General features: G+C 67.3%; 109 protein-coding genes, 4 tRNA genes and 1 riboswitch (2 of these 114 running past the window's edge). Of the genes, 58 read left to right on the plus strand and 55 right to left on the minus strand.

The genetic code is table 11. The features are described from left to right. Positions 1–66: the end of a CaiB/BaiF CoA transferase family protein gene (locus GRB96_RS14745; protein WP_161432826.1), read on the plus strand. The gene continues 1,140 nt to the left of window position 1, outside the view; 66 of the gene's 1,206 nt are visible here — the last part of the coding sequence; its start codon lies off the left edge, out of view; it ends in the stop codon at positions 64–66. Between the two features lie 3 nt (positions 67–69). Here the strand turns inward: GRB96_RS14745 and ppsR are convergent, their stop codons facing one another. Next, on the minus strand, positions 70–903 hold the full coding sequence (gene ppsR / locus GRB96_RS14750; protein WP_161432827.1) for a posphoenolpyruvate synthetase regulatory kinase/phosphorylase PpsR: 834 nt from the start codon (positions 901–903) through the stop codon (positions 70–72). Between the two features lie 236 nt (positions 904–1,139). Here ppsR and ppsA point away from each other — a divergent pair, with 236 nt between their 5' ends. Both ppsA and GRB96_RS14760 read left to right on the plus strand, forming a co-directional pair. Further along, on the plus strand, positions 1,140–3,524 hold the full coding sequence (ppsA, locus tag GRB96_RS14755) for a phosphoenolpyruvate synthase (protein ID WP_161432828.1): 2,385 nt from the start codon (positions 1,140–1,142) through the stop codon (positions 3,522–3,524). A gap of 119 nt (positions 3,525–3,643) precedes the next feature. After that, positions 3,644–5,479 carry a gamma-glutamyltransferase family protein gene (locus GRB96_RS14760; RefSeq protein WP_240894182.1) on the plus strand — a complete coding sequence of 612 codons (1,836 nt, stop codon included), beginning with the start codon at positions 3,644–3,646 and terminating at the stop codon, positions 5,477–5,479. On the opposite strand, the gene GRB96_RS14765 is transcribed toward GRB96_RS14760, so the two are convergent. The 3 genes from GRB96_RS14765 to GRB96_RS14775 form a co-directional block, all read right to left on the minus strand. After that, a complete protein-coding gene (locus GRB96_RS14765) occupies positions 5,476–7,359 on the minus strand; it encodes a glycerophosphodiester phosphodiesterase family protein (protein WP_161432829.1) in 1,884 nt (627 codons plus the stop codon). The two genes, GRB96_RS14760 and GRB96_RS14765, sit on opposite strands and share 4 nt — an antisense overlap. A 33-nt stretch (positions 7,360–7,392) precedes the next feature. Further along, positions 7,393–7,878, minus strand: a complete 486-nt coding sequence (gene rraA / locus GRB96_RS14770; protein WP_161432830.1) for a ribonuclease E activity regulator RraA — start codon at positions 7,876–7,878, stop codon at positions 7,393–7,395. A 75-nt stretch (positions 7,879–7,953) separates the two neighbouring features. Beyond that, complete coding sequence (locus tag GRB96_RS14775; protein ID WP_161432831.1) at positions 7,954–8,277, minus strand: hypothetical protein; 324 nt, start codon at positions 8,275–8,277, stop codon at positions 7,954–7,956. A 151-nt stretch (positions 8,278–8,428) separates the two neighbouring features. Between GRB96_RS14775 and GRB96_RS14780 the strand changes: the two genes are divergently transcribed. Next, complete coding sequence (locus tag GRB96_RS14780) at positions 8,429–9,643, plus strand: methyltransferase (RefSeq protein WP_161432832.1); 1,215 nt, start codon at positions 8,429–8,431, stop codon at positions 9,641–9,643. 16 nt (positions 9,644–9,659) lie between these two features. Here GRB96_RS14780 and GRB96_RS14785 read toward each other — a convergent pair whose 3' ends face one another. The 4 genes from GRB96_RS14785 to GRB96_RS14800 form a co-directional block, all read right to left on the minus strand. Then, positions 9,660–10,799, minus strand: a complete 1,140-nt coding sequence (locus GRB96_RS14785) for an extracellular solute-binding protein (protein ID WP_240894183.1) — start codon at positions 10,797–10,799, stop codon at positions 9,660–9,662. Next, positions 10,792–12,540 (minus strand): chloride channel protein, encoded by a 1,749-nt coding sequence (locus GRB96_RS14790; RefSeq protein WP_161432834.1) that lies wholly within the window; start codon positions 12,538–12,540, stop codon positions 10,792–10,794. The genes GRB96_RS14785 and GRB96_RS14790 overlap by 8 nt, the downstream gene beginning before the upstream one ends. Positions 12,541–12,631: 91 nt before the next feature. Further along, on the minus strand, positions 12,632–13,024 hold the full coding sequence (locus tag GRB96_RS14795; RefSeq protein WP_161432835.1) for a glutaredoxin family protein: 393 nt from the start codon (positions 13,022–13,024) through the stop codon (positions 12,632–12,634). A 131-nt stretch (positions 13,025–13,155) separates the two neighbouring features. Continuing rightward, positions 13,156–14,295 carry a ChaN family lipoprotein gene (locus GRB96_RS14800; protein WP_161432836.1) on the minus strand — a complete coding sequence of 380 codons (1,140 nt, stop codon included), beginning with the start codon at positions 14,293–14,295 and terminating at the stop codon, positions 13,156–13,158. Positions 14,296–14,535: 240 nt separating this feature from the next. Between GRB96_RS14800 and GRB96_RS14805 the strand changes: the two genes are divergently transcribed. The 7 genes from GRB96_RS14805 to GRB96_RS14830 all read left to right on the plus strand — a co-directional run bounded on the left by GRB96_RS14805 (position 14,536) and on the right by GRB96_RS14830 (position 22,096). Further along, the gene (locus GRB96_RS14805; protein ID WP_205743551.1) at positions 14,536–15,525 is read left to right on the plus strand and encodes a metal ABC transporter solute-binding protein, Zn/Mn family; all 990 of its coding nucleotides are present in this window, start codon (positions 14,536–14,538) and stop codon (positions 15,523–15,525) included. Between the two features lie 3 nt (positions 15,526–15,528). Continuing rightward, complete coding sequence (locus GRB96_RS14810) at positions 15,529–16,341, plus strand: metal ABC transporter ATP-binding protein (protein WP_161432838.1); 813 nt, start codon at positions 15,529–15,531, stop codon at positions 16,339–16,341. Continuing rightward, complete coding sequence (locus GRB96_RS14815) at positions 16,338–17,549, plus strand: metal ABC transporter permease (protein ID WP_205743552.1); 1,212 nt, start codon at positions 16,338–16,340, stop codon at positions 17,547–17,549. Before GRB96_RS14810 ends, GRB96_RS14815 begins: the two co-directional genes overlap by 4 nt. Then, entirely contained in the window at positions 17,546–18,469 is a 924-nt protein-coding gene (locus GRB96_RS14820) for a metal ABC transporter permease (RefSeq protein WP_161432839.1), read from the plus strand. The genes GRB96_RS14815 and GRB96_RS14820 overlap by 4 nt, the downstream gene beginning before the upstream one ends. A gap of 145 nt (positions 18,470–18,614) precedes the next feature. Further along, a complete protein-coding gene (locus tag GRB96_RS15595) occupies positions 18,615–19,367 on the plus strand; it encodes an NUDIX hydrolase (RefSeq protein WP_205743553.1) in 753 nt (250 codons plus the stop codon). Between the two features lie 3 nt (positions 19,368–19,370). Further along, a complete protein-coding gene (locus tag GRB96_RS15600; protein WP_205743554.1) occupies positions 19,371–20,276 on the plus strand; it encodes an MBL fold metallo-hydrolase in 906 nt (301 codons plus the stop codon). Between the two features lie 149 nt (positions 20,277–20,425). Beyond that, positions 20,426–22,096 (plus strand): mechanosensitive ion channel domain-containing protein, encoded by a 1,671-nt coding sequence (locus tag GRB96_RS14830; protein ID WP_161432840.1) that lies wholly within the window; start codon positions 20,426–20,428, stop codon positions 22,094–22,096. A 12-nt stretch (positions 22,097–22,108) separates the two neighbouring features. Here GRB96_RS14830 and GRB96_RS14835 read toward each other — a convergent pair whose 3' ends face one another. After that, positions 22,109–23,014, minus strand: coding sequence for a cation diffusion facilitator family transporter (locus tag GRB96_RS14835; RefSeq protein ID WP_161432841.1), 906 nt, complete (start codon positions 23,012–23,014; stop codon positions 22,109–22,111). 200 nt (positions 23,015–23,214) lie between these two features. On the opposite strand from GRB96_RS14835, the gene GRB96_RS14840 reads away from it, so the two are divergent. Together GRB96_RS14840 and GRB96_RS14845 are read left to right on the plus strand one after the other, a co-directional pair. Then, positions 23,215–24,765, plus strand: a complete 1,551-nt coding sequence (locus GRB96_RS14840; RefSeq protein WP_161432842.1) for a glutamate synthase-related protein — start codon at positions 23,215–23,217, stop codon at positions 24,763–24,765. Continuing rightward, entirely contained in the window at positions 24,762–25,295 is a 534-nt protein-coding gene (locus tag GRB96_RS14845) for a GNAT family N-acetyltransferase (RefSeq protein WP_338074047.1), read from the plus strand. The genes GRB96_RS14840 and GRB96_RS14845 overlap by 4 nt, the downstream gene beginning before the upstream one ends. Positions 25,296–25,299: 4 nt before the next feature. Here the strand turns inward: GRB96_RS14845 and GRB96_RS14850 are convergent, their stop codons facing one another. After that, positions 25,300–26,010 (minus strand): SIMPL domain-containing protein, encoded by a 711-nt coding sequence (locus GRB96_RS14850; protein ID WP_161432843.1) that lies wholly within the window; start codon positions 26,008–26,010, stop codon positions 25,300–25,302. A gap of 129 nt (positions 26,011–26,139) precedes the next feature. Between GRB96_RS14850 and GRB96_RS14855 the strand changes: the two genes are divergently transcribed. Then, entirely contained in the window at positions 26,140–26,613 is a 474-nt protein-coding gene (locus GRB96_RS14855) for a GFA family protein (protein WP_161432844.1), read from the plus strand. Positions 26,614–26,685: 72 nt separating this feature from the next. On the opposite strand, the gene GRB96_RS14860 is transcribed toward GRB96_RS14855, so the two are convergent. Then, positions 26,686–28,275, minus strand: a complete 1,590-nt coding sequence (locus GRB96_RS14860; RefSeq protein WP_161432845.1) for a BCCT family transporter — start codon at positions 28,273–28,275, stop codon at positions 26,686–26,688. Between the two features lie 253 nt (positions 28,276–28,528). After that, positions 28,529–29,023 carry a CIA30 family protein gene (locus tag GRB96_RS14865; protein WP_161432846.1) on the minus strand — a complete coding sequence of 165 codons (495 nt, stop codon included), beginning with the start codon at positions 29,021–29,023 and terminating at the stop codon, positions 28,529–28,531. 174 nt (positions 29,024–29,197) lie between these two features. On the opposite strand from GRB96_RS14865, the gene GRB96_RS14870 reads away from it, so the two are divergent. Next, entirely contained in the window at positions 29,198–31,438 is a 2,241-nt protein-coding gene (locus GRB96_RS14870) for an OsmC domain/YcaO domain-containing protein (protein WP_161432847.1), read from the plus strand. 60 nt (positions 31,439–31,498) lie between these two features. On the opposite strand, the gene GRB96_RS14875 is transcribed toward GRB96_RS14870, so the two are convergent. Beyond that, positions 31,499–31,990, minus strand: a complete 492-nt coding sequence (locus GRB96_RS14875) for a universal stress protein (RefSeq protein WP_161432848.1) — start codon at positions 31,988–31,990, stop codon at positions 31,499–31,501. Continuing rightward, complete coding sequence (locus GRB96_RS14880; protein WP_161432849.1) at positions 31,962–33,590, minus strand: BCCT family transporter; 1,629 nt, start codon at positions 33,588–33,590, stop codon at positions 31,962–31,964. The genes GRB96_RS14875 and GRB96_RS14880 overlap by 29 nt, the downstream gene beginning before the upstream one ends. Before the next feature lie 380 nt (positions 33,591–33,970). Between GRB96_RS14880 and GRB96_RS14885 the strand changes: the two genes are divergently transcribed. The 9 genes from GRB96_RS14885 to GRB96_RS14925 all read left to right on the plus strand — a co-directional run bounded on the left by GRB96_RS14885 (position 33,971) and on the right by GRB96_RS14925 (position 43,895). Beyond that, positions 33,971–35,071, plus strand: coding sequence for an efflux RND transporter periplasmic adaptor subunit (locus tag GRB96_RS14885; protein ID WP_161432850.1), 1,101 nt, complete (start codon positions 33,971–33,973; stop codon positions 35,069–35,071). Beyond that, on the plus strand, positions 35,068–38,112 hold the full coding sequence (locus GRB96_RS14890; protein WP_161432851.1) for an efflux RND transporter permease subunit: 3,045 nt from the start codon (positions 35,068–35,070) through the stop codon (positions 38,110–38,112). Before GRB96_RS14885 ends, GRB96_RS14890 begins: the two co-directional genes overlap by 4 nt. Positions 38,113–38,193: 81 nt before the next feature. After that, the gene (locus GRB96_RS14895; RefSeq protein ID WP_205743555.1) at positions 38,194–40,053 is read left to right on the plus strand and encodes an ABC transporter ATP-binding protein; all 1,860 of its coding nucleotides are present in this window, start codon (positions 38,194–38,196) and stop codon (positions 40,051–40,053) included. A gap of 610 nt (positions 40,054–40,663) precedes the next feature. Continuing rightward, positions 40,664–41,029, plus strand: coding sequence for an MliC family protein (locus tag GRB96_RS14900; protein WP_161432853.1), 366 nt, complete (start codon positions 40,664–40,666; stop codon positions 41,027–41,029). 59 nt (positions 41,030–41,088) lie between these two features. Further along, positions 41,089–41,772 (plus strand): DNA-3-methyladenine glycosylase I, encoded by a 684-nt coding sequence (locus GRB96_RS14905; RefSeq protein WP_161432854.1) that lies wholly within the window; start codon positions 41,089–41,091, stop codon positions 41,770–41,772. A 108-nt stretch (positions 41,773–41,880) separates the two neighbouring features. Beyond that, positions 41,881–42,447 (plus strand): tellurite resistance methyltransferase TehB, encoded by a 567-nt coding sequence (gene tehB / locus GRB96_RS14910; RefSeq protein ID WP_161432855.1) that lies wholly within the window; start codon positions 41,881–41,883, stop codon positions 42,445–42,447. Positions 42,448–42,554: 107 nt separating this feature from the next. Then, the gene (locus tag GRB96_RS14915; protein WP_161432856.1) at positions 42,555–42,797 is read left to right on the plus strand and encodes a type II toxin-antitoxin system Phd/YefM family antitoxin; all 243 of its coding nucleotides are present in this window, start codon (positions 42,555–42,557) and stop codon (positions 42,795–42,797) included. Further along, positions 42,794–43,057: a Txe/YoeB family addiction module toxin gene (locus GRB96_RS14920; RefSeq protein WP_161432857.1), complete on the plus strand. Its 264-nt coding sequence runs from the start codon at positions 42,794–42,796 to the stop codon at positions 43,055–43,057. Before GRB96_RS14915 ends, GRB96_RS14920 begins: the two co-directional genes overlap by 4 nt. A gap of 112 nt (positions 43,058–43,169) precedes the next feature. Further along, a complete protein-coding gene (locus GRB96_RS14925) occupies positions 43,170–43,895 on the plus strand; it encodes an aspartate/glutamate racemase family protein (RefSeq protein ID WP_161432858.1) in 726 nt (241 codons plus the stop codon). A 134-nt stretch (positions 43,896–44,029) separates the two neighbouring features. On the opposite strand, the gene GRB96_RS14930 is transcribed toward GRB96_RS14925, so the two are convergent. Then, positions 44,030–44,995: an integron integrase gene (locus GRB96_RS14930; RefSeq protein ID WP_023006728.1), complete on the minus strand. Its 966-nt coding sequence runs from the start codon at positions 44,993–44,995 to the stop codon at positions 44,030–44,032. 231 nt (positions 44,996–45,226) lie between these two features. Here GRB96_RS14930 and GRB96_RS14935 point away from each other — a divergent pair, with 231 nt between their 5' ends. The 3 genes from GRB96_RS14935 to GRB96_RS14945 all read left to right on the plus strand — a co-directional run bounded on the left by GRB96_RS14935 (position 45,227) and on the right by GRB96_RS14945 (position 47,369). Then, a complete protein-coding gene (locus tag GRB96_RS14935; protein WP_161432859.1) occupies positions 45,227–45,769 on the plus strand; it encodes a DinB family protein in 543 nt (180 codons plus the stop codon). Between the two features lie 89 nt (positions 45,770–45,858). Then, positions 45,859–46,737 (plus strand): hypothetical protein, encoded by an 879-nt coding sequence (locus GRB96_RS14940; RefSeq protein WP_161432860.1) that lies wholly within the window; start codon positions 45,859–45,861, stop codon positions 46,735–46,737. A gap of 119 nt (positions 46,738–46,856) precedes the next feature. Then, positions 46,857–47,369 (plus strand): hypothetical protein, encoded by a 513-nt coding sequence (locus tag GRB96_RS14945; RefSeq protein ID WP_110013268.1) that lies wholly within the window; start codon positions 46,857–46,859, stop codon positions 47,367–47,369. 148 nt (positions 47,370–47,517) lie between these two features. Here the strand turns inward: GRB96_RS14945 and GRB96_RS14950 are convergent, their stop codons facing one another. The 8 genes from GRB96_RS14950 to GRB96_RS14985 form a co-directional block, all read right to left on the minus strand. Further along, a complete protein-coding gene (locus GRB96_RS14950; protein WP_161432861.1) occupies positions 47,518–48,417 on the minus strand; it encodes a hydroxymethylglutaryl-CoA lyase in 900 nt (299 codons plus the stop codon). A gap of 4 nt (positions 48,418–48,421) precedes the next feature. After that, positions 48,422–50,473 carry an acetyl/propionyl/methylcrotonyl-CoA carboxylase subunit alpha gene (locus GRB96_RS14955; RefSeq protein ID WP_161432862.1) on the minus strand — a complete coding sequence of 684 codons (2,052 nt, stop codon included), beginning with the start codon at positions 50,471–50,473 and terminating at the stop codon, positions 48,422–48,424. Next, positions 50,470–51,318, minus strand: coding sequence for an enoyl-CoA hydratase-related protein (locus GRB96_RS14960; RefSeq protein WP_161432863.1), 849 nt, complete (start codon positions 51,316–51,318; stop codon positions 50,470–50,472). The genes GRB96_RS14955 and GRB96_RS14960 overlap by 4 nt, the downstream gene beginning before the upstream one ends. 12 nt (positions 51,319–51,330) lie before the next feature. After that, on the minus strand, positions 51,331–52,938 hold the full coding sequence (locus tag GRB96_RS14965; protein WP_161432864.1) for a carboxyl transferase domain-containing protein: 1,608 nt from the start codon (positions 52,936–52,938) through the stop codon (positions 51,331–51,333). Positions 52,939–53,099: 161 nt separating this feature from the next. Beyond that, complete coding sequence (locus tag GRB96_RS14970) at positions 53,100–54,269, minus strand: isovaleryl-CoA dehydrogenase (RefSeq protein ID WP_161432865.1); 1,170 nt, start codon at positions 54,267–54,269, stop codon at positions 53,100–53,102. A 304-nt stretch (positions 54,270–54,573) separates the two neighbouring features. Then, positions 54,574–55,389, minus strand: a complete 816-nt coding sequence (locus GRB96_RS14975) for an ABC transporter substrate-binding protein (RefSeq protein ID WP_161432866.1) — start codon at positions 55,387–55,389, stop codon at positions 54,574–54,576. Positions 55,390–55,444: 55 nt separating this feature from the next. Further along, complete coding sequence (locus GRB96_RS14980) at positions 55,445–56,170, minus strand: ATP-binding cassette domain-containing protein (protein WP_240894184.1); 726 nt, start codon at positions 56,168–56,170, stop codon at positions 55,445–55,447. After that, entirely contained in the window at positions 56,167–56,871 is a 705-nt protein-coding gene (locus tag GRB96_RS14985; RefSeq protein WP_161432867.1) for an ABC transporter permease, read from the minus strand. Before GRB96_RS14985 ends, GRB96_RS14980 begins: the two co-directional genes overlap by 4 nt. Before the next feature lie 184 nt (positions 56,872–57,055). On the opposite strand from GRB96_RS14985, the gene GRB96_RS14990 reads away from it, so the two are divergent. Then, on the plus strand, positions 57,056–57,943 hold the full coding sequence (locus tag GRB96_RS14990) for a helix-turn-helix transcriptional regulator (RefSeq protein ID WP_161432868.1): 888 nt from the start codon (positions 57,056–57,058) through the stop codon (positions 57,941–57,943). A 103-nt stretch (positions 57,944–58,046) separates the two neighbouring features. Here the strand turns inward: GRB96_RS14990 and GRB96_RS15775 are convergent, their stop codons facing one another. The 9 genes from GRB96_RS15775 to GRB96_RS15030 form a co-directional block, all read right to left on the minus strand. Continuing rightward, the gene (locus GRB96_RS15775) at positions 58,047–58,172 is read right to left on the minus strand and encodes a hypothetical protein (protein WP_023006741.1); all 126 of its coding nucleotides are present in this window, start codon (positions 58,170–58,172) and stop codon (positions 58,047–58,049) included. Beyond that, positions 58,169–59,377: an MFS transporter gene (locus GRB96_RS14995; RefSeq protein WP_161432869.1), complete on the minus strand. Its 1,209-nt coding sequence runs from the start codon at positions 59,375–59,377 to the stop codon at positions 58,169–58,171. The genes GRB96_RS15775 and GRB96_RS14995 overlap by 4 nt, the downstream gene beginning before the upstream one ends. Positions 59,378–59,437: 60 nt before the next feature. Further along, on the minus strand, positions 59,438–60,541 hold the full coding sequence (locus GRB96_RS15000) for a pyridoxal phosphate-dependent aminotransferase (protein ID WP_161432870.1): 1,104 nt from the start codon (positions 60,539–60,541) through the stop codon (positions 59,438–59,440). Between the two features lie 99 nt (positions 60,542–60,640). Next, a complete protein-coding gene (locus tag GRB96_RS15005; RefSeq protein WP_232911090.1) occupies positions 60,641–60,985 on the minus strand; it encodes a Na+/H+ antiporter subunit G in 345 nt (114 codons plus the stop codon). Beyond that, a complete protein-coding gene (locus GRB96_RS15010) occupies positions 60,982–61,251 on the minus strand; it encodes a K+/H+ antiporter subunit F (protein WP_161432871.1) in 270 nt (89 codons plus the stop codon). The genes GRB96_RS15005 and GRB96_RS15010 overlap by 4 nt, the downstream gene beginning before the upstream one ends. Then, on the minus strand, positions 61,248–61,754 hold the full coding sequence (locus GRB96_RS15015) for a Na+/H+ antiporter subunit E (RefSeq protein ID WP_240894185.1): 507 nt from the start codon (positions 61,752–61,754) through the stop codon (positions 61,248–61,250). The genes GRB96_RS15010 and GRB96_RS15015 overlap by 4 nt, the downstream gene beginning before the upstream one ends. Next, positions 61,751–63,274, minus strand: a complete 1,524-nt coding sequence (locus GRB96_RS15020; RefSeq protein ID WP_161432872.1) for a monovalent cation/H+ antiporter subunit D — start codon at positions 63,272–63,274, stop codon at positions 61,751–61,753. Before GRB96_RS15020 ends, GRB96_RS15015 begins: the two co-directional genes overlap by 4 nt. Beyond that, positions 63,271–63,609, minus strand: coding sequence for a Na+/H+ antiporter subunit C (locus tag GRB96_RS15025; protein WP_161432873.1), 339 nt, complete (start codon positions 63,607–63,609; stop codon positions 63,271–63,273). Before GRB96_RS15025 ends, GRB96_RS15020 begins: the two co-directional genes overlap by 4 nt. Continuing rightward, positions 63,609–66,404, minus strand: coding sequence for a monovalent cation/H+ antiporter subunit A (locus tag GRB96_RS15030; RefSeq protein WP_161432874.1), 2,796 nt, complete (start codon positions 66,402–66,404; stop codon positions 63,609–63,611). Before GRB96_RS15030 ends, GRB96_RS15025 begins: the two co-directional genes overlap by 1 nt. 242 nt (positions 66,405–66,646) lie before the next feature. Here GRB96_RS15030 and dctP point away from each other — a divergent pair, with 242 nt between their 5' ends. The 18 genes from dctP (at position 66,647) to GRB96_RS15120 (ending at position 83,519) form a co-directional block, all read left to right on the plus strand. Beyond that, positions 66,647–67,714 (plus strand): TRAP transporter substrate-binding protein DctP, encoded by a 1,068-nt coding sequence (gene dctP / locus GRB96_RS15035; protein ID WP_161432875.1) that lies wholly within the window; start codon positions 66,647–66,649, stop codon positions 67,712–67,714. 123 nt (positions 67,715–67,837) lie between these two features. Continuing rightward, entirely contained in the window at positions 67,838–68,383 is a 546-nt protein-coding gene (locus tag GRB96_RS15040; protein ID WP_161432876.1) for a TRAP transporter small permease, read from the plus strand. Next, complete coding sequence (locus GRB96_RS15045; RefSeq protein ID WP_161432877.1) at positions 68,380–69,657, plus strand: TRAP transporter large permease; 1,278 nt, start codon at positions 68,380–68,382, stop codon at positions 69,655–69,657. Before GRB96_RS15040 ends, GRB96_RS15045 begins: the two co-directional genes overlap by 4 nt. 79 nt (positions 69,658–69,736) lie before the next feature. After that, complete coding sequence (locus GRB96_RS15050; RefSeq protein ID WP_161432878.1) at positions 69,737–70,093, plus strand: RidA family protein; 357 nt, start codon at positions 69,737–69,739, stop codon at positions 70,091–70,093. After that, complete coding sequence (locus GRB96_RS15055) at positions 70,090–71,208, plus strand: class II histone deacetylase (RefSeq protein ID WP_420841767.1); 1,119 nt, start codon at positions 70,090–70,092, stop codon at positions 71,206–71,208. The genes GRB96_RS15050 and GRB96_RS15055 overlap by 4 nt, the downstream gene beginning before the upstream one ends. 46 nt (positions 71,209–71,254) lie before the next feature. Further along, entirely contained in the window at positions 71,255–72,223 is a 969-nt protein-coding gene (locus GRB96_RS15060) for a branched-chain amino acid transaminase (protein WP_161432880.1), read from the plus strand. A gap of 62 nt (positions 72,224–72,285) precedes the next feature. Next, a complete protein-coding gene (locus tag GRB96_RS15065) occupies positions 72,286–73,311 on the plus strand; it encodes an Lnb N-terminal periplasmic domain-containing protein (protein WP_161432881.1) in 1,026 nt (341 codons plus the stop codon). 118 nt (positions 73,312–73,429) lie between these two features. Continuing rightward, complete coding sequence (locus tag GRB96_RS15070; RefSeq protein ID WP_161432882.1) at positions 73,430–74,551, plus strand: hypothetical protein; 1,122 nt, start codon at positions 73,430–73,432, stop codon at positions 74,549–74,551. Next, positions 74,538–75,122: a hypothetical protein gene (locus GRB96_RS15075; RefSeq protein ID WP_161432883.1), complete on the plus strand. Its 585-nt coding sequence runs from the start codon at positions 74,538–74,540 to the stop codon at positions 75,120–75,122. Before GRB96_RS15070 ends, GRB96_RS15075 begins: the two co-directional genes overlap by 14 nt. A 1-nt stretch (position 75,123) precedes the next feature. Next, the gene (locus tag GRB96_RS15080) at positions 75,124–76,854 is read left to right on the plus strand and encodes an OmpA family protein (protein WP_161432884.1); all 1,731 of its coding nucleotides are present in this window, start codon (positions 75,124–75,126) and stop codon (positions 76,852–76,854) included. Continuing rightward, positions 76,851–77,315 carry a hypothetical protein gene (locus tag GRB96_RS15085; RefSeq protein ID WP_161432885.1) on the plus strand — a complete coding sequence of 155 codons (465 nt, stop codon included), beginning with the start codon at positions 76,851–76,853 and terminating at the stop codon, positions 77,313–77,315. The genes GRB96_RS15080 and GRB96_RS15085 overlap by 4 nt, the downstream gene beginning before the upstream one ends. Positions 77,316–77,370: 55 nt before the next feature. Continuing rightward, positions 77,371–78,270 (plus strand): hypothetical protein, encoded by a 900-nt coding sequence (locus GRB96_RS15090; RefSeq protein WP_205743556.1) that lies wholly within the window; start codon positions 77,371–77,373, stop codon positions 78,268–78,270. Continuing rightward, on the plus strand, positions 78,270–78,812 hold the full coding sequence (locus GRB96_RS15095) for a hypothetical protein (protein ID WP_161432886.1): 543 nt from the start codon (positions 78,270–78,272) through the stop codon (positions 78,810–78,812). The genes GRB96_RS15090 and GRB96_RS15095 overlap by 1 nt, the downstream gene beginning before the upstream one ends. A gap of 4 nt (positions 78,813–78,816) precedes the next feature. After that, a complete protein-coding gene (locus tag GRB96_RS15100) occupies positions 78,817–79,482 on the plus strand; it encodes a hypothetical protein (RefSeq protein WP_161432887.1) in 666 nt (221 codons plus the stop codon). Then, entirely contained in the window at positions 79,482–80,132 is a 651-nt protein-coding gene (locus tag GRB96_RS15105) for a hypothetical protein (protein WP_161432888.1), read from the plus strand. The genes GRB96_RS15100 and GRB96_RS15105 overlap by 1 nt, the downstream gene beginning before the upstream one ends. After that, positions 80,129–81,244, plus strand: coding sequence for a PASTA domain-containing protein (locus GRB96_RS15110; RefSeq protein ID WP_161432889.1), 1,116 nt, complete (start codon positions 80,129–80,131; stop codon positions 81,242–81,244). Before GRB96_RS15105 ends, GRB96_RS15110 begins: the two co-directional genes overlap by 4 nt. Further along, the gene (locus tag GRB96_RS15115; protein WP_161432890.1) at positions 81,237–81,863 is read left to right on the plus strand and encodes a PASTA domain-containing protein; all 627 of its coding nucleotides are present in this window, start codon (positions 81,237–81,239) and stop codon (positions 81,861–81,863) included. The genes GRB96_RS15110 and GRB96_RS15115 overlap by 8 nt, the downstream gene beginning before the upstream one ends. Positions 81,864–82,169: 306 nt before the next feature. Continuing rightward, positions 82,170–83,519, plus strand: coding sequence for a Na+/H+ antiporter family protein (locus GRB96_RS15120; RefSeq protein WP_161432891.1), 1,350 nt, complete (start codon positions 82,170–82,172; stop codon positions 83,517–83,519). Between the two features lie 75 nt (positions 83,520–83,594). Here the strand turns inward: GRB96_RS15120 and GRB96_RS15125 are convergent, their stop codons facing one another. The 4 genes from GRB96_RS15125 to GRB96_RS15140 all read right to left on the minus strand — a co-directional run bounded on the left by GRB96_RS15125 (position 83,595) and on the right by GRB96_RS15140 (position 87,221). Further along, positions 83,595–84,329: an RNA methyltransferase gene (locus tag GRB96_RS15125; RefSeq protein WP_161432892.1), complete on the minus strand. Its 735-nt coding sequence runs from the start codon at positions 84,327–84,329 to the stop codon at positions 83,595–83,597. Positions 84,330–84,458: 129 nt separating this feature from the next. Further along, the gene (gene groL, locus GRB96_RS15130) at positions 84,459–86,102 is read right to left on the minus strand and encodes a chaperonin GroEL (protein ID WP_161432893.1); all 1,644 of its coding nucleotides are present in this window, start codon (positions 86,100–86,102) and stop codon (positions 84,459–84,461) included. An 80-nt stretch (positions 86,103–86,182) separates the two neighbouring features. Beyond that, positions 86,183–86,476 (minus strand): co-chaperone GroES, encoded by a 294-nt coding sequence (locus tag GRB96_RS15135; RefSeq protein WP_161432894.1) that lies wholly within the window; start codon positions 86,474–86,476, stop codon positions 86,183–86,185. A 205-nt stretch (positions 86,477–86,681) separates the two neighbouring features. After that, a complete protein-coding gene (locus GRB96_RS15140; protein WP_161432895.1) occupies positions 86,682–87,221 on the minus strand; it encodes an FxsA family protein in 540 nt (179 codons plus the stop codon). Positions 87,222–87,414: 193 nt separating this feature from the next. On the opposite strand from GRB96_RS15140, the gene GRB96_RS15145 reads away from it, so the two are divergent. Continuing rightward, entirely contained in the window at positions 87,415–88,176 is a 762-nt protein-coding gene (locus tag GRB96_RS15145) for an SDR family oxidoreductase (RefSeq protein ID WP_161432896.1), read from the plus strand. Positions 88,177–88,238: 62 nt separating this feature from the next. Here GRB96_RS15145 and GRB96_RS15150 read toward each other — a convergent pair whose 3' ends face one another. Further along, positions 88,239–88,520, minus strand: coding sequence for a ComEA family DNA-binding protein (locus GRB96_RS15150; RefSeq protein ID WP_161432897.1), 282 nt, complete (start codon positions 88,518–88,520; stop codon positions 88,239–88,241). Positions 88,521–88,763: 243 nt separating this feature from the next. Here GRB96_RS15150 and pyrF point away from each other — a divergent pair, with 243 nt between their 5' ends. After that, the gene (pyrF, locus tag GRB96_RS15155) at positions 88,764–89,459 is read left to right on the plus strand and encodes an orotidine-5'-phosphate decarboxylase (protein WP_161432898.1); all 696 of its coding nucleotides are present in this window, start codon (positions 88,764–88,766) and stop codon (positions 89,457–89,459) included. A gap of 3 nt (positions 89,460–89,462) precedes the next feature. Here the strand turns inward: pyrF and lapB are convergent, their stop codons facing one another. From lapB to GRB96_RS15170, 3 genes are read right to left on the minus strand one after another with little or no spacing between them, the layout of a single operon-like run. Beyond that, positions 89,463–90,644, minus strand: a complete 1,182-nt coding sequence (gene lapB / locus GRB96_RS15160) for a lipopolysaccharide assembly protein LapB (RefSeq protein WP_161432899.1) — start codon at positions 90,642–90,644, stop codon at positions 89,463–89,465. 1 nt (position 90,645) lies between these two features. After that, entirely contained in the window at positions 90,646–90,951 is a 306-nt protein-coding gene (locus tag GRB96_RS15165) for a LapA family protein (RefSeq protein ID WP_161432900.1), read from the minus strand. 53 nt (positions 90,952–91,004) lie between these two features. Then, a complete protein-coding gene (locus GRB96_RS15170) occupies positions 91,005–91,346 on the minus strand; it encodes an integration host factor subunit beta (protein ID WP_161432901.1) in 342 nt (113 codons plus the stop codon). A gap of 133 nt (positions 91,347–91,479) precedes the next feature. Here GRB96_RS15170 and GRB96_RS15175 point away from each other — a divergent pair, with 133 nt between their 5' ends. Together GRB96_RS15175 and GRB96_RS15815 are read left to right on the plus strand one after the other, a co-directional pair. Next, positions 91,480–91,773 carry an FAD assembly factor SdhE gene (locus GRB96_RS15175; RefSeq protein ID WP_161432902.1) on the plus strand — a complete coding sequence of 98 codons (294 nt, stop codon included), beginning with the start codon at positions 91,480–91,482 and terminating at the stop codon, positions 91,771–91,773. Further along, on the plus strand, positions 91,733–92,128 hold the full coding sequence (locus tag GRB96_RS15815; protein WP_338074048.1) for a protein YgfX: 396 nt from the start codon (positions 91,733–91,735) through the stop codon (positions 92,126–92,128). The genes GRB96_RS15175 and GRB96_RS15815 overlap by 41 nt, the downstream gene beginning before the upstream one ends. Positions 92,129–92,188: 60 nt before the next feature. Here the strand turns inward: GRB96_RS15815 and nadB are convergent, their stop codons facing one another. From nadB to GRB96_RS15220, 8 genes are all read right to left on the minus strand, one after another. Then, positions 92,189–93,760, minus strand: coding sequence for an L-aspartate oxidase (gene nadB / locus GRB96_RS15185; RefSeq protein WP_161432904.1), 1,572 nt, complete (start codon positions 93,758–93,760; stop codon positions 92,189–92,191). Then, positions 93,741–94,886 carry an FUSC family protein gene (locus GRB96_RS15190; protein ID WP_161432905.1) on the minus strand — a complete coding sequence of 382 codons (1,146 nt, stop codon included), beginning with the start codon at positions 94,884–94,886 and terminating at the stop codon, positions 93,741–93,743. Before GRB96_RS15190 ends, nadB begins: the two co-directional genes overlap by 20 nt. 47 nt (positions 94,887–94,933) lie before the next feature. Beyond that, a tRNA-Leu gene (locus GRB96_RS15195) sits at positions 94,934–95,020 on the minus strand. Between the two features lie 34 nt (positions 95,021–95,054). Further along, positions 95,055–95,128, minus strand: a tRNA-Cys gene (locus GRB96_RS15200). Positions 95,129–95,154: 26 nt separating this feature from the next. Beyond that, positions 95,155–95,229: transfer RNA gene (locus GRB96_RS15205), tRNA-Gly, on the minus strand. Between the two features lie 75 nt (positions 95,230–95,304). Further along, positions 95,305–95,853: a CDP-diacylglycerol--glycerol-3-phosphate 3-phosphatidyltransferase gene (gene pgsA, locus GRB96_RS15210; protein WP_161432906.1), complete on the minus strand. Its 549-nt coding sequence runs from the start codon at positions 95,851–95,853 to the stop codon at positions 95,305–95,307. Between the two features lie 70 nt (positions 95,854–95,923). Continuing rightward, on the minus strand, positions 95,924–97,738 hold the full coding sequence (gene uvrC / locus GRB96_RS15215) for an excinuclease ABC subunit UvrC (protein WP_161432907.1): 1,815 nt from the start codon (positions 97,736–97,738) through the stop codon (positions 95,924–95,926). A gap of 10 nt (positions 97,739–97,748) precedes the next feature. Then, positions 97,749–98,396, minus strand: a complete 648-nt coding sequence (locus GRB96_RS15220; RefSeq protein WP_161432908.1) for a response regulator — start codon at positions 98,394–98,396, stop codon at positions 97,749–97,751. A gap of 197 nt (positions 98,397–98,593) precedes the next feature. Between GRB96_RS15220 and GRB96_RS15225 the strand changes: the two genes are divergently transcribed. The 4 genes from GRB96_RS15225 to GRB96_RS15240 all read left to right on the plus strand — a co-directional run bounded on the left by GRB96_RS15225 (position 98,594) and on the right by GRB96_RS15240 (position 102,072). Next, a tRNA-Ala gene (locus tag GRB96_RS15225) sits at positions 98,594–98,669 on the plus strand. Positions 98,670–98,901: 232 nt separating this feature from the next. Then, positions 98,902–100,143, plus strand: a complete 1,242-nt coding sequence (locus GRB96_RS15230; protein WP_161432909.1) for an efflux RND transporter periplasmic adaptor subunit — start codon at positions 98,902–98,904, stop codon at positions 100,141–100,143. After that, positions 100,133–100,867, plus strand: a complete 735-nt coding sequence (locus GRB96_RS15235) for an ABC transporter ATP-binding protein (protein ID WP_161432910.1) — start codon at positions 100,133–100,135, stop codon at positions 100,865–100,867. The genes GRB96_RS15230 and GRB96_RS15235 overlap by 11 nt, the downstream gene beginning before the upstream one ends. Next, complete coding sequence (locus tag GRB96_RS15240; RefSeq protein ID WP_161432911.1) at positions 100,864–102,072, plus strand: ABC transporter permease; 1,209 nt, start codon at positions 100,864–100,866, stop codon at positions 102,070–102,072. The genes GRB96_RS15235 and GRB96_RS15240 overlap by 4 nt, the downstream gene beginning before the upstream one ends. 7 nt (positions 102,073–102,079) lie before the next feature. On the opposite strand, the gene GRB96_RS15245 is transcribed toward GRB96_RS15240, so the two are convergent. The 5 genes from GRB96_RS15245 to argF all read right to left on the minus strand — a co-directional run bounded on the left by GRB96_RS15245 (position 102,080) and on the right by argF (position 105,785). Beyond that, positions 102,080–102,877: a thiazole synthase gene (locus GRB96_RS15245; protein ID WP_161432912.1), complete on the minus strand. Its 798-nt coding sequence runs from the start codon at positions 102,875–102,877 to the stop codon at positions 102,080–102,082. After that, positions 102,877–103,086, minus strand: coding sequence for a sulfur carrier protein ThiS (gene thiS / locus GRB96_RS15250; RefSeq protein WP_161432913.1), 210 nt, complete (start codon positions 103,084–103,086; stop codon positions 102,877–102,879). The genes GRB96_RS15245 and thiS overlap by 1 nt, the downstream gene beginning before the upstream one ends. Positions 103,087–103,119: 33 nt before the next feature. Continuing rightward, positions 103,120–104,217 carry a glycine oxidase ThiO gene (thiO, locus tag GRB96_RS15255; protein WP_161432914.1) on the minus strand — a complete coding sequence of 366 codons (1,098 nt, stop codon included), beginning with the start codon at positions 104,215–104,217 and terminating at the stop codon, positions 103,120–103,122. A 60-nt stretch (positions 104,218–104,277) separates the two neighbouring features. Next, a riboswitch (TPP riboswitch) is annotated at positions 104,278–104,400 on the minus strand. Between the two features lie 74 nt (positions 104,401–104,474). Then, positions 104,475–104,780, minus strand: a complete 306-nt coding sequence (locus tag GRB96_RS15260; protein WP_161432915.1) for a hypothetical protein — start codon at positions 104,778–104,780, stop codon at positions 104,475–104,477. A gap of 84 nt (positions 104,781–104,864) precedes the next feature. Continuing rightward, the gene (gene argF / locus GRB96_RS15265; RefSeq protein ID WP_161432916.1) at positions 104,865–105,785 is read right to left on the minus strand and encodes an ornithine carbamoyltransferase; all 921 of its coding nucleotides are present in this window, start codon (positions 105,783–105,785) and stop codon (positions 104,865–104,867) included. Positions 105,786–105,949: 164 nt separating this feature from the next. Here argF and GRB96_RS15270 point away from each other — a divergent pair, with 164 nt between their 5' ends. Beyond that, positions 105,950–106,285 (plus strand): Grx4 family monothiol glutaredoxin, encoded by a 336-nt coding sequence (locus GRB96_RS15270; protein ID WP_161432917.1) that lies wholly within the window; start codon positions 105,950–105,952, stop codon positions 106,283–106,285. A 148-nt stretch (positions 106,286–106,433) separates the two neighbouring features. Here GRB96_RS15270 and rnt read toward each other — a convergent pair whose 3' ends face one another. Next, positions 106,434–107,102, minus strand: coding sequence for a ribonuclease T (gene rnt / locus GRB96_RS15275; RefSeq protein ID WP_161432918.1), 669 nt, complete (start codon positions 107,100–107,102; stop codon positions 106,434–106,436). 172 nt (positions 107,103–107,274) lie between these two features. Here rnt and GRB96_RS15280 point away from each other — a divergent pair, with 172 nt between their 5' ends. Genes GRB96_RS15280 through GRB96_RS15290 form a run of 3 tightly spaced genes read left to right on the plus strand, consistent with a single transcriptional unit; the run spans position 107,275 to position 110,010 of the window. Then, positions 107,275–108,495: an argininosuccinate synthase gene (locus tag GRB96_RS15280; protein ID WP_161432919.1), complete on the plus strand. Its 1,221-nt coding sequence runs from the start codon at positions 107,275–107,277 to the stop codon at positions 108,493–108,495. Positions 108,496–108,546: 51 nt separating this feature from the next. Next, entirely contained in the window at positions 108,547–108,867 is a 321-nt protein-coding gene (locus GRB96_RS15285; RefSeq protein WP_161432920.1) for an HlyU family transcriptional regulator, read from the plus strand. 15 nt (positions 108,868–108,882) lie between these two features. After that, positions 108,883–110,010 carry a DUF294 nucleotidyltransferase-like domain-containing protein gene (locus GRB96_RS15290; RefSeq protein ID WP_161432921.1) on the plus strand — a complete coding sequence of 376 codons (1,128 nt, stop codon included), beginning with the start codon at positions 108,883–108,885 and terminating at the stop codon, positions 110,008–110,010. Here GRB96_RS15290 and GRB96_RS15295 read toward each other — a convergent pair. Further along, positions 109,976–111,311, minus strand: the final stretch of a protein-coding gene (locus tag GRB96_RS15295) for a sensor histidine kinase (RefSeq protein WP_161432922.1). It continues 1,433 nt past the right edge of the window; the window shows 1,336 of its 2,769 coding nt (coding positions 1,434–2,769); its start codon lies off the right edge, out of view — the gene reads right to left on this strand; the stop codon is at positions 109,976–109,978. The two genes, GRB96_RS15290 and GRB96_RS15295, sit on opposite strands and share 35 nt — an antisense overlap.

Here is a 111,311-nt window from a genome sequence, read left to right on the forward strand (position 1 = left end):
CTGGCCGAGATGGGGCTCGCGGCGGAGGATATCGCCCGGCTGAGGCGGGCAGGGGTGGTCAGGTAGGGATTACCTCGGCGAAAACCGCCTCATCAGCCCCATCTCGGCGATCATCCGGGTGGAGATCTCCTCCACCGAGAAGCGGGTGGTGTCGATGAAGGGGATATGCATCTGCCGGTAGAGCCCCTCGGCCTGCCCGACCTCCTGCACGCACTGGTCCATGGAGCTGTAGCGGCTGTTGGGACGGCGCTCGTGGCGAATGGCCGCCAGCCGCCTGGGATCGATGGTCAGGCCGAACAGCTTGTGGTGGTGAGGGGCCAGCGCCTTGGGCAGCTTGAGGGTGCCGTCCTCGTCGAGGTCATCCTCGGTGAGCGGGTAGTTGGCCGCGCGGATGCCGAACTGCAGTGCCAGGTAGAGCGAGGTGGGGGTCTTCCCGCAGCGCGAGACGCCGATCAGGATCACGTCGGCCTTGTCGTATTGATGAGTACGGGCGCCGTCATCGTTATCCAGGGCGAAGTGCACCGAGTGGATGCGATCCATGTAGACCTCATCCTTGCCGATGGAGTGGGTGCGGCCCACGGTGTAGCTGGAGTGGGTCTTGAGTTCCTGCTCCAGCGGCTCCAGGAAGGTCGAGAAAATATCGATATTGAAGCCTTCCGCATCGCTGATGATCTGGCGGATATTGCTGTCGACGATGGTGTCGATGATGATCGGCATCTCACCGTCGCGCACCGCCACGCCATTGATGACCTCGACCAGATTCTCGGCCTTTTCGACCGTGTCGATATAGGGCTTGGTGAGCATGCGGATCTCGACATTCTCGAACTGGGCCAGCAGGCTGCGGCCCAGGCTCTCGGCGGTGATGCCGGTGCCGTCGGAGATAAAGAAGGCGGTACGGGTCATGGCGGCGTCGCTTTGATGAAGAAAGGCCTCCATTGTCGGGCGCAGGCACCCAGCCGACAAGCCTCCCGGTAGTTTGCAGACTACACGAATTCCCGAAAATGCCTGTCTGTTGTAAAAATCCTCCAGTGACTTCGCTGTTAGACCAATGGCGAATATGGCTACCGCTTGGTAGAGTCGCCAGCATCCCGTCATGCCTGCCGGCATGACGAACTGTCGTCGTTAGCCAAGGGGGTCCCGTGGACGATTATATTCTGTGGTTCGATGAACTGGGCATGGACGATGTCGAGCGTGTGGGCGGCAAGAACGCTTCCCTCGGCGAGATGATCTCCAACCTGGCCGGCGCCGGAGTCACCGTGCCCGGCGGCTTCGCTACCACCGCCCACGCCTACCGCGAATTTCTCTCCCACGAGGGCCTCAACGAGCGCATCAACCAGGCACTGGCCACTCTGGACGTGGATGACGTCGCCGAGCTTGCCCGGGTCGGCGCCCAGATTCGCCAGTGGGTGATCGACACCCCCCTGCCGCCGACGTTCGAGCAGCACCTGCGCAGCGCCTACGACAGGCTGCTCGCCCAGCACCCCAACCTCAAGGCGGCGGTGCGCTCCTCGGCTACTGCCGAGGACCTGCCCGATGCCTCCTTCGCCGGTCAGCAGGAGACCTTCCTCAACATCGAGGGCTTCGACAATATCAAGCGCGCCGTGCATGAGGTGTTCGCCTCGCTGTTCAACGACCGCGCCATCTCCTATCGCGTCCACCGGGGCTACGCCCACGAGAACGTGGCGCTCTCTGCCGGCATCCAGAAGATGGTGCGCTCCGAGACCGGCGCCTCGGGCGTGATGTTCACCCTGGATACCGAGTCTGGCTACCGCGACGCGGTGTTCGTCACCGCCTCCTGGGGTCTCGGCGAGACGGTGGTGCAGGGTGCGGTGAACCCCGATGAGTTCTACGTGCACAAGTCGACCCTGGCCGCCGGCCGCCCGGCGGTGCTGCGTCGCAACCTGGGCTCCAAGCTGATCAAGATGGTCTACGGCCAGGAGGCCAGCGCCGGCAAGTCGGTGGAGACCGTGGATGTCCCGCTCAAGGATCGCGGCCGCTTCTGCATCAATGACGAACAAGTGATGGCCCTGGCTCGCCAGGCGGTGACCATCGAGCAGCACTATCAGCGCCCCATGGACATCGAGTGGGCCCTGGATGGCGACGACGACAAGCTGTACATCGTCCAGGCGCGTCCCGAGACGGTGGTCTCCCAGCAGGAGGGGGGCAAGCTCGAGCGCTTCCAGCTCAAGGAGAAGGGGCGCAACCTGGTCAGCGGCCGCGCCATCGGCCAGCGCATCGGCCGCGGAGCGGTCAAGGTGGTCTTCTCACCGGATGACATGGAGAAGGTCAATGCCGGCGATGTACTGGTCACCGACATGACCGACCCCGACTGGGAGCCGATCATGAAGCGCGCCTCGGCCATCGTCACCAACCGTGGCGGGCGCACCTGCCATGCGGCGATCATCGCCCGCGAGCTCGGCATTCCCGCCGTGGTGGGCTGCGGCGACGCCACCGAGGTGCTCGCCGATGGTCGCGATGTCACCGTCTCCTGCGCCGAGGGTGACACCGGTCACGTCTACGACGGGCTGCTGGAGTTCGACCGCACCGTGACCAGCGTCGATGCCATGCCCGATATTCCCTTCAAGATCATGATGAACGTCGGTAACCCCGACCGTGCCTTCGGCTTCGCCGGCCTGCCCAACGCCGGCGTCGGCCTGGCGCGTCTGGAATTCATCATCAACCGCATGATCGGCGTGCACCCCAAGGCGCTGCTCGAGTACGACACCCTGCCCGAGGACCTGCAGCAGACCATCGACCTGCGCATCGCCGGCTACGCCAGCCCCGTGGACTTCTACGTCGACAAGCTGGTGGAGGGCATCAGCACCCTGGCGGCGGCCTTCTATCCGGAGCGGGTGATCGTGCGCCTGTCGGACTTCAAGTCCAACGAGTACGAGAACCTGATCGGCGGCAAGCTCTACGAGCCGGGGGAGGAGAACCCCATGCTCGGCTTCCGCGGCGCCTCGCGCTACATCTCCGACGCCTTCCGCGCCTGCTTCGAGCTGGAGTGCCGTGCGCTCAAGCGGGTGCGCGAGGTGATGGGCCTGGACAACGTCGAGATCATGGTGCCCTTCGTGCGCACCACCGAGGAGGCCAGCGAGGTCATCGACCTGCTGGCGGCCAACGGCCTGAAGCGCGGCGGTTCTTCTGACCCTCAGGGCCTCAAGGTGATCATGATGTGCGAGCTGCCGGCCAACGCCCTGCTCGCCGAGGAGTTCCTGCAGTACTTTGACGGCTTCTCCATCGGCTCCAACGACCTCACCCAGCTCACCCTGGGGCTGGACCGCGACTCCGGCATCGTCGCCCACCTCTTCGACGAGCGGAATCCGGCGGTCAAGAAGTTGCTGGCCATGGCGATCCAGGCCTGCAAGGCCCAGGGCAAGTACATCGGCATCTGCGGTCAGGGCCCCTCGGATCACCCGGACCTCGCCAAGTGGCTGATGGAGCAGGGCATCGACTCCGTCTCCCTCAACCCCGACGCGGTGCTCGAGACCTGGTTCATGCTCGCCGGCGAAACTCTCGGCTAAGCACCGAGCTGATGATCGATAGGCCAATGGCGCCCGGTCGACATCCGTCGACCGGGCGTCTTTCGTCTATGCTGAGAGGCTCACTGCCTGGCCACTCGCCACGACAAGGAGCCTGTCCCATGATGTTGCCCCCCTCCACCCACCGTCGCCGCCTGCTGGCGCCGCTCGTCGCCGCCCTGATGCTTGGCCTGCCCCTGGCCGGCCAGGCTGACACCGCTTTCACCTACGATATCCCCGCCATCGCGCCCGAGGTGTCGTCGGAGAGCGAGGAGAAGCCCGGTTGGGCCACCGAGCGCTTCGCCGTGGCCGCCGCCAACCCGCTGGCCACCGATGCCGGCTATCAGGTGCTCAAGGCCGGGGGCAGCGCCATCGACGCCGCCATCGCCGTACAGATGGTGCTCAACCTGGTGGAGCCCCAGTCCAGCGGCATCGGCGGCGGCGCCTTCCTGGTCCATTTCGACGGCGAGGAGGTGGCCACCTTCGATGGCCGCGAGGCCGCCCCGGCCGCCGTCGACGGCGGGCTGTTCCTCGACGAGGAGGGCGAGCCCCTCGCCTTCCTCGACGCCGCCGCCAGCGGCCTCTCGGTGGGGGTGCCCGGCACCCTGCGGATGCTGGAGATGGCGCACAAGCAGCACGGCGTGCTGCCGTGGAGCGAGCTCTTCGCACCGGCCATCCGGCTCGCCGAGGACGGCTTCATGGTGAGCCCGCGCTTGGCCGAAAGTCTCGCCGGTGAGGAACGCCTGCGCGACGATCCCCAGGCCGGCCCCTTCTACTACCCCGACGGCGAGCCCCTCGAGGCCGGCGCGACCCTGCGCAACCCCGCCCTGGCCGAGATCCTGCGTCAGGTGGCTGAGGGGGGCAGCTCCGCGCTGCACACCGGCGCCGTCGCCCACGACCTGGTGCTGCGGGTTCAGGGCCACGCCGAGCGCCCCGGCACGCTCACCCGGGAGGACCTGGCTGGCTACGAGGCCAAGCAGCGCGCGCCGCTCTGCACCCCCTGGCAGGCCTATGTGCTGTGTGGCTTCCCGCCGCCCTCCTCGGGGCACCTAACCGTGATGCAGATCCTCGGCATCCTCGAGGCGCTGCCGGAGGTGGAGACACCAATGGTCGATGGGGTGCCGAGCGAGGCCTGGCTGCACACCTTCCTCGAGGCCGCCCGGCTGGCCTTCGCTGACCGCGGTCGCTTCATCGGTGACCCGGCCTTCGTCGACGCTCCCGGCGGCGACTGGTCGAGCATGCTGGCCCCCGACTACCTCGCCAAGCGCGCCGAGCTGGTCGATGAGCAGAGCCTGGGCAGCGGTGGCGCCAAGCCCGGCAACCCCGGCGAGCTCGCCACCGCCTGGGGCCAGCATCCCCTGCAGCCTGAGTATGGCACCAGCCATATCAGCATCGTCGACGAGCAGGGCAACGCCCTGGCCATGACCACCACCATCGAGCAGGCCTTCGGTTCGCGGATCATGGCCGATGGCGGCACCGGACTGCCTGGCGGCTACCTGCTCAACAACGAGCTCACCGACTTCTCCTTCACCCCGGAAGACGCCGAGGGGCGGCCTATCGCCAACCGAGTGGAGGCCGGCAAGCGGCCGCGCTCCAGCATGAGCCCGACCCTGGTCTTCGCCCGCGATGGCGAGCAGCGAGGTGACCTGGTGGCGAGCCTGGGCTCTCCCGGCGGTGCAGCGATCATCCACTACACGGCGAAGTCACTGGTGGCGATGCTCGACTGGGGGCTTGACGCCCAGGAGGCGCTCGACCTGCCCCACGCCATCACTCTGGGTGGGCCGGTCTATCTGGAGCAGGGCCGCTTCCCGGCGGCTACCCTCGAGGGGCTGGCCGAGCGCGGCCACGAGGTCAGCGAGCGCGAACTGGTCAGCGGGCTACAGGCCATCCAGGTGGTGGGTGAGGGCTTCTTCGGCGGCGCCGACCCGCGCCGGGAAGGGGTGGTCATGGGAGATTAATGGCGCAGCCAGTTACGCAGCTTGATCAGCAGCAGGGCGCCGTCGCCGAGCTCGCGACGCTCGGCGACCAGCGCCGCGAGCAGGGCAGGGCGGTCGGTGATGATGGCGTCGACACCCAGGTCGATCAGCTGTGACATCCGTGTCCGGTCGTTGATGGTCCAGGCGTGGAGTTCGTAACCGTAGCGTCCTGCCAGGCTGACTTCGCGCTCACTGATGCGGTTATGGCGCAGACCTAGCGCGTCCAGACTCCGGCGCTCCAGGGTGCCGGGCAGGATCAGTTGGGCCAGCAGGGTCACGCGCAATTCGGCGTGGCGTGAGCGGATCGTCCGGGCCAGCGTCGGCGAGGTGGTGGCCAGGCGAGTCTCGGCGAAGAGGTCGGGGTCGCCGCAGGCATGCACCTGCCTGTCCACTACTGCCTCGGCCAGGCAGCGGCGGCGCTCCGCCTGTTCTGCCTGCAGGGTCGCGACGACCGCCTCCACCAGCGCCACCTCACGGCCGGGATCGGTCTTCAGGTCGATCATCAAGCCGCTGCGGCCTCGCACGGCTGCCAGCGCCTCATCCAGTCCCGGAATCCGCTCGCCCACATAGGCGTCGCCGAACCAGCTCCCCACATCGAAGCCAACCAGCGCCTCGCGCTCGAGCTCGCCCAGCCGGCGTGGATCGCCGGTCAGGCGCTGCAGGGTGCTGTCGTGGTAGAGCACCACCTGCTCGTCGGCGGTGAGGCGGACATCCAGCTCGACCATGTCCGCTCCGTCATCCAGGGCACGATGAATCGCCGGCAGGGTGTTCTCGGGGGCATCCAGGGAACTGCCGCGATGCGCGATCACTGCGACCTCGTCGTGCAGCGTGAAGCTGTTGACGATCAGCCATGCCTGCCACAGGGCGAAGCACACCACGCCGAGCTCCACCGCCCAGGCCAGGCGCCCGGGATGGGCATCGGCAGGAGGCGGGGCAGGGCGTGGCTCGCGGTGGGCCAGGCGCAGGTAGAGACAGGTCGAGAGCAGTGCGTTGGCGGCGATCCCGGCGAAGGTGATGGCCAGGGTCACCAGCACGTAGGCGGTCAGGTAGGCGAGGGTCGCCGGCACCAGGACGGCGTTGCGCTCGGGTAGCCACCACAGCAGCGGCGTGAACAGGCGATCGAAGATCAGGGTGGCCAGGATCGGCAGGATCACGATCGTCGCCAGCAGGGCGAGGGTGACCACGGCGATGGGACGACGGTGACCGCGGGTGAGCTCGACGCTACGGGCCAGTGCCCGGCGCGGCGAGAGTGTCTCCAGTGCCACCAGCGGCAGGGCCAGGATCCAGCGCACATAGAGGGAGGCGGCGAGCCACGCCCAGGCGGCCACCAGCGGCACGGCCAGGGCGAGGAACTGCCACAGCGCCGGCGGCCTGACGCGCTGAACATAGTAGGGGTCGAGGCCGCCGAGAAGGGCGCCATGCAGCCAGACCAGAACGAAGGCCACCGGCAGCACCAGCAGCAGGTGGGTACCCACCTGAACCACCACCAGCCCGGCCAGTGCCGGCAGGCGGTGCAGGGTCCACCACAGTGCCTCGAAGGCCAGGCGCAAGTGATGGTCGCGGGGGCGTGCTGCCACCAGGATCATTCCCGCCTGCTGCAGGTAGAGCACCAGGAAGGTTAGGCCGACGGCGGCCAGCAGCCAGAGCGTGCCGGCGGGGCTGACCAGCAGGTCGATGAGCTCGGCATTGCTGATCACGGTGCGGCCGAAGCGACCCACGAGATGGGCCAGGCTCCAGGCCACTGCCGGCAGCAGCAAACTGGAGGCCAGCACGGTGAAGAACAGGTGGTAGGCCACCAGCGGGCGCAGGTGCTCGCGCAGGCTGTGCAGGACATCGCGGCTCAGGTTCGCGAGAGCCAGCATGTCAGGCTCCAGGTATCGGCAGGGGCGTGCGGCTCACTCGAGCGGCAGGCGCTCGTCGGCAACCAGGATGCCGTTGTTGTCGGCGTAGAGCCACTCTCCGGGGGAAAGGGTGACGCCGGCGAAGGTCACCGGGATATCGCGCTGGCCTTCGCCGCGCTTCTCGCTCTTGCGGGGGTGGGCACCGAGTGCCTGGATGCCGAGGTCGGTCTCCGCCAGCACGTCGACATCGCGCACGCAACCGTACATGATCACGCCGCTCCAGCCGTTGCCGGCCGCCTGCTCTGCCAGCATGTCACCAAGCATGGCACAGCGCTGTGAACCGCCGGCATCCACCACCAGCACGGCGCCCTCGCCGGGCTCGGCCACGGCCTGCTTGACCAGGGAGTTGTCCTCGAAGCACTTGACGGTGCGGATCGGGCCGCAGAATGCCTCGCGGCCGCCGAAGTTGATGAACAGCGGGTCGAGTGCGCGTACTTCCGGGTGGGCGTCGCAGATGTCCGGGGTGATGATCTGGGGCACGGCAGAGCTCCTTGTCTCGAAAGGGAGTCTTGATGATGCCACAGCGTTGGCTCGGCATCAGCCGGGAGCCTGGCGCTAGTTGCCGCCACCGAGGGTCAGGCGCAGGGCCTGCAGGCCGTCGAGCTGGATGTTGACCTCATCGCTGAACAGCGGATGCCCGTCGAGGCGGATATCCAGGGTGGCTTCGGCGCCGCGGTAGGCGATGGAGGTGGCGATCTCGGCCTCGCGGCTCACCGGCGCCAGGGGGCCGTATTCCACCCCGGTCACCTCCACGGCATCGAAGCCGCGCTCGGCGAACTCCGCCTCGATCCCCTGCTTGATGGCGATGCCGTAGTAGAAGTAGAGCCCGCCATAGGCGATACCGCCGAGCAGGACGAGATAGAAGACGAAGCGGCCCATGAACTGACTCCCTGGTGGCCTGAGGAGGATTCCGTAGCGTGCAGTGTACCCCAGCACCGGGCGACTGCGCAGGCGCTGGCCTACCGCCGTGGCTATGCCACAATGGCGCCCCGCATCGGCGGGGACGCGGCGAGCCTGGAGGAGAGAGCCCATGAACATCACCTACGATGCCCGCCGTCGCCTGGGGCGCTTGACCGAGCTGCTCGCCGAGTGGCAAGCGCTGTGGCAGCCGTTGCCGTTCCAGCATCCCCGGTTGCCCTGGCAGGTCGAGTCGCCCGCCATGGCCGAGGCGCTGCTGGCACTCACCGATGCCGAGGTGGCGCGGCTGCAGGATACCCCCTTCACCGACTCCCCCCTGGCCGAATGGCTGCCGGTCGCGGAGCTCGAGGCGCTGTCCAGTCTGCCACGGCTGCCGGGAGAGGAGCTGATGCTTGCGGAGCACTGGGCGGCCCACGTCGGCGGTCGCAAGTGGCACCAGATAGCGGCCTTCCTGCCCAGGGTGCAGCTGGCCGTGGGCGACAGGCCCCTGGAGTGGTGTGCCGGCAAGGGACACCTGGCCCGCACCCTGGCGCGCCGGAATGGGCTCGAGGTGCGGGGACTGGAGTGGGATGCCGCGCTCTGCGATAGCGGCGCGGCGCTTGCCGAGGCGCAGGGCGCTCCCCTGGAGCTGGTACACCAGGATGTGATGGCGCCGGGCGTCGAGCGCTGGCTGACGCCGACCACCCATGCCTGCGCGCTGCACGCCTGCGGCGACCTGCACCGCAGCCTGCTGGAACAGGCGGTGGCCGCCGGCAGTGCGCTGACCCTGGCCCCCTGCTGCTATCAGCGCACCGCCGATGCCTGGTACCGGCCACTCTCGCGTCTCGGCGCCGACGGCATGGCGCGCCATCGCCTGGCACTGTCCCGGGAGGATCTGGCCATGGCGGTGCAGGAGACCGTCACCGCACCCCGGCATGACCGGCGTCACCGCGAGCGGGCCGGTGCCTGGCGGCTGGGTTTCGATCGGCTGCAGCGCGCGGTACGTGGCCAGGATGACTACCTGCCGGTGCCCAGCCTGGCCTATGGCCGCATGCCCGGGAGCTTCGCCGACTTCTGTCACTGGGCCGCCGAGCAGAAGGGAATCGCGCTGCCCGACGGCATCGACTGGGTCGCCTGCGAGGCGGCGGGCTGGCGCCGCCGGGCCGAGGTGGCACGCCTGGAGCTGGTACGCCACCTGTTCCGGCGACCCCTGGAGGTGTGGCTGGCACTGGATCGCCTGGTCTTCCTCGAGGAGGCCGGCTACGTCGCGGAGCTCGGCACCTTCTGCGACCGCGAGCTGACCCCACGCAACCTGCTGATCCGGGCTCGCCGCCCCGCCTCCGCCTGAGGTGCCGGTTCGGCGGTCATGGCGCCACCGGCTGGTCGTCAGCAGCGGCGGGTGGCGCTGACGCCTCACCGGTGCGGGCCTGGCGGGCCGACAGCCACTCCGCGAAGTAGTCTTCCATGCGCGTCAGGGTGCGTGCATACCAGGTCTCGTCCTTGGTAATGGCACGCTCGGCATTCAGCGGGTGGGTGGGGATGTGCAGGCGCATGTCCACGCCGCTCTGCGGATGACTTCCCACCCGCACCGCCGACGAGGCGCGTGCCGGCCCGTAGGGAATCCGCCGGGCCAGGGCGACGAGGCGCTCGGTGGAGGTGGCGAAACGGATAAACTCCCGTGCTGTGTCCGGATTGTCGGCATGGCGGGGAATCACCCAGGTCTCGTGCTCCTGGACCTGTCCGTCCCAGAGGATCTCGATGGGTGCTCCCCGGGAGATCATCGCGTCGAAGAAGCGGCCGTTGTAGCCCGAGGCCATCACCACCTCGCCCTCGGTGAGCAGGCGCACCGGCGTCTCGCCGTCCTCCCACCAGTGGATCTCCTCCAACGCATCCAGGCGTTCCAGTGCGAGGCCCAGCCCCCGCGGTGTGCTGAGCAGCCGGTAGAGCTCCTCGTGGGGCACGCCAGTGGCGAGCAGCGCCCACTCCAGGTTGACGGCGGGAGTGCGCTGCAGGGCCCGGGGGCCCGGGAAGCGTCGCTGATCGAAGAGGTCGGCGATGCGCGTGGGTCGTCTCCCCGGGAAGGCGTCGGAGCGATAGGCCACCACCGTGGCAAACAGCGTATGGGTCAGTGCACAGTCGCCGATGGCTCCCGGCATGAAGTCCCGCTCGGCGGGGGTACCATCCGGGGCCGGGGCAGCAAGGTCCGGCGACAGCGTCTGCAGCAGCCCCTCGTCGCAGGCCGCCATGGCCTGGCTGCGGGTCATGTCGATCACATCCCAGGGTGCCGCTTCGTCGTCAACGGCACGGCGCAGTTCGGTGAGGCCGCCATCGTAGCGATGGACTTCGACGTGGATCCCGGTGTGTTCGGTAAACGGCTGGAACAGCGCCTCGCGCTGGGCCCGCTCGTAGGCGCCTCCCCAGCTGAGTATCCGCAGCGGCTCGTCGGCGGCCGCCGGCCCCAGGGCGGTCACGATCAGCAGCGCGGTGAGCAAGCGGCTAGCCATGGCCATGCTCCTCGCGGCGCAGGGCATCGCTCTGGTGGAGGTAGGCGTGGGCGATATGCACCTCGTAGACCACCCCCCGGAAGATGCCCTCGTCGACGACCGCCAGGGCCTCGCCGGTGACTTCCTCGAGCAGGGCCATCGCCGCCCACAGGGTGGTGTCGGAGCGCAGTGTCGGCCGTTCGGCGTCGATGCACTCCCGGGCCCGCCGGAGCGGGCCTGCTTCCTGGCGCGCTGCCTCCAGTTCGGCCAGGGCCACGCAGCCGTGGAAACGCTCCTGGGTATCCACCAGGTAGGACTCACCGTGGCGCTCCCGGGCCAGAGTGGCGATGGCCTCGTCCAGCGACACATCGGGGGAGAGGGTGACGCACTCCCGCGTCAGGTAGTCGATCACCCGGGTATCCATCAGCAGGGCCTGGCCGCGCCCCGAGGAGAGGTCCAGCCCGCGGTCGCGCAGCTGGATATCGAACAGCGAGCGTCCGAACAGCTGGGCGGCGATGGGGCTGGCCAGGGTCACGCTGGCCAGGGCCGCCGTGGTCAGGGCGTAGTTGCCGGTGAGTTCGAAGACGATCAGCAGGCTGGTCAATGGGGCGCCGATGACCGGGGCGGTGACGGCGACCATGCCACACACCGCATAGAAGACGAAGCTCTCCTGGGAGACGCCGGTAAGGCCGGCCACCAGGGTGCCACAGAGCGCGCCGAACAGGGTGCCGATCACCAGGGCGGGGCTGAATACGCCACCGCTGAAGCCCATGCCCAGACACAGGGCGGTGGCCGCCACCTTGAGGCCCAGCACCAGCAGCAGCTCGCCGCTGCCGAAGGCACCGGCGATGGTGGCGAAGCGTAGCGTTTCCTGCCCCATGCCCAGGATGTCGGGAACCCACAAGGCCACCATCCCCAGCAGTGCCCCGGCCAGGGCGGGATGCAGGTCGGGACGCAGCGGCAGGCGCCGGGCGAGGCGGCCGACGCCGAGGATAGCGTGCATGTAGCCTCCGGCGAGCAGGGCGCCAAGCCCGCCGATGGCAACGAAGAGCGCAAATTCCCAGGCCCGCGGCACGGCGGTCTCGGCGACATGGAACAGGGCGCCCTGGGCCAGCGCCTGGGTGGCGATCACATGGCCGACGAGGGCGGCGGCGGCGATGGGGGCGAAGGCGCGCAGCGCATAGTGGCGCAACACCACCTCATGGGCGAAGACGATGCCCGCGAGCGGGGCATTGAAGGCGGTGGCGATGGCCGCGGCCACGCCGCAGGCGATGGTGATGTTGTCGTCGGAGCGGCCCAGGCGCAGCAGCCGTGCGCCGAGCGAGCCCAGGGTGGCCCCCATGTGCACCAGCGGGCCGTACTGGCCTACCGAGGCACCCGCCCCCAGGGAGATCATCGCGGTCAGTGCCGAGACAGCCCCGGCCCTGGTCGGCAATCGGCCACGCCGGGTCTGGACGGCGGCGATGGCATCGGCGGGCGTATGGGGACGGCGTTCGGGCAGGCTGCGATGCAGGCGGCCGACGATCAGCCCGCCCAGGGTCGGCACCGCCACGGTGGTGAGGGTCAGCCACTCGGGCCAGGCAAACATCATGCGGCTGCGCGGCGAGATCAGCAGGACCTCGTTGAGCCACAACACGCCGCGCACGAAGCCGGCGGCGAAGAGTGCCGCGACGCCGCCGATAACGGCACCAAGCAGCACCAGCCCCAGGAAACGCAGCACCGGCAGGGGGCCGCTGCCGGTGGGCGCCGTTGTGGTCTCCATGACCAAGGTGTAGGTGCCAGGTCACCAGACGTCCACTCGCGGCGGGAGGGGAAGGCCGCCCCGGCTTGGCCGGCCTGCGCTTGAGGGGCGCTCAGGCCGCGGCGAAGCGGCGCTGCAGCCAGGCATTAATGTCGTCGGATTCGTAGAGCCACTCGACCTCGCCGTCGGCGTGGGCGATGCGCAGGCAGGGGACCTTGACGCGTCCGCCGCCCTCGGCGAGTTCGCGGCGATGATCCGGGTCGAGCTGGGCGTCACGCGTCTCGATGGGCAGGCCCAGGCGGGCGATCTCCTTGCGGACCTTCACGCAGAAGGGGCAGGTGCGGAACTGGTAGAGGGCGAGGCTTTCGCAGGCGCGGTCGACCTCGGCCTGGGCCTGGGCGGAGCGCTCCACGGCCTTGGGAGTCGAGAGTTTCTCGGAGATCAGCACGACCGGGGCGAGCAGCAGGCGCAGGCCGCGGAAGAAGAGGCGGATCAGTGGTCGCATGGCGTCTAGGCATCCTCGGTGGTTCGCAGGGGGCGGCCATGATGCCACGCCCTTGGGGAAGCAGCCACCGGGGAGCAGGCTTGCCAGCGCTTGCGCTGATGGCGACACCGCTCAAGACCTTTCCGGCGAAATCACGGCACCTCGGCCGGAAAGCGCGCGAGTATCTCGCGTGGTTCGCCGTCGCGCATGATCTCCATCGGCAGGAGGGTGCCGGGTGCCTGGCGCCTTACCAGGGCGATCAGTTCGCCGGGGGAGCCCAGCGGCTTGCCGGCGGCGGCACTGATGATGTCATCCTCGTGCAGGCCGCTCGCTTGCGCCACGCTGTCGGCCTCGACCCGGGCCACCCGCACACCCGCCGGGTCCGGCACGATCATCACCCCCAGGCGCATGGGGCTCGCCGGCTCGTGGAGCGTTTCGTCGCCCAGGCCGAACAGGGCGTCGGCGATCGCCGCGGGGGGCGGGCACTCCTGGTCTGGCGACCAGGCCAGCAGCGTGCGCTGCGCCGTGATACCCAGGGCATCGAGCTGGTGGGGAACGCCGTGGCCGTGGGTGATGTGCCCCTCGCCCATCAGTCCGACCACCAGCGGTGCGTCCTCGCTGGCATCGGCCAGCCCCTCGGCCATGGCGCGGTCCCACACCAGCTGGGCATCGATGAAGCGCTCGAGCCCGCCGGGCTCCCCGGATTCGCTGGGGTGGCTGGAGTAGACCTCGGTGAGGGCGCCGAGGTAGTCCGGCGAGGGCGGCACCGGTGGTGTCAGCTGGTGGCGTTCCGCCGCCGGCACCGCCTCCCAGCCCTCGTCGGCCAGCCGCCGGCGCAGTTCCGGGGTGACGTTCAGGGCCACCAGCGGAATGCGGTTCATGCGCGCGAAGTGCAGGATCGGCAGGTAGAGGTCGGGGTCATAGCCCCAGGCGTCGTGCCAGCCACTGGATTCCAGGAAGGCCGCCTCGTCCAGTTCGCCGGCCACCCAGGCATCCAGCGCCGACTGGGCTTCGCGCGGCAGCATCTCCAGGCCGATGACCAACTGCGGGCGGTGGGCATGCAGCGCCGCCAGGGTGTGCAGCTGCCAGCGGTGGTGGGCCAGTCGTTCGTGCTGTTCGCCCAGCAGGACCACCCGCTGCGTGGCGAGCTCCTGCAGCAGGACGTCGGCGGCGACCGGCTGGCTGTCGCGCTGCCACTCACCCGGCATTGGGCAGTCGGCGGTGGCCGGTAGCGGCGCCAAGGCGATCAGCAGACCGAGCAGCGTGGATAACCGGGTCAGGGGGAGCGGCATCGGGACTCCATCGGCGGAAGGCAACCCGGATACTTTATCCCAGTCGCCACGTAGCCGCGATCCACGTTGTCGGACAGGCCGTTTGGCTAGACTGCAAGTAGCCAAGGCAGTCCCGCGCCGTAGATGGTGTCTGCTGCCCTGAAAGCGCAAGGCTATCGGGGAGATCGGCAAGCGGCCATTAGCAAAGTCCCTCCGGCACGGTACCCTAAGGGGATATCGAGCCCACCCGAGGAGTGCCCCTTGCCTAGTCCCCGTTTGCTGTCGATCCCGATCGCTGCTCTGTGCGCGCTGCTCTCCTGGGGCCAGGCCGTCGCCGGGGAGGTGCCGACGCTGCGCCTGGTCGCGACTACCGGCATGGTCGCCGATATCGTGCGCGAGGTGGGCGACGAGCGGGTCGAGGTGCAGGGCCTGATGGGTCCCGGTGTCGACCCGCACCTCTATCGCCAGACCCGCAGCGACGTGGTCGCCATGAGTCGCGCCGATGCGGTGTTCTGGAACGGCCTTAGCCTGGAGGTGCAGCTGGCCGAGCTGCTCGAGCGACTGGCCCGGCGGCGACCGGTGTTTGCCGTGGCCGAGGGAGTGCCCCGTGAGGCGCTGCTGGCCGACGAACAGTATCCCGACCAGCCCGACCCCCATGTGTGGATGGATCCGGGACGCTGGCGCCACGCGGTCATCGCCGTGCGCGATGCGCTGATCGAGCTGGACCCCGATGGCACCGATGACTACGAGGCCAGCGCCGAGGCCTATCTGGAGGAGCTCGAGGAGCTGGACGCCTATGCCCGCGAGGTCCTCGCCAGCATTCCCGAGACCTCCCGGGTGCTGGTCACCGCCCACGATGCCTTCGGCTACTTCGGCGACGCCTACGGGCTGGAGGTGATGGGCATCCAGGGCTTCTCCACCGAGAGCGAGGCGGGGCTCTCGCGTATCGAGACCCTGGTCGACCTGCTGGTCGAGCGCGAGATCGGCGCCATCTTCGTCGAGACCTCGGTGTCGGAGCGCAGCATCCGGGCGCTGATCGAGGGCGCCGCCGCCGTGGGCCACGAGGTGCGCATCGGTGGAGAGCTGTTCTCCGACGCCATGGGCCCCGAGGGCAGCTACGAGGGCAGCTGGCTGGGCATGCTCGACCACAACGTCACCACCATCGCCCGGGCCCTGGACGGTGACGCCCCCCAGGCCGGCTGGCAGGCTCGCCTGGCCCTGGCCGACCCAGGCTCGGCCGAGGAGGAGTAACCCATGCCCGATTCCCGACTCGGCAAGGCGGTGATAGCCAGTCCCCTGGCGATCCAGGGGCTCACCGTCAGCTACGACCACCGCCCGGTGGTGCACTCGGTGGACTTCATCACGCCGCCGGGCAGCATGAGCGCCATCATCGGCCCCAACGGGGCCGGCAAGTCGACGCTGCTCAAGGCGGCGCTGGGCATCACCCGACGACTCTCCGGCGAGGTGCGGGTCTTCGGTCGTCCCCTCGAGCAGGAGACGCGCCATCTGGCCTTCGTGCCCCAGCGCTCCAGCGTCGACTGGGACTTCCCGGCACGGGTCATCGACGTGGTGGGCATGGGGCTCTACCGCGACCTGCGCTGGTGGCAGTTCGGTTCACGGCAGCTGCGCCGGCGAGCCATGGAGAGCCTGGCCCGGGTCGGCATGGAGGGCTTCGCCGAGCGCCAGATCGGGCAGCTCTCCGGAGGCCAGCAGCAGCGGGTGTTCCTTGCCCGGGCGCTGGTCCAGGAGGCCGACCTGACCATCCTCGACGAGCCCTTCGCCGGGGTCGATGCCGCCACCGAGGCGGCGATCATCGAGGTGCTCAAGTCGCTGCGCGACGAGGGCCGGACTCTGCTCTGCGTGCACCACGACCTGGCCACGGTGCGTGACTATTTCGATCATGTGCTGCTGATGAATGTGCGGCGCATCGCCGCCGGCCCCGTGGACGAGGCCTTCACCGAGGAGAACCTGCAGGCCACCTATGGCGGCCGGCTCAGCCCCGTGCAACTGGCGCGGCTCGTCGAGTCGCCGAGAGCGGGGCGCAGGGTAGAGGCGGGGCAACGATGATGGAGACCTGGTGGCGGGCACTGACCTTCACCCTGGGCTACAACACCAGCCTGGTGACCGTGGGTGCCATGCTCCTTGCCGCCGCCGCGGGCATGGTGGGCAGCTTCGTGCTGCTGCGCAAGCGTGCCCTGGTCAGCGATGCCATCAGCCACTCCACCCTGCCCGGGCTGGCGCTGGCCTTCCTGGTGATGGGCGTGTGGCAGGGGGATGGCCGGGTGCTGCCGGCGCTGCTGGCCGGCGCCGCGGCCAGTGCCGCCCTGGGGCTGTGGTTGGTGCAGCGCATCGGCGAGCGCACCCGGCTGGGCGAGGACGCCGCCATCGGCGCCGTGCTCTCGACCTTCTTCGCCTTCGGTGTGGTGCTGATCACCGTGATCCAGACACTCTCGGTGCGCGGCCAGTCGGGGCTGACCGGCTACCTGGTGGGCGCCACGGCCGGGATGCTCTACTCCGAGGCGTTGCTGATCGCCGCCTGTGCCGTGGGCCTGCTGCTGGCGCTGCTGGTGTGGCGCCGTGACCTGCTGCTGCTGTGCTTCGATGCGGACTTTGCCCGCACCCAGGGCTTCGATACCGGCAGGCTCGACCTGCTGCTCCTGCTGCTGCTGATGGCGGTGGTGGTGATCGGACTCAAGGTCACCGGGCTGATCCTGGTGGTGGCGCTGACCATCATCCCGCCGGTGGCGGCACGCTTCTGGACCGACCAGCCCATGCGCATGGTGGCGCTGGCGGCCCTGCTCGGTGCCCTGTCGGGCTATCTCGGTGTCTCGCTGTCCAGCGTGCGCGAGGGGCTGCCCACCGGGCCGCTGATCGTGCTCGCCGCCTTCACGCTGTTCCTGGTCTCCTTCCTGTTCTCGCCGCGTCGCGGTGTGCTGGCCTCGCTGCTCGCCTATCGCCGACTGCGCCAGCGGGTGCATCTGCGTCAGGGGCTGCTCGCCCTGGGGCGTGACGAACCGATTTTCGACGGCCTGACCCTCAAGCTGCTGCAGCGGCGCGGCCATGTGCGCCGCGACGGGGTCGCCACCCCGGCGGGCCTGGCGGCGGCGCGTGACGCCGAGCATGAGGAGCGCCTCTGGGCGCTCTATCGCCGGCGCTACCCCGACGACGCCCTGCACCGCGAGCACGCCGGCCTGACGCCCATCGGCCAGGTGCTCTCGGCGGATGCCATCATGGCCCTGGAGGCGGAGTTGCCGCCCGCGGAGACGGCACGATGAACGAGTTCATGATGTTCAGCCTGGTGCCGCTGACGGTCGCGATCATCATCTCGATGACCTGTGCGCTGCTTGGCAACTTCCTGGTCCTGCGCCGCCAGAGCCTGATCGGTGATGCCATCAGCCATGTGGCACTGCCCGGCATCGTGGTGAGCTTCCTGATAACCGGCACCCTGGCCTCGCTGGCGATGATGCTGGGCGCCGGAGTGGCCGCCCTGGTGACGGTGGTGCTGATCGAGCTGATCCGTCGCCTGGGCCGAGTGGAGGGCAGCGCCGCCATGGGTGTGGTGTTTACCAGCCTGTTCGCCCTGGGCGTACTGTTGCTGGAGTGGCACGGCGCCGGTGGGGTGCACCTGGATGTCGAACACGCCCTCTACGGCAACCTGGAGAGCCTGATCTGGTTCGAGGGGAGTGGCCTCGGTGCGCTGTTCGATCCGGTGGCGCTGGCCGACCTTCCGCCCCAGCTGGGGCGGGCCGCCTGGGTAGGGCTGGTGGTGGTGACCTTCGTGGTGGTGATGCGCCGCCCGTTGGTGCTGGCCAGCTTCGATCCCGATTTCGCCGCCAGCATGCGCGCCCGCCCGGCGCTGGTCGACCTGTTGCTGGTTACCCTGGTGGCGGTGGCGGCCATCGCCGCCTTCGAGGCGGTGGGGTCGATCATTGTCATTGCCATGTTCGTCTGCCCGGCCGCCGCGGCGCGGCTGATGACCAACCGCCTCGGCGCCCAGATCGCCTGGAGCCAGGGCTTCGCGGTGGCGGCGGCGGTGGTCGGCTACCTGCTGGCAGGCGAGGCACCGCGCTGGCTGGGCTTCGAGGCCTCGCTCAGCGCCGCCGGCATGATCGCCACCGTCGCCGGACTGATCCTGCTCGCCGCCTGCCTGTTCGGCCCCTGCCGCGCGCGTACCGGTTCGGCACAGCGCGCCTGACCCTGCCACGCATTCGGGGGAAGCGTCAGCCGGCGTCCTCCTCGCTGCCGGCCGGACGGCGCGCCATCACGGTGATCTCGACGTGGGCGCCGCCGTAGAGACGGGGTCACGGTATTGTCGAGTCTATTGCCACAAGGATCTGTTGATGAGTCAACCCGATACGGCCAAGCGAGTGCGGCCCGCCGCCACCCTGGCGCTGGTACGCGACGGGGCGCCGGGTCTCGAGGTACTGCTGCTGCAGCGCACCTGGCAGGCGGCCTTCTTGCCCGGCTACTTCGTCTTCCCCGGCGGGGCCGTGGACCCCCTGGACCCGGACGTGCGTGCCTTCACCTCCGGCCGCGGGGATGACGCGATCAGCCAGACCCTGAGCCTTGACGAGGGCGGGGCCGACTACATGATCGCGGCACTGCGCGAGTGTCTCGAGGAGGCGGGTCTGCTGCTGGCCGTGGACGCCCAGGGGCGCCTCCCGGCGGGGGACCATCCGGTGCTGGGCGAGGGGCGCGAGGCACTGCGTCGGGAGCAGACGAGCTTTCGCGCATTGTGCGAGCGCCATGGCCTCGGCCTGCCGCTGGACCGGCTGGCCTACCTGGGCCACTGGGTCACGCCCCCTGGCGCGCCGCGGCGCTTCGACACGCGCTTCTTCGTGGCGCTGGCGCCGCCGGACCAGAAGGCGGCACACGACGGCAGCGAGACTATCGACCACGCCTGGCTGACCCCCGCCGAGGCCCTGGCCGCACATCGCCAGGGTCGCATGTCGCTGGGGTATCCCACCCTGCGTACCCTGCGGTTGATCGGTGACTTTCCCACCGCCGAGGCGCTGTTGCGTTACGCCCACGCCAACCCGCCGACGGCGAGTCCCAGCCGTCCCTGGCCGGCTCACAGGGGCGGTGCTGCCTGACAGGTGGAGCCGGATGCCCCGGCCTATGCGGAGGTGCGGCGTCTGGATCCGCACCGCCAGGGCACGGCCAGCGCCGAGCTGGTGCCCGGCAGGGCGGTGGAGCTGGCGCCGGGGGTGACCCGGGTGACCGCACCCAATCCAGGCGCGATGACCGGACCCGGCACCAACAGCTATCTGCTGGGCAACGGTGATGAGTCTCTGGTGATCGACCCGGGCCCCGCGGATCCGGCCCATCTGGAGCGGCTGCTGGCGTTGGCCGATGGACGCATCTCCCGTGTGCTGGTGACCCACACCCATATCGACCACTCGCCGGGGGCGGCCTGGTTCAAGGCGCGCACCGGTGCCCGGCTGGTGGGCCTGCCGCCGCCTCCCGGGGCGAGCCAGGACGCCGGCTTCGTGCCCGACTACCGGCCGGCCCACGGCGAGCGCCTCGATACACCCGTCGGCCCGCTGAAGGTACTGCATACGCCGGGTCACGCCTCCAACCACCTCTGCTACCTGCTGGAGTCCGCGCGGCTACTGTTCGCCGGCGACCAGGTGATGCAGGGCTCCACGGTGGTGATCAACCCGCCGGACGGCGACATGGCCGCCTATCTGGCCGCCCTGCAGGCCCTGGGGGAGGAGCCCTTCGATACCATCGCCCCGGGCCACGGCTTCCTGATCGGTGAGGCCTACGCCGCCATCGACTTCCTGGTCACCCATCGCCTGGCTCGGGAGCACAAGGTGCGCCTGGCGCTGGCGCGTCACGGTCCTGCCAGCCTGGAGACGCTGACACAGCATGCCTACGATGATGTGCCCGAGGCACGCCGGGCACTGGCCGCACGTTCGGCGCTGGCGCATCTGCTCAAGCTGGAGGTGGAGGGGAGGGCGCTGCAGCGTGACGCCCTCTGGGAGGTCGCGGAGGAGTGACGTCGTTGGCTGGCCTGCGCCGGTGCTGTGATGGCGGTGCAGTGGGGGCAGAGGGCCAGGGTGGACGTCGCGGCGGCCATGGGGTGTACTGCCATGGGGCCCGATCCGGGATGATCGGGTGGCGGACGTCCTGGCTGGGAGTCATCGACATGACACGCTTTCTCACGTGGTGCCTGCTCCTCCTTCTGCTCATGGCCGGCTCCGCCGTGGCGCAGTCCTCCGAGGGAGAGGAGAGCCGCTGGTTCACTCTCGATGCACTCAACAGCGGGCTTGGCGAGCCACCCGAAGCGGCGCGGCGCCAGACCCCGCGCGAGTCACTGCGCAGCTTCCTCGGCCTGACCCGGGAGGGCGAGTTCGCGGCGGCGGCCCATCTGCTCAACCTCTCCGAATTGCCGCCCGAGGAGCAGGCGTCGCGGGGCGGGGAGCTGGCGCGTCAGCTCGCCTCGGTGCTGCAGCGGGGCGACTGGCTCGAGCCCTCGGACCTTCCCGGCCGACGCGATGCCATGGTCGAGGATCCTTCCGGCCAGCACCCCCTGGCGGGGCAGCCGCGGCGCAACCTGCGCCTCACCTCGCTGGACGCCGAGGGCGAGACCCACGACATCCGTATCGCCCGCTATCGGGTCGGCGAGGACGACCCGGTATGGCTGATCACCCCCGACACCCTGGCCTTCGTCCCCGTGCTCTACGCGACCTACGGCCCCTCCTGGCTCGAGCAGCGCATTCCCGAGCGCTTCCAGCGCAAGCTGGGCATGTTGCAGCTGTGGGAGTGGCTGGCCATCCCACTCTTCCTGCTGCTGGTGGGCCTGCTGGGCTGGGCGGTGCATCGGGTCACCGCGGCCCTCGCCGCCAGGCTGCCGGCGGGTGGCCTGGCGAAGCGCTTCGTTGCCCAGGTACCGATGCCGATCGCCTTTATTGCCATGTCGCTGCTGGCCCAGTTGCTGCTGGATGGTGTGGTCTCCTTCTCGGGAGTCGCCACGGCCACCTTCCGGGTCCTGCTGATCGTGATCATGGCCTGGGGCATGGGGCTGGCCGCGCTGCGTCTCGTCGACACCTTCCTGCTGCAGATGACCCATCGCCTGGTCGGTGAGATCGACGACACCCGCCACCGCGATGAGCGGCGCCTGCTCACCTCGCTCTATGCGCTGCGTCGCGGCATCATCCTGGTCACCGTCGCCGCGGTGACGGTCTACATCCTTGCGCAGATCAACCTGTTCGGCACCCTGGGGCTGTCGCTGCTGGCCTCGGCCAGCGTGCTGACGGTACTGGTGGGCATCGCCGGCCAGGCGGTGCTGGGCAATATCCTCTCCTCCTTCCAGGTATCGCTGGCCAAGCCGATCCGCATGGGCGACCTGGTCGTCTTCGAGGGGCAGTGGTGCTATGTGGAGGGGATCTTCTACACCTTCATCCGGCTGCGCAGCTGGGACGAGCGGCGGCTGATCGTGCCGATCAAGTACTTCGTCTCGCGGCCCTTCCAGAACCTCTCGGCCAAGGACGCGCGGCTCTATCGCCGGGTGACGCTGACCCTGCACCTCAGTGCCGACGTCGAGTGCCTGCGTCAGCGCTTCATCGAGCTGGCCAGGGAGGAGGAGGATGTGATCGAGCCCGAGAAGCTGGAGTGTCACGTGACGGCCCAGCATGAGGCGACCCTCGAGGTCTCCTGCTACCTGATGACTCGCGAGCCCATCGGTGGCTGGGTCGCCGAGAACAACCTTCGCGAGAAGCTGCTGGCCTTCGTCCGTGACGAGCATCCGGAGTGGTGGCCGCGGGAGGTGGTCGCGCTCGACCGCCACGACATCACCACCGGCAGTGGGCCGTCGTGAGGCTCTCGGCGGTCAGGCCCAGCGTTCGTCGGCGGTAAAGGCCACGGTGAACCAGCGGCGTTCGGGGGGCGGGCTGAGGCGTTCGGCGATCTGCTCGCGGATTTCGTCCATCACCGCCACCCCCTGTCCGCTGGCGAAGTCCGGGGCGGTGACGATATGGATCTCGATGAAGTGGCCGCGTCCCGCCTTGGCCACATGGCTGTAGTAGTGCAGCAGCCCCTCGCGGGCCATCACCGGGGCCATGGCGGTGTGGACCTCTTCGTCCAGCGCGCTCGGCGCGATCAGGAAGATCTCCTTTGCGGCCCGGCGCACGATGCCGATGGGCACCGGCATGAAGCCGGCCGTCAGCAGCATCAGCAGCACCGAGTCCACGTAGGGGGTGAGGTGCGCCCAGGCGGTCTGCTGCAGGGCCAGGGCGACCAGGAAGGCGACCAGCAGCGAGATGGTGATCAGCGCCGCCATCAGCCAGCCCTGCATGTCGATGCGCACGAACTCGGATTTCGCGGTGCGATTGATCCGCCGCTGGTAGGCGGTCATGGCGACGCAGACGATGGCCACCACCACCGCGTAGGCGATGGCCAGGTCGAAGGCGAGCTCGCGGCCGCCCTCGCGCAGGTCGAGCAGGGCGGTGAGGAAGGCATAGAAGCAGAGCAGCATCAGGATGCTGCCGTTCAGGGCTGCGACCAGCGGCTCCAGGTGCCAGTAGCCATGCTGGAAGCGTTCGCTGGCCTCGCGTACGGCGAGCCGTGCCACCAGCAGGGCCAGCCCCGACATCGCGGCATCGATGGTCGAGAAGACGCCATCGAAGAGGATCGACTGGGAGCCGGCCAGCAGGCCGATGGTTACCCCCAGGCTGGAGACCACCAGGGTCATCACGATGGAGAGCTTCAGCGCGCGCTGCTCGAGGGTGGCTTGCATGGATGAGGGCTCGTGGTTCAGTAAGCCTTCATACTAGCGAAGCGTTACCGAGGCGGGAATGGCGCGGCTCAACGCTGTAAGGCACCCTGGCTGCGTTGACGCTGCCCGGCCTGCGCCGCTGGCAGCGTCGGCGCCCCTCCACCAGACTGGAGCAGGACACCTTCGCCACCAGGCGGTGGCTCGCCGACAAGGAGGGATGCATGAATCAGCCGATCATCGCCGACAACAAGCCGCAGAAGGTCATGCTGGAGAAGGGCAAGGAGTACGCCTTCTGTCGCTGTGGCCGCTCCGGCGACCAGCCCTTCTGTGATGGCTCCCACCAGGGCACCGGCTTCACTCCGCTGATGTTTACCGCCGAGAAGAACGGTGAGGCGTTCCTGTGCCAGTGCAAGCAGACCGGTGACGCCCCCTACTGCGATGGTACCCACAAGAACTTCGATGCCGACCAGGTGGGCCAGGAGGCGCCGCAGGCCGAGGAGGAGGGTGGCGATCGGATGCCCGAGGCGAAGGCCTCCGCGGAGGAGCCCTCGGTGGAGTTCATCCATCGCCTGGCCCGGGAGGGGCTGGAGGGCGTGGGGCGCCACGGCCCCATCGACGCCATGGGTGTGCCGCGCCACAGCTTGCCGAGCTGGGACGACCTGCAGCTGATGGTGGCCCAGCTGGCGACACAGCCGCTGCTGGATGATGCCGAGGTGGCCACCCGGCTGGTGGTGGGCCCCGAGGCGAAAAAGCCGCTGACCCTCGAGATGCCGCTGCTGGTCTCCGACATGAGCTTCGGGGCGCTCTCCGAGGAGGCCAAGATCGCCCTGGCCCGGGGTGCCGAGCGTGCCGGTACCGGTATCTGCTCCGGTGAGGGCGGCATGCTGCCCGAAGAGCAGGCCGAGAACTCCCGCTATTTCTACGAACTGGCCAGCGCCCGGTTCGGCTTCGAGGAGAGCCTGCTCGAGAAGGTGCAGGCGTTCCACTTCAAGGGCGGCCAGGCGGCCAAGACCGGCGCCGGCGGCCACCTGCCGGGCAGCAAGGTGAGCGCCAGGATCGCCGAGGTGCGCGGCCTGGCCGAGGGTGAGCCCGCGGAGTCGCCGGCCACCTTCGAGGACCTGCACTCGGTGGATGGCTTCCGGCGCTTCGCGGACCGCGTGAGGGAGGTGACCGGCGGCATCCCCATCGGCTTCAAGCTCAGCGCCAACCATATCGAGCGCGATATCCAGTTCGCCCTGGATGCCGGCGCCGATTACCTGATCCTCGATGGCCGTGGCGGCGGCACCGGGGCGGCGCCGCTGATGTTTCGCGACCATATCAGCGTGCCCACCATCCCGGCCCTGGCCCGTGCCCGTCGCTACCTGGACGACGAGGGGGCGAGCGGGCGGGTGACCCTGATCGTCACCGGCGGCCTGCGCCTGCCCATCGACTTCGTCAAGGCCCTGGCGCTGGGCGCGGACGGGGTGGCCATCGCCAACAGTGCCATGCAGTCCATCGGCTGCGTGGCGGCGCGTATCTGCCACACCAACAACTGTCCGGCGGGGATCGCTACCCAGCGTGGCGACCTGCGCCAGCGCCTCGACGTCGAGAAATCCGCCGCCCAGCTCGAGCGCTTCCTGCGCGCCTCCGCGGGGCTGATGCAGGTGATGGCGAGGGCCTGTGGCCACGACAGCCTGGCGGGCCTCAACCCCAACGACCTGGCGACCTGGAAGCGTGAGATGGCCCTGCTCAGCGGCGTTCGTTACGCCGGCGTGATGGAGCCGGGGCTGTGAAGGCGCCGGCGGCGGATGCCGCAGTGGGGGCGCCCGGCGAGGACGCCGTCGAGAGTCGCATCCGGATCGCGCGCCTGGAGCCGGATTCGCCCCACCTGATGACCCTGGCGCGCTGGGAGCTGGCCCAATGGGGCCATCTCGACCCTGACAAGCGTCTGGACCAGGCGCTGGCCAGCTTCCGGGCCCAGTGCGGGGAGGGCGGGCTGCCCTCGGTGTTCGTCGCCATGGCTGGTGATGCCCCGGTGGGCATGGCCAGCCTGATCGATGACGACATGCAGGACCGCGCGGAGCTCAATCCCTGGCTGGCCTCGGTCTATGTGCGCCCGGAGTGGCGCGGGCAGGGCATCGCCTCGCGACTGGTCCGCCGTGTGGAGCAGGAGGCCAGGGAGCATGGCATCGCCACCCTGCACCTCTTCACCCCGGTCCGCCAGGCGCTCTATTGTCGCCTGGGCTGGCAGGCGTTCGAGGAGTGCGTTTACCGTGGTGAAGCGGTGACGATCATGCGGCGGGAGCTGGGCGAGTCGGCCTGAAGGTTCAGCGCAGGTAGTACTCCACCGTCGAGACCACGCGCACCGTCTTCACCGGCTGCTGCTCCTCGGGGATGCCCGCCGCCTGGTCGCGGGCGCGGATCTCGAACACCCCCTGGTTGGCTCGGCGCAGGTCGCCGACGTCGGCGCTGGCGTCCCTCGCGAACTGCTCGGCGGCCTCCCGGGCCGCCGCCGTGGCCTCGGCGATCATCTCCGGCTTGATCTCGTTGAGGCGGCTGAACAGGTAGAGCGGACCGCTGGGGCCGTAGTCGGAGGAGAGCACCACACCGGCATCGAGCAGCTCGCCCACCGCCTGGGCGGTGTCGCGGATGCCCTCGATATCGGTGCTGCGCACCGTCAGCGTCTGGTTGATGATGAAGGTCTGCTCCATGTCGCTGCTGCGGTAGGGATTGGCCGAGGTGTCGTTGACATTGAGTCGCTGCAGCTCCACCTGGTCGGCGGCAATGCCGTGGCGTTCGAGGAAGTCGAGGATCGCCTCGCGGCTGACGCTGGCCTCGTCACGGGCCTGCTGCAGGGTCGTGCCGGATGCCACGAAGTGCAGCGGCCACAGTGCGATATCGGCCTCCACCTCGCGCTCGGCCAACCCCTTGACCGTGACGTAGCGGTCGCCGGTACGCAGGTCGGTCAAGCCATCGGCGATCAGCGATGCCGCAACGACGGCAGCGATGGCGAGGATCAGGCTGGGTATGACCTTCATGACGACTCCTTGGCGGTGGCGCGCCGCAGCACTAAGGGAAGAAACATCGATTCCAACCCTTGGATCATACGCCTTTCCCAGGAAAACTAGACTTCACAAGGCCATACCCTGAACCCCGGAGGATCGACCATGCGACTCGAAGGCTCCTGCCACTGCGGTGCCGTGCGCTTCTCGGTGGACTCGCCGCATCCCTATCCCTACCAGCGCTGCTACTGCTCCATCTGCCGCAAGACCGCGGGAGGCGGCGGCTACGCCATCAACCTTGGTGGGCGCGCCGAGACCCTCGAGGTCCAGGGGGAGGAGAGCAAGGGCATCTACCGCGCCGTCATCGATGGCGAGCAGAGCCCCGGCGAGCGCCATTTCTGCCGCCACTGCGCCAGCGCCCTGTGGGTCCATGACCCACGCTGGCCGGAACTGGTGCACCCCTTCGCCTCCGCCATCGACAGCGACCTGCCGATCCCGCCCGAGCGGGTTCACCTGCTGCTGGACAGCAAGGCCGGCTGGGTCGAGGTCGAGGCGCGGGAGAACGACAAGTGCTTCGCCGAATACCCCGAGGAGAGCCTCGCCGAGTGGCACCGGCGGCTGGGGCTCGAGACACCATAACGAGCAGGCAAGAGAAAGGCGACACCCGTATGGATGCCGCCTTAGCGAGTGGCGCCGACCGCCGGGGGCGGGTCAGTCGGCGCGGGTGGCGGTCGTCGCCGTGGGAGCGATGATGCCCTGTTCCCGCGCCATGGCATAGGCGGCCCGGGGGCCGGCCCACAAGGAGGGCAGCAGCACCAGCGAGACGGGAATCGCGGTGATCACGATGAACTGCTGCAGCGCACCGATCTGCCCCGCGCCCATGTAGAGCAGGATGCCCGCCATCAGCGCCATGGCGATGCCCCAGAAGGCGCGTACCAGCGGGCTCGGTGCGTCATGACCGGCGCACACCACGGCGATGGCATAGCTCATGGAGTCGCCGGTGGTGGCCACGAAGATGCTGGTCAGCAGCAGGATGGCCAGGGCCATCAGGGACCCGCCCGGCAGCGCCTGGGCCACGGTGAGGGTCGCCACGTCGAACTGGAAGTTGTTCAGCGCCTCACTCAGGTCGATCGCCCCGGTCAGCTGGTAGTGGATGCCCGAGCCGCCCAGCAGGGTGAACCAGATCGCGGTGGCCACCGGCGCCATCACCGCCACGGCGAGGATCATCTCGCGGATGGTGCGGCCCCGCGAGATGCGTGCCACGAAGATCGCCATCAGCGGCGCGTAACCGATGAACCAGGCGAAGAAGAATACCGTCCACCACTGCATCCACCAGGCCGGGGCGGTCTCGGCGGTCATGGTGGCCATGGTGAAGAACGACGACAGGTACTCGCCGAAGCCCTGGCTGAAGGCGTTGACCAGGAACAGGGTGGGGCCGGCCACCAGGATCACCGCGGCGATGGCCAGCGCCAGGAAGACGTTGAAGCGCGACAGGATCTGGATGCCCTTGTGGATGCCGGTCATCGCCGAGGTGACGTAGACCCCCGCCAGCAGCACCAGGATGCCGAGCTGGGTGGCGTAGCCCTCGCTGACGCCGAACAGCTCGTGGAGGCCGAAGCTCACCTGGGTGGCGAGGAAACCGATGGGGCCGACGGTGCCCGCGACCACGGCAATCACGCAGCAGGCATCCACCACGCTGCCCAGCGCCCCCTTCATGACGCGCTCGCCCAGCACCGGGTAGAGCAGGGTGCGCGGCTGTAGCGGCTGGCCCTTCACGTAGTGGGCGTGGGCCAGCACGATGGCGGATAGCGAGCCCAGCACCGCCCAGGCCAGGAAGCCCCAGTGCATGAACGACTGGGCGAGGGCGCCTGCCACCGCCTCGGCGGTGCCCGCCTCGGTGTCGAAGGCCGGCGGGGTCACCACGAAGTGGTAGACCGGCTCGCCCGCGGCGAAGAAGACGCCGCCCCCGGCCAGCAGGGTGCACATGATCATCGACAGCCACTTGAAGGTGCCGATCTGGGGGCTCTCCAGGTTGCCGACCCGGGCACTGGCCGCCGGCGAGATGGACACGCCGATGGCGATCAGGAAGGTCAGCAGCAGCAGGAGCTGGAAGTAGGTGCCCAGGGTGGCCGCCGTCCAGGCGAAGCCGGCGCTGATGCTGTCGGCCACCAGGTCGATGTCGTAGAGCGACAGGCCGACGAAGGCGACGATGAAGCCGACCGTGAGCAGCAGCACGATGGGATCGCCGAGACGCGACAGCGCCGAGCCTTTGGAAGACTCAGAAGGGATTTTCGGAGGCATGGGGGTGCTCTAGTTGCGTGACTGTGGGCGCCGATGAGCCATGGCGCTGGCTAGAGCGATCGCATTCTAACAGCATTAGACTTAGGTCTAAACCTCTTGCGGGTGCATCGAGGTCGAAGGGGCTATCAGTGGGGTAGCACCAGCATCTGGAACGCCATCATGGCGGCGAAGTCCAGGGTGACGACGGTGGCCGCCGAGGCCCTCCGGCACATTGTGGAAGGCGATGGCGGTCGTAAGGCAGGATCGATGCCGGTCACAACTCAGCCAGCCACACCACCTCCAGCCGAAACGGCCCTGTCTGGCGGTCGACGATCATCAGCCCCACCTGGCGGATCCGCGAGGCATCCAGCGCCGGCACCTCCGGGAGTCGTCGCCCCCGGAACATCGCCTCGAAGGCGTGCCAGGGCAGCTCGACGCGCTGCCACTCGTCCCCCTTGGGCCGGAAGATCGCCCGGTAGGCCGCGCCCCGCGGCAGCTGGTCGGTGTAGAGGCGCAGCTGATATTCCCTGCCGTCGCCGCGCACGCGCAGCACGACGCCGGAGGCCTGGCCCAGGTCCATGGCCTCGGGGTCGCGGCGCACCGAGGCGAAGCCGCCATTGTTCTCGAGCGACGTCTCGCCAGCGAACACCCCGACGCCATCTTCCCCGTGCAGTCCGCCGCGGGAGACGCCACCCATCACGGCATCGTTGATGGCGCGCCAGCGGCTTGCCTCGCAGGCGTCCTGGAAGTCGACCAGGCGTGCTGTCATTGGGGCCTCCGGGGTCTGCTGTGCCAGGATTCCAGCATGCCTGCCTGGGCCCGCGATGTCTCCTCGGGGGCTGCGCGGTACCAATCCGCCACTTCACCATGACGCCCGGCGGGAAAAACTGGATAATGGCGGGTTTTCTGCCCCCGCGGCCCACGCCAACTCCCCCGGTGCCCCATGGAAATCAAGGTCAACTATCTCGACAACCTCCGCCTGGAGGCCAAGTTCGACGACTTCACGGTCATCTCCGACCAGCCCATCCGCTACAAGGGTGACGGCTCGGCGCCGGGGCCCTTCGACTACTTCCTGGCCTCCTCGGCGATGTGCGCGGCCTACTTCGTCAAGGTCTACTGCAACGCCCGGGATATCCCCACCGAGAACATCCGGCTGTCGCAGAACAACATCGTCGACCCGGAGAACCGTTACAAGCAGATCTTCAAGATCCAGGTGGAGCTGCCGGAGGATATCTCCGACAAGGACCGCCAGGGCATCCTGCGCTCCATCGACCGCTGCACGGTGAAGCGGGTGGTGCAGGAAGGCCCCGAGTTCGACGTCGAGGTGGTCGAGAATATCGACGAGGACGCCCAGGCCATGCTGACGGGTGTGCCCAAGGGCGCCGAGCGCGGCGAGGGCACCTGGATCGAGGGCAAGGATCTGCCGCTGGAGCAGACCATCGCCAACATGACCGGGATCCTGGCCGAGCTCGGCATGAAGATCGAGATCGCCTCCTGGCGCAATATCGTGCCCCACGTCTGGTCGCTGCATATCCGCGATGCCGCCTCACCGATGTGCTTCACCAACGGCAAGGGCGCCACCAAGGAGAGCGCGCTCTGTTCGGCGCTGGGCGAGTTCATCGAGCGCACCAACTTCAACTTCTTCTACAACGACCAGTTCTTCGGCGAGGAGATCGCCAACGCCGAGTTCGTCCACTACCCCAACGAGAAGTGGTTCCTGCCGGGACCCGATGATGCCCTACCCGAGGGGATCCTCGACGATACCACCCGCGAGATCTACGACCCGGAAGGGGAACTCTGCGCCTCCCACCTGATCGACACCAACTCCGGCCGGGCCGACCGCGGCATCGTCTCGCTGCCCTTCATGCGCCACTCCGACGGCGAGACGGTCTACTTCCCCTCGAACCTGATCGAGAACCTCTACCTGAGCAACGGCATGAGCGCGGGGAACACCCTGGCCGAGGCCCAGGTGCAGTGCCTTTCGGAGATCTTCGAGCGGGCGGTGAAGAAGCAGATCATCGAACAGGAGCTGGCACTGCCCGACGTGCCGGCCGAGGTGCTTAAGCGCTACCCCGAGATCGTCGAGGGCATCGAGGCACTGGAGGCGCAGGGCTACCCGGTGCTGGTCAAGGATGCCTCGCTGGGCGGTCAGTTCCCGGTGATGTGCGTCACCCTGATGAACCCGAAGACCGGCGGCGTGTTCGCCTCCTTCGGCGCCCATCCGAGCTTCCACGTGGCCCTGGAGCGCACCTTCACCGAGCTGCTCCAGGGGCGCAGCCTGGAGGGCTTCAATGACTTCCCGGCGCCCACCTTCAACTCCATGGCGGTCACCGAGCCCAACAACTACGTGGAGCACTTCATCGACTCCTCCGGGGTGATCTCCTGGCGCTTCTTCAGCAGCCGTTCGGACCTCGAGTTCTGCGACTGGGACTTCTCGGGCAGCGGCGCCTGCAGCAACGAACAGGAGGCCGCCACCCTGTTCGGCATCCTCGAGGAGCTGGGGCTCGAGGCCTACGTGGCCGTGCGCGACGAGCTCGGTGCACCGGTGTGCCGCATCCTGGTGCCGGGCCTCTCCGAGGTCTACCCGGTGGAGGACCTGGTGTGGGACAACACCAACATGGCGCTGGACTACCGCGAGGATATCCTCAACCTGCACCGCCTGGATGACGCGGCCCTGGCCGCGCTGCTCGAGCGCCTGGAGGAGAGCCAGCTTGACGAACACATGACGATCATTTCGCTGATCGGCATCGAGTTCGACGAGAACACCATCTGGGGCCAGCTCACCATTCTCGAGCTCAAGCTGCTGATCCATCTGGCGTTGGGGCAGCACGAGGAGGCGCTGGAGCGGGTCGAGATGTTCCTGCAGTACAACGACAACAGCGTGGAGCGCAATCTCTTCTACCAGGCGGTGCAGGCGGTGCTGGAGGTCGTGCTGGATGATGAGCTCGAGGTGGAGGACTTCCGCTACAACCTGGGGCGGATGTTCGGCGAGGAGACCATCGAGGCGGTGATCGGCTCGGTGAACGGCAGCGTGCGTTTCCATGGCCTCACCCCGACCAGCATGGCGCTGGAGGGGCTGGAGAAGCATCAACGCCTGATCGAGAGCTACAAGAAGCTGCACGCTGCCCGTGCCGTCCGGGCCGGCATGCGTATGCAGGACGTCTACGCCCCCGCGGACGCCTGAGCGTCGCGGGGCCTTCGTCGAAGATGCGCCGCCGCACAACAGCGCGTGCGGTCGGTTCGGCTAGGGTTCCCGGCTCGGTGGCTCCTGGGGCGGTGGCTCCCCCGTGTCGGCCTGGGCATCGGCCTTCTCCAGCGCCGGCAGTACCAGGACCCGGCACGGTGCGTTCACCGCCACGTACTCCACGGTGGCGCGGCGCAGTGGCCAGCGGCCGCTGCCGCCGCGGGAGACGAGAATCAGCAGATCGGTGCCGAGCTGACCCGCCAGGCCTACCAGCTTTTCGCCGGCGTTGCCGGCCACCACGTGCAGGCTGGCGTCGCGATCCAACGGTAGATACTTGCGCACCAGCAGGTCCAGCGTCTTGCGCACCTCGGCTTCCTTCTGCTCCGGCGCCTCGCCCGTCACATGGGGAAAGAAACCGCCGCCGCCGGGATGATAGGCGCTGGCCAGATGCAGCTCGCCATCCTCTGCCAGCAGCTCCACGGCAGCCTCGATCGCGCACTTGCCTTCGCCATCGTCCTCCGGATCAATGGCGAGCAGTAGCTTCTGATACATCACCGGTCTCCTGTTTAGCCTGTTTAGCTTCGGCGGTGCCCTCCACGTCGGGGTAGACCCTGCCCCGGACCAGCTCGTCGACGCTGAAGCCACGGTAGTCGGCCCGTAGCGCCCGCAGCAGGGCGATGGCCATGAATAGCAGTAGAATGCAGAAGGGAAGGCCCAGGGAAGTGATCACATTCTGCAGGGCGTCCAGGCCGCCGGCCAAGAGTAGCGATGCCGCAATGCCGCCCTGGGCGGCGGCCCAGAAAATACGCTGGCGCACCAGGGAGGGCTGGTCATCGCGCCGGGTCAGCATATCGATCACCAACGAGGCGGAGTCGGATGAGGTGGTGAAAAAGATCACGATGATGGCCACGCTCAACGCCGCCGCTACGCCCGACAGGGGGAGCCCTTCGAGGAAGGCAAAGATGGCCACCGAGGGGTCCTGCTGCACCTGGACAGCAAGCGACAGCTGGCCGCTCATCTCGGCTTCGATGGCCGACAGCCCGAACACGCCGAACCACACCAGCGTAAAGGCTGTGGGAGCAAACAGCACGCCGCCGACGAATTCGCGGATGGTGCGTCCCCGCGAGATGCGGGCGATAAAGATACCGACGTAGGGCGCCCAGGAGATGGTCCAGGCCCAGTAGAACAGCGTCCACTGGCGCTGCCACTCGGTCTCTCGGTAGGTCTCGGTCCAGAACGCCAGCCACGGCAGGGCGCTGAGGTAATCGCCCACGCTCTGGACCATGCCCTCGGCGATAAACACCGTGGGGCCGACCAGCAGCACAAAGCCGAGCAGGGCCATGGCCAGTACGATATTGATCTGGGAGAGGCGGCGAACACCCTTGTCGAGTCCCAGCGCCACCGAGGTGGCGGCGATGCTGGTGATGACGACGATCAGACTGATCTGGACCAGGGCGTTGGTTGGTGCACCGAACAGATAGCTCAGACCGCTGTTGAGCTGGAGCGTGCCCAGCCCCAGCGAGGTCGCGACGCCGAACAGGGTGCCCAGCACCGCCACTACATCGACCGCCCAGCCCCAGGGGCCGAAGGCGCGCTCGCCCAGAATGGGGTAGAACAGGCTGCTGATGCGCATGGGGAGGTGGTGACGGTAGGCGAAGTAGCCGATCGCCAGTCCCGGCATGGCGAAGATGGTCCAGGTGTGCAGGCCGAAGTGGTAGAGGGCGAGGGTCATGGCATCGCTGGCCGCCCGTTCCGACTCCGCCGTGACACCGTCGAAGGGTGGGTGAGCGAAGTGGGAGATCGGCTCCGCCACGCCCCAGAACATCAGGATGGTGCCGATGCCGGCGGCGAACAGCATGGTGAACCAGGTGAGGTTGGAGTAGTCGGGGCGGCTGTCGTCGGCACCCAGCCGAATATTGCCGTAGCGGCTGACGGCCAGGCCGAGCAGGAAGATCAATAGCGCGCTGACGGCGAGAATGTAGAACCAGCCCAGATGGTGGGCGACCCAGCCGGTGAGTTGCCCGAAACTCTCGGCAACGGCTGTATCAAAGGGAATCGCCAGTGCAACGAAGAGCGCCGCCACTCCGGCCGAGGTGAAAAACACGCCCGGTATAGTCTGCAATCCGAGTCGACGCTGCAGCCATGTCAGCACGAGAGCCTCCGTTGCGTTAGCAAAGTCCCATAAAATGATCCTGCTACGTTAGCATGGGCGGCAGTGGACTGCAGATACCGAGACACTGAGACACCGGGACAGTCCCGTTTGGGACTGTCCCGAACGATAGCTTGGGGACGACAGCTTCGTTGGTAAATGATATCGCTCCCATATCGGTTACCCGACGTGGGGGCGATGTCGTTCTCGGCCACGAGCCGACAGGCGGTTGGCCCCCTGAAAACATCTGGTATGATCGTTTCAAATAGATGTTTGAAACCCTTGGTGGCATTACCCGTGGCAGCCTCCCGTCGATCACGGATCGAGACGTGACCTGTCCGTCCACGCGGCTCGATTGTCACCGCCACGGCCAAGGATGCTCGATGCAGACTCCCTTTCGCTCCCTGCTGATACTGCTCCTGACGCTGGTGACCCCAATGCTGTTGACCCTGTCGCTGCTGGCGGGCTGTCAGGATCAGGCGCCAGAGTCATCAATGGCGGATTCGCCGCGCTGGGTCAAGACGGCCACGCTGGCGGCGAGCTCGGCGCATACGCTGTCGCTCACCGGCGTGCTGCGCGCCCGCTATGAAACGCCCCTGGCCTTTCGGGTCAGCGGCCAGATCGCCACGCGTCACGTCGATGCCGGGCAGCGGGTTCGCCAGGGCGAGGTGCTGTTTACCCTCGATCCCAGCGATCTGGAAGAGGCCCTTGCCGCCGCCCGGGCGGAGCTTGCCGCGGCCGAGGCGGCGCTGGATGTGGCCGAGGCGGATCTCTCCCGCGACCGGCAGCTGCTGGAGAAGGGGTATCTCAGCCGCCAGGCCTTCGAGCGTGCCGAGCTGGGGGTACGCGAGAGCAGGACGCGCCGCGAGGCGGCCAGTGCCCGGGTCACCCAGGCGCGTAACGCCCTGGATCATGCGAGCCTGCGTGCCGACGCCGATGGCGTGCTGATCGATGTCAGCGGCGAACCGGGACAGGTGGTCGGCGTCGGGCAGGCGGTCGCCAGGCTGGCCCAGGAGGGGCCGCGGGAGGTCGAGGTCAACTTCCCCGCTCGGTCGCGGCCACCACAGACGGGTGAGCTATTAGCAGGGGAGAAGCGTATCACCCTGATCCGGCGCGAGGTGGCGGGGGCGGCCGACCCGGCCAGCCGCACCTGGCGAGCCCGCTATCGTCTCGAGACGCCGCTCGAGGAGCGCAGCCTGGGCGATGTGGTCCAGACACGCTTTACCCTGGCGGATGCCGCAGCGCAGGCGCGTTTTCAGGTGCCGGTGGCGGCGCTGGATGAGCGTGGCGAGGGCCCCAGGTTATGGCGCATCGTGGAAGGAGAGGCCCGGCCGCTGCCGGTGACGCTGGAAGAGGTGGGCCGCGACCACGCCTGGGTCAGCGGTGACGGACTCGAGGCAGGGCAGGCGGTGATCAGCCTGGGGACCCATCTGCTCATTGAGGGCATGGCGGTGCGGCCGCTGAGCGAGAAGGAGACGCCGTGAGCTTTCCCAACCTCTCGGCGCTGGCGGTTCGTGAGCGGGCCGTCACGCTGTTCTTCCTGATACTGGCGCTGCTGGCGGGGGCCTATGCCTTCGCCTCCCTGGGGCGAGCGGAAGACCCGGACTTCACCGTACGGGTGATGATGGTCTCCGCGGCCTGGCCCGGTGCCTCGCCGGAAGAGATCCAGGAGAGCGTGGTGGACCCGCTGGAGAAGCGCATCCAGGAGGTCGATGATCTCTACCGGATCGAGACGACCATCCGCCCCGGGCGCGCCGATCTCAAGGTGGAGTTCGAGGATACCGTGCCCGGCGAGGCGATAGCACAGCGCTTCTACCAGGTGCGTCGTCGCATGCAGGACGCCGCCCCCACTCTGCCCGAGGGCGTGATGGGCCCGATGATCAACGAGGACTTCGGCGACGTCTACTTCTCGCTGGCGGCCTTGACCGCCCCGGGCATGCCGATGCGCGAGCTGGTGCGCGAGGCCGAGGAGATTCGGGACCGGCTGCAGCGGGTCGAGGGAGTCAACAAGGCCGAGGTGCTGGGCGAGCGCCAGGAGCGCATGCATGTCGACTTCGACCTGGCCCGGCTGCAGAGCCTGGGGGTCTCCCCCGAGGCCGTCTTCTCCGCCATTCAGGCGCATAACCGGCTGCTGCCTGCCGGGCGCATCGACACCCGGGGGCCGCGCCTCTATCTGCGCCTTACCAATGATCTGTCGGAGCCCGAGGCGCTGGCCGATGTGCCGATCCGTATCGGCGAACGGCTGATTCGCCTGGGCGATATCGCCGAGATCTCGCGGGGCTACGAGGACCCACCCAGCTATCTGGTGCGTGCCTTCGGTGAGGAGGGGCTGCTGCTGGGGGTAGTGATGGAGCAGGGCGTCAATGGCCTGGCGTTTGGCGATCGCCTGGACGCCTTCTGGCGGCAGGAGCGCAGGCGCCTGCCGCTGGGCATGTCGCTGGAGGTGATGACCAACCAGGCCGATGCCATCGCCGGCGCCGTGAACCTCTTCCAGGTAAAGTTCCTGGTCGCCGTGCTGGTGGTGATGCTGGTCACCATGCTGGCGGTGGGGCTGCGTGCCGGCATCGTGGTGGGGATCGCCATTCCGATCACCCTGGCGCTGACCTTCGTGACGATGCTGGCCATGGGGATCAATCTGGACCGCGTCACCCTCGGCGCCCTGATTATCGCCCTGGGGCTGCTGGTCGACGATGCCATCATCGCCCTGGAGATGATGATCGTGAAGATGGAGGCGGGCTGGAATCGACTCGAGGCGGCCACCCACGCCTGGAACGTGACGGCGGCACCCATGCTGTTCGGCACCCTGGTCACGGTGGCGGGCTTCGTGCCGATCGGCTTTGCGCAATCCGCCGTGGGTGAATACACCGGCAATATCTTCTGGGTGCTGTGCGTCTCGCTGCTGCTGTCGTGGATCGTGGCGGTGGTCTTCACTCCCTATCTGGGCGTCAAGCTGCTGCCCGAGCAGAAGGCGGGCCATGGCCAGCACCAGGCCTATCAGTCACGGGGCTATCGTCGCCTGCGCGGGATCATCAGTCGCTGCGTGCGCTTTCGCAAGAGCGTGGTCGCGCTCACGGTGGTGCTGCTGGTGGCGGCCGCCGCCGGCCTGGCCGGGCCGGTGGAGAAGCAGTTCTTCCCCAGCTCCGACCGACCCGAGGTGTTGGTCAGCGTCTATCACCCCCAGGGCACGGCCATCGGCGCCACCGATGCGACGACGCGGCGTATCGAGGCGCTGATCGGCGAGGCCGAGGGGGTGGCGTCGCTCTCCGCCTATGTCGGAGCGGGGGCCCCGCGGTTCTTTATCTCCGCCAACCCCGAACAGCCCAACCCGGCGTTTGCCAAGCTGATCGCGGTGACCGAGGGAGTCGCGGCGCGGGAGCGGTTGATCGAGAGGCTCAACGATCATATCGCCGCCGGTGACTTCCCCGAGGCGCGCGTCCGTGTACAGAAGCTGCTCTATGGGCCGCCGGTCGACTGGCCGGTCAGCATTCGCGTGCTGGGCGATGATCCCGACCGCCTGCGCGAGATCGGCCATCAGGTGCGTGAGGTGATCGCTGGCCATGCCGCGACGCGCGATCCCCATCTGGAGTGGAACGAACGGGTCCCGCGGCTGCACCTGGCCATCGATCATCACCGGTTGCAGCTGGTCGGCCTGACCCCGGACGAGGTGGCGCGTCAGCTGCAGTTCCAGCTGGATGGCATGACCATCACCGAGCTGCGCGACGGTATCCGCCTGGTGCCTGCGGTGGGGCGTGGGGCGCAGGCCGACAGCATCGACCTGCAGAGCCTGGAGATCCTCAATCGCGAGGGTCGGCGCATACCGCTGGCCCAGCTGGGCGAGCTGGAGACCCTCTTCGAGGAGCCGGTGATCCGGCGTATCGACCGTCAGCCATTCCTGGCCGTCAACGCCGAGATCGAAGGCGCCCAGCCCAACGATGTGACCCAGGAAGTCTGGCAGGCGCTCGGCGACCTGCGCGACCGCCTGCCCGCCGGCTATCGGCTGCAGATCGGTGGGTCGGTGGAGCAGTCGACCAAGGCGGAGGCCTCGATTCAGGCCCTGCAGCCGCTGATGGTGGTGCTGATGCTGATCTTTATCATGCTGCAGATGCGCTCCTTCGCCGGGACCTTTATCGTTATAGCGACGGCCCCGCTGGGGCTGATCGGGGCGGTAGCCGCGCTGCTGCTGTTCAACCAGCCGTTCGGCTTCGTGGCCACCCTGGGGCTGATCGGCCTGGCGGGGATCCTGATGCGCAACACCCTGATTCTGACCCAGCAGGTGGCGGATAACGTCAGATCCGAGATGACGATGCGTGATGCCGTGGTGGAGGCGGCCGTACAGCGGGCCCGCCCGGTGGTGTTGACTGCGCTGGCGGCGATATTCGCCTTTATCCCGCTGACCCTGGACAGCTTCTGGGGGCCACTGGCCTATGTACTGATCGGTGGCGTGGCCGTCGGCACCCTGATCACCCTGTTCTTCGTGCCCGCGCTCTATGCTCTGGGGTATCGCATTGCCCCGCAGGCAGAATGACGCGGGTCTGGTCGTATCATCAAACTCCTGGGCTCACCCATCGGCGGGGCTCAGGCCATTTCATGCCATCGGATGGTTGTCATGCTTCGCGCCGTCTTGCGCTATTTCGAAACCCGAGTGAACCCCTATCCCGAGGGTAGTCGGGGCACACCCCCCAGGGGACTGTTCGCCTTTATTCTGCACTTCTCCCGGCCAGTGCTGTCGCTGCTGATCGTGATGTCGCTGCTGACGGCGCTGGTCTCCGCGGCGGAGGTCATCTTCTTCCACTATATGGGGGAGCTGGTGGACTGGCTGGCCGGTGCCGAGCGCGCGGGCTTCTTCGCCGAGCATGGCTGGCGTCTGGCCGGCATGGCGGCGCTGGTGGTGGTCGTGTTGCCGCTGCTCACCCTGCTGCAGGCACTGGTGACCCAGCAGAGCGTCTTCGGCAACTACCCGATGATCGGGCGCTGGCTGGCGCATCGCCATATGCTGGGTCAGAGCCTCGCCTTCTACCAGGACGAGTTTGCCGGGCGGGTCTCCCAGAAGGTGATGCAGACGGCGCTGGCAATTCGCGAGACGGTAATGAAACTGATGGACCTGATGGTCTATGTGTTGGTCTATTTCGTTGGCGCCATGCTGCTGATGGGTAGCGCCGAGCCCTGGCTGATGCTGCCGCTGGTGGCGTGGCTTGCCGGCTATCTCGCCATCATGTGGGTCTTTGTGCCGCGCCTGCGGGCGGTCTCCATGGCGCAGGCCGACGCCCGGGCGGTGATGACCGGGCGCATCGTCGACAGCTACAGCAATATCCAGACCATCAAGCTCTTCGCCGATACCCGTCGCGAGGAGGCGTATGCCCGGGACGCCATGGAGGGCTTCATGACCACGGTGCATCGCCAGATGCGTCTGGCCACCGGCCTGACCGTCAGCCTGACCCTGCTCAACTCCCTGCTGCTGACCGGGGTGGCGGCGGCGGTCATCGGCGCCTGGTATCTGGAGGCGGTGTCGCTGGGTGTCATCGCCGTGGCCATTGCCCTGGTGATGCGTATCCGCTTCATGTCCGACTGGATTCTCTGGGAGGTGGCGAGCCTGTTCGAGAACATCGGCACCGTGCAGGATGGCCTCAACACCATCGCTCGAGAGCCGGCGGTCAGGGATGCGCAGGACGCCACGGCGCTGGCGGTGCCCAGGGGCGAGATCCATTTCGAGGCGCTGCGCTTCGGTTATGAGCGTCCGGACGGGGAGGGGAGGCGGGTCTTCGATGGCCTCGAGCTGGCCATCGCCCCCGGCGAGAAGGTGGGGCTGATCGGCCGCTCCGGGGCGGGCAAGTCGACGCTCGCCAATCTGTTGCTGCGCTTCTACGACCTGGAGGGCGGGCGGATCCTGATCGACGGTCAGGATATCGCCGGGGTGACCCAGGAGTCACTGCGCCGCCATATCGGCATGGTCACCCAGGACACCTCGCTGCTTCACCGCTCGCTGCGTGACAATATTCGCTATGGCAGTCCCGAGGCGAGCGAGGAGGCGATTCACGAGGCGGTGCGCCGCGCTCACGCCGATACCTTTATCGATGAGCTGGTGGACCCGCAGGGTCGCCGCGGCCTGGATGCCCATGTGGGCGAGCGGGGCGTGAAGCTCTCCGGCGGCCAGCGCCAGCGCATCGCCATCGCCCGGGTGCTGCTCAAGAACGCGCCGATCCTGGTACTCGACGAGGCCACCTCGGCGCTGGACTCCGAGGTGGAGTCGGCAATTCAGGAGCAGCTCTATACGCTGATGGAGGGCAAGACGGTGATCGCCATCGCCCATCGCCTCTCCACCATCGCCATGCTCGACCGCCTGGTGGTCATCGATGAGGGGCGCATCGTGGAGAGCGGCACCCACCGCGAACTGCTGGAGCGGGATGGTCTCTATGCCGCCCTGTGGCGGCGCCAGTCCGGCGGTTTTATCGGGGTGGAAGTGCCCTGACCAGAGAGCGGCCCTGGGGCCATTTTCGAATTCACGATAAGCGAGCAAGATGAAACGGCGAATTGTCCCTGGAGTGCTGACATCCCTGGTGGGGGGCGCGCTACTGGTCTGGTGGCTAACCTACGGGACACACCTTCCCGTTTACCGCTGGCCCGGGGAGGCCTTACAGGGGGTGGCCTTTTTCCTTGGCTGGGGGCTCGGACTGCCCGAGGCGCTTGCCTACCTGCTGGCTGGCCTGGTCTTTCCCGCCGTGTTGGTCGTCTGCTTTATTCCCGGTTACCGGGCAGCGTGCTGTCTTGAGAAGCAGCGCTAAGTGTCGTCCATATCGCACAAAGTGGCCTCCATACCTTTGATCAGGGGTATCGCAGTTACCGACAGGGTGGATAGTGAAAGGCGCCGGGGACAGGTCGGAGAGGGGGTCCGAGGACCAGGGATGGCCGAGGTAGCCTACAGGGAAGTACTCGTAGCGCCCCCTCGAAGGCCTGTTGCCGGAATAGCCTTGAGCGGTACTGCCATCTGCGATAGCCCTGTGCCTCTGATTTGCTGCGTTGGGGGCGCCGCAGTAGCATGCGGAATTTCGTATTAAATCCCTATGGAAACCAAGGCTATTATGAAAACCCTGACTCTCGTTTCGATCGCTTCCCTCCTGCTTGTTGCGGGCTGCACCACCTCACCGCAGGAGAGTGGGGATGCCCATAAGCAGCAGGCCTCCTCTGGGTCTTCCATGCAGCAGTACCAGTGCGAGAGCGGTGAAACGATCGCTGCCGCGTATCCCGGTAGCGACAGCGCGACGATCGAGTATCAGGGAAACCGTCACGATATGCAGATCGCGGTCTCCGCCAGCGGCGCACGCTATGTGGGCGGCGGGCTGGAGTGGTGGACAAAGGGCACCGGCCCCGGCGCCGAGGGCATGCTGCTACAGCATAAAGCGGATGGCACCTCGGGTGAGATCATCGAGAATTGCACGGCGCGCTGATCATGCGTTGATCGCGTGGTTGTAGAGGACGGGGATGGCAAAAACTGAACGGAGCCACCATGGCACTTGATTACCGCTGGCTCCAGGACACGGTTCGCGACCGCTTCGACTCCGACGACGCCATGGAGGCCTTCCTGCCCCGGGCGCTGACGCCCGACGAGTTGAAGCAACTCGGGGATGACCGCTACCTCTCCGCCATGAGTCGGCGGGTGTTCCGGGCCGGGATGCAGCACTCGGTGGTGGATGCCCGCTGGCCCGCCTTCGAGGAGGCCTTCTGGGGCTTCGATCCCGAGACCCTGGTGCTGCTCACCCCGGAGCAGCTCGAGGGCTTCATGCAGGATGAGCGTCTCATCCGCCATCGAACCAAGATGCAGACCATCCCCAGGAACGCCCAGTTTATTCTGGATATCCGCAAGGAGCAGGGCGGAACCTTCGGCGAGTTCATCGCCGACTGGCCGAGCAGCGACATCGTCGGCCTGTGGCGACTGCTGGCCAGGCGAGGCGCGCGCCTGGGCGGGCGCTCGGCGGCCGGCTTCCTGCGCCTGGTGGGAAAGGACACCTTCTTGCTGACCAGTGACGTGGTGGCCCGTCTGGTCGCCGCCGGCATCGTCGACCGCTCGCCCACCAGCCAGCGCGACCTGCAGCGGGTACAGGACGCCTTCAACGAGCTGCAGCAGGCCTCCGGCAGGCCGCTGTGCCAGCTCTCGGCCATGCTCTCGCTGAGCATCAACCCGAGCTTCTAGCGCGAGCCGGGGCCGCAGCCCGACCCTCTCCTGTGTTGATGACCGTGCTTTCGTCGCGCCATAGAAAGAGTAATATGGATGCACATTATGAAACGCAGGATGGATACGATGTCGTCAGATCTGAACAGCCGCTATGGCCTGAATCCCGCGCACAGTGAAGTGGTCGAGACATGCCGGATCGTGGCGCCGTGCCGCGTCCTGGACATGGGCTGCTCCAACGGGCGCAACGCCCTCTACCTGAGCCAGCAGGGCTTCGACGTGACCGCGGTGGACCACAACCCCGGCGCCATCGACATGCTGCGGCAGATCGTCGGCCGCGAGGGGATCGAGAACCTCGATGCCCGGGTCTACGACCTCAATGGTGCCGCCCTGGACAGTGACTACGGGCTGATCGTCTGCACCGTCACCCTGATGTTCCTCGACCCTTCGCGCGTCGAGGCGGTGATCGCCGACATGCAGGCGCACACTCTGCCCGGGGGCTACAACACCATCGTCTGCGCCATGGATACGGATGCCTACCCCTGCCCGGTCGGCTTCCCCTTTACCCTCCGCGAGGGGCAGCTGCGCGAGGCCTACGCGGGGTGGGAGCTGGTCAAGTACAACGAGGATGTGGGCACCATGCACAATGGTGCGCGGTTGCAGTTCGCCACCCTGCTGGCGCGCAAGCCCGAGTAGCCAACAGTCGCGCCCCATGCCTGATCTCTTACAACGTTGACGTTCGTATTGACGTACGTACTGAAGGGCGTACACTGATCGAAGAGTTAACACATGCGAGGTGCGTCATGACCGGCATTACCGCCACCGAGGCGCGCAGCAACCTGTATCGGCTGATCGATGAAACGGCCGAGTCTCACCAGCCGATCGTCATCATGGGCAAGCGTAACAAGGCCGTTCTGGTATCCGAGGAAGACTGGTCGGCCATTCAGGAGACCCTCTACCTGCTCTCGGTACCGGGTATGCGGGAGTCGATCCGTGAGGGCATGGACACCCCCGTGGATGAGTGTGACGAGGCGCTGGACTGGTGACATGGAAGTTGGTCTACACCCGACAGGCCCAGAAGGACGCCAGGAAACTGGCTTCCAGCGGCCTCAAGCCGAAGGCCCAGGAACTGTTGAAACTCCTGGCCGAAGATCCCTATCGCAAGCCGCCCCCGTTCGAGAAGCTTGTCGGTGACCTCGCCGGGGCCTATTCGCGCCGTATCAATATCCAGCATCGCCTGGTCTATCAGGTGCTCGAGGACGAGCGAGTGGTGAAGGTCCTCAGGCTCTGGAGCCACTACGAGTAATACATGACCGACCGGCGGCCCCGCCAGGCTCGAATCATTCAACGGCTCGGGGGCCTTGCGTTGTAGCCCTGTCCTGCATGACGCTCTGGGTTCCGGAAGAGGAGGGCCGACGATGAAAACCATAGGGCTGATCGGCGGCATGAGCTGGGAATCGACCCAGACCTACTACCGGCTCATCAACCAGGGGGTGAAGGCGCGGCTGGGCGGGCTGCACTCCGCCCGGCTGGTACTCTACAGCGTGGACTTCGCCGAGATCGAGGCGCTGCAGCGCCGCGGCGACTGGGCGGCCACGGCGCAGATCCTCGGCGTGGCGGCCCGCTCCTTGGCGGCGGCCGGCGCCGACTTCCTGGTGCTGTGCACCAACACGATGCACAAGGTCGCCCCGCAGCTCGAGCAGGCCGTGGATATTCCCCTGCTGCATATCGCCGATGCCACCGCCAACGAGTTGCATCGGCAGGGCATGACCCGGGTAGGGCTGCTCGGCACCAGCTTCACCATGGAGCAGGACTTCTACCGCGAGCGCCTGGAGGCGCAGGGCATCCAAGTGCTGATTCCCGATGCCAACCAGCGCGAGAAAGTGCACGCCGTCATCTACGACGAGCTCTGCCGCGGCGAGATCCGCGCGGATTCCAAAGCTGAGTATCTTGAGATCGTGGCCTCGCTGGCCGGGCAGGGCGCCCAGGGCGTCATCCTCGGCTGCACGGAGATCGGGCTGCTGATCCAGGCCGACGACACGGACATTCCCCTCTTCGACACCACCGCCATCCACGCCGAGCAGGCGGTGGAGGCTGCCCTTGCTACTAAACTCGACTTTGCAACGCCGTACCGGCTCACATAGGCTCACGATAATGAATAACTCGCAGGGAGCCAGGAAGGCACAGCGCGACGCTCAATGACTACCGCATGGATGGCTGCAGGCCGTGAACATGCCCAGGTAGGGGCGGTAGCATGTCCCGGCTCCCAAACGCACCCTCACCCAAGAGGGCTTCGTACTCCCGCAAAGCCTTTGCCCAGTACATGAGTGTAGATCTGGGTGGTTTCTACGCTCTTGTGGCCAAGCAACTCTTGTACCGTGCGGATATCCGTGCCCTGGTTCAGAAGCTGAGTGGCGAAGCTGTGCCGGAGGGTATGGCAAGAGCCTGGACGGGTAAGTGAAGCAGCACGCATGGCCTGTCTCACCGCTCTTTGCACCGCTGACGGATGGATATGATGTAGCACGACCTTTCCGGTATCGTCGAAGCAAGGGCGGCTGGCGGGGAAGAGCCACTGCCAGGCCAGGGAGACACCGGCATTGGGGTACTTGCGATCGAGCGCGTGGGGCAGTGTCACCGGCACGCTCCCATGCTGCAGGCGATCGTCAAGCTGATGTTTGGCCGCCGTTATTCTGAGCTGTAGGGCGGGAATGCTGATCCCAGGGAGTAGGGTGGTTCTGTCCTTGTCGCCCTTGCCTGCTCTCACCGTTATGATCTGGCGTTCGAAGTCGATATCGCGGACACGCAATCGGCACGTCTCAATGAGGCGCAGCCCTGAGCCATACATCAAGGTAGACATCAGGTGCATGGGGCCAGATAGATGGCTCAACACGCGCATGACATCCTCGTGAGAAAGCACCACCGGAAGCCGACGAGGACGCTTGGCACGTGAGAACTCTCCGATATCGCCCAAGGGCTGGTCGAGTACGTGCCGATAGAGGAACACAAGGGCATTCAGCGCCTGATTCTGCGTGGCCGCCGCTACCCGCCGCTCCACTGCCAAATGTTCCAGGAAGGCGCGGACCTCCGCGCCGCCCATGCCGGCGGGATGCCGGACTCCGTGGAAGCGAATGAAGTAGCGTATCCAGTAGCAGTAGGTCTTCTCGGTGCGCGGGCTGTAGCGTTTCACCCGTAGGGTGGCCTTGACCCGGTCCATCAGCTTCGGCGGTTTGCTGTGCGTATCCATACTCCCGTCCTCCCGATGCATGGATGTCCATGCAGTATTATTGACGCTGGCAAAACGCGCAAGCGTGCGAATTTTGTATAGGTGGCCAAGTTTTTCTTTGGGAATAATGAAATCAAGGTGTTAGCTGGTAAAAGCTTGCGATGATAAGATTGTTGAACGCGCGTGCTCGTTCAAGTCAATAAACGAGCACGCTGTCTAATACCTGTTATACAGTAGAAGGACCTCAGTCAGATGAGCCTGAAACAACATTTTGAGCTGATGGCCGAATACAACCGGTGGATGAATGAGAGGGTATATGGCGCCGCAGGCAACCTGAGCAAATCGGCTCTTTTAGAAGATCGAAGAGCCTTCTTCGGGTCAATATTGGGTACGCTAAACCATATCGTTGTTGGGGATACGATTTGGCTAAAGAGGTTTGCTGCACAACCAGCAAGCGCTGAACCACTACGTGAAATCACTGAGCTAGCGGCTCCCAAAAACCTCAACCAAATAATTTTCGAAGATCTTGATGAGTTGCATAGCCACCGAAAGTGGCTAGATGAGAAAATCATCAAATGGATTTCAGGGCTCACTGATAGTGATTTAGATTTTATTCTCAGCTATCAGAATACCAAGGGTGTGCCCGCCACCAAACGATTTTCCTCCTTGATCTATCATTTCTTCAATCATCAAACTCATCATCGGGGGCAGGTAACTACGCTACTTTTGCAATCTGGCGAAGACGTTGGGGTAACGGATTTGCTAGCACTGATCCCGAATCAGAACAATGTATAACCAGGGGCTCCAGCGGACCGGTTTTCCGGCGCGGTGCGCCTCCAAATCGGCCGCTGAGCCCAGGCGTTAGGCGTAAAGAGGAGTTCATCTTGGAAGAAATTTTAAATTACCTGCAATTAGGGGCTAATGCCTTTGCATTGTTGGTTGCAGGTTGGATATATAGCGCCTATATCAAAAATTTGAATGCAAGCCTTAAGTCAAAAGATGAGCAAATAAGGGCTGTAGAGAAAAATATTTCTTTCCTAAAGGACAAGAATTCTGATCTCGAAAAGAAAAGCCCTGAAAATATAGAAAAGATTCTTAATGAAAGAATTAAAATCAGAGAAGAAGAAATTTTAAGGCTTAATGATGACAAGCAAGAGCATACGCAAGAACTAAAAGCGAAGACGCAAGAGGTACACCGACTAAAAAGTGAAGTCGAAAAATCTAAAGACATCAGAAGAACTATGGAGCTTCTGGAGCTTGACCTTGAAGAAGACGATGATGACGAATTTAGATTATTTTCCTCTGACGCTGAATATGAAATCGAAGAAATGGGGTTTGTTGCCGTAGACAGCGGTCAGTTGATGATAACGGATCCATGCTATATCGACTCAGAATGGCAAGACACTGAGTTTGAAGATATCCGCTTGCTAAAGGATAAAGAAACTGGTGCCATTTACCAGTTTAGAAAAGACTTCTCTAACTATGAAGCAAAAATTGACGGTTTTGATGAAACAGTAAATGAGCTCATAGCTTCTGGAAGGTTAGAGCAAATAGAGATTGACTACTCAAGCAAGGTTGACTTCTCTTACGCAGGCGCTTGTTACTCAACTCTATCAGAAAGAGGTTATGGCTCACTACCTTTTCAGCTAGGTCATGAAGGTGCAGGTATAGCTGTAAGAACAATATTAGGAGACGGTATGTACCCTGTTTATGCGGAGAAATATGATGGGAAAATTGTCAGAGTTTATTTTAACCTGATATAAGATTGCCTAACAATCGCAGGCAAGGCGACGCCTTTTCCATTGCGGCTTCGCCTCCATTCCAAAGCCGCGCATGCTGCGGACGTTATGCACAGGTTGTTCGAAATGAAAGGGGTTAGCTGATGGAGATGGTAGTTTCGGTGGGTGCCTTTCTGGTCTCTTTAATAGCGCTGTACCTTTCCCACTGGCATAAATCTTCAAAAGCTATTCTTTGTTTGAATAGCCGATTTTTTGATTGCCTCAGTGAAAAAACGAATAGAGAGCTAAACTACACCTTCAGTAATACTGGTAATCAGGAGCTTTACATCAAGGATATCGCTTTGTTGATGGGGCCATCTCCACTTGGGCATTTGAAGCATGATGCCCCATATCTTGAAGTCCCAATCAACCATCTTGATCCGTTTGTGTTAAAACCAGGGGAGATTCGGCCTTTCACTGTGGTGCATGATGCTGCCTATAGACCGCCAAAGGAATCAGATCCAAATCAGCATCGGCATACAATATTGAGTCTTGAGGTGATCTCAGCAAACGGAAAGCGTTACCAAGTTGCTCATGACATCTCAGAGCTAGGCGCAACTGGACCGGCTTTGAAACATCCAATCTGGAAAGGAGTTCCCTTGGGAAGTTCAGTATGAGCGAGCTTTGCATAACAATCGGCTGCACGGCGACCGATTTTCCGCCGCTTTCGCGGCTCCAAACCGGCGCGTGAGCCGGGTGTTATGCAATACCAAAGCCCCCGGGTCATTCATCTGGCTCGGGGGCTTTCGCTTGTTGGCGTTGCGATTACCTGGCGGCCAGCGCCACCCCTGCCTTGGAGCGGTTGGGCCGGCTGATGGCCTGGGTGATCCAGGTGCCGGTATCGGCGAGGGCGTCGAGATCGATGCCGGTCTCGATGCCCAGGCCGTTGAGCAGATAGACCACGTCTTCGCTTGCCACGTTACCGGAGGCGCCCTTGGCGTAGGGGCAGCCGCCAAGGCCGGCCACGGAGCTGTCCACCACCGCGATACCTTCCTCCAGCACCGCGTAGAGGTTGGCCAGCGCCTGGCCGTAGGTGTCGTGGAAGTGGGCGGCGAGCTTGGCAATGGGGATGTCGCGGCTCACGGCCTCGATCATGCGCTTGGCCTTGAGCGGGGTGCCGGTGCCGATGGTGTCGCCGAGCGAGATCTCGTAGCAGCCCATCTCATAGAGTGCCTTGGACACCTCCGCCACCTTGGCGGGGGCAATCTCACCCTCGTAGGGGCAGCCCAGCACCGTGGAGACGTAGCCGCGCACCCGCACGCCGGCGGCCTTGGCGCGCTCCAGCACCGGCTCGAAGCGGGCCAGGGACTCGGCCACGGAGCAGTTGATGTTCTTCTGCGAGAAGGCCTCGGAGGCGGCGCCGAACACGGCGACTTCCTCGACGCCGCACTCCAGGGCTGCCTCCAGCCCCTTGAGGTTGGGGGTCAGCGCCGCGTAGGTGATGCCGTCGCGGCGGGCGAGGTTCTTCATCACCTCGCGATGGTCGGCCATCTGGGGCACCCACTTGGGCGAGACGAAGCTGGCCGCCTCGATGTAGCTGATGCCGGCCGCGCCCAGGCGGTCGATCAGTTCCAGCTTGGTGGCGGTGCCGATCGGCTCGGGCTCGTTCTGCAGCCCGTCGCGGGGGCCGACCTCGACCAGGCGGACGTGTGTCGGAAATGCCATCGTCTTACTCCTCCGCGGCGAATTCGAGCAGTACGTCGCCCTGGCCCACGGTGTCGCCGGCGGCGAAGTGGAAGCTCTCCACGTGGCCATCGGCGGGGGCGGCCATGGTGTGTTCCATCTTCATGGCCTCCATCACCATCAGCGGCATGCCTTTCTCCACCTTCTGGCCTGGCTCCACCAGCAGCGCCACCACGGTGCCGTGCATGGGGGCGGTGAGGGTGGATTCCGCCTCGTGCTGGCCGTGGTCGATGGCATCGATGCGGCGCCAGAACAGGCGGGTCTCGCCGGCGGCATCGGCCATCACCACCACGCCATTGTCGGCGAGGCGGGCCTGCAGGCGGCGGCGGTGGCCGTTGAGGGTGACCGCCACGGCGTCGCCCTCCAGGTGCTGGATGCGCGCGGTGAGGGTCTCATCGCCGATCACCAACTGCCAGGGATCGGCGTCGGTCTCGCGGCGGCCCTCCACGATCACCACGTCCTCGGCGTCCGGCGCCTGGGCGCGGGTCAGGTCGTGACCGGTGGCGCACAGAGCGAGGCGGATGGTATGGGGCGCGTTGAGGCGGAAGCCGTCGTGGCGATCCCAGGGGGAGTCGCTCTCGCACTCCCGGGAGAGCTGCTTGAGGCCGATCAGCGCCGCGGCGGCGTAGGCCTCGGTGGTGATCTCGCGCGGGGCGAAGAGGCTCTCCTCGTGCTTCTCGATGAAGCGGGTGTCGAGCTCGCAGCCCTTGAAGGCAGGATGCGTCGCCAGGCGCTGCAGGAAGGCGCGGTTGGTGACCACGCCCTGCACGTCCAGCGCCGCCAGTGCCCGGTTCAGCGTCGCCAGCGCCTGGTCGCGGTCACCGCCGTGAACGATCAGCTTGGCAAGCATGGGGTCGTAGTGCATGGAGACGGCGTCGCCGCTCTCCACGCCGCTGTCCAGGCGTACCTTGTCGGCATTCAGGCCGGCGCCTTCCAGGTCCAGGGCGAAGCGGGTCAGGGTACCGGTGGCGGGCAGGAAGTCCTGCTCCGGGTCCTCGGCGTAGAGGCGAGCCTCGAAGCTGTGGCCGGTGATGGTCAGCTCGTCCTGGGCAAGCGGCAGGCGCTCACCCATGGCCACGCGCAGCTGCCACTCGACCAGGTCCTGGCCAGTGATCATCTCGGTGACAGGGTGCTCCACCTGCAGGCGGGTGTTCATCTCCATGAAGAAGAACGACCCATCCACGTCGAGCAGGAACTCCACGGTGCCGGCACCCACGTAGCCGATCTCGCGGGCGGCGCGCACGGCGGCCTCGCCCATCTCACGACGCAGCTCGGCGCTCATGCCCGGGGCCGGAGCCTCCTCCAGCACCTTCTGGTGGCGGCGCTGCACGGAGCAGTCGCGCTCGAAGAGGTAGACGCCGTTGCCGTGGCTGTCGCAGAACACCTGGACCTCCACGTGGCGCGGCTGGGTCAGGTACTTCTCGATCAGCATGCGCTGGTCGCCGAAGGCGGCCTGGGACTCGCGGCGGCAGCCGTCCAGCGCGGCCTGGAAGCCCGCGGCGGACTCCACCACGCGCATGCCCTTGCCGCCGCCGCCGGCGCTGGCCTTGAGCAGCACGGGGTAGCCGATCTTGTCGGCCTCGGCCTTGAGCAGGGCGTCGTCCTGGTCGTCGCCGTGGTAGCCCGGCACCAAGGGCACGCCGGCGTCATGCATGCGCGCCTTGGCGGCGGACTTGTCGCCCATGGCGGCGATGGCTGAGGCGGGCGGGCCGACGAAGGTGATACCGGCCTTCTCCAGGGCGTCCACGAAGGGGCCGTTCTCGGAGAGGAAGCCGTAGCCGGGGTGGATGGCGCCGGCGCCGGTGCGCTTGGCGGCCTCGATCACCGCCTCCACCTTGAGGTAGCTGTCGCGGGCGGCGGCGGGGCCTAGGCGCACGGCCTCATCGGCCTCGCGCACATGGCGGGCGTTGGCATCGGCGTCGGAGTAGACGGCCACGGTGCGCAGGCCCATGGCGCGCGCGGTGCGCATCACCCGACAGGCGATCTCGCCGCGGTTGGCGACCAGCAGGGTGTCGAACTTGTTCAGATCGGTAGTCATGAGCGGGGCTCCGCGGCCTTGTTTTCTGCGACACGGTTGTCGCTTTCGTTTGTCCAGGCGGGGCGGCGCTTCTCGAAGAAGCTGGCCAGGCCCTCCTGGCCCTCGGCGCTGACGCGCAGCTCGCTGATCACCCGGCAGGTATGCTCACGGGTGGCCTTGCTGTCGGGCTCCCGGGCCACTTCGGCGAGCAGCCCCTTGGTGGCGCGCTGGGCCTGGGGCGAGCCGGCCAGCAGGGTGTCGAGCAGGGTGGCCACGGCGTCGTCGAGCGCCTCGGCCGCGACCACCTGGTGAGCCAGGCCCAGGGCCAGGGCGGTTGGGGCGTCCATCACCTCGGCGGAGAGCGCGTAGCGACGCATCTGGCGCGGCCCGATGGCGCGCTGCACATAGGGGCTGATCACCGCCGGCGACAGGCCGATCTTCACCTCGGAGAGGCAGAACTTCGCCTTCTCGGAGGCGACGACGATGTCGCAGCAGGCGGCCAGGCCCACGGCGCCGCCGAAGGCGGCCCCCTGCACGCGGCAGAGCGTGGGGCAGGGCAGGGTGTCCAGGCCGTGCATCAGCGCCGAGAGCTTGCGCGAATCGGCCAGGTTACCGTCGAAATCGTACTCGACCATGCGCTTCATCCAGCCCAGGTCGGCCCCGGCGGAGAAGCTCTTGCCCTCGGAACCCAGCACCACGGCGCGGATCTCGCCGTGATGGGCGGCGTCGTGCAGCCGCTCCAGATGGGCGTTGAGCTCGGCGATCAGGCGGTCGTCGAAGGCGTTGTGGACCTCGGGGCGGACCAGGGTCAGCCAGGCCACGCCGCGCTCATCGAGTTCCAGGCGTGAGAATGTGCTATCTGACATGTCTGCTTCCCCTTACATCCGGAACACGCCGAACTTGGTCTCTTCGACCTCGGCGTTCATGGCCGCGGCGAGCGACAGGCCCAGCACGTCGCGGGTCTGTGCCGGGTCGATGACGCCGTCGTCCCACAGCCTGGCGCTGGCGTAGTAGGGGTGGCCCTGGTGCTCGTACTGCTCGCGGGTGGGCGCCTTGAAGGCCTCCTCCTCCTCCGTCGACCACTCGCGCCCCTCGCGCTCGATCTGCTCGCGCTTGACCTGGGCCAGCACGCCGGCGGCCTGTTCGCCGCCCATCACCGAGATGCGCGCATTCGGCCACATGAACAGCAGGTTGGGGTCGTAGGCGCGGCCGCACATGCCGTAGTTGCCGGCGCCGAAGCTGCCGCCGATCAGCACGGTGAACTTGGGCACCTTGGCACAGGCCACCGCGGTGACCAGCTTGGCGCCGTGCTTGGCGATGCCCTCGTGCTCGTACTTCGAGCCGACCATGAAACCGGTGATGTTCTGCAGGAAGATCAGCGGGATCTTGCGCTGGGCGCACAGCTCGATGAAGTGGGCGCCCTTCACGGCGGATTCGGAGAACAGCACGCCGTTGTTGGCGACGATGCCCACCGGGTAGCCGTGGATATGGGCGAAGCCAGTGATCAGGGTGTCGCCGTAGTAGCGCTTGAACTCGTCGAAGTCGGAGTCGTCGACGATGCGGGCGATCACCTCGCGCACGTCGTAGGGCTTCTTGAGGTCGGTGCCGACGATGCCGTAGAGCTCGGCCGGATCCAGGCGCGGGGGCTTGGGTTCCTGCATCTTGAGCTGGCCGCGCTTCTGCCAATTGAGCCGCGAGACGCTGGCCCGGGCGAGCTGCAGGGCGTGGGCGTCGTTCTCGGCGTAGTGGTCGGCCACGCCGCTCTTCTTGGCGTGGACGTCGGCGCCGCCCAGGTCCTCGGCGCTGATGCTCTCGCCGGTGGCGGCCTTCACCAGGGGCGGGCCGCCCAGGAAGATGGTGCCCTGCTCGCGCACGATGATCGACTCGTCGGCCATGGCCGGCACGTAGGCGCCGCCGGCGGTGCAGGAGCCCATGACCACGGCGATCTGCGGGATGCCCTCGGCGGAGAGGGTGGCTTGGTTGAAGAAGATGCGGCCGAAGTGGTCGCGGTCCGGGAAGACCTCGTCCTGGCGGGGCAGGAAGGCGCCGCCGGAGTCGACCAGGTAGATGCACGGCAGGCGGTGCTTACGGGCGATCTCCTGGGCGCGGATATGCTTCTTCACGGTGAGCGGGAAGTAGGTGCCGCCCTTGACGGTGGCGTCGTTGGCGACGATCACGCACTCGACGCCCGAGACGCGGCCGATGCCGGTGACCACGCCGGCGGCGGGCACCGCGGAGTCGTAGACCTCATGGGCGGCCAGCGCCGAGAACTCCAGGAAGGGGGAGCCCTCATCGATCAGGTGGTCGATGCGGTCGCGCACGAACAGCTTGTCGCGGCTCTCGTGGCGGGCGCGGGCCTTCTCGCCGCCGCCCTGGGCGATGGCGGCGGTGAGTTCGCGCAGCTTCATCACCTCGGCGCGCATCGCTGCCTCGTTGGCCTGGAAGCCCTCGCTGCGCGGATTGATCTGGGTCTGCAGGATGCTCATAGCGAATCCTTGAATTGATATGCCAACACAGGGTACCGGTGGTGTTGTAGGAGGGCAGCTCCGCTGCGCGACAGGCGCCGCCAGGTGCCTTGGGGTTTTCCTTGGGAGGCCTGCGGCCTCCGGTCGCGATGCGAAGCATCCCTCCTACAGAAGCCGGTGGCTCAGGCAGATTCGTTGAACAGCTCGCGGCCGATCAGCATGCGGCGGATCTCGCTGGTGCCAGCGCCAATTTCATACAGCTTGGCGTCGCGCAGCAGGCGGCCGGTGGGGTACTCGTTGATGTAGCCGTTGCCGCCCAGCAGCTGGATGGCGTCCAGGGCGACCTGGGTGGCCTTCTCCGCGCAGTAGAGAATCACGCCGGCGGCGTCCTTGCGCGAGGTCTGGCCGCGGTCGCAGCCGGCGGCCACCGCATAGAGGTAGGCGCGGCAGGCGTTGAGGGTGGTGTACATGTCCGCCACCTTGCCCTGCACCAGCTGGAACTCGCCGATGGACTGGCCGAACTGCTTACGCTCGTGGATATAGGGCACCACGATGTCCATGGCGGCCTGCATGATGCCGATAGGGCCGGCGGCCAGCACGGTGCGCTCGTAGTCGAGGCCGCTCATCAGCACGCGCACGCCCTTGCCCACCTCGCCGAGGATGTTCTCCTCCGGCACCTCGCAGTCCTGGAACACCAGCTCGCAGGTGTTGGAGCCGCGCATGCCCAGCTTGTCGAGCTTCTGGGCGGTGGAGAAGCCGGGCATGCCCTTTTCGATGATAAAGGCCGTAATCCCTTTCGATCCCGCCTCGGGATCGGTCTTGGCGTAGACCACCAGCACGTCGGCATCGGGGCCGTTGGTGATCCACATCTTGTTGCCGTTGAGGATGTACTTGTCGCCCTCCTTGCGGGCCCGCAGCTTCATGGAGACCACGTCGGAACCGGCGCCCGGCTCGGACATGGCAAGCGCCCCGACATGCTCGCCGCTCATCAGCTTGGGCAGGTACTTGGTCTTCTGCTCCGGGCTGGCGTTGATCTTGAGCTGGTTGACGCAGAGGTTGGAGTGGGCGCCGTAGGAGAGGCCTACCGAGGCGCTGGCCCGGGAGATCTCCTCCAGGGCGATGCAGTGGGCGAGGTAGCCCATGCCGGTGCCGCCATCCTCCTCGGACACGGTGATGCCGAGCAGGCCCATGTCGCCGAACTTCTGCCACAGGTCGTTGGGGAACTCGTTCTTCTCGTCGATCTCGGCGGCGCGCGGGGCGATCTCGTCCCGGGCGAAGGCATTGACCTGCTCGCGCAGCATGTTGAGCTCGTCGTCGAGGCCGAAGTCGAGGGGCTTGAAGGGCGTGTGCATGGGCGGGACTCCCGTTCTTGTCTACTGGTCAGGTCGGTGGCGCCTGCCGCCAAGGGGCGAAGCAGGCACGCACAGCGGTCCGGGTCAGGTGGTGAACCGTGATGGTCCAAGACTAGGCCAGGTTGACGTTAACGTAAAGTGCAGCCGGTGTCGTGTTCGACGAATGGTGTAGAGGCTGAGGGATAAGGGGTGAGGGGAAAGGGACAAGGACAAGGACAAGGACAAGGGAGGAGAGGCAGGTGCGGCGAGCCCAAAAAAGGGGCGGCCCGAAGGTCGCCCCAAGTGAGGAGAGAGTGGGAAAGGGTTATTCGGCGTTGGGAAAGAACAGCTGCTGGCCGTTGACGGTGAAGTCACCGATGGCCTGCTGGCCTTCCTCGGAGAGCAGCCACTGATGCCACTGCCCGGCCAGGTCGTGCTTGAGGTGGGGGTGGCGCTCCTCGGAGATCACGAGGCTGCCGTACTGGTTGAAGAGCGCCTCGTCGCCCTCGAACAGCAGTTCGAGATTCTGGGGATTCTCGAAGGCGACCCAGGTGGCGCGGTCGCTCATCACGTAGGCGTCCATGCCGGCGGCGGTGTTCAGGGTCGGCCCCATGCCGCTGCCGAGCTCGCGGTACCACTCGCCGTCAGCCTCGACGCCGGCGGCTTCCCACAGGCGCAGCTCGGCGCGGTTGGTGCCGCTGTCGTCACCCCGGGAGGCGAAGGGCGCCTGGGCCTCGGCGATCAGCTGCAGCGCCTCGGCGATGGTATCGGCATCCGCGATGCCGGCCGGGTCGCCGTCGGGTCCGATAATCACGAAGTCGTTGTACATCACGTCGGCGCGTTCGGTGCCGTAGCCCTCCGCGACGAAGGCCTCTTCGCCGACGGTGTCGTGAACCAGCAGGCTGTCGGCGTCACCACGGCGGGCGATCTCGAAGGCCTGGCCGGTGCCCACGGCCACCACGCGCACCTCGATGCCGGTCTTGCCGGTGAACTTCGGAATGATGGAGTCGAACAACCCCGAGGCCTCGGTGGAGGTGGTAGAGGCCAGGGTGATGTACTGCTCACCATCCTGGGCCTGGGCGGCCATCGAGAGGCCCAGGATGCCGATAGCGGTGAGTGCGATGCGTGCCTTGTGTTGCATGGTCGCTTCCTTGTTGTGTCGGGGGAGAGTTGCCGGGTGGGTTCAGAGAGCCGGGCTAGAGCACCAGCTCTCCGCGGATGAAGGCCCGCGCCTCTTTCGAAGCGGGGGCCGTGAAGAAGGTGGCGGCATCGGTGTGTTCGATCAGCCGACCGGCGTTGAGAAACAGCACCTCGTCCGCCAGGCGACGCGCCTGGTGCAGGTCGTGGCTGCTCATCAGGATGCGGGTGCCGCGACAGTGGAACTCCTGCACCGCATCTTCCACCGCCTTGATGGCGGCGGGGTCCAGAGCCGAGGTGGGTTCGTCGAGGAACAGCACCTCGGGGTCGAGCAGCCAGGCACGGGCCAGGGCCAGGCGCTGCTGCTCCCCGCCGGAGAGGACCCGCGCCGGGCGCTTCTCCAGGGCGGCCAGGCCGAAGCGCTCAAGTGCTTCGCGGGCGCGTGCGCGGCGCTCGGGGCGTGGCGTACCGTTCACCGCCAGGGCGTAGGTGAGGTTGGCAAGCGCCGAGCGCTTGAGCAGCACCGGGCGCTGGAACACCATCGCCTGGCGCGGGGTGCGCCCCTGCCAGTCCACCCGGCCCGCAGAGGGGGCCAGCAGGCCGTGGGCCAGGCGCATCAGCAGGCTCTTGCCGGCGCCGTTGGGGCCCATCACCAGGGTGCGCCGGCAGCCGGTGAGGCGCAGGTCCAGCGGCCCCAGCAGGCGCTGGCCACGGTGAGTGAAGCTGACGCCATGCAGCTCGAGCGCCGGTGTTTCGGTGATGGAGAGCGTGGTCATGTCGTTCATCCCAGCTTTCTCCGCGACGTCTCGCCCACCAGATAGGCGCCGGCGTTGACCAGCGCCACCAGCCCCAGCAGCACGATACCCAGCCCCAGCGCCAGGGGCAGGTCGCCCTTGCTGGTCTCCAGCACGATGGCGGTGGTCATCACCCGGGTGACGCCATCGATGTTGCCACCCACGATCATCACCGCACCCACCTCGGCACTGGCGCGTCCGAAGCCGGCGAGGACCACCGTGACCAGCCCCAGGCGGGCGTCCCACAGCAAGGTAGGGATCATGCGCAGCCGTGACAGCCCCAGGGAGGTGAGCTGCTCGCGATACTCCTGGTGCAGCTCCTCTACCTGCTGGCGCGCCAGGGCGGCGATGATCGGCAGCACCAGCACCAGCTGGGCCACCACCATGGCGGTGGGGGTGAAGAGCAGGCCCAGCTCCCCCAGCGGGCCGGCGCGGGAGAGCAGCAGGTAGACGCACAGGCCCGCCACCACCGGTGGCAGCCCCATCAGGGCATTGAGCGCCACCACCAGGACCCCATGGCCGGGGAAGCGCCACAGCGCCAGCGCCGCGCCCAGCGGCAGACCGATCAGGGTGGCGAGCGCCACGGCGGTCAGTGATACCTGCAGCGACAGGGCCACGATGTTCAGCAGGTCGGGATCGAGTCCGAGGATGAGATTCAGGGCGGTGACGAAGGCACCGGAGTCGCTGGGCATGCAATTCTCCTCTGGTTAGCTGGCATCTTGTGCGCTCAGGTTCCAATATGCATGCGGTGCGGTAATCAGAACATCCAGAAACAGTTATATGCAGCAGGTGAGAAGAACATTGCCCTGTATCCCCGCCCGAGAACCTCAGAGGCGGCCGGGGTGATATTCCCTGCAACCCAGGGAGGAGACGCCGATGGAAGCGAGAGCCACTTACCTGACCACCGCCGAGGTGGCCGACTACCTTCGCCTCAAGGAGCGCAAGGTCTACGACCTGGTGCGACAGGGGGCGATCCCCTGCGTGCGGGTCACCGGCAAGTTGCTGTTTCCGCGCCACAGCATCGACCTGTGGCTGATGAATCATCTGGAGGGCGACCAGGCGACGGCGCGCCCGGTACCGGTGGTCCTGGCCGGCAGCCAGGACCCGCTGCTGGAGTGGGCGGTACGCGAGAGCGGCTCCCAACTGGCGCTGCTCTGCCAGGGCAGCGGTGACGGCGTGCGACGGCTGCTGGAGGGCCAGGCGATGCTCGCCGGGCTGCACCTGCTGGATGCGGCGAGCGGTGGCTACAACCGACCCCAGGCCCTGGGGATGGGCGGGATGCGCGACCTGGTGATGGTGCGTTGGGCGACCCGGCAGCAGGGGTTGCTGCTGGCGCCGGGCAACCCGCTGGGGATCCGACGCCTGGCCGACCTGGCGCGTCGCGAGGTGCGCATCGCCCACCGCCAGCCGGATGCCGGCGCCGGACGCCTGCTGAGCTGGCTGCTGGAGCAGGCGGGGGTGGCGGCGTCACGGTTGCATTTCACGGCCCACCCCTCGCTCTCGGAGGATGACCTGGCGCTGGCGGTGCGCCAGGGGGAAGCGGATGCGGGGCTCGGGGTGGAGGCGGCGGCGCGGCGTCAGGGGCTGACCTTCCTGCCCCTGCACCGGGAGCATTTCGACCTGGCACTACGTCGGCGCAGCTACTTCGAGCCGCCGATCCAGCGACTGCTGGCCTTCGTCCAGGAGCCACGCTTTGCCGAGCGCGCCGAGGCGCTGGGCGGCTACGATCTCGGCGAGCTGGGCAGGGTGGTCTACAACGCCTGAGAGTTATGCCAGGGCTGGGTTCGACCAGTACCGCCCCCCCGTCGGTTGCGGGAAGCGCGTCGCTGTCAGCCCCTTCGCCCTGTTACTCGCGTAGGCAAGGGCCTCAGCAGAGCCGGCTACCAAGCAGCAGCAGGGCGGCGTCCAGCTGATGCCAGCCCCACCATACCAGCGCCAGGGCGGCGGCGGTGAGAGCCGCTGCCGCCACTCGCCAGACCAGTCGACGACTCATGCCTCGACCTCCTGTCGGGCGCCACGCTGAACCGGCGCCTCGCTGATCCACCAGTGCAGCATCGCCGCCGCCACGCCGAGCAGGATGGCCAGCTTCCAGACCACGTCGTAGTCACCCTGCAGGTCATAGAGGAAGCCTCCCAGCCAGACACCCATGAAGGAGCCGAGCTGGTGGAACAGGAAGACGATCCCGCCGAGCATGGATAGGTGCTGGACGCCGAATACCGAGGCGACGATGCCGTTGGTCAGCGGCACCGTGGAAAGCCACAGCAGGCCCATGGCGATGCCGAACAGGTAGGTGCTCGTGGGGCTCAGGGGGGCCATCAGGAAGAGGGTGATGATCACCGCCCGGGTCAGGTAGATCCCGCTCAGCAGGCGCGGCTTCGAGAACCGCCCGCCCAGCCAGCCGGCGACGTAGGTGCCGAAGATATTGAACAGCCCGATCAGCGCCAGCACGGTACTGCCTACCTGGACCGCGATGCCGTTGTCGTAGAGGTAGCCGGGCAGGTGCACGCCGATGAACACCACCTGAAAGCCACACACGAAGAAGCCCATGCAGAGCAGCCAGAAGCCGCAATGGCCGGCGGCCTCGTCGAGCGCCTCGCGCAGGGGCAGGTCACCGGCGGCGGCAGCGGCCGGGCGGTCGCGCAGCAGGGCCCCTAGCGGCAGCATCAGCGCGCCGATGACACCCATGGCCAGCAGCGCCGCTGACCAGCCCAGCCACTCCAGCAGCCCCAGGGTGCCGGGCAGCATGGCGAACTGACCGAAGGAGCCCGCGGCGCTGACGATGCCCATGGCCATGCTGCGTTTTTCCGGCGCCACGGCGCGCCCCACCGCACCCAGTACCACCGAGAAGGTGGTGCCGGAGAGGCCCAGCCCGATCAATACCCCGGCGGAGAGCGTCATGCCCAGCGCCGAGTCGGAGAGCCCCATGCAAAGCAGGCCCAAGGTATAGAGGGCGCCGCCCACCACTACCACGCGTGCGGCGCCGAAGCGGTCGGCCAGGGCGCCGGCAAAGGGCTGCGCGAGACCCCAAAGCAGGTTCTGGATGGCCAGGGCGAAGGCGAAGACGCCCCGGCCCCAGCCCAGTTCGCTGCTCATGGGCTCCAGAAACAGCCCGAAGCCGTGACGCAGGCCCATGGCCAGGGTCACCACCAGGCTGCCGAAGAGGATGATCAATAGGGAGTGGCGGCGCAGGGCATCCATGGGCTCGTCCGATCTTTGCAGGCTAAGGGACTTTACTATGGCGTCTCGCACCGCACTTGGCTAGCGCTGGAGCGCGGCTTCCAGGGTGGCCAGCCGGCCGGGTGCCAGGGCATCCTCCACCGCGGTGATGCGCAGCACATGGCCCAGCGCCGGGTCGGCGGGGCGGGCGATCAGCTTGCCCTCGTCGAGAAGTGACTGGTGTACCCTCGCGGCCAGCTCCGCGCTGGCCAGGCGAACGCCGACGAAATTGGTGGCGCTGGGCAGCACGTCGGCGCCCAGCCCCCGCAGGTGGGCCGCCAGGCGTTCGCGACGTTCGCGCACCGCGGCCACATGGGCCGCGACCTCGGCCGGGTGGTCCAGCACCGTCTCCGCGGCGGCCTGGCTCAGCGTCGACACCGCATAGTGGATGCGCACCTTCATCATCACCGCCAGGGTCTCCGGCTCGGCGATGGCGTAGCCCACGCGCAGCCCGGCGAGGCCGTGGGCCTTGGAGAGGGTGCGCAGGCGTACCACACCGGGGAGTACCCGGCGGCCGAATTCGGCGTCGGCGTCCTCGCGGAAGTCGTGGTAGGCCTCGTCGAGCAGCAGCCAGCAGTCAGCCGGGAGTGCTCGCCGCAGCGCCAGCACGTCCTCGTCGCGGTGCAGGTGACCGCCGGGATTGTCGGGATTGGCCAGGTAGACCAGCCGCGCGTCCTCCTCCCTGGCGGAGCGGGCCAGGGCCTCGAGGTCTGGTGCCAGCCGACCTGGCGCCTCGGCGTAGGGGACCTCGATCACTCGGCAGCCATGGCCGCGGGCGAAGTAGCCGAAAGTGGGGTAGGTGCCCCGGGTGGCGATCACCGTATCGCCGGAGGAGGTGACGGCCCGCAGCGTCAGGGCGATCAGGCTGTCGGCGCCGGCGTCCACCAGCATCGCCTCCAGCGGGATGCCCTTCTGGTTCGCCAGGCGCTGGCGAATCCCCAGTGCCTCGGCATCGCCGTAGCTGTAGACATGCTCGGCCATGGCATCCCCGAAGCGCTCGCGCAGGGCGCGATGGGGCATGTCGAGACCCTCGTTGGAGCCCAGCTGATGGGGGATCTCACGCCCCAGGCGCCGCTCCAGCACGCGCACGCCGGGGAAGGGGTTGTGGGGACCGTCGCCGGTCAGATGATCGGGGAAGCGGGGCATGTCGGCCTCCAGTCGTTGATGCCAGCTGGCTGTTTACCCTATCAGGCTTTGGCGAAGAGATGGACCTTGCCGGCCTCCCCCGCGGGAACTCCGGGTGGCTTATCGGTCGGGCATGTTGCGCGTGCCCGCCACGCCCGGCAGACGCCGGCGCAGGGCGGCCTTGCCCATCATGTGGGCGCTGACCGGGGCGGTGGCGAACAGGAAGATGGTCACCAGCGCCTCCTGGACCGAGATGCCGTCCTGCTGGAGGCTGAAGTAGAGCAGCGAACCGATCAGGGTGCAGCCGACGCCCAGGGTGCTGGCCTTGGTGGGGCCGTGCAGGCGCGTATAGAAGTCGGGCAACTTGGCCAGTCCCCAGGAACCGATCAGCGCCACGACCGCGCCGACCAGCAGGAAGGCTGCGATCACCAGCTGCAGGGGCCAGGTCATGTCGATAGCGATCATTCGATGACGTCCCCCCGCAGCAGGTACTTGCTCATGGCCACGGTGCTGACGAAGCCCATCAGGGCGATCAGCAGGGCCAGCTCGAACAGGATGCCCAGGCCCATCCAGATATCGGCCAGCACGATCAGCGCGATACTGTTGATCATCAGGGTGTCCAGCGCCAGGATCCGATCGACGATGTCCGGGCCGATGGCCAGGCGGTAGAGGTTGAGCAGGGCGGCGATGGCAAACAGCGTCATCGCGATGGGTATCACCACGGCGATCATCGGAAGATCTCCTCGAGCGGCTGCTCGTAGCGTTCACGAATACCGGCGATGGCCTCGGCCTCGTCCTCCAGGTGCAGGGCGTGCACCAGCAGGGTGTTGGTCTCGGCGTCGTAGTGGATGGAGACGGTGCCGGGGGTCAGCGAGATGGTGCTGGCCAGGATGGTGATGGCGAAATCGTCCTCCAGGGCCAGCGGATAGGTGAAGAAGCCGGGCGTCAGGTGCCGGGCGGGTCGCAGGATGCGCAGGGCCACCACCAGGTTGGAGCGCAGGATGTCCATCAGCAGCACCAGCAGGTAGCGCAGCAGCGGCAGGGGGCGGCGGATCCTCGCCTCCTCGGGCCAGAAGGCGTGGGTCACCAGGGGGATCGCCACGCCCAGGACCAGCCCCAGCAGGGCGTGGGCCATGCTGAAGTCGTTGATCATCAGCAACCACAGCAGCGCCAGGAACAGCGAGAACAGCGGGTGCGGCAGCCAGAACTGCCAGTTGCGCATCGATGGCGTCATGGGGTGATCTCCGTGGCGGAGGCGAGGACGTCGGGCAGCACGGCAGCGATATAGCCGTGCGGTGCGAGCAGCTGCTCGGCAGTGAGCTCCAGATAGCCCATTACCGGGTTGCCGAAGGCCGCCAGCAGCGCATTGAGGCCGACCATGCCGCACACCAGTGTCAGCAGGCCGCGCCTGAGCGGATAGGGCCTGGCCATCTCCGCGGGGCGCCAGAACCAGCTGCTGCCGGTACGGCTGATAGCGATGATGACCAGCAGGGCCGAGGCCAGCAGCACGCCCCACAGCCACAGGCCCCGAGGCTCGCTGGCGCTGGCCTGGAGGATCCACGCCTTGCTGACGAAGCCACCGAAGGGCGGCAGCCCCGCCATGGCGATGCCGGCGATGAAGAACAGCGTGCCCAGCACCCGGCGATGCCCGATGGGGCCGGTCGCCGAGAAGCGGTCGTAGCCCTCCTCGCGCTGCTGGCCCAGCAGGTCGGCGAGCAGGAAGAACACCGCGGCCATGCCGGTGCTGTGGATCAGGTAGAACAGAGCGGCGCCCAGGGCGGCCGGGGTCACCAGGCTGATGGTCGCGAGCAGGGTGCCGACCGAGAGGATCACCAGGTAGGCGGACAGGGTGCGCAGGCTGTCCGAGCCCAGCACACCGACACCGCCCAGTGCCAGGGTCAGCAGCGCCAGCGGCCACAGCCAGGCCCAGGCGGTGGCGTTGATAGGTTCCTCGCCCAGCGCGAAGACCAGCAGGAAGACGCGCAGGATGGCGTAGATGCCCACCTTGGTCATGATGGCGAAGAGTGCGGCCACCGGTGCGCTGGCTGCCGAGTAGGCCCGCGGCAGCCAGAACAGCAGCGGCAGGATCGCCGCCTTGATGCCGAACACCACCAGCAGGATCAGGCTGGCGGCGGCGAGCAGCGGTTCGTCTTCCGATGGCGCCTCGGCCACGCGCAGCGCCAGGTCGGCCATGTTGAGGGTGCCGGTGAGGCCGTAGAGGGTGCCCAGTGCGATCAGGAACAGCGCCGAGCCCGCCAGGTTGATGATCACGTAATGCAGCCCGGCGCGGCTGCGGGCACGCCCGCCGCCGTGCAGCAGCAGGGCGTAGGAGGCGATCAGCAGGATCTCGAAGAACACGAAGAGGTTGAAGAGGTCACCGGTGAGGAAGGCGCCGTTGAGGCCGGCCAGCTGAAACTGGAAGAGGGCGTGGAAGTGGGCGCCGCGCTGGTCGGTGCCGCCGCTGGCATAGACCAGGCAACACAGCCCAAGCACCGCGGTCAGGGCCAGCATGATGGCGGCGAGGCGGTCGAGAACCAGCACGATGCCGAACGGGGCCGGCCAGTTTCCCGCCTGGTAGAGCAGGTAGTCGCCCGACCCGGCCGTGGCCAGTGCCCAGATGCCCAGCAATACCAGCCAGCCGGTACTCGCGAAGCCCAGCAGGCGCTGCACGGCAAACGGTGCCCGGTAGCAGAGCAGCTGGCCGGCGCCGGTGAGCAGCGGCAGCAGGATGGGGAGGATCAGGGCGTGGTTCATGCGCGGTCCTCGTCCGGGTTCTCGCCGTCGACATGGTCGTTGCGCAGCTCCACCGCGGCCTTGAGCGCCAGCACCACCACGAAGGCGGTCATGGCGAAGCCGATGACGATGGCGGTGAGCACCAGGGCCTGGGGCAGCGGGTCGGCGGAGCGCTCGGCCAGGCCGATGATGGCCGGGGCGCCGGCCACCAGGCGTCCCGAGGCGAACAGGTAGAGATTGACGGCATGGGAGAGCAGCGTCAGGCCCAGGATCACCGTGAAGGTGCGTGCCCGCAGCAGCAGGTAGACGCCGCAGGTGGTGAGCACGCCCAGGGTGAGCGCGTAGAGCAGTTCCATCAGCCGATCTCCTTGCCGGGGCCGGCCACGGTCATCAGCTTGCCGAGGTTGGCGAGTATCAGCAGCGTGGCCCCGACCACGGTGGCGTAGACCCCGAGGTCGAAGAGCATGGCGGTGGCCAGCTCGAATTCGCCGATCAGCGGCAGGGAGAGGTGGCCATGGGCCGAGGTGAGGAAGGGGAAGCCGAACAGCCAGCTGCCCAGGCCGGTGGTGGTGGCGATCAAAAGACCGGCCCCGATCAGCGGCCGGAAGGCGGTCAGCATGCGCTGCTGCGCCCACACCAGCCCGCCGGCCATGTACTGCAGGGTCAGCGCCACCGCGGTGATCAGCCCGGCGATGAAGCCGCCGCCGGGGAGGTTGTGGCCGCGCAGGAAGATGTAGGCGGAGACCAGCAGGGCGATGGGCAGCACCAGCCGGGCCACCGTGCTGAGCATGATCGGGTGCGGCTCGGCGACCCAGTGGGCGGGATTGGTCTCCACCACCCGCTCCTTGAGGTGCAGGTCGCGGGTGAAGGCGAACACCGCCACGGCGGCGATGCCCAGCACGGTGATCTCGCCCAGGGTGTCGAAGCCGCGGAAGTCCACCAGGATCACGTTGACCACGTTGGTGCCGCCACCACCGGGCACGCTGTTGGCGAGGAAGAAGTCCGAGATCGTCTGCTGGGGCCGGGTCAGGATGGCGAAGCTGAAGGCCGCCACGCCGACGCCCATCAGGCCGGCGATGGCCAGGTCGCGCCCCATGCGCACGCGGGTCGAGCCGCGGGGGGAGGTCTGGGGCAGGAAGGAGAGCGCCAGCATCATGATCACCACCGCCATCACCTCCACCATCAGCTGGGTCAGGGCGAGGTCGGGGGCCGAGAAGCGCGCGAAGGCCACGGTGACGAAGAGCCCGGTGACGCCGAGCAGCAGCAGCGCCGGGAGGCGGTGATGGTGATAGACCACCACGCCGATCGCCGCCAGGCAGAGCAGGAGCGCCGCCAGCAGGGTCAGCGGGTCGAGCGGGGCGAGTGCCACGCCGCCATCCCAGTGGGTCACGGCGAGCAGTTCAAGGCCTACCAGCACCACCAGGGTGGCCATGATGAAGGTCAGGTAGCGCTGCAGGGAGCCGTTTTCCAGCTGGAAGACCCGCTGCTGGGAGAGGGCGATGGTGCGGCGCATGATCCAGTCGAAGATCTCCTTGGCGTCGACCTGGGGCAGCCGCGCGTGCAGCCGGAACAGCGGGTCGCGCAGGTGGTAGAAGAGCGCGCCGCCGGCCAGGGCGAACAGGCTCATGAGCATCGGTACGCTGCCGCCCAGCGTGGTGAAGTCGTAGGGTGCGACGACCGCCTGACGGGCGGCGGCGAAGGCGGGGTGGACCAGCACCGAATAGAGGGGCTCCGGCGCCAGTCCCACCAGCAGCGTGGCCGCGGCGAGCAGCACGATGGGCGACAGCGCCGCCCCGCGCGGTGCTGCGGGGGGCCATGTGGGCAGGTTCACCGGTCGGCCGTTGAAGAAGACGTTGTGGAAGATGCGGATCGCGTAGGCCACCGAGAAGAGGGCGGCCAGGGCCACCCAGGCGGGGATCACCACGGCCGCCCAGTCGGGGGTGGAGATCAGCAGACTCTCGGTGAACAGCATCTTCTTGCTCAGGTAGCCGCTCATCAGTGGCAGGCCGGCCATGGCGGCGGCGGAGATGCCCGAGAGCACCATCAGCGCGGGCATGAAGCGCCACATGCCGTTGATCCGTCGCATGTCACGGGTGCCGGTGGCGTGCTCCACGTAGCCCGCCATCATGAACAGCGGCGCCTTGAACAGCGCGTGGCACACCAGGTGGAAGAGTGCCGCCGCCAGTGCCATGGGGGTGCCCAGCCCCAGCAGCAGCATGATCAGCCCCAGGTGGGAGACCGTCGAGTAGGCGAGCAGCCCCTTCATGTCGTGCATGAACATGGCCACGAAGGCGCCCAGCATCAGCGTCATCATCCCGGTCAGGGTGACCAGGTGGAACCACAGCGAGGTGTCGGCGAGCGCCGGGTGCAGACGTGCGAGCAGGAACAGCCCCGCCTTGACCATGGTGGCGCTGTGCAGGTAGGCGGAGACCGGGGTGGGCGCCGTCATGGCGTGGGGCAGCCACAGGTGGAACGGGAACTGGGCCGACTTGGTGAAGGCGCCCAGCAGGATCAGGTTGAGCATCAGGCCATAGTGCTCGTGGGCGCGGATGCGATCGCCGGCCTCGAGCACCACCGAGAGCTCATGGCTGCCGGCGGCCTGGCCCAGCAGCACCACGCCGCCGAGCAGCGCCAGGCCACCGCCAGCGGTGATCACCAGCGACATGCGGGCACCGAGCCGGGCCGCATGGTCGTGGCTGTGGTAGCCGATCAGCAGGAAGGAGACCAGGCTGGTCAGCTCCCAGAACACCAGCAGGAACAGCAGGTTCTCGGAGAGCACGATGCCCAGCATCGCCGCCATGAACAGCAGGATCAGGGTGAAGAAGCGCGCCGAGGTGTCGCTGCCCGCGAAGTAGTAGCGCGCATAGAGCAGGATCAGGCAGCCGATCCCGGTGATCAACAGGGCGAACAGCAGGCCCAGGCCGTCGAGGCGGAAGGCCACGTCGAGGCCCAGTGCCGGCAGCCAGGAGAGTCGCTGGACCACGGCCTCTTCGTTGCCCATGACATGCGGCAGCCAGCTGAGCAGAAGCAGCAGACAGAAGAGGGCGGGAAGGGCGGAGACCGAGGCCAGCAGTCGCGAGGAGCGTCCCTGCAGCAGGGCAGGCAGACAGGCGCCGGTCAGCGGCAGCAGGACGATCAGTACAAGCGGCATGGGACTCGCCTCCCTGTCCGACATGGGTTCCTCACCACACTATAGAGGCCACTGCGGCTTGGGCAGGCTGTGGCTTCAACGCTGGCGTGGCATCGGGGACGGGTCATCTGTCGCGGGCGTTGAAGTGTTGCGACCCCGCGGGCAGGCGCTATCGGCAGCGACGTTCTAGGCTGGGTAACAGGCCAGCGCCACAGGCGCTGCCATTGCCGCATCCGATAACGACAACACCGAGAGGCAAGCCCATGCGTAGCACGATGTTTCCCCGCCTGACCGCCCTGGCGGCCCTGCCGCTGGCCATGGCGGCGGCCCAGGTCCAGGCCGAGGAGATGGCCATCGCCACCATCCTTCCCGAGGACATGAGCAACAACGAGGTCTATCCGGCTCTGATCCAGTTCAAGAACCTGGTTGAGACTCGCACCAATGGCGAGATCACCGTGTCGATTTTCGGCAACAGCCAGCTGGGCTCCGAGGTGGAGACCGCGTCCGAGGTCCAGGGCGGGCGCACCCTGCAGTCCACCATCATCACCACCGGTGCCATGTCGTCCTTCTATGACGACTATCAGCTGATGACTGCGCCCTTCATCTTCGACAACTGGCGTCAGGCCTGGGCCTTCTTCGATGGGGAGTGGTTTGCCGACTTCATGTCGGGGACCATCGAGGAGACCAACATGCGTTACCTGGGCACCTTCGATGACGGCGGCGGCTTCGTGGCCTTCACCAACAACGAGCGCCCGATCAAGACCGTGGAGGATCTCGAGGGGCTCAATATCCGCACCGAGGAGAACCCGGGACACGTGGCGATCATGAAGTCGCTGGGCGCCTCGGCCACACCGCTGCCCTGGGGCGAGGTGATCACCGCCCTGGAGACCGGCCTGGCCGACGGCCAGTTCAACGCGCCGGTGCTCAACACCACCTTCAACTTCGACGAGGTGACGGACTACACCACCCTGACCGGGCACGTCTACAACAGCGCCGCCTGGCTGGTCAGCGAGGAGTGGTTCCAGAGCCTGACCGAGGAGCAGCAGCAGGCCATCGTCACTTCGGCCCGCGAGGCCATCGCCATCGGCCACGGCATGTCCGGGGCGCTGGCCACCGCCAGCTGGGTGGAGTCCTGCGAGCGCTTCGAGGAGTGCTACATCATGCCTCCCGAGGAGCGGGCGCGCATGGCGGAGATCGCCACCCCGGCCTGGAAGGAGTGGATCGTCAACGACTTCGGCATCGAGGAGGAGAAGGTCGACGCCTTCCTCGCCGAGGTCGCCCGGGTCGGCGAGGCGGTGGTCGAGAACGACATGGCCAACTATGGCCAGTGAGTGTCGACGCCGAGTGATCGGCCCCGGTGATCGCCGGGGTCGGTGAGCCGGCAGGCGTGCGTGCGCCTGCCTCTTGATGCGACCGACCTGCGGGTCGGCCGTCGATGTCTCCGAGGTACTCCGATGCCCCTCCTCCAGCCATTGCGCCGCCTGAGTGATGCGGTGAACCAGGTGGCGATCGTGACGTGTGTGGCCTGCGTGCTGATCATGCTGGGCATCTCCTTCACGGCTTTCCTCTACAAGCTGGCCACCGGCAGCACCCTGAGCTGGACCTACTCCCTGGCCCGGCTATTCCTGCCCTGGATCGGCTTCCTCTCCATGACCATCTCGCTGCGCTACGGCGAGCACGTGGCCATGACCCTGCTGGTGCGCAGTCTGCCGCGCGTGCTGCTCCAGGTGGCGGCGGGGCTCTGCCTCGGCGTGATCGCGCTGTTCGCGTTGATGCTGGTCTGGTACGGCTGGGACTACTTCCAGGGGGCCTCCCAGGTCTACATGGTCTCCGACCAGATCCAGATATCCGCCAAGTTCACCGCCATCGTGATCCCGATCAGCGGGGTCATCATCCTGCTGCACCTGGTGCAGGGCTTCGACCTGCTGGAACACTTCATCGATGACGAGTCCACGATCGATGAGCTGATCGAGACCGCCGACGGGGAGCACCGCCCATGATGCCCGCAATCATTGCCTTCGTCGTGCTGCTGCTGATCGGTGCCCCGGTCGCCGTGGTGATGGCCATGTCGGGGCTGGCCGGTGGCTTCGCCATGGGCGGCGAGCGCATGCTCGGCATCATCGCCGACCGCATGTTCGCCGGTGTCTCCGGCTTCCTGCTGATTGCCGTGCCCTATTTCATCTTCACCGCCGAGCTGATGAACCAGGGTGGCCTGACCCAGAAGCTGATCGCCTTTAACAACGCCCTGTTCGGGCGGGTACGCGGGGCGCTCTCCCACGTCAATATCTCGGTGTCGGTGTTCTTCGCCGGCCTGACCGGGGCGGCGATCACCGATACCGTGGCGATCGGCAAGATCATGATCCCGGAGATGAAGGAGCAGGGCTATGACGCCGAGTACGCCGCGGCGATCACCGCCTGCTCGTCGATCATCGGGCCGATCATCCCGCCCAGCGTGGTGATGGTGGTCTATGCGACCCTGCTGCGTGATATCTCGGTGATCGACCTCTTCGCCGGGGGCATCATCCCCGGCCTGCTGATGGCCCTGGCGCTGCTCGCGGTGAGCTTCTTCCTGGCTTGGAAGCGGGGCTACCCCAAGCAGGCCCCCACGCCGCTCAAGGTGGCGGCCGTGGCCTTCCTGGTGGCGCTGCCGGCGATGATCGTGCCGCTGATCATCCTCGGTGGCATCCTCTCCGGGCTGACCACCATCACCGAGGCCTCGGGCTTTGCCGCCGTCTATGCCATCGCCATCGGCGTGATCTTCTACCGTAACCTCTCCTGGCAGAAGATCTGGCATGCCCTGGTGGTTACGGTGCGCTTCTCGGGGGTGGTGTTCTTCCTGCTGGCGACCTCGGCGGTGCTCGGCTGGTTCGTCACCCGTTCCGGCATCGCCCGGGACGCGGCCGGCCTGATCACCACCTTCAGCGACTCGACCTTCCTGCAGCTGCTGCTGGTCTGCGGCCTGCTGATCCTGATCGGCACCGTCATGGACGTGCTGCCGGCACTGGTGGTGGTGGCCCCGGTGCTGGTGCCGGCGATGATCCAGCTCGGCGTCGACCCGCTGCACTTCGCGATCCTGATGATCGTGGTGCTCAATATCTCCAACGTCACGCCGCCGGTGGGGATGACGCTGATGACGGCGGCGCGGATCGCCAACGTGCCCTTCGAACGGGCGATCATCGCCTCGCTGCCGTTCTACGTAGCCTTCATCGTGGTGATCCTGCTGCTGGTCACCTTCCCGTCGCTCTCCACCTGGATTCCCTCGCTGCTGGGCTAGGCAAGCAGCGATTGGAACCCCTCTACCACCCCGGCCAGGAGTGCAATGTTGCCGGCCGGCTTCCTGCAAGGAGACTCCCATGCGCATCACCTATCACGACAGCAATGCCCGCATGAGCCAGGCCACGGTGCACAACGGCACCGTCTACCTGGCCGGCCAGGTGCCCGATGACACCAGCGCCGACATGCGCGGCCAGACCGAGCAGGTGCTGGCCAAGATCGACCGTCAGCTGGCCGCTGCCGGGACCAGCAAGGAGCATCTGCTCAGCGCCCTGGTATGGGTGACCGACATGGGCGAGTTCGCCGAGATGAACGCGGCCTGGGATGCCTGGGTGGCGCCGGGACGCCCGCCGGCGCGGGCCGCCACCGAGGCCAGGCTGGCGCTTCCCGAGTTCAAGGTGGAGATCATGGTCACCGCGGCACTGCCGAGCGCATGATGACGCGCGCCACCACCGGCTTCTTCTGGCATGAGCGCTGCTTCTGGCACGACCCGGGGGCCATCGGGGTCTTCTCCGCTCCCGGCGAGTTCCTGCAGCCGCAGCCCGCCTCGGAGAGCCCGGAGAGCAAGCGGCGGCTGAAGAACCTGCTGGAGGTCTCCGGCCTGATCGATCAGCTGGCGGTATGCAAGCCGCCGCCGGCGCGCCGCGAGGATCTCGAGCGCTTCCATACGTCCCGCTACCTGGAGGCGCTGGCGGCCGGTGATCGGGCCGGCGGCGGTGACGGCGGCGACTGCGCCCCCTATATGCCGGGTAGCGTGGCCGCCGCTTGCCAGTCGGCGGGCCTGGCCATCGCCGCGGTGGAGGCCGTGGCCAGCGGGGAGCAGCGGCGCGCCTATGCGCTCTGCCGTCCCCCCGGTCACCACGCCGAGGCCGACCGCGGCCGGGGCTTCTGCCTGCTGGGCAATATTCCGGTGGCCGTGATGCGGGCGCGTGCCCTGGGCCAGGCAGGGCGCGTGGCGATCCTCGACTGGGATGTGCACCACGGCAATGGCCAGCAAGCGGCGTTCTACGCCGACCCCGAGGTGTTCACGGTGTCGATCCATCAGGCGGGCAACTATCCGCTGGATACCGGCACCTTCGAGGAGCAGGGGGAGGGGGCCGGCATGGGCGCCTGCCTCAACCTGCCGCTGCCGCCCGGCTGCGGCCTCGGCGCCTATGACCACGCCATGACCGAGCTGGTGCTGCCGGCACTCGAGGCCTTCGACCCCGAGCTGATCGTGGTGGCTTGCGGCTATGACGCCTGTGCCAAGGACCCGCTCGGCAAGATGCTGCTCAACAGCGCGGCCTTCGCGCGCATGACCGCCCAGATCAGGGACCTGGCCGAACGCGTCTGCGATGGGCGCCTGGTGATGGTCCACGAGGGCGGCTACTCCGAGGGTTATGTGCCACTGTGCGGCCACGCGGTGATCCAGACCCTGGCCGACAGCGATATCTGCGTACCCGATCCCCAGAACGACGAGATCGCCGCCTGGGCCTACCAGGCCTTGCAGCCCCACCAGCGCGAGCTGATCGATGGCTGGCGTGCGGCCTGGGCAGCGGCCGGTCGGCTCTGACCTTCGCCTTCGATCACCGACTCTTTGACTACAGGAACCCGCACCCATGACACCGCTCTTCGATCGCGACGGCTGGATCTGGCATGACGGCGAGTGGCTGGCGTGGCGCGATGCCCGCACCCATATGCTGACCCATAGCCTGCACTACGGCATGGGCTGCTTCGAGGGCGTGCGCGCCTACGCTGGCCCGCGGGGCACGCACCTGTTCCGGGTGGCGGAGCACACCCGCCGGCTGCTGGATAGCGCCCACGCTCTAGATATACCGTTATCTTACGACGACGAGACGTTGATCCAGGCCCAACGCCAATGCCTGGCGCGCAACGGCCTGAGCAGCGCCTATCTCAAGCCCACGGTGTATCTCGGCGCCGAGGGGCTGGGCCTTCGGGCGAAGGGGCTCACCACCCATGTGATGATTTCCGCCTGGGACCTGGGCGACTATATCTCGCCCGAGGCCGCCGCCATCGGCCTGCGTGCGCTGACCTCCTCCTGGGCGCGCCACCACGTCAACATCAGCCTGTGCCGGGCCAAGACCAACGGCCACTACGTCAACTCGATGTTGGCGCTCAACACCGCGGTGAAGGCGGGCTTCGACGAGACAATCATGCTCGACCCGGAGGGCTATGTCGCCGAGGCCTCGGCGGCCAACGTCTTCCTGCTGCGCGACGGCGTGCTGCATACCCCGGAGGTGACCTCCTGCCTGCAGGGCATCACTCGCGACAGCGTGATCCACCTGGCCCGCGACGTGCTGGGCATCGAAGTCCAGGAGCGGCGCATCACCCGCGACGAGCTCTATATCGCCGATGAGGCCTTCGTCACCGGCACCGCCGCGGAGATCCTGCCGCTGCGCGAACTCGATGGCCGTCATACCGGCGGGCGTGCCGGGGCCCCGGCGGTGGGCGAGCCCATCGCCGCGGACTCGGTGACCGCGCGCCTGCAGCGGCTCTACCGCGATGTCACGCGTGGCCAGCCGGGGCCGGCCACGGAGGCCTTCGGCGAGTGGCTGACGCCGGTGTGACGCGTTGAGGTTTGTCGTGGTGGGGCGTGGTAGCCTGGCGACAGGCCGAAGGGAGTCCGCCCATGTCGCTGTTGCTCGATCTCGCCCTGCGCCTGGTGCTGCTGGCGTGTTCGCTATGGGGCGGCCTGGCGCTGCTGCATCGCTTTCCCGCCGGTATTTCCCTTCGCCGTCTCTCCGCCCTTGCCTGGCTACTGTTGGGTGGCCTCTGCCTGGTGTGGCACTGGCAGGGCGCCAGGCTGTGGCCGACCCTGGTGATGGCGGTGAGCATGGCGCTGCTGCTGGGCTGGTGGCGGCGACTGGCGCCGGCAAGCGATCTGGCGTGGGCCGACGATGTGGCATACCTGGCGACCGGCCACCGCCAGGGCGAGCGGCTGGTTCTCGACCATGTGCGCTGCTTCGACTGGCTCAGCCGTGACGAGGCGAAGGTGGCCTGGGAGCGGCGTGAGTATGACCTCCGGCGACTGGCCTCACTGGATCTGTTTGTCTCAGGCTGGGGTCGGCCGGGTATTGCCCACGTGCTGCTCTCCTTCGGCTTCGCCGATGAGCAGGGCCGCATCGATGACTTCGTGGCCTTTTCGGTGGAGGTGCGTCGCGAGCGCGATGAGCCCTTCTCGGAGATCGGCGGGTTCTTCAAGCGCTTCGAGCTGGCGATCATCGCCGCCGATGAGCGTGACGCGGTGCGCCTGCGCAGCAACGTGCGCGGCGAAACGGTGACCCTCTATCGGGTTCTGCTCGGCCAGCACGAGCGTCGCGAGCTGCTGCTGGCACTGGTGGAGCAGGCCAGCCGGCTGGAGCGTGAGCCGCGCTTCTATCACACCATCACCGCCAACTGTACCACCCTGGTCTACGCCCTGATGCGACGCATCATCGAGGGACTGCCGCTGGACCATCGGCTGCTGCTCAGCGGGCTCCTTCCCGGCTATGTCTTTGATCATGGTGGCCTGGTGCCTGGCGTCTCCCTGGGCGAGCTCAAGCGCTGCGGTGATATCACCCAACGCGCCGTCGCGGCCCATGATGATCCCGACTTCTCCCGAAGGATTCGCGAGGGCGTGCCAGGGTGGTTTGACGGATCCGACCCCCTGGCATAGCTTCAAGTCAGGCCGTGGTGTCAGATCGCGCTGCGGCCAGATGGCAAGCCTGCCATCGAGGACCCTGCCGGGTGTTTCACCCGCCAACCCACGGCGGAGCCGTGGAAGGAAGGCAGTGATGCCGGTCCCTTCGACCATGGTGCAGTCCCGCTATCAGGTGGTCGTGACCGCGCCGGGAGATGTCACCCCCGCCGCCCTGGCGGCCATAGCCGAGGGGTTGTCGCGTCCCGTGCCGGATGTCGCCGGGGCGATCCTGCGCGCCCCCTGCGTGCTGGTCGATGACCTCGACGCCGAGACCGCCTCTGCCCTGGAGCGCCTGCTCCTCGGCCTGGGCCTGGAGGCCGGCGTCACCCCCCACGCCGACTCCGTGGAGCCCCCCGTTCCCCTGGATGTGGCGGTTCGCGTCCTCGATGTCGCGTGCCTCGCCGAGATCACCAATGGCCTCGCGGCCTTCCTGGGCACCACCCCGCAGCAGGCCTTCGCCCTGCTGGCCACACCGCCGGGCCTGGTGCTCGGCGGTGTGGGGGAGGCGGCCGTGGCCTCCCTCGCCCGTCGGCTGGGTGCGGGGGCCGAGGTGATCGCGGCGCCCCGGGATGCCGGTCCCTTCGACCTGCACCTTGCGTCCGCTGCCAGCCTGCCAGGCTGGGTGCACTCGCGGCTGGGCATCACTTCGGCGTCGCGGCGCGAGGGGGTGTTTTCGCTGGGGCTCTCCCACGACGAGGCGCGCGGGCTCTGGGCCTCGCTCGGACGCAGTGCCGGCGTCCAGCTGGTGAATCGCGCGCTGCTGCGCTGGGACCTGGTGCTGACGGCCGAGGCTCCCACCGACAGGCGCCATGACACCGCGACCCTCGACTGGCTGTCGCGCCGGTTCGGCATTCCCGAGCCCCTGGCGCCCCGCGTGCTTGCCCAGGCCCCGCTCGCGCTGGCGGAGGGGTGGGAGGCGGCGGACGCCGAGCAGGCCCGTGACGAGGCGAGCCGGATGGGGCTTGCCGTGACCCTGGAGGCCGCGGGCTTCTCGCGAGCCGGCGTGGCGCTGGTCGCGATCGGCGAGGAGGCGGCACTGCGCCCGGTATTGGCCCGCCATGCCCTGTCGGTGCCGGCCCGCCTGCCGGCGGTGCTGGCCTCGGACCTTGCCGACCTCGAGGCCAGGGTGCTGGCCCATGAGCTGGCCCAGGCGGGCTGCCGCACGCGTTTCATCGAGGCGGCGTCGCCGCAGGAGGCGGAAGATGACCAGCGATGATATGGCCGTCCGAGGTGGGCATCTTCGCCACCTGGCCATCGCAGAGCGTGGCAAGCTCTCGGCCCTTTCCGGCGACCATGACCGCGCCCTGGAGCTCTATCGCCTGGCCCTGCACCAGGCCCGGGAGATGGGGGCGCCACCTCCCTTCGCCCGCCACTACACCGATTGCATCCTGGAGAGCCTCGAACGTCAGGGCCGCCATGCGGATGCCTTGGCGCTGGTCGAGGCCGCCTGCGCCGAGCTCCAGGCGCGCGGTGCCGCGTCGGCGCTGCAGCGCCATGACCATGCCGTGCTGACCCTGAGGCGGGCGATCCTGCTGCTGTTCCTCGAGCGTGGCGACGAGGCCGGGCGCCACCTGGCCGAGGCGATCGAGCTGGCGAGTCCCGCCCGCCTGGCCCTGGCCGAGGAGCTTGTGGCCTGGCGCAGCCGGGCATTGACCCTGACCGAACAGACCCTGACCGATGCCCTCTCGCGGCACGGTTACTACACGGTGCGTCGAGGGCGGATCCGAGCCGACCTGGCGCGCACGGCGGTAGTGTCGCCGGCACGCTCCCGACAGGAGGTGACATGAGATGGCCAACTACGACGGTCTGACCCCAGGCCAGGTGCTGGCGGATGCCAGCGTGGCCGAATTCATCAAGGAGCTGGGGCTGGGCATCGCCCGGGCCCAGCAGGAGCTGGACGACAACTCGGTGCGCCAGATGCAGGCCTTCACCGAGGTGCGTGATGACCTGGGCGAGCGCTCGCTGCTCGAGCTGGGGCTGATGCCCGCCTTCTACCACTACCAGCATGCCGACGTCTCGGTGTCGCTCCAGCTGCGTCTCGAGGTGGGCAAGCGCGACGAGTTCGGCTTTTCGGCCTCGGCGCGGCTGGGCGATACCCGCGAGCAGAGCGCGTCGTCGTCGGCGAGCGAATCGGAAAGCGTGAGCGGCACCCGTGTCGAGACGCGCCAGGCGCGCCTCGAGTACCGGGCGGATGCCACCGGCACGCTCTCGGTGAACGGCACCCAGGTGGTGCCGTCGGGCACCGAGCCCCGGGCGCGGCTCGGTAGCCTCCTGGATCAGTTGACCGGGCGCCAGGACGTCGATGCCATGGTCTACTCTCCGCCGGACACGTCACTCGGCATCTCCACCGATGCCCCCGACACCCAAGTGGTGACCACCCCACGATCGGTGGCCTTCACCTTCGACAGCCACGCCAATGGCCTGATCACGATCGCCGATAATGCCGCCACGGACTATGTCCTGAATGCCGGCACGACCGTCTCGACCAGTGCCCAGGGAGACCTGAAGGCCTATGCCGAGCACGTGCAGGCCAGTATCCCATCGGATTTCACGACCCGCCTGCATCCCCCGCACGCCTCCGGTGAGCCGCGCTTCGGCCTGCTCTTCAACACCGGTGAGGCTGTGTTCCGCAGCGAGGAGGATCGCCGGGGCTTGACCGAGCTGGCGTGGTGCCTGGCGGCGACCGGGGAAGCGGTGCGGATCGAGGGCATGACGGACCGCCAGGGAGCGGCCGACAAGAACCTGTTGCTGGGTACCGAACGGGGGCGCTTCGTCGAGCAGTTCCTGATCGCCAACGGGGTCAGCGAGAGTCGGATCGAAGTGGTGGACAGTCGGGGTGAGGGTCGTGCCGCCGACGCCGATGACGACGATGGGGAGGCCAACCAGCAGTGGCGCGTCACCTGGATCCTGACGCCGGAGCGTGACGACTACTGGCTGTCGGTGCGAAGCCAGGGGAGTGCCACGCTGGACGGGGTCGCGCCCGACCTGCAGGGCGGCGGCAGTGGCAATGGCTTCGTTTTCCTGTGGCAACCGGCGTCGCCCGACCTGTCGGCGTTCTCCGTCACCGTCGAGGGCCAGGCGTTTACCCTCGACGGCACGGCGGTGGCGGGGCATGAGGCGAATGCGGCCGAGGCCTATGCCCACCGCCTGACCGCCGCCATCAACGCCACCTCGACCCTGCGCGCCAACCGCCTGGGGCATGTGGTCGAAGTTATGCGCGCCACCGATACCTATGACATCAAGCTGTTCAGCGCCACTAGCGAACAGGTCGAGCTGACCGGCAGCGAAGGACTCACCGTCACCGAGCAGTTCTCGCGCACGCGCACACGCCAGGCGGAGAGTCGTGAGGGGGCGAGCACCGCCGTGGCCGTCGGGGTCAGCGTCGACAAGCGGGAGTCTCGCCAGTTCAACATGGCGGTGACCGGCAACAGCCAGATCACCGCACGCCTCGCCTCGGTGCCGCCACCCGAGCTCTTCGTCGAGGCGATCCAGGCCCTGCAGCGGGAGCGTCGCTCATGAGTGCCGGGACCCAGACCACGCGGGCGCTGGTCACCGCCCCGCTTCCGCAGATCATCGAGCGCCTGGGCATGGCGATCGCCGAGGGGCAGTTCGCCCTCGACCGCAACGCCGTGGAGATGGCCAAGCTGATGGGCGAGACGGAGGTGGAGATCGGCGGCGAGACCCACAGCCTGCTCGCCCTGGGCTTCACCCCGAGCTTCTACGCCTACACCGAGGCGACCGTCGAGGCGCGCCTCAGCTTCACCGTCAGCGAGTCCACCGACACCTCCGTCGGCGCCTCCGTCAGCGGCGGGGTCAACACCGGTGTCTACATGGCGGCCGCCACGGTCTCGGTCAGCTACGCCAGGAAGTACGCCATGGAGGCCTCCGGCATGTCCTCCATCGCCGCCCGGCTGGTCTCGCTACCGCCACCCGAACAGTTCATGGCGCTGCTGCGCCAGCAGCGCAATCCCGACGAGTAGGCCGCGCCACGGCCGGGCGCATCGGCGCCTGTGACAACAACAAGGAGACATCACCATGAGCATCGGACAGGACCTCCTCGACGTTCCCATGGGCGACATGATCCGCGACATGGCCTTCGCCATCGCGGACAGCCAGTTCCAGCTCGACCAGAGCTCGATGCGCACCGCGGAGATGATGGGCGGCCTGCAGTCGGTGATCGACAGCCAGGGCAACCAGACTTTCGACGACAGCCGGGTGTTCTTCGGCTACGAGTACATGACCGTCGAGCAGGCGCTCTACTTTGCCATCTTCGATGATGCCCTCACCGGGGCCCTCGACGAGGACTCGATCCGCCTCAAGGAGGTGGTGCTGGAGATCATCGGGGAGATGGCCGAGGCCGAGGGCGGCAGTGCGGACGTTGTGAATCCGCTCCGGAACTTCACCCGGGAGACCAGCGGCAATCCCGATGTCACCAGTGCGCTGGACACCCAGGTCGGGGGGGAGAGGCTGGCCGAGAAGGTGATCCGGGTACCCACCCGGATGTCGATGATGGAGCTGGGCTTCACACCGACCTTCTACCAGTTCGTCGACACCATCATCGAGGTCAAGATCGCCATCCGCATGACCCGGGAGCGTGCCTACGAGCGCACCACCTCCAACGCCAGCCGCGATCGCCAGAGCAGCTCGGGGCGCAGCACCCGGGTAGGCCTCAGCTGGCCACCGGGCGTCCGCAAGTCGAAGACCTACCGCAGCAACAGCTCGGTGCAGACCACCCAGGTGGATGCCACCTACTCCCAGAAGTACAGCTACAGCGCCGAGGGGGCGAGCCTGCTGCGCACCAAGATGGTGCCGGTGCCCCCGCCCGCCGTGCTGACGGAGCGGATCCGTGGCTACATGGAGGTCGAGGAGGAGGCCCGGCGGCGGCGCCTGGCGGAGATCTACCCCGAGGATGACGATAGCGAAGGAGATTCGTGATGGCCGTCGGACAGGATCTGCTCAATGTCCCCTTCCCGGAGATGGTCAAGTCGATGGGGGTGGGGATCGCCGAGGCCCAGTACGAGCTGGACCTCACCTCGCTGAAGATCGCACGGCTGATGGCGGGCTACGCGCCCGAGGACGAGGAGGAGGGCTCGGCCTCCAGCACGCGCCCCAACCTGGTAAGGATCGGCGACGACAACGCGGACGGCTATTCGCTGCTGGAGCTGGGCTTCACACCGACCTTCTACCAGTTCGTGGACACCCTCATCGAGGTCAAGATGTCGATCTCCATGGCCACCGAGAGCGAAAGCAAGCGCAGCAGCACCACCGTCAACGCCTCGGTGAGCGGCAAGGTGGGTTTCCTCTCGGCCAGCGCCAAGATGAAGGTCTCCACCGTGTCGGCCAGCTTCTCGAGCAAGTACCAGTACTCCGCCGAGGGCAGCTCGCTGATGCGCACCAAGCTGGTCACGGTGCCGCCGCCGGCGATCCTCGAGGAGCGCATCCGCGCCATGCTCGACCGCGAGGGCGAGACGGAGTAACGCCATGCCACGCAATAGCTGGACCAGCCTGGACCAGGAGCGGTCCGCGCCGATATCGGACGCCTCGACGCCGAGTGAACCGCCACCGCTTCCCGAGTCCCTGCTCGCGCTGCAGCGCGAGCGTGACGCCCTCGAGCGCCGCATGCAGCGCCTGACGCAGGGCGGTGCGGAGCCGGCCGACGACGCCCGCTTTCCCGTCACTCCGCTGAGCGTGCGACGGCGCGCCGATGCGGCCTGGGCGAGGCAGCGCGATCGCCTCGGTGGTGCCGCGACCGATGCACGCGAGGAGATCGAGGCCGCGGCGGAGCCCTCCGTCGAGAGTGAGAGGGAACCCCTGCCGGCGCTGCGCACCGGCCTGCGCCGGCTCGGGGAGCCGCTGGAGAGAAGCGGTCTGCTGCAGGACTCCCGGCTCCGCCAGCATCCCGAGCCGGCCGAGCGCCTCTCCACCCTGGCGGCGGCGGGGCAGGAAGCGTTGACCCGACGCTATGCGGCCCAGCGTGATCGCCTGCTTTCCGTGGTGACGGGAGGCTGCGGCGACCTCGATCGGCGTGCCGAATCGGCGCGTCGCCGGGCCCTGAGCAGGCGGCGCGAGGCCCTCGCGCAGCAGCAGGCCGATGACCGGCGCGTCGATCAGGCACGTCGACAACGCCAGCTTCAGGAGGATGCGTGATGAGCAAGGGCGGTGAGGTAGTGGCCGATGCGGTCAGGGAGATGCTGCTGGGGCTGGCGGATGCCCTGGACGACGCTCAGTCGACGCTGTCGGAAACGGCGCGCACCAGCGATGCCGGTCACGGCTACGAGATCCCCTATCTGGATTTCACCTTCGAGGTCGAGTTCTCCGAGGAGGAGAGTCAGGGAGACAGGCCGCCACGCATCGCGTTGCTGCCCAAGGCGAGGCGGGCACGCGACGATGTCGAGCGCGAGACGCGAATCAGCTCCTCGATCTCCGGCCGGCTGGCCACGGTGCCGGTGCAGGGGGGACGCCCCGAGACGCTGCTCGACCTCACCCTGCTGCCCGTGGACGGCCGGCGCCGGCAATGGCGGCTGGGGATCGAGGTCAGCAACCTGGCCGGTGAGCGGCTGCCAGGGGTGCCGGTAGCGCTGCAGGTGGATGCGGCGATGACCGAGCAGATGCTCGACCATCGGCCTTCGGCCGAGCAGCGCCTGGGGCTGCTCAAGACCCAGCGTCTCATAACCGGCGTTGAGGGCGGGGCCGAGCTGATCATCGATACCGCCGTGCTGCGGGGACAGCGGGTGGTGGTGCAGGTGGAAGCCCGAGGGGCGATCGGTCGGGTCATCCTGCCCGGGGAGGCCGCATGACCATCAAGCTTCGTGTCACCGCCACCCTGCTCACCGGCGCGCGCCAGCCCGCGGCCAACCAGGTGGTGGAGCTGCAGGTCCTCCAGCTGAAGCGCGGCTGGACCGGTCTGGCCAGGACGACCAGCAACGCCCAGGGCAAGGTGGCCATCGGCACCTCGCTGCAGGGCGAGGGGCAGCTGGCGCCGGCGCTGCGGCTCGTCCGGTCGGGGGACGAGCCGGTCGAGGTACTGGCGCAGCAGGGCACCTATCACATGGCGAGAACCAATCTCAACGTCGCCTTCGGCGAGGTGGTGGTGCTGCCGGGGAGCGGCGTCTCGGCACCCACCCTGCATCGCCTCAAGGCCGAGCGACTCGCCGGCATGAACGCCAACCTGGCGGACCTGCTCGAGAAGCGGGGGCGGCCGGGGGCGGTCGTCGACTCGCCCGACACGCCCGGCGAGGAGATGCCCAGCGAGGCCCTGCTGGAAGGGCGCAAGGCCGTGGTCTTCCAGGAGATGCTGGCGACCGAGGTGGCAAGGCGCGAGCAGCTTCAGATGCAGTTGGACCTTCGCCAGGCGCGGGTGAGTGAACTGGACGTGGCGTTAAAGGAGAGCGTGGCAGCGCGCGAGGACCTGAGCCGCCAGCTCGAGCAGCTGCGCAAGAGCGTCTCGACCTCGCCGGCGGTGGAGCAGCTGACGTCGACCGTCTCCGGGGCCCTGGAGCTGGCGCGTGGCGAGCATGGCATGCAGCTCGCCACGGCGGAGCTGCGCATCCGTGGCCTGGTCGTGGAGGGTGGCAAGCGCTTTCATCCCCTCGATGTCAGCGAGGCGCGTGAGATCCTGCCCGACAACGTGTCGGAACTGGTGCTGCGGCTCGATCCTCCCCGCTCGCGCGGCGCCACCGAGGCGGCGCAGGCCCCCGATCTAATCGGCCAGACCCTGGAATCTGCCAGGCGCCAGGCCCTCGCCCAGGGGCTGCGCCTGGATGTGATCGAAAGTGTCTCGCCCGATCATCCCGAGGGGGCGATCTTCGACCAGCGACCGTCCCCGGGCGCCGCCCTGGAGGGAGCGGGTGGCCGTCTCGTCGTGGTGGTGGCAACAGGGTCCTCACAACGGGAGATTGGCGATGAGTGATATCAAGCGTCTGATCCGTGACACCACGGCCGCGCCCCTCGGCGATATCATCGCCTCGGTGGGCGAGGGGGTGGCCCAGGCACAGCGGGCCCTGGACGGGCAGGCCCTTGCCCAGCTGGAGGCCCTCTACCGGGACCAGGATGAGGCGACGGCACTGCTGCGCCAGAGTGGCTGGCGTCCCACCTTCTATACCATCCCCGAGACCGAGGGTGAGGTGAAGGTGGCGCTGTCGCTGGGCGGGCAGGGCGAGGAGACGACCGCGGCGCGGTCATCGGGCATCCTGTCGCGCAAGTCGCGTGTGGCGCTCTACGGAGCCCCGGTGGATGCCGGCTACCAGAATCGCTTCGGCTACCAGGCCACCATCGGCGCGAGCCTGCGCTTTCGTATCGTGCCGGTGCCCCCGCCCGGCGATATCGACGCCTTGCCGATCCGCGTGGTACCCGACCTGACCGGATCGCGCCGGGACGAGGCGGACGAGCTGCTGGCCCAGTTCGGACTGGCGCTGTCCCTCGACGAGCAGAGCCCTGACGCGGGGCAGGTAGTGGCGCAGCGGCCACTGCCCGGCCAGATGCTGCGACAGGGCGATGTCGTCAGCGTCACGCTCGGACCCGCTGGCTGAGGCTGCCTGGAAAGAAGAACGCCACGGCGGGTGCCGTGGCGATAGTGCCTCCATGGGCAGCATCCTGCTGCCAAGCTCCCTGCAGGGCGTCCAGCCCTGGCGCATCCGTGGCGGAGAAGTGGCAGTGTCCCTTGCCGTGTCCTGCTGGACGCCTCCCTTTATCGCCGATGCAGGTAACAGCGCGGTGACCGTCGCGTGTCGATTCCATGACATCCCGCTACGTAGCCCCGGGCGCGAAGAAGGCGCTTCTGGTAGAATACTGCGCCGTTTCGTCTCAATTCAATTCCTTGTTCGGGGAAACCTGCCATGAATGCGGTAATCATTGCGGTGCTGGTGATGGTCGGACTGTCACTGGCACGGATCTCTGTCGTCTTCGCCCTGGTGGTCGGGGCGCTGGTGGGCGGCCTGGTCGGGGGACTCTCCGTGGAGGAGACCCTCGGTGCCTTCAACGACGGCGTGGGTGGCGGGGCCAAGGTGGCCCTGGCCTATGCCACCCTGGGTGCCTTTGCGGTGGCGATCTCGCGCTCTGGATTACCGGACCTGCTGGCCCGGCGGTTGATCGGCCTGCTGGGCCAGGAGGCCACGGCAAATCGCCAGGCGGTAGTCAAGTATCTGCTGCTCGGCGCGGTGCTGCTGGTGGCCATCTCCTCCCAGAACCTGATTCCGGTGCACATCGCCTTCATTCCGATCCTGATCCCACCGCTGCTCAAGGTGATGAACCAGCTGCGCCTCGATCGTCGTGCGGTGGCCTGTGCGCTGACCTTCGGCCTTACCGCACCGTACATGCTGCTGCCGGTGGGCTTCGGGGCGATCTTCCTCAACGATATCCTGCTGGCCAACATCAACCAGGCCGGTGAGGCGCTGGGGCTCGAGATCACTCGCGGCATGGTGCCCCTGGCCATGGGGGTACCGGTGGGCGGCATGGCGCTGGGCCTGCTGGTGGCGGTGTTCCTCAGCTATCGCAAGCCGCGTGACTATGAGGCGCTGGACGTGGCCACCACCAACGTGCCGCACCACCATCCGGAAACCCATGAGCCACATGCCCTTGGCCTGTTGATGTCAGTCATCGCCATCGTGGCGGCCCTGGGCATCCAGCTGTGGACCGGTTCCATGATCCTCGGCGGGCTGGTGGGCTTCGCGCTGCTCTCGGTGGGGGGCATCTTCAAGTGGCGCGAGGCCGACGACCTCTTCACCAGCGGCATGCGCATGATGGCGCTGATCGGCTTCATCATGATCTCGGCATCGGGGTTTGCCGCGGTGATGACCGCCACCGGCCAGATCGAGACCCTGGTGGAGTCCAGCGTCGAGGTGATCGGTGACAACCGCGGCCTGGCCGCGCTGCTGATGCTGCTGGTGGGCCTGTTCATCACCCTGGGCATCGGCTCGTCGTTCTCCACCATCCCCATTATCGCCGCCATCTTCGTGCCCCTGGCGGTGCAGTTCGGCTTTTCACCGCTGGCCACCGTGGCCCTGGTCGGTACGGCCGCGGCGCTGGGCGATGCCGGTTCGCCGGCCTCCGACTCCACCCTGGGGCCGACCTCCGGCCTCAACGTCGACCGCCAGCATGATCATATCTGGGACAGCGTTGTGCCCACCTTCATCCACTACAACATCCCGCTGATCGCCTTCGGCTGGCTGGCGGCGATGACCCTGTGAAGGGGGATATCATCGAGTCCCAAGGGCGGCCTGCGTGCCGCCCTTTGTCACCCCTCACTCCTCACCTCTCACTCCTCACTCCTCGGGCAGGTGGCCCTCCAGCGAGGCGAGCAGCCCGCGCAGCAGCGAGAGTTCACGGCGGGAGGGCTGGGCACGGGCGAACAGCGCATGCAGGTGTGCCTCGGTGCGTGCATGGGGCTGGGTGATGAAGCCGCTGCGTTGCATCACCCGGCCCAGATGGTCGTGGAAATGACCGACCTGTTCGCGGCTGGGCTGGCGCTCCTCGGCGGGCAGGGTCGGTCGGTAGCCGCTTTCGGGTCGCCGTCGCCAGGCCTTGAACGTCTCGTAGGCGAGCACCTGCACCGCCTGTGAGAGGTTGAGGATGCCGTAGTCGGGGTTGGCGGGAATGCTCACCTGGTGGCTGCACAGGCCGATCTCGTCCTTGGTGAGGCCGAAGCGCTCACGACCGAATACCAGCGCCACCGGATCGTGGGCGGCATTCTCCACCACATCACGCGCCATCTCGTCGGGCTCATCGAAGTGCGGCAGCGGCAGGCTCCGCAGCCGCGCGCTGGCGCCCACCACCTGCACGCAATCACTCACGGCCTCCGCCAGCGAGCCGACCACCCGGGCTCCTTCCACCAGGTCCTCGGCCCCCGCGGCGAGCCGCGAGGCTTCGGGGTCGGGAAACTGCCGGGGATTGACCAGCACCAGGTCGGTCAGGCCCATGGTCTTCATGGCCCGCGCGGCGGCCCCGATATTGCCGGGATGGAAGGTCTGGACGAGGACGATGCGGATGTTCGAAAGCATGGGCAGGCGGCTGGCGTCAGGTGATGAGCGGAAGGGTATCTTAAAGCAAAAACCCCGCCGGCTTGCACCGGCGGGGTCTGTCTCAGGGCTTGCCTATATGGGCAGTGCCTGGGGCAGGGTGGGGGGCGATTACATCATGCCGCCCATGCCACCCATGCCGCCCATGCCACCCATGTCCGGAGCGGCTTCCTTCTCGTCCGGATCGTCGGCGATCATCGCCTCGGTGGTGATCATCAGGCCTGCCACGGAGCCGGCGGACTGCAGCGCGCTACGGGTCACCTTGGCCGGGTCCAGCACACCCATCTCGAACAGGTCGCCGTAATCGCCGGTCTGGGCGTTGTAGCCGTAGTTGCCTTCCCCAGCCTTGACCTGGTTCAGGATGACGGAGGCTTCCTGACCGGCGTTGGTGACGATCTGGCGCAGCGGGGCCTCCATGGCGCGCACGGCGATGGCGATGCCGTGGGTCTGGTCCTCGTTGTCACCCTTGAGGCCGGCAACCTTGGTCAGCACGCGCACCAGGGCGGTACCACCGCCAGGCACCACGCCTTCCTCGACCGCGGCACGGGTGGAGTGCAGGGCGTCCTCGACGCGCGCCTTCTTCTCCTTCATCTCCACCTCGGTGGCGGCACCGACGCGGATCACGGCGACACCTCCGGCCAGCTTGGCGACGCGCTCCTGGAGCTTCTCACGATCGTAGTCGGAGGAGGTCTCCTCGATCTGGGCGCGAATCTGGTTGACGCGGGCCTCGATGTCGGCGTCGTTGCCGGCGCCATCGATGATGGTGGTGTTCTCCTTGGACATGGTCACGCGCTTGGCGGTACCCAGGTGGTCCAGGGTGGCCTGCTCGAGGTCCAGACCCACTTCCTCGGAGATCACGGTGCCATTGGTCAGGATGGCGATATCCTGCAGCATGGCCTTGCGGCGGTCACCGAAGCCCGGCGCCTTGGCGGCGGCGACCTTGACGATGCCGCGCATCGTATTGACCACCAGGGTGGCCAGCGCCTCGCCCTCGATGTCCTCGGCGATGATCACCAGCGGCTTGCCGGCCTTGGCCACGGCCTCGAGGGTCGGCAGCAGTTCGCGGATGTTGGAGATCTTCTTGTCGACCATCAGGATGTAGGGGTCTTCCAGCTCGACCGCCATGGTGTCCTGGTTGGTGACGAAGTAGGGCGACAGGTAACCGCGATCGAACTGCATGCCCTCGACGACGTCGAGCTCGTCCTCGAAGCCGCGACCCTCGTCGACGGTGATCACGCCTTCCTTGCCGACCTTCTCCATGGCCTCGGCGATGATCTCACCGATGCGCTTGTCGCCGTTGGCGGAGATGGTGCCGACCTGGGCGATGGACTTGGAGTCGGTGCAGGGCACGGACAGGGCCTCGATCTCCTTGACGGCGGCGACCACGGCCTGGTCGATGCCACGCTTGAGGTCCATCGGGTTCATGCCGGCGATGACGCCCTTGAGGCCTTCGGTCACGATGGACTGGGCCAGCACGGTGGCGGTGGTGGTGCCGTCACCGGCGACGTCGGAGGTCTTGGAAGCGACTTCCTTGACCATCTGGGCGCCCATGTTCTCGAACTTGTCCTTCAGTTCGATTTCCTTGGCCACGGAGACGCCGTCCTTGGTGACGGTGGGGGCACCGAAGGACTTCTCGATCACCACGTTGCGGCCCTTCGGACCCAGGGTAACCTTGACCGCGTTGGCCAGGAGGTCGACACCGCGCGCCATGCGCTTGCGGGCATCATCGGAAAACTTGACTTGTTTCGCTGCCATGTTCGCTATCTTCCTTTCAATACGTGAACGTCAGAATTCGCAGTGTGCAAGGCGTGAGCGGCCTGCGCTCAGCCTTCAGCTCAACCTTCGACTACGGCCAGGATGTCGGACTCGCTCATGATCAGGACTTCTTCGCCGTCGATCTTCTGCTTCTCGACGCCGAAGCCATCCTTGAAGATGACGGTGTCGCCGACCTTCACGTCGAGAGCGCGGACGTCGCCGTTGTCGAGGATCCGGCCGTTACCGACGGCGAGCACTTCGCCACGAGTCGGCTTTTCCTGGGCGCTGCCCGGGAGCACGATGCCGCCAGCGGTTTTCTGTTCTTCCTCAACGCGACGAATGATGACGCGATCGTGCAAGGGACGGATGTTCATTGCTCACGTTCTCCTGATGGTTCATGTGCCGATGATCCGGCGGTTTGTATCACGACCTCGCCACCGAGGCAGCGAGGGGAGGCGTCGGACGCCTTCCGTGTCAATGGCGCGAGAGTCGCGCCGAAACCTGTTGCTGACGTGTAAGTGGGGCTAGCCCATGGCCTTTCAAGGCCCCTCCGGAAATTTTTTTGCCGATCTGGCCGGATCAGCCGCGGCGCTCGTCCCGGGAGATGAACTCCCCCTCGATGACGCCGTCGTCGGCATCCCCTGACGCCGGCTCGTCGGCGCCGCGGCGGTGGCGGCCCTCGTCGGCCTGTGCCCAATCATCCCGGGGCTTGCCGGCGCCGTTACCAGAGGCGCTGGTGAAACCCTCGCTGTGGACATGAAAGCCCTGGGTGCGGATGCCAAGCCACGCCAGCAGCTTGCCCATCAGGCGCCGGGCATCGGGGATCAGGCACAGAAAACCCAGGGCGTCGGAGACGAAGCCCGGTGCCATCAGCAGGGCGCCACCGAAGATCAGGGCAGCGCCGGTCAGCAGCTCGCCGGAGGGCACTTCGCCGCGCTCGAGGCGCTCCCGGGCCCGGGCAAAGGTGGCGGCGCCCTCGCGGCGGATCAGGTGCAGGCCGATGAAGCCGGTGGCCAGCACCAGCAGCAGGGTGGTGAGCAGGCCGATCTGGCTGCCCACCGAAAAGAGGATGACGAAGTCGAGCAGGGCAAACAGCGTGAAGATAAGGAGAAAGGGCATGTGGCCTCCCATGATGACGTTCACGGTGAGATGGGGGCGAAGGCAGGGAAATCAAGCGTTGGTCGGCATCACTGGCCGGCGGGAGACAAAGGCGGGATTATAAGCTTAGTCACAGTGTCATGATGCGCTGCACACAAGTCTGCTACAGTGCCTGGCATCTACCGTTGACCCACCATCTTCCGGAGGAATCACGATGCAACTGCAGAATTCCGTTATCGCCATTACCGGTGGCGCCCGCGGCCTGGGGCTGGCCATGGCCGCCATGCTGGGTCGTCAGGGGGCCCGCCTGGCCCTGCTCGATACCGATGCCGCGACCCTCGACGAGGCCGTCACGGGACTCCATGGAGCCGGCGTCGAGGCGCGCGCCTTCGTCACCAACGTGGCCGACGAGGCCTCCGTGAAGCAGGCCTTCGCCGATATCGCCGACTCCCTGGGGCCGGTCAGCGGCCTGGTCAACAATGCCGGTATCCTGCGTGACGCCCTGTTGGTAAAGGCACGGGAAGGCAAGGTCGAGAAGACCATGTCCCTCGAGCAGTGGCAGTCGGTGATCGACGTCAACCTGACCGGCGTGTTCCTGTGCGGGCGCGAGGCGGCGGCACAGATGGTCGAGGCGGGCAATGAGGGGGTGATCGTCAATATCTCCAGCATCTCGCGAGCCGGCAACATGGGGCAGAGCAACTATGCGGCCTGCAAGGCCGGCGTGGTGGCCCTCACCACCACCTGGGCCAGGGAGCTGGCACGCCATGGTATCCGTGTCGGTGCCGTGGCCCCGGGCTTCATCGAAACCGAGATGACTGCCTCGATGCGCCAGGACATGCTCGACAAGCTGACCTCCGGAGTCCCACTCAAGCGGCTTGGCCAGCCGGAGAATATCGCCCAGAGCGTGCAGTTCATCTTCGAGAACGACTACTTTACCGGTCGCGTGATCGAGTGTGACGGCGGCCTGCGCCTGTGATCCACTGCTAGGCAGGTGGGGCTGGGTGGCGGCCGTCCGCTGGCCGCCCATGGAGCGCAGGATCAGAAGGTTACTTGGTCCTCCAGGTTGGCTACCGTACCGTCGCCGATGCCGCTGACGCGTGTGAGGTCCTCGGCGCTCTCGTAGGGGCCGTTGGCCTCGCGGTCCTCGACGATAGCCGCTGCCTTGCTCGGCCCGATTCCCGGTAGTTCGGTCAGCAGCTCGGCGCCGGCCGTGTTGACGTTGATCGGCTCGACTTCCTGGGCCATGGCGCTGAGCGGTGCGAGCCCCAGCATGAGCGTGACGAGGCAAACCCCGAAGAGGGCGTGAAACCTAGTTTTCATGTCACTTCCTCCGTTGTTGTAGTCGCATCCTTCGCGGGTGCCTCTTCAAGCTAGTCCCGGAGGGAAGATATTCCCGTGGGGCTTATGCCCGCTACTCTGTGGGACAGGTCGTCTTTGCGTCGTCGTCCTGGCGTGCAGGACGTAGGACAGAACGTCGGTCTCGATTCAGTGATCTCGCACCGCCCATATCGCCCATGGCTGGTATACTCTGGCGACGATTTCCTCTTGCCCGGAGCCCGGTTCGTGTCTACCGATTCCCCTCTGATCATTGCCCTCGACTACCCCTCCCTGGATGCCGCCCTGTGCATGGCCGACCGTCTCGATCCGGCACGCTGCCGCCTCAAGGTGGGCAAGGAGCTCTTCACCCGCAGCGGCCCTGACGTGCTGGAGGCTTTGCACGGGCGCGGCTTCGAGGTGTTCCTCGACCTCAAGTTTCACGACATCCCCAACACCGTGGCCGGCGCCGTGCATGCCGCGGCGGAGCAGGGGGTCTGGATGGTCAATGTCCATGCCGGTGGAGGGCGACGCATGATGGAGGCGGCCCGGGAGCGACTGGAGCGCCACGGTCTTGGCACACGACTGATCGCGGTGACCGTTCTGACCAGCATGACGGCCGATGACCTGGCCGAGGTGGGTGTGGGCGTCTCACCCGCCGCACAGGTGGAGCGCCTGGCGACCCTGGCCCGCGACAGCGGGATGCACGGTGTGGTGTGTTCGGCCCAGGAGTCTGCCCGCCTGCGCGAGCTGTGTGGCGACGATTTCCTCAAGGTGACGCCGGGCATTCGCCCCGCCTTCGCCCAGGTCGGCGACCAGCAGCGCATCATGACGCCGGGGGATGCCATGGCCGCGGGCAGCACCCACCTGGTGGTAGGGCGCCCGATCACCCAGGCGGAGGAGCCCATGGAGGCCCTCGCCGCCATCGAGGCCGAGCTCAACTAGCCGCTACTCTCCCTCGATGCCGGTGATCGGGCGGGTGGTGCCCCAGCTACGACAGCGCGGGCACTGCCAGTGCAACTGGTCGCCGGTGAAGCCGCAGCGGCGGCAGCGGTGGCGGGGGAGCTTGCCGAGCAGGTCGGCGGTATGGCGCTTGAGCAGGGCCAACTGTTCCAGCGCCTCGCCGTGACTGTGCTGGTGGTAGAGGTCGATCAGGTAGTCCAGCGCTCCCAGGCTCGCCTCGCGATTGAGCTGTTCACTGACCAGGGCGATCGCGGGCTCGATGCCCTGGTGATGGCGGATGGTCTCGGCCAACTGGATGATCACGCTGGTGTAGGGGGTCTCCTCGAGCAGGTCGTGGAGGTGGCGTATCAGGCCATCCTCGTCGTCTAGCAGGCGGTAGGCGTTGCTCAGTGGCTCCAGCAGGGTCGGGGTGAAAGCCGCATCCTGGGCGGGGATTCGCGACAGCAGGGTGATCTCCTGGCGGTAGTGGCCCGTGTCGTGCTCGAGGGAAGCCAGCAGCAGGTTGGCGCGCACGCAGCGTGGGTCGACGTTGAGGGCCTGCTTGAGGTGGCGGCGGGCCAGCACCGGAGTGGCGTTGGCGCGCTCCTCCTCGGCCAGCTGGCAGAGCCAGTGGGCCGCCGCACGCCGCAGCTGTCGATCCTCACGGATCAGCTGGGGGTTGGCCACCTTGAAGGCCTCCGACCATTCGCCCTCGCGCTCGAAGAGGTCCGCCAGCAGCCGGCGTGCCGATCGCCGCAGCCCGTCGTCATGGGTATCGCGCAGCAACCCCTTGAGTAACCGCTCGGCACGATCCAGCAAGCCCAGGGAGAGAAAGTCTCGGGCCAGCTCCAGTTGTACGCGCTCGCCCTGGACGGGCGTCAGACTGGGTCGGGCCAGCAGGTTCTGGTGGATCTTCATCGCCCGGTCAGCCTCGCCGCGGCTGCGGAAGAGGTTGCCCAGGGTGATATGGGTATCGATGGTCTCACTGTTGACCTGCAGCGCCCCGACGAAGGTCTCGATGGCGCGATCCTGCTGGTCGTTGAGCAGGTAGTTGAGGCCCACGAAATAATCCCGCGCCAGTCCTTGCGGAGGCGCGGGATCGTTCGGCTTGCTGCGTTCGCGGCGGCCCAGCCACCAGCCGATGGCGACGGCTGCCACCAGAATGGTCAGCAGCAGGGCATCGGGCATATCAGGGGAGTTCCTTCAGCTCCTGGACACGCAGCTTGTCGAGCTCCTTGCGCTGCTGCTGATTGTGGCGCTGGGCGCGGGTCAACAGGGCGCGCAGGCGCAGGTAGACGCCGCTCATGGCCAGCATGCCCAGCAGCACGCCAGCCGCCAGTGAGGCCAGCAGCCAGACCGACAGCGAGGCGGGCGGCAGCTCGATCCAGATCAGGTTGAGCGGCAGGGCCTCGCGATTGTTAACCGCGAACAGGATGCCGACCAGTAGAACCGCCAGCAGGATGATGGCCAGGATCAGGCCTTTTAGCCAACGCATGCGAAGTGTCCCCTGTGAAGTAAGAGTTGGGTCGGGAGAGAGGAGCGCCGGGCTCAGTAGCCCAGCACGCGGCTGTCGTCTACCTGCTCGCGCAGCTCCTTGCCAGGTTTGAAGTGTGGCACGAACTTGCCGTCCAGCGCGACCGGTTCGCCGGTCTTGGGATTGCGCCCGATGCGGGGTTCGCGGTAATGCAGCGAGAAGCTTCCGAAACCGCGTATCTCGACGCGCCCCCCGGCGGCCAGGGTCTCGGTGATATCCTCGAGAATCAGCCGAACCGCCGATTCCACTTCCTTGAGCGACAGCTCGGGCTGACGCATGGCGATCTGTTCGATCAGCTCGGACTTGGTCATCTCGGGTCTCCGTTGGCGGCGCGGCTGTTGTTTTATTTCAAGCATACTCGGCAAAACGAGACAAAACAACGCACTACGACCATAGGTAGAGACCTCGATCCGTGACCGGCGTCAGCTGTGTCGCCGCGCCGCCTCGGTTATACTGGCGCCACACCCCAAGGCAAAGGCGAGGTCGACCTTGAACGAACCATCAAGCCCGGAGACGGCACAGCGCAAGCGGCTCTACTGGCACTCCCGCCGCGGCATGTGGGAGCTGGACCTGCTGCTGGTGCCCTTCCTCGAACAGCGCTATGACGCCCTGGAGCCCGCCGACCAGGCCGCGTTCCGTGACCTGATCGACGAGGAGGACCAGGATCTCTTCATGTGGCTGATGCGCCGCGAGCTCCCTGCGGAGCCGGTGCGTCGGCGCATCGTCCAGATGATCATCGAGCATGCCGAGAGCGCCGACAGCGTGTCGCATCGGCCGGTCTAGGCTGGCTCTGCTGGTCCATCTCCTGCCGGCCGCTGCGGTGGCCGGCCTCATCGCGACAGTCCTTGCTCTCTGGTGGTGGCTCCCCGTGGCACTCGGCCTGGGGGCCATCACCTTCTGGTGCGTGCGTGACCAGCCTCAGGGGGAACTGAGTGCCGAGGCCCTGCCCGGCGGAGGGTTGCAGTGGAAATGGCGGGATGCAGGGGACACGGCCCCGCGACCGGTCAGCCTGCGCTGTGACTACCTGGGGCCCTGGCTGGTCGGGCTGCGTCTGAATGGGAGGCGGCTGTGGTTGTGGCCCGATAGCTGCTCGCCGTCTGCCCATCGGGAACTGCGGCGCTATCTGGTTCGCCACTAGGCCGACCCCCTCTCCGGTGCCGTCCACCGGACTGGCCTGTCTCCGTGCTTGCGGCTCCGCTCAGTCGAGGTCGCTTAGCCGGATCCGGGAGGGACGGGGAAGGGGGTCGCCGTGGTGCGGGCAGTCCGGGTTGTAGTGTAGGCCGCGGGACTCGCGGCGCGCCCGGGCGCTGGCCACGGTCAGCCGCGCCAGGCGCAGCGAATGCCACAGGCTCGTCAGCTCGGCGGCCGGCTGGCCGCGTCCTGCGACCTCGACGATCTCCTGCTGCAGCTCGGCCAGCGTTTCGGCGGCCTCGGCCAGTCCGGCGTCACGGCGCACGATGGCCACCCGGGCGCTCATCACGCCGCGCATGCGCTCGCGCCACTCGGCGAGTGCCGCCGGTGTTGCCTCGGCCCTGGCCCGGGTGGCAGGCGCGCTGACGAGCGGCACCCGCGAGGCATCCTGCAGCATGGCAGCGCAGCTGCGCGCAAACACCAGGCACTCCAGCAGCGAGTTGCTGGCCATGCGGTTGGCGCCATGCAGGCCGGTGCAGGCCACCTCGCCCACGGCGAAGAGGTGGGCCACGTCGGTGGCGCCATGCTGATCGGTGGCTACCCCGCCACAGCTGTAGTGGGCCGCCGGCACCACTGGGATCGGGGCCTTGACGATATCGATGCCACGGCCGGCGCAGTGGGCGTAGATGGTGGGGAAGTGCTCGCGGATCGCCGCCTCGCCCAGATGGCGCACGTCGAGGAAGACATGCTCGCTTGCGGTGCGCTGCATCTCGGCGTCGATGGCGCGCGCAACGACGTCTCGCGGCGCCAGTTCGGCACGCGGGTCGATGGCCGGCATGAAGCGTTCGCCGTGGATATTGAGCAGTCGCCCGCCCTCGCCGCGCACCGCCTCGCTGATCAGGAAGGGGGTGCCCTGGGGGTCGTAGAGGCAGGTCGGGTGGAACTGCTGGAACTCCAGGTTCATCAGCGTGGCACCGAGCTCCGCGGCCATCAGCATGCCCTCGCCACTGGCCGGTTGGGGGCTGGTGGTGTGGCGATAGAGGCCGCTGGCGCCGCCGGTGGCCAGCACGGTGTCGTGGGCCGGCAGGTCGATCGGCTGCCCGTCAGTGTCGAGACAGCGTGCGCCTCGGCAGCGGCCGGCATCGTCCTGGAGCAGGCCGATGGCGGTAAGGTCGTCGCGGATGTGGATCGCCGGATGCGCCGCGACATGGGCCTTTAGGGTATCCATCAGCGCACGCCCTGTGGCGTCGGCGGCGTGGATGATGCGTCGCGCGCCGTGTCCGCCCTCCCGGGTGAGGTGGTAGGGGTAGTCGGCCCCGGGGCTGGCATCCCGCGTGAAGGGGACGCCCAGGCCAAGCAGCCATTGGATGGCCGCCGGCCCCTGCTCCACGGTGAAGCGCACCGCGGCCTCGTCGCACAGGCCGTCGCCCGCCACCAGGGTATCCTGGATATGCGCCTCGATATGATCGCTGGGGGAGAGTACTGCGGCGATGCCGCCCTGGGCCCAGCGGCTGGCGCCCCGGTCGTCGCTGGCGGGGCGCAGCAGGGTCACGCCACGCTGGTCGGCCACCTCCAGGGCGAGTACCAGGCCGGCGACGCCGCCGCCGATGATAAGCACGTCATGGTTGGCGTGGGGCATCTTGCGCTCCTCTGTCGGGCGTGGCGGTGTGGCGGCGAGCCCACTTGCGCCCCGAGGCGCGACGCAGGCGGCGGCTGGGCAGGCGGGTCAGGCCACCCAGGCGGGTGACCAGGGCCTCGGTGAGGCGTGCCAGCTCACGGTTGAGCCACAGGTAGCCGCTGGGGCTGAACAGCGCCCGTCCCTGCGCACTGACCGCGGTGGTGGCGAGCGGGGCGTAACGCTGGAGGTCGAACTGGCTGATCTCGACCGCGATGGGCTGGCCGGTACGCACCTGATAGGCCAGGGTGCCCAGCTCCCGGGCGAGGCGGTGCTGTTCGTCGCGCAGCCCTTCCATCGCCTCGATGCGATCATGGCCGGCACGGGTGTTCCAGTGGGTCTCCAGCAGCAGCTCGATGGTCGAGAGCATGCGCCGCTGCAGGGAGATGATGTCATCCAGCTCGTCGCGCCGCAGGCGGCGTTCGCGATGGATGGCATCGACCAGGCCGCGCTGCTTGACCAGTGCCGAGCTGGCGGCCTTGAGCAGGGCGCGGGTATCGATATCCAGGGCCGCCGAGGCGGTGGTGTGCACGTGGAACAGGCGCGCCATGCGATCGAGGTTCTCGGCCAGCATGAAGCGCATCATGTCGGTGGCCTTCTGGGGCAGTACCAGCACCGTGATCACGATGCCGACCAGGGTACCCAGCAGCACGTCGAAGGCGCGCCACAGTCCCACATCCAGGGCGTGGCTGCCGTCGCCGACCACCAGCAGCAGGCTGATGGCGAACATCAGGCCGCTATAGCCGTGTCGATTGCCGAAGGTGAGCCAGGTGGCGATGCCGATGGCGACCAGACTGCCGGCGGGGATCAGCAGCGGCAGGTCGATGGGCAGCAGGATCAACAGCAGGCCGGAGGCCGCGCCGAGCACGGTGCCCAGCAGCCGCTGGCGCCCCTTGTCGAGCACACCGCCGATATGTGGCAGGTTGCCCATCACCATCACGGTGCTGACCAGCGCCCAGCCGGAGTGGGGGATCGCGAACAGGCGGATGATGATAAAGGTGGTCGTCAGCGCCAGCAGCACGCGCAGGACATGCAGTCGGCGACGATAGCGGTAGGTAAAGAAGGGGTCGCGCAGGGGCGGCAGATTCATCAAGCGTTTGCCCCGCAGAGGTATCGACTAGCGCATCGACTGATGGCTGGTGCCCGGAGCCGGGCTCGAACCGGCACGGTGTCGCCACCGAGGGATTTTAAGTCCCTTGCGTCTACCAATTTCGCCATCCGGGCGGCACGGTGTCGGGCAGTACAGGAAATCGGGGAGTGGAGGCTGGAGTCGGAATCGAACCGGCGTACACGGAGTTGCAGTCCGCTGCATAACCACTCTGCCATCCAGCCTCATCGAGTCGGGCCATTCGAAGGAATGGAGCGGGAAACGAGATTCGAACTCGCGACCCTCGCCTTGGCAAGGCGATGCTCTACCACTGAGCTATTCCCGCCTGACTCGAGAGCGAATTATACGGATAAGCCGGTGACTGTCAAACGTTTTTGCGCCTCGCTTACTGGGTCACTGCCTACATGGAGCGCCGGAGGTGGGGCCAGGCCGCGCGAAGGTAGAGAACCATCGACCACAGCGTGAGCGCGGCGGCCACGTAGAGCGTTACCACCGCCAGCATGGCGATGGGGGTGCCGGGGGCGAAGGCCAGCAGCAGGAAGATCGCCACCATCTGCAGGGTGGTCTTGAGCTTGCCGATCCAGGACACCGCGACGCTGCCACGCTTGCCCATCTCGGCCATCCACTCGCGCAGTGCCGAGATCACGATCTCGCGGCCGATGATCACCAGCGCCGGCAGGGTCAGCCAGATCACGTCGTAGCGCTCGATCATCAGCGCCAGGGCCACCGCCACCATCAGCTTGTCGGCCACCGGGTCGAGGAAGGCGCCAAACGGGGTAGTCTGGTTCCAGCGCCTGGCCAGGTAGCCGTCGAGCCAGTCGGTGACCGAGGCCAGGGCGAAGAAGCCGGCGGCCAGCGGCATGCTCCAGGTGAAGGGCAGATAGAACAGCACCACCAGCAGCGGGATGAAGGCGATACGGACCAGGGTGAGGATATTCGGGATGTTCATCGCGCGAAGCTGTCCTTGCCGGTGATGGGGAGCGTTGAGCGTTGACGTATTCTATCCCCCTTGGCGGCCATCATCCATGTAGGGCGCGATGGATCGTCTCGGCCAGGCTGTCGCTGATGCCCGGCACCCGGGCGAGTTCGTCGCGGCTGGCCTGCTTGACCCCCTGCAAACCACCGAAGAAGCGCAGCAGTTCGCGCCGGCGCTTGGGGCCCACGCCGGCGATACCCTCGAGGGTCGAGGTGCGGCGTACCTTGTCGCGGCGGGTGCGGTGGCCGGTGATGGCGAAGCGGTGCGACTCGTCGCGGATGTGCTGGATCAGGTGCAGCGCCGGAGAGGAGGCCTCGAGGTTCAGCGTCCGCTCCACGGTCTCCAGGAACAGCGTCTCCAGGCCCGCCTTGCGGGTGGTGCCCTTGGCCACGCCGAGCAGGGTGATGCCGGTGACCCCAAGGGATTCGAGCACCTCGCGGGCCATGTTGAGCTGCCCCTTGCCGCCATCCACGACGAGCACGTCCGGCGCCTGGCCCTCGCCCTCCTTGACGCGTCGGAAGCGGCGGGTCAGCGCCTGCTGCATGGCCGCGTAGTCGTCGCCCGCCGCGACGCCCTCGATATTGAAGCGCCGGTAATCCGACTTGCGTGGCCCGTTCTGGTCGAACACCACGCAGGAGGCGACGGTGGCCTCGCCGTGACTGTGGCTGATATCGAAGCACTCCAGCCGCGCCGGGGGTGCCTGCATGCCAAGGGCCTCGCGCAGCGCCTCGAAGCGTCGTGCAAGCTGGTTCTGGCTGGCAAGCTGGCCGGCCAGTTGTTGTTCGGCATTGGTGCGCGCCAGCTCCTTCCACTGGGCGCGATGGCCGCGCACCTGGTCGGTAATGCGTACGCGGCGGCCGGCGCGCTCGCCGAGTGCCCGGGCGATCAGCTCGGCATCCGGGACGGGGTGGCTGGTGATCACCTCACGGGGAATCTCCCGGGCCTGACCCAGGTAGTACTGGCTGATGAAATCGCCGAGCAGCGCCTCCTCGGACAGGTCCAGGCCGTTGGCGGGGGCGTGGTGGCGGGCCCCCAGCAGGCGCCCCTGGCGGATCGCCAGCACCGAGATGCACAGCGCCCCGGGGCGGCTGGCCAGCGCAAAGGCGTCGGCGTCGCCATCCCCGGTGTCCACGAACTGGCGCTGCTGCAGCTGGCGCAGCTGCTGGACCTGGTCACGCAGCCGTGCCGCTTCCTCGAAGGCCAGTTCGCGGCTGGCCGCCTCCATGGCATCGCTCAGCTCGCGGGTGACCTGTTCGCTCTTGCCCTCCAGGCACTGCACAGCGTGTTCCAGGTCGCGGCGGTAGTCGGCCTCGCTGATGTAGCCCACGCAGGGCGCGCTGCAGCGATTGATCTGGTACTGCAGGCAGGGGCGTGTGCGGTGGGCGAAGACGCTGTCCTCGCAGTTGCGGATGCGGAAGATCTTCTGCATCAGCGAGAGGCTGTCGCGCACCGCGTGGCTGCTGGGGTAGGGGCCCAGGTAGCGGCCGTCATCGCGGCGCTGGCGGGCGCGCTTGTACTCCAGGGCCGGGAAGGGATGGCGGTCCGTGACGAAGACGAAGGGGTAGGACTTGTCATCACGCAACAGGATGTTATAGGGCGGGCGCAGCTCCTTGATCAGGGTCTGCTCGAGCAGCAGGGCCTCTGTCTCGCTGTTGGTCACCGTGACCTGGATATCGGCGATGCGTCCCACCAGCGCCTGGGTCTTGGTGTTGAGTGCGCCACGGAAGTAGCTGGCCAGGCGCGCCTTCAGGCGGCGCGCCTTGCCGATATAGAGGGTGTCGCCAGCTGCGTCGAGCATGCGGTAGACGCCGGGGGCCTCGCTGACGTGGGCCAGGAAGCGGCGATGGTCGAAGGTCATGGCTCGCAGATTACTGGAGGCTGGAGAAGCCTTCCACCAACCCGTGGCGAAGCCCCAGGTGGGTGAGCTCCACGTCGGAGTTGACCCCGAGCTTCTCGAAGACGCGATAGCGGTAAGTGTTCACCGTCTTGGGGCTGAGGAACAGGCGGTCGGAGATGTCCGCGACCTTCTGGCAGTTGATGATCATCATCGCCACCTGCATCTCCCGGGAGGAGAGCTCGTCGAAGGGGTTCTCCGGCGCATCGATACGTGACAGTACCAGACGCTGTGCCACGTCGGGGCTGACATAGCGTTGGCCGTGGAATACCTCGCGGATGGCGCCAACCATCTCGTCGTGCTTGGAGTCCTTGCTGACCAGGCCCCAGGCGCCGGCATCCAGCAGGCGCTGGGCGAAGGTATCCTCCAGCCAGGCGGTCAGGATCAGCACCCGGGCATCCGGCAGGGTGCGGGTGATCTTGCGGGTGGCTTCGAGCCCGCCGATACCCGGCATGCGCACGTCCATCAGCACCACGTCGGGCTTGAGGCGGCGGGTCTGGGTGATCGCTTCCTCGCCATTCGAGGCCTCGCCGATGACCCGCAGGTCCTTCTCGGCATTCAGCAGGTGGGCCAGGCTGGTCCTTATCAGGTGGTGGTCATCGGCAATGAGTACCTTGATCAAGGCGGGTGACTCCTGAACGGCTCGGCGGTGGCGAGACATCTCATCGAAAGGGGCGGGTCATTAGTGGGGTAAAGAGTCGCACAACTGGCCGTAGGGAGGAAAGCCTACTTAGGCAGGGAGGGTCATGAAAAAAGGACTTGACGCGACACCCTCGGGACCGTATTATTTGCCCCGTTCTCGCGATGGCGAGACGACGTGGGGCCTTAGCTCAGCTGGGAGAGCGCAACACTGGCAGTGTTGAGGTCAGCGGTTCGATCCCGCTAGGCTCCACCAACAAGACATCTCGAATCAGCCGCTTAGCGCACCCCGCTAGGCGGCTTTTTCGTGTGCCCGAGGGGGCGCATCGTGTTTCCTGCGCGTACGGAGTGGCGTTGGCGTGTAGGGAGAGCGGCAGGCGCGCCATGGCGTCGACATGTCGCAGGATCATTGACGTTTGCCGTCTGGTGCCGGCCGCCGCGCTTGCGTACTCTGTTGGCACATTCACGAGTGTATGGAAGCGGGCGAGATGGCTGACGAGGCGCGGGCGCTGGACGAACTGGCCGATCAAGTGTCGCGGACCCTGGAGCAGGGCAGAGGGCGACGTCGCCTGGCAGTCATGTTCTGGGGCCTGCTGTTGCTGCTGGTGGCGGTGGCGGCGTGGTGGTGGTGGCCCGAGGAGGAGACAACCCGCTGGCAGCAGGTGGCGCTTGAGCGTGGCGACATGCGGCTGACCGCGACGGCCACCGGCAACCTGGCGGCGAAGAGCGAGGTGACGGTTGGCGCCGAGATCTCCGGGTTGATCACCGAGGTGAACGTCGCCGAGAACGATGCCGTGGCACAAGGCCAGGTGCTGGCGCGCTTCGACACCGAGGAGCTGGAGGTCGCGCTGACCCAGGCCGAGGCCCGCCACGCCTCGGCCGTTGCGGCGGTGGACGAGGCCCTGGCCACCCAGGAGGAGGCGGTGCTGGCCGAGCGTCGCCTGGCCTCCCTGGTGGCCCGGCAGAGCGTCTCGCGTGAGGCGCTGGATACCGCTCGAGCCACCCGCAAGCGCGCCGATGCTCGGGTGGTGACGAGTCGTGCGGCGGTGCTGGAGGCAGAGGCGGCGGTCAGCCAGGCGCGAACCCGCCTGGGCAAGAGCGTGATCACCTCACCTATCGACGGGGTGGTGCTGAAGCGCCAGGTGGAACCGGGCAATACCGTGGCGGCCAATTTCCAGGCGCCGGAGCTGTTCCTGCTCGCCGAGGACCTCCAGGTGATGGAACTGCATGTGGCGGTGGACGAGGCCGATGTGGGCCTGGTGGCCGCGGGGCAGCCCGCACGGTTCGGGGTGGATGCCTGGCCCAACCGCGAATTCGAGGCCGAGGTGCTGTCGGTCTACCTCTATCCCACCATCGAGAACAACGTGGTGACCTATACCGCAGTGCTCGGCGTGGACAACACCGAGGAGCTGCTGCGACCGGGCATGACCGCCACCGCCACCATCACCACCGGCGAGCGTCACGACGTACTGCTGCTGCCCAACCAGGCGCTGCGCTTCTCTCCGCCGGCGGCACAGGATGCCGGCGGAAGCCTGATGATGGGGCCGCCGGGCATGCGCGGCGGCGGCCAGGCAGCCGCCGGCAATGCCGTCTGGGTGCTGCGCGATGGCTCGCCGCTGCGGGTGCCGGTGCGTACCGGCTACACCGACGGGCAGCACACCGAACTGCTGGGCGGTGACCTGGCCGAGGGTGACGAGGTGCTGGTGGGGGTGCAGGCCGATGCCCGCTGAGGCCGGACTGGCACCGGCCAGGGGGCTGCCGATCCTCGAGATGCGCGGCATCCGCAAGGTCTACGGCAGTGGTGGAACGGCAGTGCACGCCCTGGCCGGGGTGGATCTGACCATTCGTGCCGGGGAGTTCGTGGCGGTCATGGGGCCGAGCGGCTCCGGCAAGTCCACCTGCATGAACCTGCTGGGCTGCCTCGACGTGCCCAGTGCCGGGGAATACCGCTTCTGCGGCGTGCCGGTGGCGGGACTCTCCCGGGATGCCCTGGCGTTGCTGCGCCGCCACTACATGGGCTTCGTGTTCCAGAGCTTCAACCTGCTGCCACGCATCACGGCGCTGGACAACGTGGCGCTGCCACTGGTCTATGCCGGCGAGGGGCGTGAGCGCCGGCGCCGCCGCGCCATGGCGACGCTGACATCGGTAGGCCTGGCGCAGCGTGCCATGGCGACCTCGAGCCAACTCTCCGGCGGCCAGCAGCAGCGGGTGGCCATCGCCAGGGCCCTGGTCACCGAGCCGCCACTGCTGCTCGCCGATGAGCCTACCGGCAACCTGGATACCGCGCGTGCCGAGGAGATCATGGGCCTGCTCGCCGCACTGCGTGCCGACCGTGACATCACCATCGTGATGGTCACCCATGAGCCGGATATCGCCGCCCATGCCGACCGGGTGCTCTACTTCGTGGATGGTCGCCTGACCCGCGACGGCACCCCGGCGGAGGTGCTGACATGAGGCTTGCAGATACCCTGGGCATGGCCGTGCAGGCCATCGTGCGCAACAAGCTGCGCTCCTTCCTGACTACCCTGGGCATCATTATCGGCGTGGCCAGCGTGGTGGCCATGGTCCATCTGGGCCAGTCGGCCACGCGCAGCGTCACCGAACAGATCGCCAGCATCGGCTCCAACCTGCTATTCGTGATGCCCGGTACCGCCCAGCGCGGCCCCGGCGGGGTGCGAACCAGTGCCGAGCCCTTCGCCATGGATGATGTGGAGGCGCTGCGCCGCGAGATCGAGGGCATCCTGGTGGCGCCCGGGCTCTCGCGCTCAACCAGTGTGGTGCTGGGCAATGCCAACGAGACGCTGAGCGTGGAGGGCACCAGCAACGAGTACTTCACGGTGCGCAACCACGCGGTGGCCCAGGGGCGCGGCTTCGAGGAGGCGGAGCAGCGCGCCGGGGCGGCGGTGTGCGTGATCGGCCAGACCGTGGTGGACGAGATGTACGGCCTGCAGGAGCCCCTGGGCAGCACCCTGCGGGTGGGGCGCACCGCCTGCCAGGTGGTGGGCGTGCTGGAGGCCAAGGGGCAGTCCATGGGGCAGGATCGCGACAAGGCGGTGCTGATGCCGATCAAGGCGGTGCAGCGCCGCCTGGTCGGTGAACTGGATGTCAGCGTTGTCTACGTCTCGGCGCTGGTCGACGGCACCACCCAGCGGGTGCAGGGGGAGATCGAGGCGCTGCTGCGTCAGCGTCGCCGCCTGGCCGAGGGGGAGCCGGACGACTTCTATGTGCGGGATACCCAGGACATCGCCGACGCCCTGGAGCAGACCACCGCCACCCTGACCATCCTGCTCGGCGCCATCGCCGCGGTGAGCCTGCTGGTGGGCGGCATCGGCATCATGAACATCATGCTGGTGTCAGTGACCGAGCGGACCCGGGAGATCGGCATCCGCCTGGCCATCGGTGCGCGCAGCGGCGATGTGCAGACCCAGTTCCTGGTGGAGTCGGTGCTGCTGGCCACCCTGGGCGGCCTGGTCGGGCTGGTGCTGGGCGTGGGCGGCACCTGGCTGGTGACCGAGAAGCTGGGGATGCCCTTCGTGCTCTCGCCTGCGGTGATGGCGCTGGGCTTCTCGTTCTCGGTGGCCATCGGGGTGGCCTTCGGCTACTTCCCGGCCCGCAAGGCGGCGCGCCTCAACCCCATCGAGGCGCTGCGCCACGAGTAGCCGGGTCTCAGGGCTTACTGTGCCAGAAGGGCTGGCCCAGGGTCGGGGTGCTGGGGCTTGCCGTCTGGCGCTGCTCCATCAGTCCGGCCCGGTGGGCCTCGCGCCCCGCCTCGATGGCTCGGGCGAAGGCGCCCGCCATCTGTGCCGGCCGGCGTGCCCTGGCCACGGCGGTGTTGAGCAGCACGCCGTCGAAGCCCATCTCCATGGCCTCGGCGGCCTGGGAGGGGGCGCCGAGGCCGGCATCGATGATCAGTGGCACGTCGAGGCGTTCGCGCAGGGTGCGCAGGGCGTAACGGTTCATCAGTCCGCGTCCGGTGCCGATGGGCGCGCCCCAGGGCATCAGCGCCTGGCAGCCGGCCTCGTGCAGTCGCTGGCAGAGCACCAGGTCGTCGGTGCAGTAGGGCAACACCTTGAAGCCCTGGTCGATCAGTTCCCGGGCGGCCTCCAGCAGGCCGAAGGGGTCGGGCTGCAGGTTGTAGTCGTCGCCGATCACCTCGAGCTTGATCCAGGGGGTGTCGAACAGCTCCCGGGACATCTCGGCCAGGGTGATCGCCTCCCGGGCGGAGCGACAGCCGGCGGTATTGGGCAGCAGCCGGCAGCCGCTCTCGCGCAGGATCTGCCAGAAGGCGTCGCCGTCGCCGCCGGCGGGGTTCTGGCGGCGCAGCCCCAGGGTGAGCATGTCGCAGCCGGCGGCGGCGATCGCCTCCTGCATCACCCTGGGTGAAGGGTAGAGGGCGGTGCCCAGCAGGAAACGGCTGGTGAAGGCCTCGCCATAGAGCACCAGGGCGTCGTTGCGAGTGTTCATCAGCCACCTCCTACCGGGGCCACGATATCGATGCGGTCGCCGTCGTCGAGGGTGCGCTCGGGCCAGGTGGAGCGGGGGGCGAAGGCGTCGTTGATGGCCACGGCGACGCGTCGCTCGCCGTACCCCCAGCGCTCCAGGGCCTGGTCCAGGGCGGTACCCTCGGGCAGCCGGGTGGCATCGCCATTGAGGCTCAGGGTGATCTCGTTCATGGGGCACTCCTCTTCAACGGTTTCGACGCCGGGTCAAGCCAGCGACTCCTGGGGCGCGGCCTCGGACAGCACCGCGGCGAAGGGGCGCTCGCCCTTGTCGCGGATCTCGGCCAGCACATGGTCGACCACCGCTGGGGCCAGCAGGTAGCCATGGCGGAACAGGCCGTTGGCGCCGATCAGGCCGTCCTCTCGGGAGACGTGGGGCAGGTTGTCGCGAAACGCCGGCCGCAGGTTGACGCCCTGCTCGAGGATGCGCGCCTCGGCGAAGGCCGGTGACAGGGTGTAGAGGGCGCTTGCGAGCTCCAGCGACGACTGCAGCGAGATCGGCGAGCGATCCTCGCTCTCGATGGAGGTGGCGCCGATCACGAAGCGCCCGCCGGGCTTCGGGACCACGTAGAGCTGGTAGCGTGGGTGCATCAGGCGAACCGGCCGGGAGAGGTGCACCTCGTCGGTATGCACATGCAAGGTCTCGCCGCGCACACCGCGCAGGGTGGGGTGGCGCGGCCTGGCGCCGTGGCCACGGCAGTCGATGACCAGGTCGAAGGCGCGTCGGCCGACGGGCGTGGTCACTTCACCGGGATGGGTCTCCACCGGGGTGTGGCCGTGACAGTCGCCGCCCAGGGCATGAATCGCCTCGAGCAGCCGGTTGAGCAGCTCGCGGTTGTCCAGATGGGCCTCGTCGGCGAGGAACAGGCCGTGGCGAAAGCCCGTCAGGCCGGGCTCCAGCGCACGGACGCCGGCGGCATCCAGCTCACGGTAGCCCGGGGGGGCGCCAAGGGCGTCGTCCAGGTCACGCCGGAACTGGGTCAGTTCGTTCTCGTCCTGGGGGTGGGCCACCACCAGGCTGCCGCGCCGGTGCCACAGTTCCGTCGCCTCGAGTTCGGCGAGCCACTCGGGCCAGCGGGTCAGGGCCACGCGGCCCATGTCGTAGACGCAGCGCTCGCTGACCACGGTCTCGGCCAGGGGGGCGACCATGCCGGCGGCGGCCCAGGCCGCCGCCGGAGGGGTGTCGAGTGCGCCGGCGTCATACAGGGTGACGGCGTGGCCGTCGCGCAGCAGCCGCCAGGCGAGAAGGCGGCCGAGCAGACCGGCGCCGGCCACGGCAATGCGGCGTTGGGAAGGCGTGTTCATGGGGCTGGTATCCGGCGGTTGGCGGTGACGAGCAGGCCGGATGCGGGACAGGGGCGTGCAGCGATGCACGATCTTGTTCCCTCCGCAGGCATCAACCTGATCAGGTTCAACGGGTTCGGCCGTACCGATCTCAGCCCTCGAGCAAACCGCTGCGCGGCTACCAGGGCTCCCCGACAAGTGCTGTCAACATAACCAAAGAGGCCCGCCGACGCAATCGAGCGTCGGCGGGCCTCAGGATAGGGTCGGCGGTGGGCCGATCAGGCGCAGTCGGCAGCACCCTCGCCGAACATGTCGAACAGCAGCTCGCGGCCCATGCCGGTGAGCACGAAGCGCCGCTGCTCATTCCAGGTGGCGGCCTCGCTGCTCTCGAGGATGCGCTGGCAGGCCGACCACTCGCGGCAGTCGCTCTCCAGCGTCTCCAGGGCATCGGGGTCGAGGCCACGATGGGGCACGGTGACGGTCTCGAGGACGTGGCCCTGACGGTAGAGCAGGGCGGCCATGTTGGAGAGGCACTGGCGCAGGCTGCGCTGCATGCCGAAGGTGTCGATCGAAGGGGTAGTCATGCGCCGCGTCTTCCTTGGTGGAATGTGCTGCGGCGCATTATACAACCTTGGTCGCACAAGACCAAGGTCTAATGAGTGCCGGCGTCAGTCGTCAACCTGGCCCAGCAGCAGGAACTCGATCAGCGCCTTCTGGGCGTGCAGGCGGTTGCCGGCCTCCTGCCAGACCACGGCGCGCGGGTCGTCGAGCAGGGTTTCGCTGATCTCCTCGCCGCGGTGCGCAGGCAGGCAGTGCAGGAAGAGCGCGTCGTCCTGCGCTCGATCCAGCAGCGCCTCGGTCACCTGGAAACCGGCGAAGGCCGCTTCCCGCTTGGCCTGCTCCTCCTCCTGGCCCATGGAGGCCCAGACGTCGGTGGTCACCAGGTCCGCACCGGAGACGGCCTCGGCGGGATCGCGCAGGATGGTGACACGGTCGCCCGCGGCCGCGAGGATATCCTGGCGCGGCTCATAGCCCTCGGGGCAGCAGATGCGCAGCCGGAAGTCGAACTGGCGGGCGGCATTGATCCAGGAGTGGCACATGTTGTTGCCATCGCCGATCCACACCGCAGTCTTGCCCCGCACGCTGCCGCGCAGCTCGGTCCAGGTCATCACGTCGGCGAGCAGCTGGCAGGGGTGGTAGTCGTCGGTCAGGGCGTTGATCACCGGCACGCTGCTGGCGGATGCGTAGGCCTCGAGCCCGGCATGGGAGAAGGTGCGGATCATGACGATGTCAACCATCTCCGAGAGCACCCGGGCGGTGTCGCCGATGGGCTCGCCACGGCCGAGCTGGGTATCGCGGGGCGAGAGGAACAGCGCATGGCCCCCGAAGTGCGCCATGGCGGTCTCGAAGGAGACCCGGGTGCGAGTCGAGGACTTCTCGAAGATCATCGCCATGGTGTGGTTCGGGAAGGGGGTATAGGTGGGGCCCTCCACCTTGAGCGCGTTCTTGATGGTGATGGCGCGCTGGATCAGGTTGCTCAGCTCTTCGGGGCTGGCATCCATCAGGGTCAGGAAGTGCCGAGTGGCCATGGGGTGCTCCTCGTAAAAACGCACATCCTAGCCAGCCGCCGGGGGATGCGCAACGCGCCATGGATCAGTAGAATGGCCTCCATCAAGACCTACTGTCGGAGTCGGGTATTGCCCGAGCCGGCATTCGTGACCTCTGTTGTCCATTACATTCATAGGGAGACGCCATGAGCACCACCCTCGAGAACATCCAGCGCCAGATCGGCGAGAATCCGATCCTGATCTACATGAAGGGCACCCCGCAGCTGCCCCAGTGCGGCTTCTCCGCCCAGACCGTGCAGGCGCTGATGTCCTGCGGCGAGCGTTTCGCCTTCGTCAACATCCTGGACAACCCGGATATCCGTGCCGAGCTGCCCAAGTACGCCAACTGGCCCACCTTCCCGCAGCTGTGGGTCGAGGGCGAGCTGGTCGGTGGCTGCGACATCGTGCTGGAGATGCACCAGAACGGCGAGCTCGAGACGCTGATCAAGGAGACCGCCGCCAAGCACAAGGATGACGCCTGACCAGGCTTTGCCCGGAGCTTTCAGCTTTAAGCCATAAGCTTTAATAAGCAGGCCCGCCAGATATCTGGCGGGCCTGCTTCGTTTTGTATAGCACTGGAACGAAGGCAAACTGAGGCCGGCTTACGGCTTACGGCTTACGGCTTCCAGCCTACGGCTGCTCCTCCATTCCCTGTTCGCGCTGGGCCTGGGCCCAGCCGCCGATCTCCTTGTAGCGATTGACCATGGCGCAGAACAGCTCGGCGGTTCGCTCGGTGTCGTAGCGCGCCGAGTGGGCTTCACTGTTGCTGAACTCGATGCCGGCGGCGCGGCAGGCGCGGGCCAGCACGGTCTGGCCATACATCAGGCCGGCCAGGGAGGCGGTATCGAAGCTGGAGAAGGGGTGGAAGGGGTTGCGCTTGATGCCGCAGCGGTTCACCGCGGCGTTGAGGAAGCCGTGGTCGAAGGCCGAGTTGTGGCCGACCAGGATGGCACGGGTGCAGCCGTGGGCCTTGATCGACTTGCGCACCGGGCGAAAGATCTCGCCCAGCGCCTCGGCCTCGGAGACCGCCACCTGGCGGCGCAGGGGGTCGTCGAGATTGATGCCGGTGAAGTCCAGCGCCGACTGCTCGACACTGGCGCCCGCAAACGGCTCCACGTGGAAGGCGTAGGTGGACTCGGGAATCAGGTTGCCCTCGGCGTCCATGGTCAGGGTGACCGCGGCGATCTCGAGGATCGCGTTGCGCTCCGGGTTGAAGCCGCCGGTTTCCAGGTCCACCACCACCGGCAGGTAGCTGCGGAATCGCTGTGCCATCAGGTCGCGGGCGATCGCCTCGCTCATGCACCTCTCCTTCGTGTTTGGCCTTCGTGTCACGGGCAGGTCGGCCATGGCCCGGTCAGAATTCGCGCAGTCTAGCAGCTCGCTCCGGAGACGTCCCGCGGGGCGGTATTCGAGGCCCGGCTGGCGCGCTATACTGACGGCCTCTAGCGTTCATCAGAAAGGAGCTCCCCGAATGTCCGATGTCAAGAAGGTTGTGCTGGCCTATTCCGGCGGCCTGGACACCTCCGTAATCGTCAAGTGGTTGCAGGAAACCTACAACTGCGAGGTGGTGACCTTCACCGCCGACATCGGCCAGGGCGAGGAGGTGGAGCCGGCGCGTGCCAAGGCACAGGCGCTGGGCGTCAAGGAGATCTACATCGAGGACCTGCGCGAGGAGTTCGTGCGCGACTACGTCTACCCGATGTTCCGTGCCAACACCATCTACGAGGGCGAGTACCTGCTCGGCACCTCCATCGCGCGTCCGCTGATCGCCCGCCGCCTGATCGAGATCGCCAACCAGACCGGCGCCGACGCCATCTCCCACGGCGCCACCGGCAAGGGCAACGACCAGGTGCGCTTCGAGCTGGGCGCCTACGCGCTGAAGCCGGGCGTCAAGGTCATCGCCCCGTGGCGCGAGTGGGACCTGACCTCCCGCGAGAAGCTGATGGCCTACTGCCAGCAGCACGATATCCCGGTGGACTTCACCAGTCAGAAGAAGAAGTCTCCCTACTCCATGGACGCCAACCTGCTGCATATCTCCTACGAGGGCGGCATCCTCGAGGATCCCTGGGCCGAGGCCGAGGAGGACATGTGGCGCTGGAGCGTCTCGCCCGAGGCGGCACCGGACGCGCCCACCTATGTCGAGCTCACCTATGAGAAGGGCGACATCGTGGCCCTCGACGGCGTGCCGATGAAGCCCCATGAGGTGCTGGAGAAGCTCAACAAGCTGGGCGGTGACAATGGCATCGGGCGCCTCGACATCGTCGAGAACCGCTATGTGGGCATGAAGTCCCGCGGCTGCTACGAGACCCCGGGGGGCACCATCATGCTCAGGGCCCACCGCGCCATCGAGTCGCTGACCCTGGACCGCGAGGAGGCCCACCTCAAGGACCAGCTGATGCCCAAGTATGCCGAGGTGATCTACAACGGCTACTGGTGGAGCCCGGAGCGTCGCATGCTGCAGGCCGCCATCGACGAGACCCAGAAGAACGTCTCCGGCGTGGTGCGTCTCAAGCTCTACAAGGGCAACGTCATCGTCGCCGGCCGCCAGTCCAAGCAGTCACTCTTCGACGAGTCCATCGCGACCTTCGAGGATGATGCCGGCGCCTACGACCAGAAGGATGCCGAGGGCTTCATCAAGCTCAATGCCCTGCGCCTGCGCATCGCCGCCGGCAAGGGCCGCCAGCAGGATTGATGCCGCTGCGGGGCACTCTCAGGGTGCCCCGCCGGCACAAGGAGCCTCACCATGTTCAAGAAGCTTCTCTCCGGACTGTTCGGTGCCGGCGATGACGATGCCACACCAGGCAACGCGCCGCCTGCCGAGCCGGTGGAGTACAACGGCTACCTGATCATCTCCGAGCCGGCCAAGCAGGGCGGCCAGTATCGTGTCAGCGGCTGGATCCGCCGGCCGCTGACCGGCGACGGCGAGGAGGAGGAGGACGAGGTGCTCGAGCATCGCTTCGAGCGCTCGGACATGGTGCCCGGCCGCGAGGCCTGCGACGAGCTGATGATCAGCAAGGCGCAACGCTTCATCGACGAGATGGGCGACGACATGTTCGCCCGATAGAGTCCGTCGAGAGCCGTGCGCTTCCTGCATCGTGCCTCACCGTGGCGGGAGCTGTTCGCCGGGGATTCCCCGCCGGATCCCGCCACCCTGCCTGACCTGCTCGCGCCGCTGCGCGAGGCCCTGGCAAGCCTGGGCCCCCATCCCGACCTCGCCGATGCCCACGCCTGGCAGTCCACCCTGGTGGAGGCCCTGGTGCGTCTCGACCTGCCTGGCTGGCGCATCGCCCAGCTGATCAGCGACCACAACGCCTGGCTCTATCGGCGTGCCATCCGCCTCGCCGAGATCGAGATGCGTGGCCAGGGGTGGGGGGCACCGCCGGTAGGCTACTGCGTGCTGGTGCTGGGCTCCGGTGGGCGCCACGAGAGCCTGCTGGCCCCGGACCAGGACAATGCCATGATCATCGACGACTATCCGGATGCCCGGCACGTCGAGATCGACGGCTACTTCCAGTCACTGGGCGAGCGCTTTACCGCGCGGCTCGATGCGGCGGGCATCCCGTTGTGCCAGGGCCATGTCATGGCGCGCTGGCCGATGTGGCGCAAGCGCCTCTCGGAGTGGCAGCGCCAGCTCGAGATATGGAGCGCCGAGCGGCGTGTGAAGCGGGTGCAGCAGGCCAATATCCTGCTCGACTTCACCCCGGTGCACGGTGACGAGGGCCTCGCCGAGGGACTGCGTGACTGGGTAGCCGAGCGTCTGCCCGCCGCGGGGCTCTTCCTCGACGAGATGGCCGCGCTGCTCGACGAGCAGCCGGTAGCCCTGGATCGCTTCGGCAGGCTGGCCGGTTCGCTGGAGGGGGCGCCCCACGAGCGGGCCCTCAACCTCAAGCACCAGGCGCTGCTGCCGCTGGTTGCCGCGGTGCGCCTGCTGGCACTGCGCCACGGCGTGCGCGAGACCGATACCCGGCGGCGTCTCGTCGCCCTGGTTGCTCGACAGGCCATCGACACCGCGACCTGCCGGGCACTCACCGCCGCCCACGGTCGTCTGCAGGGGCTGCTTTTGAGCGAGCAGCGCCGCAACCTGGCCGCCGGACGCGCCGCGGACGGCTGGGTGGATGTCGCGCACCTGGGCGAGGACCAGCACCTGCTGCTGCGCCACGACCTGCAGCAGATCAGGTCACTGCAGAAGCGGGCTCGCCGCCCGTAGCCGGGGGCGCCTCCGGGAGCTCCATGATCAGGCAGGCACCGCCCAGGTGGGGGGCCTCCTCTACCCATAGCCGCCCGCCCAGGTGGGCGACGATGCCGCGGCTGATGGGTAGGCCGAGGCCGCTGCCCCGGGGCCGGCCGCGTCGCTTGTCCGGCGCCTCCTCGGGGCGCTGGATCTGGTGGAACTTCTCGAATACCCGCTCGCGTTCCTGCGCATCGATGCCGGGGCCGTTGTCCTCCACCGCCAGGCGGTAGTGGGTCTTGTGGCGTGCCAGGCTCAGGCGCACCCGGGGCCTTGCCTCGTCGGCGAACTTGCCGGCGTTGTCGAGCAGGTTGATGATCACCTGCTCGAGGCGGTCCGGGTCGCCGATCACCGGCGCCTCCTCGAGCTCGATCGCCACCTCCAGCGCCACGCCACGATCTTCCTGCATATGGTGCACCGCATCCACGCTGTGGCGGGCCAGCGCCACCAGATCCAGTCGCTGGGGATTCAGGGTAAGGCGCCCGCTCTCCAGGCGCGCCAGGTCGAGGATCTCCTCGATCAGCCGCGACAGGCGCTGGCTCTCCTTGACCACCACGTCGAGGAAGTGGAGGCGCTTCTCCTCGGGCAGCTCGCCGCTGTCGCGCAGGATCTCGGCGAAGGCGCGGATCGAGGTGAGCGGGGTGCGCAGCTCATGGCTGACCATGGCCACGAACTCGTCCTTGAGCCGGTCGAGCTCGCGCAGGCGTTCGTTGGCGGCGCGCAGCTCCTCGCTGGCCTGGGCCAGTTCGCTGGACTTCTGCTCCAGGCGGCGGTTGATCTCCAGGGTCTCGGAAGTGGTGTCGAGGATGCTGAGGATCGACTCCAGGTCCAGCGCCTCGCCGCGCACCACCGAGTTGATCAGCACCCGCGCCGAGGCGTTGCCCAGCGCCCCGGAGAGTGCCTGCTCGGCACGGGCGATCTGGTTCGGGCTCGCGGGCGCGGCGGCGTCCTCTTCCTCGCGCGACGTGGCGTCGGCGAAGACCCGGGCGGTAGCGCCCGTGCCCAGATAACGGTCGAGCAGCGCGCGCAGCTCGCCGCGGGTGGTCTGGCCATGCCATAGCGAGGTCTGCAGCAGGTGGGGGTGCATCGCCTCGGCGAACAGTGCCGCCTGGGTCTGCTCCAGCGGCGACTGCCGACTGAACAGCGAGACACCGACCAGCAGGCCGAGGTTGGCGGTCAGGCTCCACAGCAGCGAGTGGGTGTAGATGTCCCAGCCCTCCAGGCCGAACAGCGCGTAGGGGCGCAGCCAGGCGATGCCGAAGGGGCCCTGCTCGAGGAAG

The sequence above is a fragment of the Halomonas alimentaria genome (genome assembly GCF_009902005.1).
GTDB lineage: Bacteria > Pseudomonadota > Gammaproteobacteria > Pseudomonadales > Halomonadaceae > Halomonas > Halomonas alimentaria.

Bases quoted from the DNA above. Each gene is read 5' to 3' on its own strand.
- GRB96_RS14855 (WP_161432844.1), top strand. From the start codon at position 26,140: ATGCGACTCGAAGGCTCCTGCCACTGCGGTGCCGTGCGCTTCTCGGTG.
- GRB96_RS14800 (WP_161432836.1), bottom strand. From the start codon at position 14,295: ATGCCGCTCCCCCTGACCCGGTTATCCACGCTGCTCGGTCTGCTGATC.
- GRB96_RS14865 (WP_161432846.1), bottom strand. From the start codon at position 29,023: ATGACAGCACGCCTGGTCGACTTCCAGGACGCCTGCGAGGCAAGCCGC.
- GRB96_RS15245 (WP_161432912.1), bottom strand. From the start codon at position 102,877: ATGAACACTCGCAACGACGCCCTGGTGCTCTATGGCGAGGCCTTCACC.
- GRB96_RS15135 (WP_161432894.1), bottom strand. From the start codon at position 86,476: ATGAACATCCGTCCCTTGCACGATCGCGTCATCATTCGTCGCGTTGAG.
- GRB96_RS15190 (WP_161432905.1), bottom strand. From the start codon at position 94,886: ATGAATCTGCCGCCCCTGCGCGACCCCTTCTTTACCTACCGCTATCGT.
- GRB96_RS15145 (WP_161432896.1), top strand. From the start codon at position 87,415: ATGCAACTGCAGAATTCCGTTATCGCCATTACCGGTGGCGCCCGCGGC.
- argF (WP_161432916.1), bottom strand. From the start codon at position 105,785: ATGGCCACTCGGCACTTCCTGACCCTGATGGATGCCAGCCCCGAAGAG.
- dctP (WP_161432875.1), top strand. From the start codon at position 66,647: ATGCGTAGCACGATGTTTCCCCGCCTGACCGCCCTGGCGGCCCTGCCG.
- GRB96_RS15240 (WP_161432911.1), top strand. From the start codon at position 100,864: ATGAGGCTTGCAGATACCCTGGGCATGGCCGTGCAGGCCATCGTGCGC.
- GRB96_RS15060 (WP_161432880.1), top strand. From the start codon at position 71,255: ATGACACCGCTCTTCGATCGCGACGGCTGGATCTGGCATGACGGCGAG.
- ppsR (WP_161432827.1), bottom strand. From the start codon at position 903: ATGACCCGTACCGCCTTCTTTATCTCCGACGGCACCGGCATCACCGCC.
- GRB96_RS14950 (WP_161432861.1), bottom strand. From the start codon at position 48,417: ATGGCATTTCCGACACACGTCCGCCTGGTCGAGGTCGGCCCCCGCGAC.
- GRB96_RS14895 (WP_205743555.1), top strand. From the start codon at position 38,194: ATGCTTCGCGCCGTCTTGCGCTATTTCGAAACCCGAGTGAACCCCTAT.
- nadB (WP_161432904.1), bottom strand. From the start codon at position 93,760: ATGCCCCACGCCAACCATGACGTGCTTATCATCGGCGGCGGCGTCGCC.
- pgsA (WP_161432906.1), bottom strand. From the start codon at position 95,853: ATGAACATCCCGAATATCCTCACCCTGGTCCGTATCGCCTTCATCCCG.
- GRB96_RS14870 (WP_161432847.1), top strand. From the start codon at position 29,198: ATGGAAATCAAGGTCAACTATCTCGACAACCTCCGCCTGGAGGCCAAG.
- GRB96_RS14925 (WP_161432858.1), top strand. From the start codon at position 43,170: ATGAAAACCATAGGGCTGATCGGCGGCATGAGCTGGGAATCGACCCAG.
- thiS (WP_161432913.1), bottom strand. From the start codon at position 103,086: ATGAACGAGATCACCCTGAGCCTCAATGGCGATGCCACCCGGCTGCCC.
- GRB96_RS15015 (WP_240894185.1), bottom strand. From the start codon at position 61,754: ATGACGCCATCGATGCGCAACTGGCAGTTCTGGCTGCCGCACCCGCTG.
- GRB96_RS14965 (WP_161432864.1), bottom strand. From the start codon at position 52,938: ATGAGCATCCTGCAGACCCAGATCAATCCGCGCAGCGAGGGCTTCCAG.
- GRB96_RS14915 (WP_161432856.1), top strand. From the start codon at position 42,555: ATGACCGGCATTACCGCCACCGAGGCGCGCAGCAACCTGTATCGGCTG.
- GRB96_RS14960 (WP_161432863.1), bottom strand. From the start codon at position 51,318: ATGTCAGATAGCACATTCTCACGCCTGGAACTCGATGAGCGCGGCGTG.
- GRB96_RS14790 (WP_161432834.1), bottom strand. From the start codon at position 12,540: ATGGAGACCACAACGGCGCCCACCGGCAGCGGCCCCCTGCCGGTGCTG.
- GRB96_RS14835 (WP_161432841.1), bottom strand. From the start codon at position 23,014: ATGCAAGCCACCCTCGAGCAGCGCGCGCTGAAGCTCTCCATCGTGATG.
- GRB96_RS14795 (WP_161432835.1), bottom strand. From the start codon at position 13,024: ATGCGACCACTGATCCGCCTCTTCTTCCGCGGCCTGCGCCTGCTGCTC.
- GRB96_RS15115 (WP_161432890.1), top strand. From the start codon at position 81,237: ATGAGTGATATCAAGCGTCTGATCCGTGACACCACGGCCGCGCCCCTC.
- GRB96_RS15260 (WP_161432915.1), bottom strand. From the start codon at position 104,780: ATGACTACCCCTTCGATCGACACCTTCGGCATGCAGCGCAGCCTGCGC.
- GRB96_RS15170 (WP_161432901.1), bottom strand. From the start codon at position 91,346: ATGCTTGAAATAAAACAACAGCCGCGCCGCCAACGGAGACCCGAGATG.
- GRB96_RS15090 (WP_205743556.1), top strand. From the start codon at position 77,371: ATGAGCATCGGACAGGACCTCCTCGACGTTCCCATGGGCGACATGATC.
- GRB96_RS15235 (WP_161432910.1), top strand. From the start codon at position 100,133: ATGCCCGCTGAGGCCGGACTGGCACCGGCCAGGGGGCTGCCGATCCTC.
- GRB96_RS14900 (WP_161432853.1), top strand. From the start codon at position 40,664: ATGAAAACCCTGACTCTCGTTTCGATCGCTTCCCTCCTGCTTGTTGCG.
- GRB96_RS14850 (WP_161432843.1), bottom strand. From the start codon at position 26,010: ATGAAGGTCATACCCAGCCTGATCCTCGCCATCGCTGCCGTCGTTGCG.
- GRB96_RS15030 (WP_161432874.1), bottom strand. From the start codon at position 66,404: ATGCCGCTTGTACTGATCGTCCTGCTGCCGCTGACCGGCGCCTGTCTG.
- GRB96_RS14975 (WP_161432866.1), bottom strand. From the start codon at position 55,389: ATGCAACACAAGGCACGCATCGCACTCACCGCTATCGGCATCCTGGGC.
- GRB96_RS15815 (WP_338074048.1), top strand. From the start codon at position 91,733: ATGCCGAGAGCGCCGACAGCGTGTCGCATCGGCCGGTCTAGGCTGGCT.
- GRB96_RS14775 (WP_161432831.1), bottom strand. From the start codon at position 8,277: ATGGGCCGCTTCGTCTTCTATCTCGTCCTGCTCGGCGGTATCGCCTAT.
- GRB96_RS15165 (WP_161432900.1), bottom strand. From the start codon at position 90,951: ATGCGTTGGCTAAAAGGCCTGATCCTGGCCATCATCCTGCTGGCGGTT.
- GRB96_RS15280 (WP_161432919.1), top strand. From the start codon at position 107,275: ATGTCCGATGTCAAGAAGGTTGTGCTGGCCTATTCCGGCGGCCTGGAC.
- GRB96_RS14985 (WP_161432867.1), bottom strand. From the start codon at position 56,871: ATGCCCAGCGACTCCGGTGCCTTCGTCACCGCCCTGAATCTCATCCTC.
- GRB96_RS15085 (WP_161432885.1), top strand. From the start codon at position 76,851: ATGAGTGCCGGGACCCAGACCACGCGGGCGCTGGTCACCGCCCCGCTT.
- GRB96_RS14935 (WP_161432859.1), top strand. From the start codon at position 45,227: ATGAGCCTGAAACAACATTTTGAGCTGATGGCCGAATACAACCGGTGG.
- lapB (WP_161432899.1), bottom strand. From the start codon at position 90,644: ATGCCCGATGCCCTGCTGCTGACCATTCTGGTGGCAGCCGTCGCCATC.
- GRB96_RS15010 (WP_161432871.1), bottom strand. From the start codon at position 61,251: ATGATCGCCGTGGTGATACCCATCGCGATGACGCTGTTTGCCATCGCC.
- GRB96_RS15020 (WP_161432872.1), bottom strand. From the start codon at position 63,274: ATGAACCACGCCCTGATCCTCCCCATCCTGCTGCCGCTGCTCACCGGC.
- GRB96_RS14785 (WP_240894183.1), bottom strand. From the start codon at position 10,799: ATGGCTAGCCGCTTGCTCACCGCGCTGCTGATCGTGACCGCCCTGGGG.
- GRB96_RS15070 (WP_161432882.1), top strand. From the start codon at position 73,430: ATGCCGGTCCCTTCGACCATGGTGCAGTCCCGCTATCAGGTGGTCGTG.
- GRB96_RS15040 (WP_161432876.1), top strand. From the start codon at position 67,838: ATGCCCCTCCTCCAGCCATTGCGCCGCCTGAGTGATGCGGTGAACCAG.
- rnt (WP_161432918.1), bottom strand. From the start codon at position 107,102: ATGAGCGAGGCGATCGCCCGCGACCTGATGGCACAGCGATTCCGCAGC.
- GRB96_RS15025 (WP_161432873.1), bottom strand. From the start codon at position 63,609: ATGGAACTGCTCTACGCGCTCACCCTGGGCGTGCTCACCACCTGCGGC.
- GRB96_RS14830 (WP_161432840.1), top strand. From the start codon at position 20,426: ATGACACGCTTTCTCACGTGGTGCCTGCTCCTCCTTCTGCTCATGGCC.
- GRB96_RS14860 (WP_161432845.1), bottom strand. From the start codon at position 28,275: ATGCCTCCGAAAATCCCTTCTGAGTCTTCCAAAGGCTCGGCGCTGTCG.
- GRB96_RS14930 (WP_023006728.1), bottom strand. From the start codon at position 44,995: ATGGATACGCACAGCAAACCGCCGAAGCTGATGGACCGGGTCAAGGCC.
- GRB96_RS15120 (WP_161432891.1), top strand. From the start codon at position 82,170: ATGAATGCGGTAATCATTGCGGTGCTGGTGATGGTCGGACTGTCACTG.
- GRB96_RS15775 (WP_023006741.1), bottom strand. From the start codon at position 58,172: ATGAGTCGTCGACTGGTCTGGCGAGTGGCGGCAGCGGCTCTCACCGCC.
- GRB96_RS15055 (WP_420841767.1), top strand. From the start codon at position 70,090: ATGATGACGCGCGCCACCACCGGCTTCTTCTGGCATGAGCGCTGCTTC.
- GRB96_RS15080 (WP_161432884.1), top strand. From the start codon at position 75,124: ATGGCCAACTACGACGGTCTGACCCCAGGCCAGGTGCTGGCGGATGCC.
- GRB96_RS14875 (WP_161432848.1), bottom strand. From the start codon at position 31,990: ATGTATCAGAAGCTACTGCTCGCCATTGATCCGGAGGACGATGGCGAA.
- GRB96_RS14815 (WP_205743552.1), top strand. From the start codon at position 16,338: ATGATGGAGACCTGGTGGCGGGCACTGACCTTCACCCTGGGCTACAAC.
- GRB96_RS15285 (WP_161432920.1), top strand. From the start codon at position 108,547: ATGTTCAAGAAGCTTCTCTCCGGACTGTTCGGTGCCGGCGATGACGAT.
- GRB96_RS15595 (WP_205743553.1), top strand. From the start codon at position 18,615: ATGAGTCAACCCGATACGGCCAAGCGAGTGCGGCCCGCCGCCACCCTG.
- GRB96_RS14990 (WP_161432868.1), top strand. From the start codon at position 57,056: ATGGAAGCGAGAGCCACTTACCTGACCACCGCCGAGGTGGCCGACTAC.
- GRB96_RS14780 (WP_161432832.1), top strand. From the start codon at position 8,429: ATGAACATCACCTACGATGCCCGCCGTCGCCTGGGGCGCTTGACCGAG.
- GRB96_RS14945 (WP_110013268.1), top strand. From the start codon at position 46,857: ATGGAGATGGTAGTTTCGGTGGGTGCCTTTCTGGTCTCTTTAATAGCG.
- uvrC (WP_161432907.1), bottom strand. From the start codon at position 97,738: ATGACCTTCGACCATCGCCGCTTCCTGGCCCACGTCAGCGAGGCCCCC.
- GRB96_RS14840 (WP_161432842.1), top strand. From the start codon at position 23,215: ATGAATCAGCCGATCATCGCCGACAACAAGCCGCAGAAGGTCATGCTG.
- GRB96_RS14980 (WP_240894184.1), bottom strand. From the start codon at position 56,170: ATGAACGACATGACCACGCTCTCCATCACCGAAACACCGGCGCTCGAG.
- GRB96_RS15005 (WP_232911090.1), bottom strand. From the start codon at position 60,985: ATGATCGCTATCGACATGACCTGGCCCCTGCAGCTGGTGATCGCAGCC.
- GRB96_RS14760 (WP_240894182.1), top strand. From the start codon at position 3,644: ATGATGTTGCCCCCCTCCACCCACCGTCGCCGCCTGCTGGCGCCGCTC.
- GRB96_RS15095 (WP_161432886.1), top strand. From the start codon at position 78,270: ATGGCCGTCGGACAGGATCTGCTCAATGTCCCCTTCCCGGAGATGGTC.
- groL (WP_161432893.1), bottom strand. From the start codon at position 86,102: ATGGCAGCGAAACAAGTCAAGTTTTCCGATGATGCCCGCAAGCGCATG.
- GRB96_RS15065 (WP_161432881.1), top strand. From the start codon at position 72,286: ATGTCGCTGTTGCTCGATCTCGCCCTGCGCCTGGTGCTGCTGGCGTGT.
- GRB96_RS14820 (WP_161432839.1), top strand. From the start codon at position 17,546: ATGAACGAGTTCATGATGTTCAGCCTGGTGCCGCTGACGGTCGCGATC.
- thiO (WP_161432914.1), bottom strand. From the start codon at position 104,217: ATGAACACGCCTTCCCAACGCCGCATTGCCGTGGCCGGCGCCGGTCTG.
- GRB96_RS15110 (WP_161432889.1), top strand. From the start codon at position 80,129: ATGACCATCAAGCTTCGTGTCACCGCCACCCTGCTCACCGGCGCGCGC.
- GRB96_RS15105 (WP_161432888.1), top strand. From the start codon at position 79,482: ATGAGCAAGGGCGGTGAGGTAGTGGCCGATGCGGTCAGGGAGATGCTG.
- GRB96_RS14955 (WP_161432862.1), bottom strand. From the start codon at position 50,473: ATGACTACCGATCTGAACAAGTTCGACACCCTGCTGGTCGCCAACCGC.
- GRB96_RS15150 (WP_161432897.1), bottom strand. From the start codon at position 88,520: ATGAAAACTAGGTTTCACGCCCTCTTCGGGGTTTGCCTCGTCACGCTC.
- GRB96_RS15125 (WP_161432892.1), bottom strand. From the start codon at position 84,329: ATGCTTTCGAACATCCGCATCGTCCTCGTCCAGACCTTCCATCCCGGC.
- GRB96_RS15045 (WP_161432877.1), top strand. From the start codon at position 68,380: ATGATGCCCGCAATCATTGCCTTCGTCGTGCTGCTGCTGATCGGTGCC.
- GRB96_RS14765 (WP_161432829.1), bottom strand. From the start codon at position 7,359: ATGCTGGCTCTCGCGAACCTGAGCCGCGATGTCCTGCACAGCCTGCGC.
- GRB96_RS15230 (WP_161432909.1), top strand. From the start codon at position 98,902: ATGGCTGACGAGGCGCGGGCGCTGGACGAACTGGCCGATCAAGTGTCG.
- GRB96_RS14995 (WP_161432869.1), bottom strand. From the start codon at position 59,377: ATGGATGCCCTGCGCCGCCACTCCCTATTGATCATCCTCTTCGGCAGC.
- GRB96_RS14905 (WP_161432854.1), top strand. From the start codon at position 41,089: ATGGCACTTGATTACCGCTGGCTCCAGGACACGGTTCGCGACCGCTTC.
- tehB (WP_161432855.1), top strand. From the start codon at position 41,881: ATGTCGTCAGATCTGAACAGCCGCTATGGCCTGAATCCCGCGCACAGT.
- GRB96_RS15000 (WP_161432870.1), bottom strand. From the start codon at position 60,541: ATGCCCCGCTTCCCCGATCATCTGACCGGCGACGGTCCCCACAACCCC.
- GRB96_RS14970 (WP_161432865.1), bottom strand. From the start codon at position 54,269: ATGCACACGCCCTTCAAGCCCCTCGACTTCGGCCTCGACGACGAGCTC.
- GRB96_RS14885 (WP_161432850.1), top strand. From the start codon at position 33,971: ATGCAGACTCCCTTTCGCTCCCTGCTGATACTGCTCCTGACGCTGGTG.
- GRB96_RS14810 (WP_161432838.1), top strand. From the start codon at position 15,529: ATGCCCGATTCCCGACTCGGCAAGGCGGTGATAGCCAGTCCCCTGGCG.
- GRB96_RS15075 (WP_161432883.1), top strand. From the start codon at position 74,538: ATGACCAGCGATGATATGGCCGTCCGAGGTGGGCATCTTCGCCACCTG.
- GRB96_RS15100 (WP_161432887.1), top strand. From the start codon at position 78,817: ATGCCACGCAATAGCTGGACCAGCCTGGACCAGGAGCGGTCCGCGCCG.
- GRB96_RS15270 (WP_161432917.1), top strand. From the start codon at position 105,950: ATGAGCACCACCCTCGAGAACATCCAGCGCCAGATCGGCGAGAATCCG.
- GRB96_RS15140 (WP_161432895.1), bottom strand. From the start codon at position 87,221: ATGCCCTTTCTCCTTATCTTCACGCTGTTTGCCCTGCTCGACTTCGTC.
- GRB96_RS15050 (WP_161432878.1), top strand. From the start codon at position 69,737: ATGCGCATCACCTATCACGACAGCAATGCCCGCATGAGCCAGGCCACG.